We start from the raw sequence: 100,725 nt of genomic DNA on the forward strand, positions 1-100,725 counted from the left end.
AGAGAGCAGATGGCGGGCGGGATAGTAGGCGGCCCAGTCTGCCGGGTCGTCGACCAGAATAATAACCTGACTCATGAAAAGCCCTAAATTGCGAGGCGCCGGAGATGGCACCGATACCCGCGAATGTAGGGCCAGACAGGGAGGGGTAGCAAGCGGTTTTATTCAGTTAACAGTGAATAGTGAACAGTTAACAGTTAACAGCGGCGCGGTCCAGCGCCGGTTCAACTACAAGCAAAGAGGCCGCACCCATGCCATGGACGCGGCCTCTCATCTTGCAAAGCAGGACCAGGCCCAATCGCGAACTGTTCACTGTTAACTATTCACTGTTCACTGCCTTTCTTCGCTCCCGGATGACCGGCCTTTTCCAAGGCATCCTGGACTTCCGGCGGCATGTAGGTTTCGTCGTGCTTGGCCAGCACTTCCTCGGCCTCAAAGCGGTTGCGGCTTATCAGGGTGCCGTTGGCGACGATGCCTTGCCCCTCGCGAAACAGGTCCGGCAGGATACCCTGATAGTGCACGGTAAAGCGGCCCTTGCCATCGGTGAGCACAAACTGCACGTCCAGGGTCTCCTGGTCGCGCACCACACTGCCCTCTTCCACCAGGCCACCCACTCGCATCTGGGTTTCCAGTGGCGCCTCACCGGCCATCACCTGCTGGGGAGTGAAAAACAGATTGATGTTCTGGCGCAGGGCATAAAACATCAATCCGCAGGCGATAGCCAGGCCCACCAGAATGGAGACCACCAGGATCAGTCGCTGCTTGCGTGCCGCATTCATTGTTCAGATTCTCCCAGAGAGTCACGGCGCTGTTGCCGTGCCAGACGTTGACGCACTTGTCCCTGCCCGCGTATCGCCAACACCATGTTGGCGATGATCAAAAGCGCACTGAATCCGTAGGCGCTCCAGACATAAAATCCATGTTTTCCCATGGCCAGAAAATCGGCAAAGCTGTCGAAAGCCATCAGTGCTCGCCCTCCTTCACCCGTTTGCTCACCCACTTGCTGCGCCGTTCCCGCCACAGCACCTCAGTACGAGCGCGTAGCAGCACATTGACGGCATAGAGCAGCCACAGGCCCAGCATGCTCAACAGCAGCGGATACTTCATGGCCGGATCAATGGTGGATTCACCGAACATCTTCAGGGTGGAACCCTGATGGAGGGTCTGCACCCATTCCACGGAATACTTCACGATCACCACATTGATCACCCCTACCATGGCCAGCAGGCCCGCGGCCCGGGCTGCCTGGCGGGGATCGCGGATGACCGCCTGCAGGGCAATCACCCCCACATACATGAACAGCAGAATCAGCATGGAGGTCATGCGCGCATCCCACTGCCAGTAGGTACCCCAGGTAGGTTTGCCCCACAGGGCACCGGTCACCAGGGAAATGGCCGCCAGCGCCGCCCCAAAGGGTGCGATGGACTTGAGCATCACCTCCGCCATCTTCATGCGCCAGACCACCGCCACCAGACCGGACACGCCCAGAGCCATGTAGCCCATCAGGGCACCGCTGGATGCGGGCACGTGAATGAAGATGATCCGGTAGCTGTTGCCCTGCTGATAATCCGCCGGAGCAAATGCCAATCCCCAGACCAGGCCCGCCGCCAGAGTCAGCAAGGCAATGGGCGTCAGCCAGGGCAGTACCCGGGAGCTGAAGGTGTAGAAATAGCGCGGTGAGCCCAGCATGTGGTACCACCGCTTCAACGTTTGCCAGACCATTTCGTTATCTGAACCTCAATTCCCTGAACTGATTTTGAGACCGGCGCTCACCGCCAAGGGTCCCAGACTGATCGTTAATGCCAGCAAGGCACCCAGAATCGCCAGAATGCCACCCACATTGGCGCCACCGGCCGCCGCACTCACCGCCCCGGCGCCAAAAATCAGCACCGGGATATAAAGGGGAAGCACCAGCACGGCAAGCAGGATACCACCTCGATTGAGCCCCACCGTGAGGGCCGCGCCAATGGCGCCGACAATCGTCAGCGCCGGGGTGCCCAGCAGCAGGCTCAGCATCACCGTCCCCAGGGCCCCATCCGGCAGTTGCAGCATGTGGCCCAGCAGCGGCGAAATCAGTACCAGCGGCAGGCCGGTGAGCAGCCAGTGAGCCAGCAATTTAGCCAGTACCGGCACCACTGGTATCACGGGGGCCGTGAGCAACATGTCCAGCACACCGCTTTCCTGGTCCCGGCGGAACAGCCCATCCAGGGACAACATCACCGCCAGCAGGGCCGCCACCCAGAGCACCCCCGGCGCCACGGTAGCCAGCAATTCCGGTTTCGGGGAGATTGCCAGCGGAAACAGGCTGATCACCATCACGAAAAAAAACAGCGGATTGATAATCTCCGCCGGGCTACGCCACAGCACCAGCAATTCCCGACCCAGGGCGGCACGGAAGGTATTCATGACACCACCTCGGCACGGCCATTCTCCAGATGCAGTCGCTGCACGCCGTCGCCAACCCGGTGGTGGGAGGTATAGATCACCAGGGAGCCGGCCTCAGCGGCCTGCTGCATCTGCGCATCCAGTTGTGCCACGCCGTCCTGGTCGATGGCCGTGTAGGGCTCGTCCAGTACCCACACCGCTTTGCGCTGCAACCACAGCCGCGCCAGAGCAACCCGCCGTTTCTGCCCCGCAGACAGGTGTGCCGCCGGGACATCCTCGAAACCCCGCAAGCCCACCGCCGCCAGGGCCGCCATGGGGTCACCGGCCTGATGGTTCAGGGCGCAGGCATAGCGCAGGTTTTCCAGCGGATTGAGCTCTTCGCGGACACCGGGCTGGTGCCCCAGATACAACAGGTCCTGCTGCCATTGGGGCTGCCACCAGCGGCGCTCGCCCTCAAAGAAGCCATGCAGCCCCACCAGAATCCGCAACAGGGTGGTCTTGCCGGCGCCGTTGGCACCGGTAATCTGCCAGATTTCCCCGGCGCGGGCGGTCAGGCTCAGGCCACTGAACAGCATGCGATCGTCGCGCTCGCAGCCCAGTTGCACAAGCTCAAGTCTGGTGGATGAATCGGACAAAATTGCCTCCATGGAACAGCGCGGCAGTATAGCATGCCCATTCATGTCAGGCTTGATTCAGGCTAGCCTGTCACTCTACCCACAAAGAGGATATCTCCATGCGACTGATACCGGGATTGTTCACCCTGCTCCTCGCCAGCCTGCTGGGCGCCTGCGGCGGGGACAAGCCCCTGGCCACCGTCGACCAAGTAGACCTGGAACGCTACAGCGGCACCTGGTATGAAATCGCCCGACTGCCCCAGTGGTTCCAGCGCGGTTGCTATAACTCCACCGCCACTTACTCTCTCAATGAGGATGGCACCGTGCGCGTGGTCAACCGCTGCCAACGTGACGGCGAGGAACCCAGCGTAGCGGAAGGCACCGCCCGGGTGGTCCCCGGTTCTGACAATGCCAAACTCAAGGTGCGTTTCGACAGCTGGATCTCCAGGCTGTTACCCACCATCACCGAGGGCAATTACTGGATCATTGCCCTGGACAAGAATTACCAGACGGTGGTGATCGGCGAACCGAGCCGGGAATACCTGTGGATTCTGGCACGTAGCCCGGAGCTGCCAGATGATCAATATCAAGCATTGCTGCAGCTGGCCGAAAGCAAGGGCTTTCCGGTGAACGAGCTGCAACGCAACCGCGACCTGCAACCGGAACAGTGAGCCATGGAACACCACGTCTATTTTGCGGTGTTCGGCTTTGACCATGATCCCCGCCAACTGGATCTGCTGCTGGGACAAAGCGCTGACGACTACTGGCATGAAGGGGAAAGCTTCAGCGAGGCCTTCCCCGAGGCACGCCGCCGGGAAAATCGCTGGATCCTCTCCAGCCAGCTGGACCACACCGCCAGCCACCGGGATCATTTCGAGAAACTGCTCTACAAACTCAAGCGCCTGACGCCGCAACTGCAGGCCCTGGATCCGGGCTACCGTTTCGGCATCGGCGTGTCACATTACTTCGTGATGGACGACCCGGCGTTCTACTTGCCCGCCGAGATTCTCGAGGGCTATGAAAGCCTGGGCTTTGCCATCACCTTCGATCAACTGGGACTCGACCATGGCACAGGAAATTGAGCGTAAGTTTCTTATCAACGATCCGCGCATCGTGGATTCACTGGCCGGCGAACGGCTGACGCAGGGTTACCTGAGCCACGACAAGAACGCCACCGTGCGCGTTCGCATTGCCGGCACCCGCGGCTGGCTGACCATCAAGGGTAAAACCGTGGGCGCCACCCGCAGTGAATTCGAATACCCGGTGCCTGAGGAAGACGCCCGGCAAATGCTGGATGAGCTGTGCAACGCCGGCGTCATCGACAAGACCCGCTACCGCCTGCCCCAGGGCGAGCTGTGCTGGGAAATTGATGTCTTCCATGGTGACAACGATGGCCTCATCGTTGCTGAAATCGAACTGCCCAGTGAAGACACCCCCTTCGACAAACCCGACTGGCTGGGCGAAGAAGTCACCGGCGATCCCCGCTATTACAACAGCGCACTGAGCAGCACGCCCTTCAACCAGTGGGCCGATGACTGAGCACCGCTATACCCTCTGGCGCCAGGACGATAACGGCATCCGGGCCAGAGTGGCTGACTACCCGAGTCGCCAGGCAGCGGAACAGGCCCGTCAGCACTATGAGGCCCAAGGCCACAAGCAGATCTACTGGGTGGAAGACAATGATGAAGCTGGCGCTCAGTGAATCACTGGATGGATAATGTTCATCACGACGCAGTCATAATATCCCGACAGACTCATGAGGAGGACGGAGGGAAGCATGGACGAGAACACCCTGGTTGAACGGCTATGCCAGCAGGCCATCCGCATTAATGCGCAGGCACTGGCAGATCTGCAGCATCAACCCCTGCCCGCCAATGCCGTACACGACTGCCGGGTGGCCGTGAAACGGCTGCGCGCCCAATGGCAACTGCTGCGCCCCTGGCTCAGCCGCGACGATCACCGCGCCTTTGATCACGGCATCCGCAGTGCCGCCCGGCTGCTGGCCGGCGCCCGCGACAACCACGTCATGGCCGCCACGCTACAGAAACTGGCCAGTAAGGCCGACAAGCCCCACCGGCATTCCCTGAGCCGGGTGGCGAGCACACTGTTCAGCGACACCGACCTTCAGCCGGAAACCCACCACCATCAGGAAGCCATCACCGCCTTCGCCCAGGACCAGCAATATTGGCAGTCGCTGGCCCTGAGCATCAGCGACCATGAGTTGCTGGTCAGTGGTCTGGCGCGCACCTACAAGCAGTGCCGCAATCGCACCATCAAGGCCCAGGGCGGCAGCGACCCGCAACCCTGGCATGACCTGCGCAAATGGGTGAAGTACCTGCTCTATCAGCAGCAGGCCCTGGCGGATCAAAACATCCACACACCCTGCCACGATGCGGACCTGGAGCGCCTGGGCAAGAAACTGGGCAAACTCCACGACCTGCACATGCTCCGCGAGCATGTGCTGGCACACAGCCACGCCATCGAGAAGCAGAAAGACCTGGCCCATACCCTGGATGCCATCCACGGGCGGGAAAAACGTCTGCTGAAGAAATGCCAGACGGAAAGCCAACGCCTGTTTCAGATGCCCACCAAAAAATGGATCACCGGGGTGACCGCCAGCTGACCGCTCGGGGGAACTTTTCCTTCCTTGCCCACTTCCAAGGGCTTGATACAATCACCAATCCAGTGCCCGAGGACGACCTCGATCACGGCACTCACGGGCAGGCTGTTCAAAAGCCTGCCAGGGGACGACCCCATGCAGGAGTTTTATCATGGCATGGGTTCTGGTCATTCTCGCCGGCATCCTCGAATCCGGCTGGGCGTTAGGATTGAAAGCAAGCCACGGCTTTACCCGCCCGCTTCCTTCCCTGTTAACCGTCATCGGCATGGCCGCCAGCTTCTGGCTATTGGCCAAAGCCATGCAGACCCTGCCCGTGGGCACCACCTATGCAGTGTGGACCGGCATGGGCACCATCGGCACCGTGCTGCTGGGCATTCTGCTGTTCCAGGATGCCGTCAATGCGCCGCGTTTGCTGTGCCTGGGGCTGATTCTGGCGGGCATTGTCGGGCTGAAGATTTTCACCCCGTAAGCCCGAACAATAGGGGCGTGTCCCGGTTACCGGTTCCCTGTAACATGGGCCCACGCCCTCTCCTGCCGCTCACTACAGGTTTTCCATGCTTAATAATGACGTTCTGCGCCGCGCTCGCTATATCTTCGACTTTGACGATAGCCGCATGATCGGCGTCTTCGCCGAAGCCGGCGAAACCGTGACCCGGGAACAGATCAGCGACTGGCTGAAAAAAGATGACGATCCGGCCTTCCAGAAGTGCAACGACCGCACCCTGGCAATCTTTCTCAATGGCCTGATCAATGCCCTGCGTGGCAAAAAGCCCGGCCCGCAACCGGAACCGGAATCCCGCCTGACCAACAACATGATTTTCATGAAACTGAAGATCGCACTGAACCTGCAGGCCGAGGACGTGCTGGCCATTCTGGAACTGGCCAACTTCCGTTTGAGCAAACACGAGCTCAGCGCATTCTTCCGCAAACCCGGCCACAAGCATTATCGGGAGTGCAAGGACCAGATCCTGCGTAATTTCCTGACAGGACTACAGATACAGTTTCGCGACGGGGAATAAACCGTTACCTCAGAGGTAATGGCGCCAGCCCGGCAAACCGGGTTTCATGACAGGAACAGCGGAGAGATGCCATGAAACCCGATCTGCCCCAAACCCTTTTTCTGTTAAACACCACCGTCCTGCTCACCCACCAGATTGATGCCGCCTACTGGCACGAATGGAATCTTTTCCACCTGCCCGGCGGCAATCAGTTCAACCTGATACTGAACCTGCCCATCATCGCTCTGGCACTGATGGCCTTCCTGCAGGTGGCCACCCACAGCCCACACCAACGCCTGTCTCACCAATTCCTGGCTGGGCTGGGACTACTGACCGTCGCCATCCACAGCGGCTTCTTCCTGGCCGGACATCCAGAATTTAGGCAGCCCATGTCGCTGTTCCTGCTGGCAGCCACGTTCATTTTGTCTCTCGCACAACTGAAAACGTTGCCCCTTGCAAATCGCAACAGCCAAACCTGAGGAAAATCGCACCGCAGGCGAGCTGATTCAACAGCAACCCTGCCAGCATCTACTGGCGTTATTTTTCTCTATTACCCAAGCCGACGTTTCCATGGATTGTAGGAGCTATGCTTGCATGGCGAACTTCTCTTACGTCGTGTTCGCCATGCAAGCATAGCTCCTACAGGAAAGGATTAACTGCCTTTAACCGCCCGCACCCCGCTCAGGGTCTTGAAACACAACTCCTTGGCGGTTTCCCAGAATTCCTGCATGTAAGGGGTGTGATGGTCCTCCACCCGCACGGCCGCGTACAGCGTGCGCCAGACGCCCTTCTCGCCCAGCCGCACGGTTTTCAAAAGGTCATGCTCGGTGTACTCGGTAAGCGCCCAGTTGGGTAACGCCGCCACGCCCCGGCCCGCCGCCACCAGTTGTGCTGTCATGGGAGTCAGTTCGGCGGTACGAATGGCGGCGGGTTCAGCATTGGCCGGGTTGAGGAACGCCGTGAACACATCCAGACGCTCCCGCTCCACCGGGTAGGTAATCAGGGTCTGGTCGGCAATATCGTCCGGCTCAATCCACTTGCTTGCCGCCAGGGGCGACTGCCGGGATACCGCCAGCACCAGCTCATAGCGGAACAGGGGCAGATATTTCACCGCCTCGTTTTCCTGCGGATCGGAAGTGATCACCATATCCAGGTCACCGCGCACCAGCGCCGGCAAGGGCGCGAAACTGAAGGCCGCAGACAGGTCCAGTTCCACTTCCGGCCAGTGTTCGCGAAACGCATCCAGTGCCGGCATCAGCCACTGGAAGCAGGAGTGACATTCAATGGCGATATGCAGGCGCCCGGTCTGGCCCGCCGCCAGGCGTTTCAGATCCCTTTCCGTTTGCTGCACCCGGGGCAACACCTCCCGGGCCAGCGTCAATACCCGCAAGCCAGCCGTGGTAAATCGCACCGGACGCGTGCGCCGGACCAGCAAGGCAGCGCCCAGCCTACCTTCCAGATCCTTGAGCTGATGGGACAGCGCAGACTGGGTCACATGAAGCCGTTCCGCCGCTTCCATCAGGGAACCGGCCTCTTCGATCGCCAGCAGGGTGGTCAGATGTCGGACTTCCAGCATGAGACAAACTCATATTCAAAATTAGATATTTGATTTTGCCTCAACTTCACCTGTCCCCACAATAGTCCCCAATCCCACTGGCACCTGATGGCAGGCCAGCCAGTGTCCCCATTTCTGCATGAAAGGAAGACAGCATGACCACCCTCCACAACCTCGGCTTTCCCCGTATTGGTGCCCGCCGTGAGTTGAAGCAAGCCGTGGAAGCCTACTGGGCCGGCGATCTGCAACAGACCGAACTGGAACATGTGGGCAAGAGCCTGCGCGAACGACACTGGGCGCTGCAGGCAGAAGCCGGCCTGGACCTGGTACCCGTGGGCGATTTCGCCTGGTACGACCAGATTCTGGAATTTTCCTGCCTGCTGGGCGTGGTACCCCACCGCTTCCAGCAGGACAACGAGCAACCGGTAAACCTGGATACCCTGTTCCGCATGGCCCGGGGCCGGGCCCCCACCGGCACGCCGGCGGCAGCCTGTGAAATGACCAAATGGTTCGACACCAACTACCACTACATCGTGCCGGAACTGGCGGCAGACCAGACCTTCCGCATTGCCCGGGAAAGCCTGTTCGAGCAGGTAGAAGAAGCCAAAGCCCAGGGCCACGCCCCCAAGCCGGTGATCCCCGGCCCGCTCACCTATCTCTACCTGAGCAAGGGCGATAGCTTCGATGGCGCCGACGACAACAGCAAGCTGGCTCTGCTGGACAGCCTGATCCCCGTATACCGCCAGATCCTGCAGCGGTTCGCCGATCAGGGCGTGGAATGGGTACAGATCGATGAACCGATTCTGGTGCTGGACCTGCCCGACAGCTGGCAACGCAGCTACCTGCGTGTCTATGATCAGCTCGCCGCCGCCAGTGATTGCAAGCTGCTGCTGGCCACCTACTTCGGCGGCCTGGAAAACAATCTGTTCACGGCTCTGGAACTGCCCGTGGATGGCCTGCACCTGGACCGGGTACGCGGCAACGATGATCTTGGTCAGGTGGTGCCGCGGCTGGGCGACAAGGTGCTGTCGCTGGGCTACATCAATGGCCGCAATATCTGGCGCACCGATCTGGATGCCGCCCTGGATGCGCTGATCCCCCTGCGCAACGAACTGGGCGATCGCCTGTGGCTGGCGCCCTCCTGTTCCCTGCTGCACAGCCCGGTGGATCTGGATCAGGAAGACAAGCTGGATAGCGAGCTGAAAAGCTGGCTCAGCTTTGCCAAACAAAAACTCCAGGAACTGGCGCTACTGGGCGGCGCCCTGGACGGCGACAGCAGCGTCAATGCGGGTCTGCAATCCCAACGCGACGCCCTGCAAGCCCGCGGTCTGTCCAATCGTATCCATAACCCGGTAGTGGGCAAGCGGTTGGCTGACGCCGGCAACGTCTCCCGCGACCGCAACAGCCCCTTTGCCGAGCGCATTGCCAAACAACAGCAAGCGCTGCAATTGCCGGCCTTCCCCACCACCACCATCGGCTCCTTCCCGCAGACCCGGGAAATCCGTACCGCCCGCCGCGACTGGAAAACCGGTCGCCTGGACGACGCCTCCTACACCGAGCAGATGAAGCAGGAAATTGCCCGCTGCATCCGCTATCAGGAAGAGGTGGAACTGGATGTGCTGGTGCACGGCGAAGCCGAGCGTAACGACATGGTGGAATACTTCGGTGAACTACTGGACGGCTTTGTCTTCACTCGCTTCGGCTGGGTGCAGAGCTATGGCTCCCGCTGCGTGAAACCGCCGATCATCTTCGGTGACGTGCAGCGCCCCGAGGCGATGACCGTGGCGTGGGCGCAATACGCCCAGTCGCTCACCGACAAACCCGTCAAAGGCATGCTCACCGGGCCGGTGACCATCCTGCAGTGGTCCTTCGTGCGCGATGACCAACCCCGCGCCGATACCTGTCGCCAGATCGCCCTGGCCCTGCGCGATGAAGTGCAGGACCTGGAAGCCGCCGGCATCAAGGTGATCCAGATCGACGAACCCGCCCTGCGCGAAGGCCTGCCACTGCGCAAGGCAGACTGGGGCCAGTACCTTGACTGGGCCGTGGACTGCTTCCGCCTGGCCACCGTGGGCGTGGCCGACGATACCCAGATCCACACCCACATGTGCTACTCGGAGTTCAACGACATCATCGAGGCCATCGCCGCTCTGGATGCGGACGTGATCACCATCGAAACGTCCCGCTCCAACATGGAATTGCTGGATGCCTTCCGAGATTTCCAGTACCCCAACGACATTGGTCCGGGCGTGTACGACATCCACTCCCCCAATGAACCGGACGTGGGCTGGATGGTACAACTGATGGAAAAAGCCGCGGAGCGACTGCCCAGAGAACGGCTGTGGGTAAACCCGGACTGCGGCCTGAAAACCCGCAAATGGGAAGAAACCCAAGGCGCGTTGGCCAACATGGTGGATGCCGCAAAGCAGCTGCGCGAGGCGGGTTAAACGTCCCGTAGGAGCGTCGCTCGCGGCGCGATAAGCCAAAACCTGAAAAGACGGATTTACCACAGAGGACACAGAGATCACTGAGGGAAAAACAATTTTTTCTCTGTGTACTCCGTGCCCTCTGTGGTGAAAATGCTTTTGATCCTGGTTTGGGTTATCGCGCCGCGAGCGACGCTCCTGCAGACGCCTGCCAAGGGGCGAGGATCAACTCTGACCCTCCTCTTCCGCTTCAATCACCTTCAACAACCGATCCGGACCCAGCTCCACCGGCTTGGGTTCGCCGGGTAATTGCCAGTGGCCTGCGTGGCGCTCGTCCGGTTTGCTGTCCATTAGCGGCAGGCTGGTGAGATCTGCCAGGGCATCGCGAAACAGGTCGGTGCGGTAGCACTGGGCAGCAAAGGTCTGGGTTTCTTCCAGGCTGCATTGGCGCCAGCGCTGCATTTCCTCCAACAGGAAACGGGCGTCAGATCGCCAGGGAAAATTCGCATGGAAACCGGCGAACACATGAAAGTGATGGGCCGGAAACGGCTGCCCGGTCAAGCCGCCGGGCAGGCGCTGGCTGAACGGTGCGCGAATGATTTCCGCCGGTACATCCAGCCAGGCCGGATGCGCCAGTAGCGACAGGCTCTCCAGGAGATGCTCGTCGGCGTGGCGAGCTGCCTTATAGAGTGCCCGCAACATAGCGCGATGAGGCCCGGGATTACGGGCCACCCAGTCACGGGACACCGCCAGCACTTTTTCCGGTGCGTTTTCCCAGATCTGGTAACCGGAAAGAATGCAGTGCCCGGCACCGGTGAGCGCCGCCAGGCTGTTCCAGGGTTCGCCCACACAGAAGCCATCGATATGCCCCATGCGCAGATGATCCACCATCTGCGACGGCGGCAGCACCACCAGCTTCACGTCGTGATCCGGGTCCAGCCCGGCCACGCTCAGCCAGTGACGCAATTGATAGGCATGGCAGGAAAACGGGAACACTACCGCCAGCACCAGTGGCGCCTCACCACTACTGGCGCGAGCTGCCACCAGCTTGTTCATGGCGCTGGCCATGTCGTTGGGCGTGGGTCCTTCAGACAAGGCACACAGCCCCTGGAACAACATGGGCGACACGGTAATACCGTTGCCGTTCAGCCCCATGGAGAAGGCCGTGGCCAACGGCTTCTTGATGCACCCCAGCCCCAGCGACGTGGCCATCATCATGGGCGCCAGCATGGGGGCCGCATCCAGCTGGCCCACCAGCAAACGATCACGCAGGCTGGCCCAGCTCCACTCCGGCTGCAGCTCCACATCCAGCCCTTCGGCGGCGAAGTAACCCGCTTCCTGGGCTACCACCAGCGGCAGGCTGTCGGTCAGCGGCATATAGCCGATACGGATTTTCATGGGGTTGGCTCCTAGCAGGCTGCTGAAAAACCCATTGCGTACTCAGCGTGGCCTGAAGCGTGCAGCTGTTGTGTCTTGTCTCGACGGGCAGGGTGGTTCCCTTTCCTAGAGGCAATGCGCAGCAGATGTGCGCTTCAGGCCGCGCCCTTCGGGTCTTCCAGGCTGGCCCGTACTCGTTGTTGCAATTTCTCGATGGGTGGACACACACCGTCAAAATTGCGCCTAGATTACGAGCCAGCCTGAAAGACTGAGCTCGCAATGGGTTTTTCAGCAGCCTGCCAGCGGCTGACGGCGAACGCTGGATACCTGACGCTTGACCACCTGAACACCTTCAGCCGGTGTAGCACGCCATACCTTTTTGGTGGGTGCCTCGATCAGGCTGCGCGATTTTCTCAATGGGCTCACTCTTCTCATGCTCGCTCCAGTTTTGTGGGGCCGGTCGTTTACTATGCTCTGCGGGTGCGACCGCGACTCTCCCCCAGCTCAAGGGCAAAAAAATTCGCGATGGAACCATCGCTCCCACAGGGAAAGCTGGGCAATTCCATCACCCCTGCGCTTTCAGCATCTCGGCATAATCCAGCACCGACCTGGCCACCTGGATCAGTGGCTGGCCGGTATTCATGGCCTGGCGCCGCAGGGTGCTGTAGGCATCCTGCTCGTTGAGGCGGCGGCGTTGCATCAGCAGGCCCTTGGCCCGCTCGATGATCTTGCGTTCTGCCAGCGCTTCGCGGGTCTGTTCCAGCTCCTCGCGCAGGGCCTGGTATTCCCGGAAACGGGCGGTGGCCACGCGCATCACACCACGCACCCGGGCCAGATCGGTTTCCCCGGCCACATAGGCACTGACGCCGGCACGCAGGGCCGCCACGATCAGATCCTCGTCGTCCTGGTTGCAGAACATGACCATGGGGCGCGGCATATCCCGCTGCACCAGGGCCATGCTTTCCAGGGTGTCCCGGTCCGGCGCGTCCATGTCCACGATCACCACATCCGGGTTACTGGAATGCACCTTCTCCGCCAGCCCGGCAGCACTGGTCAGACGACACAGGATCTCGTGCCCTTCGTCGATCAGGGCACGCTCCAGAATGGCGGCGCGCGGTGGCTGGTCATCCACCAGCATGATTTTCAGGGCCATAGTGTCGGTAGCATCCGGGGATTGAGTGTTACTGGATTGGTTTGCAACGGTTGTGCCAGTCATTCGTTTATTAACCCACTGTTTTTGTTTGCTATTCCTTTTTCACCATAAAGCCCCCCGCAAAGCGCACCATAGCGGTGCACTCTGCGGCGCCAAAACGGCGCCTCGCGGCTCAGTAGTTCGCGGCCTCAATCATGGTGCTGGCCAGCAAGGTATAGGCCTCTGTCCAGGCCGATTCTGTGTCGGCATCGAAGGCGTCGCCCAGGCCCTGCGCCAATGTCCAGAGCAAGGCCTGCGCCACGGCGTCGTAATCTTCCGGTTTAACGCCGTAATCCTTATGGCGTTCACCCAGCTTCTGGACGGCGGGCACAATGGTATCGAGCCTGTCGAGCCCCTTTACCGCCACACCAATCATGCTCATCAGTTTCTTGCCCTGCTCTTCCATGTTGCCCTTGAAGAGTGGTTCCAGTTCCGGGGCCTGGGTAAACAGGCGCTGATAAAACAGGGCGGCCGCCTGATCGGCAATGCCTTCCACTTGCTGCCAGCTGGCCTGCACCCGCGCAATATGTTCCGGTGTCATGGTCTTTCTCCCGCTATTGGGTAAGTGCTTGCACGCACAGCGTGCAAGCAGGGTGTTGACGGTTACATGGGTACGCGAATCACCACGCCACCCATCACATCGCCCAGCTCGAAATCCGTTTTGGGAGAGTCCTTGTGGTTGTTGTGACAAGCCGCGCACGGGGCGGCCACCGCCACATCCGGGTATACCGCCGTGTAGTAGGTCGTGTCGCCAAGCGCCTCGGTGCCGTAAAAGTTCTTGCCCGGGTTATCGACGATGTACTGCAAGCCTTCTTTTTCCAGTTCTGTTTTGGGCGCATTTTGTGAATTGATGGGCCACAGTGACTGCAAGGAATAGGAGAAATCACTGGATACCTCGGCCACCGCTTCCGCCCCGTAACGGAACATCTGCGCCGGCAGCGGTGCGCCGTTTTCCAGGTCTTCCCAGTACTCATGGGGTTTGATGCTGTCAGCACCCGCCGGGCCCAATCGCCCGATGATCATCTTGGTGTAATTGGTGCGGTCCGCGTTCATCACTGCGAACAGGGAATCGGTGTAGACCTGTGGATCGATACCGACGGCAGGTTTGCTTTCCTGGCCGCCTCCGCAGGCACTTAACAGTAGTGTGGCCAAGGCTGTAGCGAACAACGTTCTTGAATATTGCATGGGTGTTACCTCCTCAGGTTCAGGAACCTCTGAATGAAACATCAGTATCAGTACGGTCCTCGCTTTCCTTCCCGGGCCTTGTCCCGCTCCACAGCCATATCCACCGATGGCACATGGTGTTCGGGTTTGCCCTGAAAGTTCTTTTCCACCAGATGCGGATCAGCCAGCGCATCAATGGCGAATTCCAGCCCGTGGCATTGCATGCACACTGGGCGAATCATTTTTTCTACCGGACGCAGGGTCAGGCTCTGGTTGTGTTGCACCAGCACATCATCGCCATGGGTTTCCCGGGGCATATGGCAGGTGGCGCAGGTCACGCCACTACCAGGGGGCAGCTCGCCGCGTTTTTCCGCTTGCCATAATCGGTGGTGGCTGGAGCGAAGGTATTCGTTGCTGTGTTCATCGTTGTGGCAGCCCAGGCAGCTATCCACGGCAGCTTTTTGGGTGTCGAAATCATGGGCACCATGGCAACTGATACACGTTAGCTCCCGGTGGCTGGCTTCCACATGCATGTTCAGCACCGATTGCGATGGCGTCATGGGTGATAACTCCATGGCCAGTCGCATGCCGTGCCGGCCCTGGAGGAACCCCTCGTTTTCCTGCTCATGACACTGGGCGCACTGCAGCGGCGCTGGCTTGTCGACCCATTGATCGGCATCACCATGGCAGGCGGTACAAGCCACCCCGGCTTCCGCATGGGCGTTGCCATCCCAGTGCTCCGGCACGGTTTTGTCTGCGGGCGGCGTCCCGGAACCTTGTATCAGGGCAACCAGATCTGCGTCGCTCATCCGGCTGGCCAGGTTGCGGGGAGTCAGGCGGGGGCGCTCACTGAGCCAGGGCTCATCGGCATGGGCGAGCAGGAAATCTTCATAGAGCGCCAGGTTGTCATGGAAGTTATGGCAGCCGGCGCTGGCACAGGTATCGAATGCCATGCCTTGGTGGCTGGGGCGCTCTTCGCCAATGTCCTGATGACAATGCACACACATATCCATGGGCAACGTCACTCCCATGCCCACATCCAGCTCCGGCCGGTGCTCCACATGACAGGACACGCAGTAGCGGGCGTCCACATTGGCCAACCGGTTAGCGTTGCGCGGGTCAGTGAATTTGGATTTCGGGTGTGAGTCCCTGGCATCAGCAAGCTGCTCACCATGACAATTCACACACGCGTTTTGCAGCACCTCCTGGCTATTGAAACCTTCGTCATGGCAAGCACTGCATTGCAGCTCAATCTGGTGATGGCCATGGGTCATGGCACCGGGAAGAAAGGCACTCTTGGAAGCATCGTTATCCAGTAATGACATGCCCAGCCAGGCCGCCAGTGCCAGCGACCCCAACAGCCATAGCCCCCACCACAGTGTCTTGATCCCCGGCTTCCCCACAGGCATTCCCCTAGAAGTAGTACGCAGACAGGATGTGAAACACCAGCAGCGCAGGTAGCGGCCAGCACACCAGAATATGCAACCAGGTACTGCCCTGACGCAGCCGCCCCATGGCCGGAACCGAGCCCTGCAACCGGGTCAACAGGGCTGCCGTCATCCCCACTATTCCCACGCCCAGAAAGCTCAGCATCAGCCAGCGATTCAGGTTGTCCCCCAGGGAAAAACCGGTGTGCCCGTAAAGCAGCGCCAGCGCCATCGCCCCGAGCGCGGCATGGGCAATACGCCACCCGCTGAATCCCCCCATCGGCAAACCAGGAAAGCGCTTTTTCAATGACATCAGCAGTAAAAGCAGTGAAGCGATCAGCACCGCATAGCCACTCCACTGTCGCCATAGAGGGTTGCGGGAAACCAGCTCGAAGAACCCCATTTCCAATACCGAGGTGGCCGGCATCGGTGGCGGAAGCCATAACGCGACCCCCAGGAAAACAGCAGACAGGGCGGCAATAATGGCCAGGCTTCGACCGCCGGGCACACTCCGTTTGGCAGCGCCCTGCCCGCCACAAAGGCTGTCCAGAAGCGGCTCGCAACCGCCACAGACAGTGGCAGCTCCACTCGCCTGCTTCAGATCCGTCACCGCGGTGACGCCGCGATCCAGATATTCCTGTAACTGCCCCCGGGTCAGGCCACGGCATTGGCACACCACCGTCGCAGTCGGCCACTGCCCCACGGATTGGTCGTTGCTGTCACCCGGATTTCCCGTCAGTACAAAGCGGCCGACCTGCCAGGGCCACAGGCGCTTGCCATCGCGGATGCGATTGAGCACCTGTTGACGTTCCGGCCAGGGCCCCACCGATACCGTGCCGACCACCCGCCCGGTACGCACCATCAGCGCGCGATAGATGCCCTTTTCACGGTCGCGATAAACCAGAGTGCGATGCACCAGGCCACGCTCTTCATCACTGAACAGGCCGGCACTGAAGACTTCCAGCGACAGCACCTTGAGCCAGGTGCTGTCCGCCACCGGCATGTAGCTGACCGCTTCCCCGGCCAGATTGGCCGCTGCCACCCGAGCCTGTTGCAGGGCTGGCATAACCAGCCCGCACACCCGGTCCTGAAACTGGGCGCACTCTCCTACCGCATAGATATAGGGGTTGGATGTCTGCATACCCGCATTGACGCGAATACCACTGGCCACGGTGATGCCCGCCCGTTGGGCCAGCGCCGTGCGCGGAGCAATGCCGGTGGCAAACACCACGGTGTCACAGGGCAGCAACTGATCGTCTGCCAGGCGCACCCCTTCCACCCGCTCCACACCTTCCACACGTTTCACCCGGGCAAGCAGGCGTACATCCACTCCCGCGCTGGCGAGGTTGTCGGCCACCATGTCGGCGGCTTCTGAATCCAGTTGCCGGTTCATCAAGCGGTCGGCGTGTTGTATCAGGGTAACTTTGGTACCAAAACGGCACAGACTATGGGCGGCCTCAATGCCCAACAGGCCACCTCCGATCACCACGGTATGAGTGCTACGCAGCCGGCGTGCCATCAGTGCCTGGGCATCATCCATATCGCGAAAACGCAGCACACCGGAAAGTTCGGCGCCGGGAATACCGGGAATATGGGCTTCACTCCCCAGCGCCAGTACCAAACGACCGTAGTGATGGCGTTGCCCAAGGCTGTCCTCAACCCAGCGTCGCGCCGGGTTGATTGCAATAATGGCCCGCCCCACCAGATGCTCCACGTTCGCATCCAGTTCGGCGGGCAGGTTGGTCAGATCATCAAAACCGGTGGAACCGGACAAAAAGGTGGACAGCTTGACGCGATCATAGGGCGCCCAGTCTTCCTGGCCGAACAGCTTGACCGGCGTGGTAACGCCACGACGGCGCAGCTCCACCAGACACTGCATGCCCGCCGGGCCATTGCCGACAATGATCAATGGCCGCTCGGTTTCGCTTTGCGGAATCTCGCTGTCAGGGAAAAACTGCCGTGCTTCCACCTTTCACCTCCGTAACGGTTTTGATGAAGGTTGCTGAAGTCAGGATCAGAGTTTCAGCTCTGCCCAGGCCCACAGCTTTTGTGTATCCGAGCCGAAATCATCGGCGCTGTAGTCGGCGTATTTCAGGCCCACCACGTAGTGCTTGCCGATGGGGCGAGCCACCAGCAGGTTGGTTTCCGTGCCGTAGTCACTGCTGCCCTCTTCGGCCTGGAAGTCGTGATACACCGCCGCCAGCTTGAATCCGGCCAGTTTGGTGCCGACGCTGACAAAGCTGTCTTTCAGGCCATCCGCCGGGGTTACCAGGAACTGGTCCGCCCAACCGTTGAAGGCATGCTTGGTGGCCAGCGGGGTCTGGAAGGCCACCAGTCCGTCATCAGAGCCCAGCACTTCCTGTGCCACTTTCACGGTGACCCCGGCCATTTCTACGCCCACTTCGGCGAAGACGTAGTCGGTATCGCCGGCTTCCACCTCTTGGCGGGCGCCTTCCAGGGTGAGAAGCAGCTTTACGGCATCCAGATCGAAGGCACCGGCATAGCGCAAACCGTAGGTGTCGTTATCGGAATCGGGCACGTTATCGGTTTCCAGCAGGTAACCGTAGGCGGTGAGGGATCCCCCCGGCGCACCAGCCCAGCTGGCGTTGAACAGGGTATTGGACACATTGGCATCGAACTTGGGCGTAATGCCGTTTACCTGGGTGAGATAGGCCGTTGAGAAAGAAAAATCACCGGTGCCGTAATCCAGCTTGGCGCCATCAAAGGTCTGCTCGTCCTGACGCCAGCCCACGTTACCGACGAAGCGGGCGTTGTCGTAGATAATGCGTTGACGGCCATAGGTGGCCACCAGACCGTCGAGCGCATCGCTGCCGGTATAACGCACTGCGGCGCGATTAAGCTCGGTGACTTCCGGATCGGCGATCACCGGGTAGCCAGCCATATGCGGCGCAAAGTTGTCGACCTTGCCGACAATGCGTGTGTCTTCAAACTCCCCCAACACATCAAAACCGTGCAACGTGCCGCTCTGGTAACCCAGACGGGTGCGCAGGGTGAGTGCCTGGGCATCCTCTGCGGCACCGTCGCTATCCACTTCCTCATGGCGCAAGCGCAGATTCAGCAGCGGTTTGCCAGCTTTCAACGCGGTGATAAACGCATCGTCTTCGGCGTGAGCCGCCCCCGAAAAGCCGAGCGTGGACAGGATGACGCCGGCGGCAATGGCAGAATGTTTCATGGTCTTCTTCCTCAGCAAGTTAACTTCCCAAATAAAAATGGATCTCTCGAATGTCATGCGCACCTCCCCCGTTCCCGCTTTCGGTGCGCCAAAAAAAGCGGGGTTTTGATCCGGTTTGTCGTAATCGTCAGCGGGCGATATGAACCTTGGCCGCCTCTTCGGGATGCAAGCATCCTCTCCCACAACCCCCCCCTGTCCTTCCAATGTCTGTGTGGGGGTCGGGCGCTTTTTGTGGGAAGTCATGCTTGCATGACGAAAAGCCCCCCAACCCTGAAATGCTTATAGAGCAGACGGTCAGGCCCGTTTGCGATCCGCTTCGGCCTTGACGCTTTCACGCTTGGGCAATGGCTCCACCTTGCGTTGTTTCTCGTACAGGAATTGCAGCACCTGCTGACGACAACGGACGAAGGTGGGATCGTCGGCCAGGGCCAGTCGGTCCCGTGGACGCGGCACGTTCACATCCAGAATCTCGCCGATGGTGGCTGAGGGCCCATTGGTCATCATCACAATGCGGTCGGACAGCAACACCGCCTCATCCACATCATGGGTAATCATGATCACCGTGGTACCCAGCTGAGCATGGATCTCCATCAGGGAATCCTGCAGGTGGGCACGGGTCAGCGCATCCAGCGCACCAAAGGGTTCATCCATGAGCAGCACCTGGGGCTGCATGGCCAGGGCCCGGGCGATGCCCACGCGCTGCTTCATGCCACCGGAAATTTCGTCCGGCTTCTTGTGCATGGCATGGGCCATATGCACCAGCTCCAGGTTATGTTCCACCCAGTCACGAATCTCGGCTTTCGACTTGGTTTTCTTGAACACCTGCTTGACCGCCAACTCCACATTTTCGAACGACGTCAGCCACGGCAGCAGCGAATGGTTCTGGAATACCACCGCCCGCTCCGGGCCGGGTTCGGTGACTTCCTGCTTGTCCAGAATCACACCGCCATCGGTGGCCTGTAACAGGCCGGCGACGATATTGAGCACTGTGGATTTCCCGCAGCCGGAGTGGCCGATCAGCGAGACGAATTCACCGGCATCAATTTTCAGATTCACATCTTTCAACGCTTCGAACGTGCCTTTCGGCGTGTCGAACTTCATGCCGACGTTGGAGAGCTCCAGTAAGGCTTTCATGTCGTTTCTCCTATCCTTTAGCGCTGCACGGAAGATTTGTCCCACACCAGCGCGCGCTGCAGCATCAGCATCAGGCGATCCAGCAGGAAACCGATCAGGCCGATGACGATCACCGCCACCATGATCCGGCCCAGGGATTGGGAACTGCCGTTCTGGAATTCATCCCAGACGAATTTTCCCAGGCCCGGGTTTTGCGCCAGCATTTCTGCGGCGATCAGCACCATCCAGGCGATCCCCAGACTCAAGCGCAAACCGGTGAACATCATCGGCAATGCAGAAGGCAGCACGATCTTGCGGACATGGCTCAGTGCATTGAGCCGAAGCACTTTGGACACGTTGACCAGATCCTGGCTAACCGATGTCACACCCACTGAGGTATTCATCAATGTCGGCCACAGACAGCACAATGACACCGTGAACATGGATGTCAGGAAGGACTTGGCCACCATCGGATCATCCGTCACATACACCGCGCTCACTACCATGGTCACCAGCGGCAGCCAGGCCAGCGGCGAGACCGGTTTGAACAGCTGAATCAGTGGATTCATGGCCGCGTAGGCAGTACTGCTCAAACCGATCACGATGCCCAGAGGAATGGCAATCAATGACGCCAGCAGGAAGCCACTCATCACCGTGATCAGGCTGGTTCCGATCTGATCAAAGAAGGTCGGCGCACCGGTGTAATCCCGGTAAACCGGCTCCCACTCCGGCTGCTGCTGCAACCGGGCGGCAATGTACTTTTCCTGGCGTTCGTGAAACGCCACTTCCTTGGCACGGGACGCCTGATGTTCATCCACCAGAGACCCTGCCTGCTCCCAGACATCAACCGGTCCAGGGAACTGGCCCAGCGAGGTGTCGATCCGCTGAGCGGCCAGTTGCCAGAGCAACAGGAAGATCGCGATCCCCATCACCGGCCATATCAACTGACGAAGCAGGGCCTGCCACTGGTCACCGGTCATCTTGCCGGTAGCCAATGCACGGTAGGGTTCCATCCAGGTTGGGAAAGTCAGGGTCACCATGATTGCTTCTCCTCAGGTGGCGAGCGCTTAAAGCGCGTCGCCCTCTTTCAGGCCGATCGGAAACTTCGCCAGATACTCGTTCGGCTTGCGACCGTCATAGCTGATGTTGTCGATAAAGCCTTTTTGCGGTGGTTTGAAACCATCTTCGGTGGCGAAATCCGGGAATTCGTCCGCAGGGATTTTGCCTTCGGCGATCAGTGACTTGGCCGCTTGGGCATAGATGTCCGGGCGATAGACTTTCTTGGCGATATCCATGTACCAGCTATCCGGCTTGGACTCGCTGATCTGGCCCCAACGGCGCATCTGTGTCAGGTACCAGATCGCATCGGAGTAGAACGGGTAGGTAGCGTTGTAGCGGAAGAACACATTGAAATCCGGCACCTCACGCTTGTCGCCTTTTTCGTATTCGAAGGTGCCGGTCATGGAGTTGGCGATCACGTCATAATCCGCCCCCACATAGTTCGGCTGGGATAGGATCTTCACCGCTTCCGGACGATTGGCGTTGTCGTTCTCGTCCAGCCACTTGGCGGCACGGATCATCGCCTTGACCACGCGGATATGGGTGTTGGGGTATTCCTCCGCCCAGGACTTGCTGACCCCGAAGACTTTTTCCGGATTGTTTTTCCAGATTTCGTAATCGGTAATCACCGGCACACCGATGCCCTTGAACACGGCCTGCTGGTTCCAGGGCTCACCCACGCAATAGCCATGAATGGTGCCGGCTTCCAGGGTAGCGGGCATTTGCGGTGGCGGCGTCACCGACAGCAACACATCCGCCTGCAACTGGCCGCTGGTATCGCCCTTGTGCGGCGCATAGTAGCCCGGGTTCAGGCCGCCAGCGGCGAGCCAGTAACGCAGCTCGTAGTTATGGGTGGACACCGGAAACACCATGCCCATTTTGAAAGACTTACCGTCGGCCTTGTATTGCTCTACCACCGGTTTAAGGGCATCGGCCTTGATCGGATGCACCGGTTTGCCATCCTTGCTGGGAATATGCTTTTTCATTTCTTCCCAGACGGAATTGGAAACGGTGATGCCGTTGCCGTTCAGGTCCATGCTGAAGGCAGTAATAATATGGGCTTCGGTCCCGTAGCCGATGGTCGCCCCCAGCGGCTGCCCGGCCAGCATGTGAGCCCCATCCAGCTGACCGTCGATCACCCGGTCCAGCAACACCTTCCAGTTAGCCTGGGCTTCCAGGGTCACGAACAGGCCTTCTTCCTCGAAGTAGCCTTTCTCGTAGGCGATGGCCAGCGGGGCCATATCCGTCAACTTGATAAAGCCGAACTTCAGGTCGGCCTTTTCCGGCCAGCCCACCGCATCGTCCGCCACGGACGTGGCTGACAGGCCCAGTGTCATCGCAGCCAGCACACCACGAAATGTTTTCTTGAAACCTTTCATCATCCTTCCCTCTTCTGCCCGTTTTTTGCAGGCATAAAAAAAGCGCTCAAAGCGTCCCGCCACCATTGGCAGGAATCTTTGAGCGCCTTTGCTCGCATCGGAGTGCGGTCGCCGTTGACCACACAGATGGTTATCTCGCGCACAACGCAGTGGTTGTGCTTACCCTGTCTTAAGGCAAATGCTGTGCCAGTTTTTAAAAGACTGATTTTTCATGGGGTTAGCGATATCAGGCACAAACCGACTCCACATCAACGCCCGGTTTTCGCTCAGCAGGCACTGTTGTGAGTCAGGGCTTTCTCACCAAAATGCATCACGGTTTCGGTGCCGCTCATTGTCTTCGCCAAAAACCCCGCGTTTTGCCCTGCCCTGGTGAAAAAAGCACGCACTGCCTTCGACCAAGGCCGCATTTATCACTGCGATGAATAATGAACATCATTCGAATGATGAAGCCGAACACGGCACAGCCTGTTAGGCTGCGCGCTCCATTGCGGTGGTGGCACAGATCCACAATCGCTAAAGACATAGTAGGAGCCTGCCTGCAGGCGAATGGCACCAGCCCTGGCAGCAGACAAAACGGAATCGTGTTGATGAACACAGACAGAGATCACCTGCTCACCGCCATCGCCGGCGCCTTCAGTCTGGTGATTGCCCTGGGCATTGGCCGCTTCCTGTTCACCCCGGCCCTGCCCGACATGATCGCCGAGACCTCCCTCACCGCCATCAGCGGCGGCTACCTGGCGGCCATCAACTACGGCGGCTACCTGGCCGGTGCCATGCTCGCCATGGCAGTACCCGCCCACCGGGCCCGCACCGCGTTCTGGCTGGCCCTGTGGGCAAGTGTCATCACCAGCCTGCTCATGGGCCTGAGCACCACCTTCACCCCCTGGGCCATCAACCGCTTTCTGGCCGGGGTGGCCAGCGCCATCATCATGGTCAACGGTTCCGCCCTGGTGCTGGGCGCCATGCCCAATCATCTGCGTGCCCGGCTGGGCAATATTCACTATGCGGGCATCGGCCTGGGCATCAGCATCGCCGCCCTCACCGTTGCCCTTATAGAAAGCCTGCGCGGCAGCTACGCCACCATGTGGCTGGCCTGCGGCGCCCTGGCCCTGGTCCTGCTGCCACTGCTACGCCGTATCCCCGCCCTGCCCCACGCCAAACACAGCCAGCACGAACGGGCGCCGGTGAACCGCTCCGCCCTGGGCTTTCTGATCGCCAGCTATACCCTGGCCGGGTTCGGCTACATCACCAGCACCACCTACCTGCCGGTAATCGCCAAAGCCCAACTACCGGGCCTGGACAGTGCCGCCTTCTATACCTGGCTGGCCGTGGGCCTGGCCGCCGTGCCCGCCAACCTGCTGTGGGGCAAACTGGCCAGCCACACCAGCGAACGCAACGCGCTTATGGCCGCACTGGTGGTTCAGGCCCTGGGCGTCAGCGCCCCCGCCTGGTTACCGGGGCTCACCGGGCTGGTCGTCAGCGGCCTGCTGGTGGGCGGCACCTTCACCGCCGTGGTCGCCCTGAGCATGTACTGCGGCCGCCAGCTGGCCCCCCACGCCGCCAGCGCCGCCCTGGGAGCGCTAACGGCCTGCTATGGGGTCGGGCAGATACTGGGGCCGGTGGTGACAGCGCGGTTGCTGGAAAGTAGCGGGAGTTTTTCGCCCGGGTTGCTGGGGGCGGCGGCGGCGTTGATCGGGGCGGCGGTGTTGTTGGTGCCGTTGGGGAAGGTGCGGTTTTAGAGCCGGTTCACTGCCTGCTGGCGTACCAGCAACGGCATGGCCGCAAACAGCAGCAAAGAAAAGAGATAGGCCATACCAGATACCGGGTCGCGTCCGGCCAGATACTCGCCCAGGCTCTGTCCTTGAAACCGCATCACCGCCAATTCGGCACTGAGCATCATCAACAGGGCCGGCAGGCCAGTGCCCATACACTGCATCACCGTCACCAACTTAAATCGCTGCACCAGCCAGCGGGCCACCAGAAAACTGGCCAGCATCATAAAAGGCAATTCAACCAGCTCAGCCCAGCGCTCCCCAAGTCGCGGCACCAGAAAGGGAATGCGGATCATGGCCAGGGCAAAGCCTGTGGCGAAGATCAGGATAAAGTAGACGAGAGCAGGTTTTATCAGTCGCATTTGGAATACGGATTATGCTTTGCCTTACCGCCAGCGTAACGGGCCGGTTTGGAGCGTCAGCGGAAATCCGATCCCGTTGACGCACTTGTTCAAAGAGGCTATCACCTTCCGAGGATCTTGAGGATTTCCTCAAATCGGGCGCGAGAGCGTTGCAGGACTTCCTCGAAAGACCAAAGGTACAGCCCCGCTTTACTTTGCTTTTCTCTGACTGACAAAACTGAAGGATCGTATTCCCTTCCGATCACATATGTTTCAAAACTGATATTTGGTCGGTGGCGCGTTATCAAACCTTCGTATTCGAGGGCCTGAGTTATATGTTCCATCTTTATTTTTTCTTTTGGACGCTTAAACTCTATAATAACTGCATTACTTCCAGAATCCCTAGACCTACATATAAGGTCGGGTCTTAGTTCTTTGCGTTCTTCATATATCTTATCAATCTTCCCATCGAGCAATGTCTTTAGCGGCTTATCTGATGACCAAAGCTCAAGACCCTCTTGAATTAACCATAAATTTGATTCAACGAGTTTGTGAAGGTCTATTTCATAAGCCTTATCTGAAGCGACCAATTCTTCTAAACGCTCGATTATTTTTATTTGTGTATCTACTATCCCTGCCACGCTGTTTAATTGGGTAAGGCCCCACTGGCTTACAAGGTCAGCCAACCTTTCAGCTTCATGCATATCTGCCGAAGCTATCGCATGCATTAGTTCCTTCAAAACATTAGACTCGTAGTATCTTAAAACCCACTCCACCAATTTTGTGGCATCGTCATCTGAGGCTGTTTTAAGTTTTCTGATAAGCTCTTTAACGACTGCAGAAGCTGTGCTCCTTATGTGGGCAGGTAAAGCATCTAGCCGATCCTTTATCTCAGGCTGCTCCATCAGGATATCTGTTCGTTTCTTGGTTTCCTTTTCGTCGACACCTTGAATTACTTTTTTTATGAACTCTTTCGCCCAATCATTAAATCTCTTTACCAATTCTGAGTCTTCAAGAAAACCATCCCTCGAAGTCTTTATAAGATCGTGTCTCTCACCTGATTGTCCTTCAGGATCCAAAAATTCGGCATTAATCTCTCCGACAACTTTCTCTGCAGTAAAGAAACCGTGAGTTCGTGTATCTAGCCCAAACAATGACGGCTCTTGAACAATTCTTCCGCGGACTCTTACCGCTAACCCAGGATTATTTTGCCGTTTATTTGCAATCACATAAAAACCGGTTACTTGACCCACCCCTTCTACATCTTGCGAAAAATCACTACGCTCACCATGCACGTCTTCCGCTGTGCATTCGACGCCATTGACGGTAATTGTGAAATCTTTCGCGGCAGGCATCACCCTGTGAATATGGCGCCTAACCACATCTTCAGCGGGAAGCTGTAGGCCACTATGCAGTTGCAATAATTCTATGACGGTTCCGTTATCTTTCTTTGTATCAACAGTTGTAATATCAAATTCGTGAGTAGAAAGTTCAGATATGTCTTCAAGGTCACTCTTATCTATAGTAATCGTAAACTGTTTGCCGTCTTTTCTTGTGCTGAGCTTTATCCGGGATGCAATACCGAAACCGGCTAGTTTTCCTATGCCTTTGCTGCCGATGATAAGCCGACCGCCAGCGCTCCGATCTCCACCCTCTCTTCGATCACGCCCAATATGCAAAAACTTTTCTTTTAATTGTGTTGCATCCATGCCCGAGCCATCATCTTCAATGACAATTAGTGCATTTTCATCAATGACATCTGGGATTTCGATGGACACTTTTTTAGCATCTGCATCGTATGAATTCGCAACAAGCTCAGCTAGGCACTTTTGAACACTGTTATATGCAGATATACCCAAGTGATCCAAAATCCTTGGTGAAAAGGAAAATTTTGCTTTCTGCTTATCTGAACCCATTCTAATTTCCTATTGAAAAGCGTATTCAGTCGAACGATTCGACCTATCTTTTTTCGACATAATTCTTTTATGACTTTCGGGAGAAACACAGAAATTCGCAAGACCATCAGGTCTCTTATAGTAAAAACAATAACCCACCTCGTTTGACAAAACTCGAAGAAGCGGCCTATTTCCTGACTTCCCCCGATCTCACCCCGTACTGAAAACCACTCTATATCAACCGTTTAGCATTTTCTGTAAGCCATATCCTACAAAGATATGGCTCGTTCTTTTGAGCACGGCATATAGGGGATCACCGTTTGGAGAGGTATGGCCCAAAGGGTCTGAATAAACCACTGGGCCTGGTTTGCGAAGGTGTAGGGACTCGTGAAGGCACGGCAGTGACTTCAGCCCCTTCGCCTTGCGAGCAAGGCTCCAACGAGGGCTGGTGGGGGTTGAGGCGTTGAAGGGAGTGGGAGTAAGGAGCGGCTGGGGAGCCGCTGGACTCAGGGTGTGATGGTGAAGCGCATGACGCCGATGATCTGGTTGTCGGCGGTGCGCACTTCCACTCGCCAGCGGCCTTGTGAGGGCACCGGGATATGGCGTTTGTGGGACCAGGTGCGAAAGCCGGAGTCGCGGCCGCCGTAGAGTTTGAGGGGAATCCGGTCGATCTGCTCACCGTTCTGAAACCAGTAATGGTAAATCTCCTGTCCCAGGCCCAACGGCGCCTTGATGGCGGTGTAGGCATAGAGGCCGGCGGTGACTTCGTCGCTGGTGAAGCTTTGCCCGGTCACCAATGGCTGGCGTTGCTCGCGGTTGAAGGACAGGGCCATGGCGCGCTCTTCCAGGGACAGGGTCAGCGGTGGCACCAGGGGTGCCAGCCAGCGTGGCGCCAGGGCGATCACACAGGACACGGCCAGCAAACCCGCCCAGCGAAACCATTTTCGCGGCCCACCGAAGCGCCAGAAGCTGGGCAGCGCAAACAGGGCCGTGAGCCAGCCGGCCCAGGTGAGTGCGGAATCCGTGCTCCAGTGGAAGATCAGCGGCAGCAGTACCAGCAGGGCCACAAACAGTGCCCAGGCGTGGAAGCCGAAGTACAGGGCCCGGTGTCGTGCCAGCCAGAAGTAAAGCGGGTCGATGATGCTGACCAGGGCGGCACTGATCACCAGGGTGGTGAAGAAGATGTATTCCGCTCCACCGGACCATTGCAGCAGCACGAACGGCAGGCTGAAGAAGAAGGCTTCCTGGTGGACGGCCTGCAGCAGCAGTTTGAGCATGCCCTGGGACATACCCTCCATAGCGGTGCCGGCCAGGCGCCGTTGCCAAAGCCCTTCGGTGAGCAGGAGCAGCCAGCTCAGTACCAGAAAGCCGGTGAGCACCGCGGCCAGCCAGGGCTGGCGTTCCACCAGAAAGTAACTGGAAAGGCCCAGTGCAAAGCTGATCACCGCCCACAGGTGGCGGATCTGGTAGAGCTTGTCGGTCAGGGTTTGCAGGGCGGGTGGCAAGGGTGTCGCTCCGTTGAGGTTTGGCTGTTCGACGTACTATAGGCGTTGGGGTTCCCGGTGACTGTAGATCAGCGGGCCGTTGGTCGCCTATTGAGGTAAGAATCACGTTTTTGTGTATGAAGAAGGTAGTGGAGGGATCGGGTGTGCCTGATCGCCCTGCGGGCGATTTCCGCGCGAGCGCGGTTCGCACCTCGAGAGGAGCTCCTACAGGGTGGGTATAGAAAGGTTGGAGCAGCGCGGCCTGGGGCCGCGCGGGTTAGCCGGCGAAGTTGAGGAGGACGCCGGCGGCGACGGCGGAGCCGATGACGCCGGCTACGTTGGGGCCCATGGCGTGCATGAGCAGGAAGTTGTGGGGGTTGGCTTCCAGGCCCACCTTGTTGGCCACGCGGGCGGCCATGGGCACGGCGGAGACGCCAGCGGCGCCGATGATGGGGTTCACCGGGTGGTGGCTGAGGCGGTTGAGCAACTTGGCCATGAGCACGCCGGTGGCGGTGCCGATCATGAAGGCCACCAGGCCCAGCACCAGGATGCCCAGGGTTTCCATGACCAGGAACTGTTCGGCGCTGAGTTTTGCGCCCACCGCCAGGCCCAGCATGATGGTGACGATATTGATCAGCGCATTGCTGGTGGTGTCCACCAGACGGCTGACCACGCCGGATTCCTTCATCAGGTTACCCAGGCAGAACATGCCCAGCAGCGGCGCCGCATCGGGTAATACCAACGCCACCAGCACCAGCAGCAGAATGGGGAAGAGAATCTTTTCCGTCTGGCTCACCGGGCGCAGCTGCTCCATCTTGATGGTGCGTTCCTTGGCGGTGGTCAGGGCGCGAATGATGGGGGGCTGAATGATCGGCACCAGCGCCATATAGGAATAAGCCGCCACGGCAATGGCGCCGAGTAGTTCCGGGGCCAGCTTGGTGGTCACGTAAATGGAGGTGGGGCCATCCGCGCCGCCGATGATGCCGATGGCCGCCGCATCAGCCAGGGAGAATTCCATACCCAGGAAGTTCAGCGCCAGCGCCCCCAACAGGGCCGCAAAGATACCGAACTGGGCCGCGGCCCCCAGCAACAGGGTGCGCGGGTTGGCCAGCAGCGGGCCGAAGTCGGTCATGGCGCCTACGCCCATGAAGATCAGCAGCGGGAAGATGCCGGTCATCAGGCCCACGGTGTAGATCAGGTAGAGGATGCCGTCGCCGTAGTTGGCTTTTTGCGCCAGGTGGTGGAGTTGGTCCTGTACGGCCGGCCCGGCGCCTTCAGCGGCTTTATAGAGCGCTTCTCGCCCGGCATCCGCATCCATGCCCAGCACCTGGGCCATGCTGGCGAGCAGATCCTGGCTGCCGAAGTGCATGGCCTGGCTGATGGCGGATTCCGCCAGCCCGGCCACGGGGATGTTGGCCAGCAGGCCACCAAAGCCGATAGGCAATAACAGCAGCGGCTCGAATTTCTTGCTGATGGCCAGCCATAGCAGGCCGAGGCAGACCAGCAGCATGATCAGCTGGCCCCCGGACAGATGAAACAGGCCGGTGCTGTGCCAGAGCGTCTCCAGTTTATCCATGGGCAGGCTCCAGGCTAATCAGGGTCTGGCCGACCGTAACCGCATCACCCTCTTTCACCGCCATCTCGGTGACGATGCCCGCTTCCGGGCTGGACACGTCGGTTTCCATTTTCATGGCTTCCAGCACCATGATCTTCTGCCCTTCGGTGACCCGGTCACCGGGCTTCACCAGCACTTTGAAGATATTGCCCGCCAGGGGCGCCGGGATCGGTGTGCTCTGGGACGGGTTGTGGACCACCGGCGAGTTGGGCTGGCCAGCCCCTGCGCTTCCGCCCAGGGCCTTGATGCCGGTCACGTCGCCACCGTCACTGACTTTGACGGTGTATTCCCGACCCTCCACTTCCACGGTATAAACACCGTCGCTGTTGCCGGCCACAGGCAACGCCTTGCCGTCGGGTACCGGCTCGAACGCCGAGGGGTCGCCACGATGCTCCAGAAACCGCAGGCCGATTTGCGTAAACAGCGCATAGGTAAGCACATCATCGATGCGGCGCTTGCCGTCCGCCAGTTGCAGCCCTTTCTCGCTGGCCAGGGTTTCCACTTCACGGATCAGGCTGTCCATTTCGTCATCGATCAGGTCGGCGGGGCGGCAGGTAACAGGCTCATCACCGTCCAGGGCACGGGCCTGCAATTCCGGATTGAAGGCTGCCGGCGCCGCGCCGTATTCGCCGCGCAGTACGCCACGGGTTTCCTTGCTCAGTGCCTTGTAGCGCTCACCCGATAGCACATTGAGCACTGCCTGGGTGCCAACGATCTGGGAGGTGGGCGTGACCAGGGGAATAAAGCCCAGGTCTTCGCGCACGGCGGGAATTTCCTGCAGCACTTCGTCGAAGCGGTCGGTGGCGCCCTGCTCTTTCAGCTGGCTTTCCATATTGGTGAGCATGCCACCGGGCACCTGGGCCACCAGGATGCGCGCATCCACACCGCGCAGGCTGCCCTCGAATTTCGCGTACTTCTTGCGCACTTCACGGAAGTAGCCAGCGATACGATTGAGTTTTTTCAAATCCAGGCCGGTGTCACGGTCTGTGCCTTCCAGCATGGCCACCACGGACTCGGTGGGGCTGTGGCCGTAGGTCATGGACATGGACGAGATGGCGGTGTCCACATTATCAATGCCGGCCTCGGCCGCTTTCAGTGCAGTCGCAGTGGACAGCCCGGTGGTGGCATGGCACTGCATGTGCACCGGAATGGACAGCGTCTGCTTGAGGCGGCTGACCAGCTCAAAGGCCACATTGGGGCGCAGCAGGCCGGCCATGTCCTTGATGGCCACGGAGTGGGCGCCCATCTGTTCGATCACCTTGCCCTGCTCTACCCACATATCCAGGGTATGCACCGGGCTGACGGTGTAGGCGATGGTGCCCTGTGCATGTTTTCCCTGCTTGATGACGGCGGCGATGGCGCGCTCGATGTTGCGCATGTCGTTCATGGCATCGAACACCCGGAACACGTCCACGCCGTTTTCGGCGGCGCGTTCCACAAAGGCGTCGACCACATCGTCGGCGTAGTGGCGGTAGCCCAGCAGGTTCTGTCCGCGCAGCAACATCTGTTGCGGCGTGTTGGGCATGGCCTTTTTCAGCTCGCGGATACGCTCCCAGGGGTCTTCGCCCAGATAACGGATGCAGGCATCAAAGGTGGCGCCGCCCCAGGATTCCAGGGACCAGAATCCAATGTCGTCCAGTTCTGCGGCAATGGGCAGCATGTCGTCCAGACGCATGCGTGTGGCGAAGAGGGACTGATGCGCGTCGCGCAGCACCACATCGGTGATGCCCAGAGGCTTGAGATCACTCATGGAAAAATTCCGGTTATTGCTGGGACTGCCGGTGCTGACGCACCGCCTTTTCAATGGCCTTGATCAACGCGGGGGACGGCATGTCTCCGGCGGGTGCTGCGGTGGTTGTCGCGGCGGGACTCACGGCTGGCGCTTGCCCGAAGCGTTTTACCAGTGCGGACATCAGGGATGTCACGGCCACGAGAATAATCAGAAAGGTAAAGACTACGCCCATGCCGACCAGCATGAGCTCCAGGCCCTGGGCCATCAGTGTGTTCATGGAACACTCCTTTACGGTTCCGGTGGCGGTTTGCATTACCGCGGGCGAGAGCGGGCCAGCCCGCCGTGTCAGCAGGCGCCCGGAAGGCTCCCGGGTGGTATTCGGGATATTTCCGATTATCTCTCGTCGATTTCTGGGAATGTAGAGGGATTGTCGACAATCTGCAATGAGGCTTGAGTACAACAAGGGTGATCAATTTGATCAATTCATGCGGGTCAGCGGGCCAGGCCGCCGGCTTCATACCTTGAGGCGTGTTTATTTTTTCTGGCTGAAACGAAAAAGGGCCCGCTGATTAGCGGGCCCTTTTAGGGATATGGCGCACCGGGGAGGATTCGAACCCCCGACCTACTGGTTCGTAGCCAGTTGCTCTATCCAACTGAGCTACCGGTGCATGTCTCGTTGCTGTATCGCCCCGAGAGGCTGCGCATTATTCCGAAAGCCCTGCTGGGAGTCAAGCGCCAGTCGCTTAAAACTTCAGCAATCAGTCTTCTGCGGTTTCCATTTGTTTTTGCAGGTAATTTTCGATGCCCACCAGGTTGATCAGGCTGAGCTGGGTTTCCAGCCAATCGATGTGCTCTTCCTCGGATTCCAGGATGTCCTTGAGCAGGTTACGGCTGATGTAATCCTGAATGGATTCGCAGTAGGCGATGCCTTCGCGGAGGTCCGGTACCGCCATCTTTTCCAGCTTGAGGTCGCACTCGAGCATCTCTTTGGTGTTTTCACCAATCATCAGCTTGCCCAGGTCCTGCAGGTTGGGGATGCCTTCCAGAAAGAGAATACGCTCTACCAGCCAGTCCGCGTGTTTCATTTCATCGATGGACTCGTGGTATTCCTTTTCATACAGCGCCTGGAGGCCCCAGTCCTTGTACATTTTGGCATGCAGGAAGTACTGGTTGATGGCCACGAGCTCGTTGCCGAGTGCCCGGTTCAGGTACTCAATCGCCTTGGCGTCGCCTTTCATGGGGTTGTCTCCGTCCGATGAACTTGTGTCTAAACTTGGGTTAACCCCCATTGTTCAGCAAGCAGATGACAGAGACAAGGCAGGAATGCAAAAAAGCGCTTGCAATACAAGCGCTTATGTAAATGAGAACGATTAGTTATGCGGTTTGGGGCCAGTAGACCACCACACCATCAGAGGAAGGGTGCGAGAAGGAGGGTGCCTCGTCTGCGCTACGGGCTTCACGCATCACTTGGCGGGCATGACGGGCACATTTACCACACTGACTTCCAACCCCAAGTTCCCGACGAAGATCACGCAGGCTGTCGCAGCCGTTGCCGACCGCTTCCCGTATATGGTTGTCAGTAATGCCCTTACAAATGCATACGTACATAAGAATGCCATCCCTCAATCTCTAGTGGGCATGCTAACCCTAACGCGAATCATTATCAACTGCTTTCAGATAAGGAATCATTGGCCTGCCAGCACTTCGTCGTGGTCAGGCCGGTCATTGGGCATTTTTTTGCTTAGCCTCTCCCCTCTTAAGGGGACACACCGTAGAGATCAACGGGAGTGGCCCGAGGAGACCTGATTGGGGCTGCCCGGGACAGGCATAAGGAAGGCTGGCGGTGACTCAGGACAAGGAGCCAGGGGGAGCCCCCTGACCGCCACCGATTGCGTAGGGTGCACTGAGCCTAAGGCGAACTGCACCCTACGGATTGGAAAGACCCTGGTATTTCGACAAAAAAAGCCCCGCGATGGCGGGGCTTTTTTCAGAAAGTCCGGATCAGGGGATCAGGACGATTTCTTGGCCGCTGGACGCTTGCTGGCCGCTTTCTTGCGGGCCGGTGTCTTGCGAGCGGCCGCTTTTTTGGCAGCGGGCTTGCGCTTGGCTGCGGTTTTCTTGGCAGGCGCCTTACGGGTGGCAGCTTTCTTGGCAGGAGCCTTGCGGGTAGCCGCCTTTTTACGCGTGGTGGTTTTTTTCTTTACCGCGCGCTTGGCTTTGGCTGCTGCTTTCTTGGCAGCGGCCTTCGCTTTCTGCTCGGCTTTTTTCTGCTCAGCTTTGGCTTTCTTCGCCAGTTTGCGCTCGTGTTCGCGCAACTTGGTCTTCAGATTGCGCTCAGCGGTACGGAGCTTTTTCACCTCACGGGTGACCACTTTCTTGGACGCCTGGATTTCAGCACGAATCAGCTTGGCTTCACCACGCAGATCCTGCAGTTTCAAACGAGCGGTATTCATGCGACCACGTGCTGTATCCACTGCACGCTTGGCGGCAGCGGTGGAAGACGCCTTCGCCTTATCGCGCTTGGCAGCAAGGTCAGCGCGCATTTTCGACAGCTTGCCATTTTCGGTATCGATCTTGGCGCGGTGCTTGTCCAGTTTGGTCTGTGTCTGTTCAGCTTTTTTCTGCGCCTGGTCCACGGCTTTCTGCTGCAGCTTCACCTTGGATTCGGCATTAGTGACGGACTTCGGCAGAGCCGGTGCCTTGGCAGCGGTTGCCTTCTTTGCTGCGGGCTTACGCGCCGCAGTTTTTTTAGCGGCGGCTTTCTTTGCTCGAGCCATGATTGATCTCCTAAGCTATGGCGTTGTCATCAGTACTGCGACAATTCGAAAAATAGCATAAAAAAAAATCAGTTGGTACATTATTTGACCAATTCGTTTTTGTTTTTTTCATTTACCGCTTTTCGTATTTGCTGACATCGCTTTTTTGATTCCTTTTCTGTTTCTTAAAAAACATTTTCCGGCCCTCCTCAGTCAGCCGGACAGGCACATCTGAAAAGCCGTCAGGAATATTTTCTGCACTTTTGGGCCGTTTTATTAAATAAAATCGCGATGGAGATCATTCAATGCACCATGGCAACATCATCGATCGGCACAGGGTGTTGGCACAAAGATGTACGGCAACGGTGACATTGCGAAACAGGGAAAAGAAAAAAACGCCCCTGCCCTGCTATCCCGTCAGGGTGTGGCTCGCAGGCCCGGGAGCAGCCGACTGGCCGAGTCCTTGTGTAGAAAGGTTACATTTTCGATTGCTGCTGAAAATTCGCCGAAAAGAGAATGCACGATCATGGGCAGCAACCCGTGGACAATGGCAGTGCACGGAACGCTATCAGGCTTGCCTTTTTACACAGGGGCCAGGAAACATCCCGGCTCAAGATTATGGCGCCCCCAGCAAGATGTCGTTTAGGCAGGCGACAGGGGCGTAATCGCAGTGCAGCGCACAACCGTCGATGACATGACAAAAGGAGATGAGAGAGGGAGAGGAATAACCCTCATGGCTGAGCCACCCTGAAGCCACTGCGCTCAAGCGCTGGCTTTTCTGACTCGCGCAATCGCGCCATGAGTATGCAATTTTTTCTGTTGTGACCACTCGGTAAGAAACCTGCCGACCGGCGTGGCATCTTTTCGGGACGCATTCGCGGACATGGCAAAGGTTTCCGGGAGGAGCCTCCCGGCGTACCGGCGAGAGCCCGTGGAGCCTCCGCCAACAAAAAAGGGAAGCCCGCAGGCTTCCCTTTTTCAGTCTGACACCTTCAAGCAAGGATCAGTCTTGCAGAGCGTCCAGCACTCGGCTGCGGATATCATCCACGGAGCCAACACCGGCCACACGCACGTAGCGGGGCGCCTTGGCATCGTCTTTCTTGGCCAGATCCTGGTAGAAGTCCACCAGCGGACGGGTTTGAGACTGATACACTTCCAGACGCTTGCGGACGGTTTCTTCCTTGTCGTCATCACGCTGAACCAGTTCTTCACCGGTTTCATCGTCCTTGTCGTCTTCCTTCGGCGGGTTGTATTTGATGTGGTAAACCCGTCCGGAGGAAGGATGAACGCGACGACCGCTCAGGCGTTCAATGATTTCCTCATCGTCCACATCGATTTCGACCACGAAGTCGATATCCACGCCCTGCTCCACCAGCGCTTGCGCCTGGGGAATAGTGCGCGGGAAACCATCAAACAGAAAACCGTTGGCACAGTCGTCTTCGCTGATGCGCTCTTTGACCAGGCCCAGAATGATGTCATCGGACACCAGACCACCGGCATCCATCACTTTCTTGGCTTCCAAACCCAGGGGAGTGCCTGCTTTAACAGCAGCGCGCAGCATGTCACCAGTGGAAATCTGAGGAATATTGAACTGTTCCTTGATGAACTGCGCCTGGGTGCCCTTGCCCGCACCGGGGGCACCAAGCAGGATGACACGCATAGGATTCTCCATCGTTCTGTGGTCGAAAAGGCTCCAATGCGCCAAAAGAAACGTTCTGTCACAAGGGAGCCAGGCAAGCGCTCCAATCAAGGCGATAAGGCACAGAACCGGATAACGGGTTCGGGCTTTTTAACGCCAGGCGGGCACTTTGACGACACGAATTTGTTGCAGAACCTTCCGTTTGGCCCATTCAGGGGCCTCCGAAGGGGTGCAACTTTACCCTGAGGCCCCGTTCTTCACAAGTGATTGGAGGGTGCTACCTTGGTAGCACCCCTTTGAAAGGACGGGCTCAGGGGCGCTCGAGAACCAGCGTGGCCGGACTCTTCTGGGGTAGTTCAAGGGGTTTGACCGGAGCCATGATGGCAGCCTGATCCACGCCGCCGCCCGGCGCCGGGGTGTAACGGGCGCCTATGACCAGCGCCGCCGAGTCATCCGGATATCGTTGCAGCCAGTCCCGGGCCGACAGCGACACGGTGGCCGGGAAATGGGGAACCACCTGGCGGCGGGCCGCCAGCGGCTGGCCACTGCTGCCGGCCTCACGAAGATAGACAAAGACGGTGCCGCCTGCGGGCAGATCGTCCGCCTCGACCACCGCCTGAATCCCGGCAAACTTTTCCTGACGTGACTTTTGCTGGCGGGCATTTTCCAGACCGCGTCGCAACAGATCACCGGTTTCACCCTCACTGTGGCGGGACAAAAGCGCTTGCCAGCCCTGCTCGGCCAGGTCATAGCGCCCGGCCCGATCCGCAGACATGGCCAGCATCATCCAGGCACCGTCATGGGCAGGTTCCCGGTCCAGCACCCAACGCAGCTCTGCCAGGGCCGGGTCCGTCAGTTTGCCACCGGCTTTCTGAATCAGCGCCCTGGCCAGCAGCAAGTGCATGGCGGGCTCCTGCGGACTCATGGCCAACGCCTTGCGGGCCGCTTCCTCACTCTGCTCCGGGGCGCCGAGTTGATCGTACAGCGAGCCCAGCGCATACCAGCCCATGGCAGACGGCTCTTTTACCAACTCTGCCTGCAGGACTCGCACCAGGGCGCCCACTGGCACCTCCGAGGCGGCACGCTCCGGAGACTCACCGGCGATAATGGCGCGGGCCACGTCGCGGTATTCCTGTTGGTCGGCAAGCCAGTCATTGGTGTGTTCGTTATAACCAATCAGGCCGTACCCGAGAGCCGCCAACAGCACCACGACCAGAGGGATACCAATGGCTCCACGCATTACCTTGCCCGCCTTGCGGGCTTCGCGTTGCCACAGCAGCCATATCAGGGCGCCGAGGGCGACCAGCAGGACCACCGAAATCACTATCCACACCATTAACGGTCTCCCCGCTGATTCATGTCGCTTTCCTCACCGCCCTCATCACTGTCATCCACCCGGGCACTGGCCCGGCGCAACAACAGCACGATGATCACTGCACCACTGCCCAGTAGCAGCAATGGCGCCAGCCAGAGAATGGAGGTGGTCGGCGTTACCGGGGGGCGGTAGCTGACAAAATTGCCGTAGCGGGCCACAAAATAGTCGACGATCTCGTCGTTGCTTTTGCCTTCCTTGATCATGATCTCGACCCGGGCGCGCATATCCTGGGCAATGCCGGCATCGGAATCAGCAAGGCTCTGGTTCTGGCATTTGGGGCAACGCAATTCATCCAGCAAAACCCGAAACCGCTGTTCCTGTTCCGGGGTTTCGAATTGATAGATATCGGTGGCGGCCATGGCCGACAGGGAAATGCCAAGCAGAAAAACAATTCGCAGCATCCGTGTCATGCTTCCCCCCCCGGTTGGTTCTGTTCCAGCAAGGGCACAAATTTTTCCTTCCAGACACGGGCATTCAGGTCACCGGCGTGGCGCAGCACAATCTCGCCGTCCGGATTGATCAGGAAAGTTTCCGGTGCGCCGTAAACGCCCAGATCCAGACCCAACTGCCCATCCGCATCCACAATCACATGGGTGAAGGGGTTACCGTGCTCCGCCAGATACTGACGGGCCGGATCACTCTCGTCCTTGTAGTTCAACCCGGCAATGGCAACGCCCCGGGCGGCCAGTTCCAGCAAGAAAGGATGTTCTATATAGCAGGTGGGGCACCAGGTGGCCCACACGTTGAGCAACTGCCAACGCCCCTTGAGAGAGTCCTGCGTCAGGGTCTCGTCGGTCATCAGCGACGGCAGGCTGAAACTCGGTACCGGTTTGCCCACCAGTGCCGAGGGCAATTCCTGCGGGTCACGCCCCAGGCCGCTGGCCAACAACACCGCCAGCAACACGAAGCCGACCAGCGGCAGGAATACCCAGGGAGAATTAGCTTTCATTGGTCGCTTCCTTTTCCCCGTTGGCAAAACGCAAGCGCCGGTAGCGTTTATCCGACAGCGCCAGCACACCACCAAACGCCATGATCAGTGAACCCAGCCATATCCAGCGGATACCCGGTTTGAAATAAATCCGCACCGCCCAGGCATTGCCATCATCCAGGGGCTCGCCCATGGCCACATAAAGGTCACGCCAGAAACCCGCATCAATGGCAGCTTCGGTCATGATCTGGCCGCTGGCGTGATAGGTTCTTTTTTCCGGGTGCAGAATCACCACGGGCTCACCCTGGTAGGAAACCTGGAAATGGCCACGGGTGGAATCAAAGTTGGGCCCCTGATAGTTGTCCAGGCTATCAAAGACAAAATCGTATTCGCCGATACTGGCCCGGTCTCCGGGCCCCATGCGGATATCTCTCTCCACTTCATGGAAACTCACCAGGGTGATGCCAGCCACCATCACCGCCAGTCCGCAGTGCGCCGACACCATGCCCCAGTAAGCCCGTCCCAGTTTGCGCAGGCCGGTAAAGAATCCCTGACCATAGGCCCTGGCACGACGCACCACATCATCCACGTGGGCAAACACCAGATACAACGCCAGCATGATCGCCAGGACACCTTGCCAGGGAGATGGCTCCGGCAAGCGGGAGCCGAACCAGCCGGCAATCACCGCTGCCGGTGCCAGCATGGCCATCCGCTTGACCAGCACGCGGCCATCCTGACGCTTCCAGTTACTGAATACACCCGGGACCATGAGCACAATCAACGCCATGGTCAGCGGCACAAAGAATCCATTGAAATAGGGGCTTCGAATGGAAATTTTCAGATCCAGGGCCTCAAAGAACAACGGCGCAATGGTTCCCACCAGCACCACAAAGGTGGCGGTCAGCAGGATCAGGTTGTTGCCCAGCAAAAAGGCTTCCCGGGACACCGGCTTGAAGCCCTTGTTGTTTGTCAGGGTGGAAGAGCGGACCGCAAACAGCGTCAGTGCACCACCGGCGACCACGATCAGGAATCCCAGGATGAACGCGCCCCTCTCGGGGTCGTTAGCAAAGGCATGGACGGATGTGAGCACACCGGAACGCACCAGGAAGGTGCCCAGCAGGCTCAGGGAAAAGGCAATGATCGCCAACAGCACCGTCCAGGCCCGGAACAGGTTACGTTTTTCCGTCACGGCCAGGGAGTGGATCAGGGCGGTCCCGGCCAGCCAGGGCAGCAGGGAGGCATTCTCCACCGGGTCCCAGAACCACCAGCCACCCCAGCCCAGCTCGTAATAGGCCCACCAGGAACCCAACGCGATGCCGACAGTGAGAAAACTCCAGGCCACGGTGGTCCACGGCCGGGCCCAGCGCGCCCAGGCCGGATCCAGATTCCCGGCCAGCAAGCCGGCCACGGCGAAAGCGAAAGCCACGGAAAAACCCACATAGCCCATATAAAGCATGGGCGGATGAATAATCAGCCCCGGATCCTGCAGCAGTGGGTTCAGGTCTGCCCCGTCCAGCGGGAACCAGGGCAGCACGCGGTCAAACGGATTGGACGTGAGCAGCATGAACAACAGGAAGCCCACCGAGATCATGCCCATGACAGACAAGACACGGGCCACCATGGCCAGCGGCACGCTGCGACTGAGCACCCCCACCATGGCCGCCCAGCCGCCCAGCATCCAGCCCCACAGCAGCAGCGAGCCCTCATGCCCGCCCCAGATAGCGGACAGCCGGTAGGCCACGGGCAAGGCGGAATTGCTGTGATTGGCCACGTAGGCCACGGAAAAGTCGTTAATGAAGAAGCTATAGCCCAGGCAGACCATGGAAAGGGTCAGGGCCAGCCATTGCACCCAGGCAAGAGGCCGGGCGTACCATTGCAGGGCGAGGATATTGCGCTGCACTCCCACCAACGGGAATACCGATAAACACAGGGCTGCAGCCAGTGCCAACCACAGGGATAGATGCCCGATTTCTGCCGCCACGAGAGCTCCTCAATCCGCTTTTTTACTGTCCGATGCCTGTCAAACCGCCATTACGCGCGGTCCGGCGCGCATAGCATCGGTACATGGTCCGGCAATTGCAAGTCCGTGGCGTGGGGGGAGCCGTTGAACAGCGCGAGGCGATTTTCACTGGCTCCCGAGCCGCAATTGACTCATGGGTATCATAGACAGGCGTCTTTATTGTCCGTTCATCGGTCATTTTCGGTAAAGCCATCCTTTCGACATATTTTGAGACGCTTGCTATTCGTATGCTTTCACTTGGCTTTGCTAGTATGCGTTCGATCATGACACCGTGTCATATCGGTGAAGATAAAACGTCATAAATCATCCATATACTCGGAATGCGCCATCAGGCCTTCACGGAGTAAGACTTTGAGCACTACAACAGAACAGAAATCCTCCTACGATCGCGAGGATCTGCTTGCCTGCGCACACGGCGAGCTTTTCGGGCCCGGCAATGCCCGTCTGCCCTTGCCCAACATGCTGATGATGGATCGTATCACCCACATCAGTGATGAAGGCGGCAAGTACGGCAAAGGCGAAATTATTGCCGAGCTGGATATTCGCCCGGACCTGTGGTTTTTCGAATGCCACTTTGAGAGCGACCCGGTGATGCCCGGTTGCCTGGGCCTGGATGCCACCTGGCAGTTACTGGGCTTTCTGCTTGGCTGGCTGGGCCACCCGGGACGTGGCCGGGCCCTGGGCGTGGGCAATGTGAAATTTTCCGGGCAGATTCTGCCCACCGCCAAGAAAGTCACTTACAAGCTGGACGTGAAACGGGTGATTTCCCGCAAGCTGATTCTGGGCATCGCCGATGCCACCGTCAGCGTGGACGGCAAGGAGATCTATCTTGCCGAAGACCTGCGCGTGGGCCTGTTCACTTCCACCGACGGATTTTAGGAGTCAATCATGCGCCGCGTAGTCATCACAGGAATGGGCATTGTCTCCTGCCTGGGCAACGATACCGACAGCGTCACCCGGTCCTTGCGCGAGGGCCGTTCCGGCATTCGCTTCAAGGAAGACTACAAAGAGCTCGGTATGCGCAGCCATGTTGCCGGCACGCCGGAGATCGCGCTGGACGACTTCATTGACCGCAAACCCCGCCGTTTCATGGGGGATGCCGCTGCCTACGCCTACATCGCCATGCAACAGGCCATCGCCGATGCCGGTCTGGAAGAGCACCAGGTCAGCAACGAGCGAACCGGCCTGATCGCCGGCTCCGGTGGCCACTCGTCCTTTAACCAGGTTGAAGCGGCGGATATCGCCCGCAACCGTGGCGTCAAACGTGTGGGGCCTTACATGGTTCCCCGGGTGATGGCGTCCACCGTCTCGGCCTGCCTGGCCACCCCGTTCAAGATCAAGGGGATCAACTACTCCATTGCCTCCGCCTGCGCCACCAGCGCGCATTGTATTGGCAACGCAGTGGAACAGATCCAGCTGGGCAAACAGGATGTGGTGTTCGCCGGCGGCGGCGAAGAAGAACACTGGACGCTGAGCTGCCTGTTTGACGGCATGGGCGCCCTGTCCAGCAAGTACAACGACACCCCGGAAACGGCTTCCCGGGCCTACGATGCCAGCCGTGACGGCTTTGTCATCGCCGGCGGTGGCGGCATGGTGGTCGTGGAGGAGCTGGAGCACGCCAAAGCCCGCGGCGCAACCATCTACGCGGAAGTGATTGGCTACGGCGCCACCAGCGACGGCCATGACATGGTTGCCCCCAATGGCGAAGGCGCCGCCCGCTGCATGCGCCAGGCCCTGGCCACCGTGGAGGGGCAGGTGGATTACATTAATGCCCACGGCACCAGTACCCCGGTGGGGGATGTGGCCGAGCTGAAAGCCATCAGTGAGGTCTTTGCCGATAACTGTCCGTCCATCGGCTCAACCAAGAGCCTGTCCGGCCACAGCCTCGGCGCGGCGGGTGTCCACGAAGCCATCTACAGCCTGCTGATGATGCAGCACAACTTCACCGCCCTGAGCGCCAATATCGAGACGCTGGACGAGAAAGCGGAAGGCTTGCCGATTCTTGTGCAAGGCAAGGACACAGGCCCAACCACTGTACTCAGCAACAGCTTCGGTTTTGGTGGCACCAATGCCAGTCTGGTACTGCGCAAATGGGAAGGCTGAGGAAAAAGCAGTTAACAGTTAATAGTGAATAGTTAACAGCTCAAAAAAGCCCGGCATTGCCGGGCTTTTTTTGTTTGGGGTATTTGTTTTTGCAAGGTCGCCCTGCATCGCTTCGAGTCCACGAAAACCTTCCTTTATTCGTAGGGTGCACTGAGCCTAAGCGAACTGCACCATCAAACGCCGGATCGGTGCAGTTCGCTTAGGCTCAGTGCACCCTAGGTTTTGTAACGCTGCCGGTGTTTAACCCAAAAAAAAGCCTCCGCAGAGGAGGCTTGAAAATACCGTCATAGCTATTCCTGCCGAGGCAGGTCCCGAGCCTGATGACGATAGGCACACAAGATTGCGCTGTCAGAACCAGTGATCTTCCATCTTGATAAAGGTGTTGTCCGCACTGATAAGCCGTTGCGCGTCCAGCTCAACCCGGGGTAGCTCCCAGTGAAAGAAATACTGGGCCGCCTGCAATTTTCCTTGCGCAAAATTATGGTCTTCGGGCGCCTCCAGCGCAGCGGCCGCATTGGCTTGTCGCAGCCACATCCAGGCCGCCACGGTATGCCCCATCAGTTGCAGATAGGCATTGGCGTTGGACAGGGCCATGCGCGGCCCCTGCTCTGCCATCAGCTTGCCCGCCACTGTCGTGGCCGCTTCAATGCGCGGCAACATGGCCTTCAGGGCCTGGGCAAAAGGCTGGCAGCGTTCGTCTGTGGTGTTATCTATATCGGCCAGCATACGCTGGGCCAGCAGTTGCAGGCCCTTGCCATTGGCCATCCACACCTTGCGTCCCAGCAGGTCCATGCCCTGCACACCGGTGGTGCCTTCATGGATCGGGTTGAGTCGGTTGTCCCGCCAAACCTGTTCCACCGGGTACTCCCGGGTGTAACCGGCGCCACCGAATACCTGAATGGCCATGTCGTTGGCTTTGACACCAAATTCCGAGGGCCAGCTTTTCAGTACCGGCGTCAGCAGATCGAGTAACAGGTGCGCCTCTTTCGCCGCGGCCTCGTCACCGGTCTCGATATCATCCACCAGACGATAGCCATACAGACTCATGGCAATGGCCGCTTCAGAATAGGCTTTCTGGGTGAGCAGCAGACGCTTCACGTCCGCATGTTCAATGATCGGCACCTGTGGTTTGCTGAAATCCGCATCGTCCGGGTGACGACCCTGCAGGCGATCCCGGGCGTAATCCAGCGCGAAGCGGTAGCCCCGATAGCCCAGCACGGCAGCCCCAAACCCGACCCCGACCCGAGCTTCGTTCATCATCTGGAACATGTAACGCAACCCCTGGTGGGGTTCACCGACCAGATAGCCGTAACAATCATCATTATCACCGAAGGTCAGCGCCGTGCTGGTGGTACCGCGATAACCGAGTTTGTGAATCAGCCCGGCCAGTATCACGTCGTTACGTTCGCCGGGATTGCCATCCGCATCCAGGCGATACTTGGGAACCACAAACAGGGAAATGCCTTTCACGCCTTCCGGACCACCGGGTATCTTGGCGAGCACCAGATGCACAATATTCTCCGCCAACTCGTTGTCACCGCCGGAGATGTAGATCTTGTTGCCCTTGAGGCGATAGCTGCCGTCATCCTGTGGCACCGCACGGGTGCGGATGTCCGCCAGGGAGGAGCCGGCATGGGGTTCGGTCAATGCCATGGTGCCGGTAAAACGCCCCGCCATCATCGGCGTCAGAAACTGTGATTTCAGCGCATCGCTGGCAAAACTGCGAATCACATTGGCCGCTGCTGCTGTCAGAAACGCATAGCCGGTGGAGCTGGGATTCACACAGGTGAACATGCCTTTACAGGCCGCCGCAGCGATCTCCGGCAACTGCATGCCCCCTTCTTCAAAGCTGGCCCGCGAAGACAGGAAACCCGCATGGATATAAGCGTCGAAGGCCTCTTTGACTTCCGGACGCATTACCACCTTGCCGTCCACAAAGGAGGGTTCTTCCTTGTCCGCCAGGCTGTTGTGATTGGCGAATTTTTCCCGGGCCAGTTTCTCGGCGGTATCCAGTGCGGCCTCAACCGTCTCGCGACTGTGTTCCGCAAAACGCGGACGTTGAAACAGGGTGTCGGTATCCAGCACCTCGAACAACTGAAAACTGAGATCACGACGGTCGAGAATCACATCACTCACGGCTTGGCTCCGGTTAATTCAGGTGGAACAGCTTGCCATTCCCCCTGCTCGTCTGGCATTGTCGCCTATGACTTATTCATGGTGGAATACGACACGATGTATCGAGTAGCCGTATTAGCCTTCGATGGCGTTTTTGCCTCTGCTCTGACCGGGGTGGTGGATTTGTTCAACCTGACCGGGGTGACCTGGAACCGGATACATGATCAACCCTTGAATCGGCAATTCGAGGTCAAGGTTGTCTCCCGGGGCGGCAATCCGGTGCGCTGTACCAACGGCATCCGCATGGCAGTGGACTGCTCCCTGGAGCAACTGGATCAGGCTGACCTGGTGATCGTGCCAACCATCGGCGGCAAGCTGGAAACCGTACTGACCCAGGAACAGGAGGCGCTGCCCTGGTTGCGGTTTCTTTATCAGGGGGGCGCGGATCTGGCCAGCAACTGTACCGGTGCCTTCCTGTTGGCAGAGGCCGGCCTGCTGGACGGCAAGACCGCGACGACCCATTGGGGTTTCAGTCAGCAGTTCCGGCATCATTATCCGCAGGTCAAACTCAACGAGCGCGAGTTGATCACCCGTGATGGCAATATTTTCTGCGCCGGCGGCGGCACCGCCTGGCGGGATCTGACCATCCTGCTGGTGGAGCGTTATTGTGGGGCCGACCTTGCCCGGGAGTTGGCCCGCGCCTTTGTGATTGATGTACGTAATGACTTGCAAAGTATCTACGCCGGCCTGCCCGCCCACAGCTACCACCAGGACGATCAGGTGCAGACCATTCAGGCCTGGATTCATGAGCACTACAAGCAAAGCACCAGCCTGGGCCAGCTGGCTGAAATGGTCCACCTGAGCCCCCGCCAGCTGCAGCGCCGCTTTACCACCACCCTGGGCGAGCCTCCGCTGCAATATCTTCAGCGGGTACGCATCGAGGCAGCCCGCAAGATGCTGGAGCGCGGCACCAATAACCTGGCAAAACTGTCCGAACAGGTTGGCTACCAGGACGTGAGCAGCTTTTCCCGTCTGTTCAAGCGCCATACCGGCCTGTCTCCCAGCCATTACCGTCAGCGTTTTGCCCGCACCGGCGCCCTCACTGACTGATAAAAAAACCGACGAGCGTGAAGAACCTTGACGGCTCGTTGACGACTGGGGCCTGATGATGGGCATAACTGCAAAGGAGAGACCCTGTGGAAAACCTGTCCATCTTACTCGTGGAAGACCATCGCCAACTGGCCCAGACCGTGGTGGAATTTCTGGAACAGGAAGGTGCCACGGTGGACTATGCCGGCAACACCAGTCTGGCCCGCGAATTGGTTCAGGAGCATCACTATGATCTGATGCTGCTGGATGTGATGCTGCCCGGGGAAGACGGCTACAGCTTCTGCCAGTACCTGCGCAAGGATCTGGCCCTGGACCTGCCGGTGATTTTCATGACCGCCCGTGACCAGCTGGAAGACAAGCTGGAAGGCTTCGACCGAGGTGGCGATGATTACATCGTCAAACCCTTTGCCCTGCCGGAGCTGGCAGCACGGGTCTCTGCACTGATTCGTCGACAGCGCCGCGAAGTGACCGCCAACACCTTGCAGGTGGCAGACCTGGAACTGGACCCGGCCCGCCAGGAAGTTCGCCGGGACGGTCAGTTACTGAAACTGTCCCCCACCGCCTTCCGTATTCTGCGTATCCTGATGCGCGAATCCCCCCGCGTGGTTAGCCGTGAACAGCTGGAACACGAGCTCTGGGGGGATCTGGTACCGGATTCAGACGCACTGCGCAGCCATCTCTACAACCTGCGCAAGGCCGTGGACAAGCCCTTCGATAACGCTCTTCTGAACACTCTACCCGGTGTAGGTTTCAGCATTCAGGAAGACCGGCCCAGCGCAGGTTGATTGGCAGAAAAAACCCGCCGTCCGTCTTGCAGGGCTTGTAGTTTTCATCCAGGGGACCAGAGAATACGCAAAATTTGCAATATTCCCGGTCCCTATGCCCGCTAATATTCTTCATCTCCCACACTTCTCGTCCTGCAATGCCCTGCTCGATGCGCATCTTGAAGAGCTGCAGAAACGCTTCGGGATGACCACATGGATGATTACCCGCCTGGTCGGTGACGAGCTGGTTATCTTGCGACTCAAAGATCGGCATTACCGGCTGCATCGGGGTTATCGACTGAACTGGCGCCAGAATTACTGTGGTGAGGTGGTGGAGAAAGGCCGTCCGGCTATTTTTCCCGATGCCTGTGCGCACCCCGACCATGCGTCGTTGTCACGGAACAATCCGTTGAATATCCAGGCATATGTGGGGCTGCCACTGGTCGATAGCGACAACCGCAAATTCGGCACTCTCTGTGCCATCGATCCACAACCCCAGTCTGACAGCCTGCAGGACGCCGCCACTTCCCTGATTCACGAGGCCGCCCTGATCAGCTTCCTGCTCAGCAACGCGGTGCGCGAAGCCAGGGAAAAACGTCTCACCACCTTTGTGGAGCATCCGGACCGATGTGACGATACCGGCCTGCCGGGCCATGAAGGCTGGCAAGACATTTGCCGACAGGAAGCCAGCAATTGCCGGGATTTCGGTCTGGAGTCATCGGTCCTTTATCTGCAGGCCCCACAGGGCAGCAACAGCCTGACCATTGCCGATTCCCTGGCCGCCTTGTTGCGGGATCAGGACAGCATTGCCCACCTGGGCGATAATCGTTTCGGGATCATGCTGGCAGACACCGATGAAACCAAGTCCCACCGTGTGGCAGACCGGATTCGTGATGCCTTGAACGCCAAACAATTGCTGGTGCGCATTGACCGGGAACGGCTGGTCAGCGGCTAGCTAGAGCCTCTGTATAACGCCTTCAGGCTCACTCTTTCCTCTTTCTGCTGACTCGCCCCAACGGATTGCAGGCCTGCCTGGCAGGCCCGGCAGCACTCGCAGCGCCCGAATACTCCAGAGCACAGGGGCGCGAACTGAAAGGCAAAATTGCCGGGTTTTGTGGCTAGGAAAAACGGATCGCCACTTCCGTGCCGCGCCCCGGGGCACTGGTGACCATCAGGTGCCAGTGATAGCGCTCACAGAGGCGTTGTACAATCGCCAGCCCCAAACCGTGGCCGGCTTCCTGGCTTTGCCCCCGCTCGAACGGTTTGAGGATTCGCGCCAACTCATCCGCATCCATACCGGCGCCATAATCCACCACGTGCACGGTTTTTTCCGCCACCAGAATGGTGACATCACCGGAGCCACTGTAGTTGATGGCGTTGCGCACCAGGTTGGTTAATACAATCGTCAATGCCACTTCCGGGCTGTGCACCGTGAGCAAGGCAGTCTGACGCACCTGCAGGCGAATCTGCTTGCGATCGGCCAGCGGGCTGAGGCGCTCCATCAGATTCACTGCCAGGTCGTTGACGATCACATCCTCATTGTCTGGCTGACGCTGTTCCGTCCGCGCCAACATCAGCAAGGTTTCCAGCGTCGCCTCCATGTCTTCGACGGTATCTTCCATGCGACGAATCAGCGGACGATCCCCGATCTGACTGACCAGTAATTCCAGGTTGGCACGAAACACCGCCAGCGGGGTTCTCAGCTCGTGGCTGGCATCGCGGGTGAACTGCCGCTCGCGCTCCACGAAACTCACCAACCTGTCCGCGTAGGCATCAAGGGCCGCCACCAACACGGCCACTTCGCTGTCAGTGTCCGCATCAATACCGCTCAGATCCGGGCGCGCAACGCTGGGATCTTCCACCGGAGTCTGCCGCAAACGATCCGCCAGCTGAACCAGTGGCGACAACAGGTCGCGGGATTTTTTCCAGCCCAGGAACGAGGTGATATAGATCACCAGAAGGACACCGGTGAGCGGCAAGATACCAAACAGGAATGCCAGCACGGATACCCGTTGCTCATCGAAAATCAGATACAGCCGGGCATTCCCCTGACGCTCGATATAGACAATCGGACGTTCGCCAGCGAGGTCCGCCCGCTGGTAACCGTCCGGCAGAGACTGCAGCACCTGCGGGATGTCATCGTTCACCGCTTCACTGTTCAGCAGCCCAAGCAGATGCCGGGTATTCGGGCGCGGCTGAGAGGGATTGTCATCCAGCAGGGACCAGTAGTGCTCGGCTTCCTTGATCAGCGCCTGCTTGACCAGTACCTGCTCAATGATGTTGGCGGTCGCCCAGACGCCCAGCACGGTCGTCAGACTGATCAGCAACAGCTGCAACAGATAGACACGGGTAATACGATGCTGGACGCCGGTTTTCTTCATGCACAATGCTCAACAATGTCAGCCGGCGGCATTTGCCGGACGGGAAAACAGATAGTGGGCCACGAACCACTCTTCCCCGTCACGATAGTCAAACAACTCCGCACAAGCCATGAAAAACATGCGCCAGCGTTGCAACCAGACCTTTCCTTCGCCCTTGCCATAAACCTCATCCAGCAACGGGATCAGTTGGGACTGTTTCTGGTCCGCCAGATCCAGCCAGGCTTCCAGGGTCCGCGCATAATGGGTACCGTTCACGGCCCAGCGCTGGTCTTCTTCCAGCTTGCCCGCACAGTGCGGCAACCAGTCGTAGGCCGGCATCATGCCACCGGTGAAAAAGTAACGGGCCATCCAGTCGCTGCTGCCTTCGTCTTCAAACAGATAGGTCAGGTTGCGATGGCAAAAGACATGGATAAACAGTTTGCCGCCGGGCTTGAGCCAATCGTGGATCCGCGCCATCAGCGCTGTGTGGTTGCGCATGTGCTCGAACATTTCCACCGACACCACGCGGTCAAACGGTTGATCCGGATGGTACAGGGACGCGTCGGCGGTGATCACACGCACATTGGTCAGACCCTTTTCCGCCGCCCGGCCCATAATGAAGGCTTTCTGTGACGCCGAGTTGGAAATGGCGGTTATGCGACTACCGGGGTAATGCTCGGCCATCCACAGGGTCAGCGATCCCCAGCCACACCCCATTTCCAGAATATCCTGACCGTTGTCCAGCTCTGCCCGCTCGCAGGTCATTGCCAGCATGGTGCGCTCTGCCTCAGCCAGGTCGTTAACCCCCTTGGGCCAGTAGGCACTGGAGTATTTCAGATAGGGGCCAAGCACCTGCTCATAAAACCGGGAATCCACCTCGTAATGTTGCTCGTTGGCTTCATCCTGACCCACCGCCACCGGGCCCTGTTTCAGCGCGCTTTCCAGGTCCTCGCGACGCTGCTTCTGTCGCTCCTGCTCAAGCCGCTTTCCCAACAAACGCCGGATACCGAAACGTACCAGGGCATCCGGCAACAGGCCGGACTCCGCCATTTGAATCATCATGCTTTGGGTCTCCAGGGAAAGAACGCACTGGTGGTGCGTTGATAGTCGCGATAATCGTCGCCACGGGATTTAAGTGCCTGCTTTTCGGTGTAGGGGATACCCGTGACGAACCACAGGAACACGAACATGGCCACTGGCAGGCACCACAACCAGGCACCCTGACTGGCGCCAATGGCAATCAGTGGGTAGCTGCACCAGTGCAACCACTCGAAAAAGTAATTGGGGTGACGGGAATAGCGCCACAACCCGTCTCGGCAGGTACGACCGGCGCTGTCGGGTTTGCGCTTGAAGCGTGCCAGTTGTCTGTCGGCAAGGCTCTCACCGGCAATCGCCAATGCCCCCAGACAAGCCCCGGCAAGCACCGCTATGCTGACGCTGTCCTGCTGGTTGCCAATAACCCAGAATGTGAGGGCAAACCCCCATGCCAACAGTGCCTGGCCCCAGTAAAACAACAGAAAAACCGGTTGGGTCTTTTCCTGCAAGGCCTCGCGCATGGCCGCATAGCGACCGTCTTCCCGGGACTCACTGGCGACACGTCGAAAGATATGGCTGCCCAGACGCACAGACCAGAGCAACAGCAAGGCGCCGGCAACCCAGCGAGGCAATACCTCTCCGCTGCCGGTCACCAGAAAGATCAGGCCGACCACTCCCACAGACCAGGACCAGAAAACATCCACCCAGCCCGCATTGCGGGTCTGCAGTTGTTGTAACCACAACACGGTGGCAACAATCAGCAAGGCCACAAGCAACAAATAATGTATCTCAGGCATGATGATGTTCCTTTTCGCCGGTAAGTTCTGCGGCGTAGGCCAGCAACGGCACGGCCACCGCCCATACCACACCATAGGTGATCGCAATGGGCAGCCACTCAAGGGGCGCGCTGGCAGCGCCAAGCCTCATCCCCATGGTGACCGAAAAGACCCCGCCAATGGCACCAAAAGCGGCTCCCAGCCAGGGTCTGCCGCATAGCCAGTTGAGGCTGTAATGAAAACTGACGGCAAACCCCAGCCACAGTGCCCAGATCCATGCCGGCGCCAACCAGGGGTGCTGCCAGCCGGTATAGGCCAGTAGCCCACTGCTCAGCCAGATCGGTTCAAGCAAGAGGCAAAGTACCAGCCCCCACAAGAGCATGGCGACATTTTTCGACCAGCGCGGGTCGAACCACCATTGTCCGGCCAGCATCACCGCCAAAACCGTCCAGGAAGGCCAGGACATTTCCCTGGCACCGCCAAACACCGCGGCAGCCCACAGCAGCTGAAAGCCGACAAAGTTGATAATCAAGGGAGCAGGCAATCGTTTCATCAGCGAACAGTGCACCGCGACTCGTCAATGGCCTGTGAAATTCCTTCACAGCCGGATCACCTGACTGCGATCAGACTCGCCTCATGAAATCATTACTTTTGACAATGGTGTTGCTGGTACCGGTTCTACTAACGGGGTGTAGTAGTACTCCGCTTGGCCCCTATGGCTACACCGACCAATTTCTGGAACGCCTGGAAGCAGACGGCCAGGTTGCTGTGCAACCTGATGACGACACCCTGTCCCGCTTTATTGATTTCTACAATCCTCTGGATCATCAGCGCATCGCCGAAGGGATCGACCAGATTTATGCCAGCGATGTGTATTTCAACGACACCCTGGTGATCGTGCGGAACAGGGAGACTCTGCAGAAACACCTCCTGGCCACCGCCGAACGGTTGAGCTACATGTCACTGGAGCCGTTGAATGTGGTCCGCGACGGACAACAGGTCTACCTGGTCTGGGTCATGGAAGCGCATTTTTCCCTGCTGGGTCGGGAGCGCTTGTCCCGCACCATTGGCATCAGCCAGCTGCGTTTCAACCGCGACGGCCAGGTTTTCTTCCACCAGGATTTCTGGGACAGCAGCCAGGGCCTGGATCAACATTTGCCAGTATTAGGACCGATGACACGATGGCTACGCGATCACTGACCCGTTCCTTTCTCCTTTCAATGGCCTGCCTGTTGGTAATGGGCAGCCCTGCCCAGGCGGATGACTGGCAGCAGTGCCACCGCAGTGATGTGAAGGCATTACGCTTTATTACCGTGGGTGAAGCTCGCCTGCTTCGGCAGGACTGCAATGTGGATGACCTGCTGGCCGCCCCCATGAGACTGGAGTTCAGCTACCAACGGGAGGTGCCCGGTGATGCCTTTGCCAAGGCCGCCATGAACTTTCTGGAGAAAAACCTCAGTGACAGCGAGTTCGAACAGCTGAAACCCCGTTTTGAACGATTCAACAGCCATTATCAGGATATTGGCGATGGCGACACCTACGCCATGGTTTACCAGAACGAGCAGCTGCAATTGCTGCTCAACAACGATCCCCTCACCAGTGAACAAGGTGCGCAATTCGCAGAGGCCTACCTGACAATCTGGTTCGGGGAGAAACCCTACTCCAGCAATCTCAAGCAGGCCCTGCTGGGCAATCCCTGACTGCGTCTCCACTATTGCGCCTGGGCGGGGCAATCGGGATACTGATTGGATAAAAATCAATATCTTGTTCGGGGATATCACAGCATGTCCAAGCTGTTCCATGTGGTGGCCTCATCGGCCCGGCAGACAAGCCGGCACGACCGTGCCACCGCACTCAAGGGCACCTTGCTGATTACACTCAGCGCCGTATTGCTCTCTCTGATCCTTACCAGCATCGCCATTCTCGTGGTGGGTGAGAGGGACTGGCTTTCCGCCCTGATTCTGGCCACCGTGCTGCCGCTGATGCTGCTGCCGCCCCCACTTTATCTGGTGGCCAGCCGTTTGATGTCACTGGATCGGCAGAATCACCAGCTGCAACAGCTGGCCCGCGAGGACCACCTGACTGGTCTGTTCAACCGCCCTCACCTGCTCAGCATGCTGGAAAGAGAACTGGCATTGAGTCAACGTCATAACTACACGGTTTCCATTCTGTTACTGGAGATTAACGACTTCACCCAGTTGCTGGATGAATACGGTCGCCATACCGGTGAAAAAGCATTGCGCCTGTTTGCCGATTGTATCCGTGAAAAAATCCGCGAAAGCGATCTGTTCGGACGCTTCGATGGCGCCCAGTTCCTGCTGGTACTCCCCCACACTAACTACGATGATGCCGCCCGAATGGGTGAAGGTCTGCGCGCGCTCACTGCCGGCATAAGACTGTCGAGCCCGCAACCCGGAGAAGCACAACCGGAAAATGTCAGAATCAGCGCCAAAATCGGTGTTGCCAGCACCGAAAACAGTGGCCGCAATATCAATCCTCTGCTTAACGAAGCCGACTATGCGCTTTACCAGAACCGCAACGAAGGACGCGACCGTTCTGAAGTGCCGAAAAGCAATCTTTAAATCGTACCTCAAAAATAAAAAGTAATGCTTTTACACTAGATAATTACAAAACCCCACTCCGCCGATACCAAACTATTTCCATATTTGTAAATTTTTTTATTAATCTGTCATGTGAGGATTTACATGGGAGACCGGCTGCACAACACTGACCCGGTGTTTGTACTGCCTATTGGACAAAACAAGGAAGGAGCTTATGAACGCTAAACATTTTTTGGCGGCTAGTATTGCTTGCGCATCTGTCACTGCGACCACTGCGGTCACTGCTGATGAAATTCCCGAGCGTTATTTCTACTTTGGTGGTCACATCAGTGAGAACTGGATCGACATCGGCGATCACTACGACCAGAACACCAGCGAGAACAGTGTAACCCTTCCCGGTGCCCAACTGGGCTACCGCTTCAACCGTGACTGGTCTGTCCAGGGTTGGTGGGAGCGTAACAACTCCAACACTGACCTGATTGGTGATGCAGACATCAACATCGCTCACGGTAGCCTGCGTAAACACTTCGCCGGCAACTCCGCGTTCGAACCCTACGTGGGTATCGGTGCCGGTGAGTTCCGCACCGAGCCGACCAGCGACAGCTCCAACGATTTCAAGGAAACCATCGGTACCCTGGAAACCGGTTTCCAGACCCTGCTGCACCCGCACTTCCTGCTGGACGTGGGCGCTCGTCCCTACTACAGCTTCCGCACCGAGCGCTGGGATGCTGAAGTCTATGCAGGCCTGAACTTCCTGATCGGTGCATCCGAGAAGGAAGAAGAGCCGGCGCCGGTAGTTGAAAACGTGGTAACCGACAGCGACGGTGACGGCGTACCTGATGATCGCGATCAGTGTGCCAACACCCCGGCTGGCGCCCAGGTTGACGCAACCGGCTGCGAACTGGACGACGATGGTGACGGCGTAGTCAACAGTGCCGACGAATGCCCGGATACTCCGGCCGGCGCACTGGTAGACGAGAAAGGCTGTCAGCAGTACCTGGAGAAAGACGTTAAGGAAACCCTGTACGTTGAGTTCGGTCTGGACAAGGCGGAAGTGCGTCAGACTTCCTACCCTGACCTGGAGCGTCTGGCTGAAGAGATGCGCAAGTATCCCTCTGCTGACCTGGTACTGGAAGGTCACACCGACAGCACTGGCGCAGCGAGCTACAACAAGTCGCTCTCCAAGAAGCGTGCTGATGCAGTGAAGAAAGTACTGGTGGAAGAGTTCAACATCAGCACTGACCGCATCACCACCGAAGGCTACGGCGAAGAGAAGCCGATTGCCGACAACGGCACCAGTGAAGGCCGCGCGGAGAACCGTCGCGTAGAAGCCATCATGAAGGCCACTACCCAGGAAGCTCAGTACCAATAAGAGCTTTTCCTGAACGAAAAAGGGCCGGCATTGCCGGCCCTTTTTTTATGCTCTTCGTCGTAGGGTGCACTGAGCCTAAGGCGAACTGCACCGATTCAACGCCGGGGTGGTGCAGTTCGCCTTAGGCTCAGTGCACCCTACCCACCATCTCAACCCTTGCGGCGAGCCGCGAAAAACGCCTTCAGCATGGCCGCACTCTCCGCCGCCAGCAGCCCGCCTTCCACCAGCAGCTTGTGGTTATAGAAGTCCACCTGCGGCAACTGCAATTGACTCTCACAGACCCCGGCTCGGGGCTCTTTGGCTGCATAGACCAGACGAGCTACACGGGCATGAACCATGGCACCAAAACACATGGTGCAGGGCTCAAGGGTCACGTACAGCGTGCTTCCCGGTAAGCGGTAATTCTGCTCGGCACGTGCAGCAGCACGTAGCGCCACCACTTCCGCATGGGCGGAGGGATCATGGGCGATGATGGGTTGATTGTAGCCCTCGCCCAGCACCTGCTGATCACGGACCAGCACGGCCCCCACCGGCACTTCGCCTGCCTCGGCAGCCTGCCGGGCCAGTTCCAGCGCCCGCTGCATCCAGATTTCGTCGTTCATGGTTCTATCCTGATCAATGCGGGGCCATGGTATGTCGCAGCCGGCCCTAGCACCAGCACCCCATTTCGTTACAATCATGCCATCAATCGCATTGAGAGCTGTTATGACATCCATCGGAACGCCTTTTACCGACACCGCCACCCGCGTCATGCTGCTGGGCAGCGGCGAACTGGGCCGGGAAGTGGCCATCGAACTGATTCGTTATGGCTGCGAAGTGATCGCCGTGGACCGCTACGATCATGCCCCGGCCATGCAGGTGGCCCAGCGTCGTCATGTCATCAACATGCTCGATGGTGCCGCCCTGCGCCAGTTGGTCGAACAGGAAAAGCCGGCACTGATCGTGCCGGAAATCGAAGCCATCGCCACCGACGAACTGGTTCAACTGGAAAGCGAAGGCTTTACCGTGGTGCCCACTGCCCGGGCTGCAAGACTGACCATGAACCGCGAAGGCATTCGCCGCCTGGCAGCAGAAGAATTGTCACTGCCCACCTCCCCTTACCGCTTTGCGGAAAGCCTGGAGGAATACCAGCAGGCTGTTGCCGAGATAGGTCTGCCCTGCGTGGTCAAACCGGTGATGAGTTCCTCCGGCAAGGGCCAGAGCACCGTGAAAACCGAAACTGACATCCAGTCCGCCTGGGACTATGCCCAGTCCGGAGGACGCGCCGGTCAGGGGCGGGTGATCGTTGAGGGCTTTGTGGACTTCGATTACGAAATCACCCTGCTTACCGTGCGCCACCGGGATGGCACCACCTACTGCTCCCCCATCGGTCACCGTCAGGAAAATGGCGATTATCAGGAATCCTGGCAACCCCAGCCCATGAGCGACAAGGCGCTGCAAGCCTCCCAGGAAGTGGCGGGTGCCATCACCGAGGCACTGGGCGGCCTGGGCATTTTCGGCGTGGAGCTGTTTATCAAGGGCGACCAGGTGTATTTCAGCGAAGTGTCACCGCGCCCCCATGACACCGGCCTGGTAACCCTGCTTTCACAGAACCTGTCCGAGTTCGCCCTGCATGCCCGCGCCATTCTCGGACTGCCAGTCCCTGACATCGAACAACGGGGGCCCAGCGCCTCTTCGGTACTGCTGGTGCAAGGCGACTCCAACCAGATGCGTTACCGTGGGCTGGACCAGGCCCTGGCCCAACCGGAAACCGAAGTGCGCCTGTTCGGCAAACCGGAGGTGAAGGGCAGCCGCCGCCTGGGTGTTGCCCTGGCCCGTGGTGAATCCATCCAGGAAGCGCGTGACAAGGCGAATGCCGCCAGTGCCGCACTGAAAGTCGATCTATAAAACGAGGTTAATCGCCATGCAGAATCAGGATACGCACAGCAAGGTCATCGGCTATCTGCTGTGGATTTTCGGCTTTATGGGCGCCCACCGGTTTTACTACGGTCGCCAGATCACCGGCACCATCTGGTTTTTTACGCTGGGGCTGTTTTTCATCGGCTGGATTATCGATCTGTTCCTGATCCCGGGAATGGATGATGCCGCCGACGAACGCTACGAACCCGGTAGTATCGACTACAACATCGGCTGGGTTCTGCTTACCTTCCTGGGCATCTTCGGCATTCACCGCTTCTACATGGGCAAGGTAATCACCGGCATCATTTACCTGCTCACCGCCGGCCTGTTCGGGCTGGGCATTCTCTACGATTTCTGGACCCTGAACGGCCAGATCACCGAGAAAAACCGCCTGGCCTGAACCCGGCATACGCCACGCCCATCGCGGGCGTGGCCTCAACGCATCACAAACCCGGCAAACAACACCGCGAAACCACCCACCTCGGCCACGATCAACGACACCATGAATGTGGACATGGCCAACTCCGGCACACTGCCGCCGCCCAGCCGGTGGGGCCGTTGCAACTGGTTACGGGTGTCCTGCAGAAAACCGTGGAGAATATAACTGCCAATGGCCAGGCCGAAGAACAGCAGGCTCGCCAGGACGGCCAACGTATTGATCCAGTCGTCCCAGACGCTAAGCAACGCAAACCGCTCCAGCACCAGACAGGCAAAGGCGTACATCAGGCTGGCCCGGTGCGCCACATCCACGTAGTAATGGGCACGCCCCTTTTCACTGGTAGCCACCTGCCAGTACTTCCACACCCCGGTCAGCAGGCCGGTCAGAAAGTAAATGCCGCAGCCCCACAAGGCCCACTGGTCTGCTGTCATTGCGCTCTCTCCTTATAATTCAAAAAAACGGGCCAGGGTCGCCTGCATGTGCGGCCGGGTATGGCAATAGCGCCGCCGCCCTTCCCTTTCCACCCGGATAAGCCCGGCTTCCGCCAGTTCACGCACATGGTGGGATACCGTAGGGGCACCGATATTGAGACGCTGCATGAAGTCCCCGAAGGCACAACCCGCCGGCACTTTCGCCAGATCCGCATGACCATGGGCGCGGCAATGCTCCAGAATCACCTGGTAGATTCGCAAGCGGTTAGGATTGGACAGGGCCCGAAAGGCCGCTGCCAACTGCTCCGCCGAGCTCTCCGATATGTCTTTCCGTGCCAAAACCGGCACCTCCCCACAAAACAGTTTGACGGGTATAAAACTAACTTATAGTTTGACCATCATCAAACTATACAGCTGCTGACCGTAACAGGTCGTTGGAGGACAATCGTGAGCCACGCGGACACTCTCGGGCAATCACTGGCCCTGCCCTGCGGAATAACGCTGAAGAATCGCTTCGCCAAATCCGCCATGAGCGAAGCGCTGGGAACCATCGATAATCATGTGACCCCGGCGCTGGAGCGACTCTACGGTCGCTGGGCCCAGGGCGGCACCGGGTTGCTGATTACCGGCAATATCATGGTCGACCGCAACCACACCGGTGAGCCCCGAAACGTGGTGCTGGAAGACAAGCGCGACATGACCCTGCTGAAACGCTGGGCGGATGCGGGCCAGAGCCAGGGCAATGATATCTGGGTGCAACTGAACCACCCGGGCAAACAGATCCCGCGCATGCTCGCCAGCGGCGATACCCTGGCGCCTTCCGCGGTGCCCTTCGGCAAGGAACTCAAGAGCGCTTTCAAAACGCCACGGGCGCTCAACGAAGACGAGATTTTCGATATCATCCGGCGCTTTGCCACCAGCGCGGCACTGGCAAAAGAGGCCGGCTTTACCGGTGTCCAAATCCATGGCGCCCACGGATATCTGGTCAGCCAGTTCCTGTCCGGCCACCATAACCGTCGTAACGACAAATGGGGCGGCTCCCTGGAAAACCGTATGCGTTTCCCGCTGGAAATCTATCGCGCTATCCGCGACGCCGTTGGCCCGGATTACCCGGTGAGCATCAAACTCAACTCTGCAGATTTTCAGCGTGGTGGTTTCACCGAAGAAGAATCCATGACCGTGGCCGAAACCCTGGCCGCCGAAGGGCTGGATCTGCTGGAAATCTCCGGGGGTAACTATGAAAACCCGGCCATGGCCGGCGCCAGAGGTGTGCGCGAAAGCACGGTGAAGCGGGAAGCCTACTTCCTTGACTACGCCCAGGCCATTCGCCAGCGGGTTTCCATACCGCTGATGGTCACCGGCGGCTTCCGCTCAGCCCAGGCCATGGCGCAAGCGGTGGAAAGCGGCGCCACCGACCTGGTCGGTATTGCCCGCCCCTTGGCCGTGGAACCGGATCTGGCCAACCGCATTCTCGCCGGCCAGGAAGGAGTCATCAGCCGCGTCACGCCGCGCAAGACCGGTATCAAGATGATCGACGAAATGGCCATGATGGAAGTGTCCTGGTTCTCCCGTCAGCTGCATCGCATGGGCAAGGGAAAGGACCCGAAACCGGATGAGAGCGTCCTGCTGTCGCTGTTCAAGGTAGTCACCGAGATGGGGATTGGCAGCTTCAAGACCCGTCGGTTGCGGGCAAATAATTAGTTGAAAGTTCAAAGTTGAAAGTTACAACGCGCGATAGGTGTGTTGTAACTTAAACGCAAGAGGCCGCGCTTAACGATAAGCGCGGCCTCTTGCTTTTCAGGGACAGGCGGAACCTTCCCGCGTTTCAACTTTGAACTTTACACTTTCAACTGTCTTTACAACGCAGCAGCCACTTCTGCGCCCTGACGAATAGCACGCTTGGCGTCGAGCTCTGCAGCCAGGTCAGCGCCGCCGATCAGGTGGAAGTTTTTCGCGTCTTCCTGATACAGCTCGCGCAGGGATTCCTGACCGGCACAGATCACCACGTGATCCACGTCCAGCACCCGGCTTTCCTCGCCAATCTTGATATGCAGGCCAGCATCATCGATTTTCTCGTAGCTACAGCCCTTGAGCATTTCCACATTGCGGGATTTCAGGGTGGCACGGTGTACCCATCCGGATGTCTTGCCCAGGTCCTTGCCCAGTGAGGTTGGCTTGCGTTGCAGCAGAGTGATCTGTCGTGCCGGTTTTTCCACCTCCGGCTCCACCAGCCCACCCGGAGCATCGCTGTTCATGTCCACGCCCCATTCCTTCATCCACTCCGGCAAAGGCTGCTCACCCTCGCGGGGATGTTCGGCCAGGAACTCGGACACGTCAAAGCCGATACCACCGGCACCAATCACCGCCACTTTTTCGCCCACCTGGGCCTTGCCACGCAGGACATCCACGTAGGAAAGCACCTTGGGATGATCAATACCGGGAATGCCCGGGGTGCGCGGCAGCACCCCGGTAGCAATAACGATTTCGTCAAAGCCCTGGGCCTGCAGATCGGCCACGTCCACTCGCGTATTAAGCTTCAGGGTGACGCCGGTGTTTTCGATCCGCTTGCCGAAGTAACGGATGGTGTTGTGGAATTCTTCCTTGCCGGGGATCACCTTGGCCATGTTGAACTGGCCACCGATTTCGCCGGCCTGATCAAACAGGGTCACATCATGGCCCCGCTCTGCCGCCACCGTGGCACAGGACAATCCCGCCGGGCCGGCACCCACCACCGCCACCTTCTTCGGCTTGGCAGTGCGCAGGTAGAGCAGCTCGGTTTCGTGACAGGCTCGGGGGTTAACCAGACAGGACGCCCGCTTGAGCTGGAAAGTGTGGTCCAGACAGGCCTGGTTACAGGCGATACAGGTATTGATCTCGTCCGCTTTGCCCTGCTCGGTCTTCTTCACGAACTCCGGGTCCGCCAGCAACTGGCGGGCCATGGACACGGCATCCGCCTGGCCGCTCTTGAGAATCTCTTCCGCCACATCCGGATCGTTGATGCGGTTGGACGCGACCACCGGAATGGAAACCACGTCCTTCACCTGGCGGGTGGCCTCCACGAAGGCCGCCCGTGGCACGGAGGTAACGATGGTGGGCACACGGGCTTCGTGCCAGCCGATACCGGAATTCAGCAGACTGGCGCCGGCCGCTTCCAGCTCCCTGGCCAGATCCAGCACTTCCTCACGGGTGGACCCTTCCGGGACCAGATCAATCACCGACATGCGGAACATGATGATGAAATCATCACCACAGCGTTTGCGGGTTTCGCGCACGATTTCCACCGGGAAACGGCGGCGGTTTTCCGCATTGCCGCCGTACTTGTCCTTGCGCTTGTTGGTACGCGGCGCAGTGAACTGGTTAATCAGGTAGCCTTCGGAGCCCATGATTTCCACGCCATCGTAACCGGCCTTCTTGGCCAGGTAGGCCGTGTGGGCAAAATCCTTCACCGTCTGCTCCACCTCTTTGGTGGACATGGCCTTGGGCTTGAACGGATTGATCGGGCTCTTGATGGCAGAAGCAGAGCGGGAGAACGGGTGGTAACTGTAACGGCCGGCATGAAGCACCTGCAGGGCAATCTTGCCCCCTTCCCGATGTACCGCATCGGTGACCTTACGGTGGTTCATCACATCAAAGCGGCTGTTGAACAGCCCGGAGAACGGATAAAACCAGCCCTTCTTGTTCGGGTTGAAACCACCAGTGACAATAAGGCCAACGCCACCGCGGGCACGCTCGGCAAAATAGGCTGCCAGCTTGGGAAACTGCCAGAAACGGTCTTCCAGTCCGGTATGCATGGACCCCATAATCACCCGGTTCTTGAGCTGGGTGTGGCCCAGATCCAGGGGGGAAAGCAGGTTGGAATAGCGGTCGGCTGTCATGGTGTATGCTCCGTATCGTCACCAAGGATGGCTACGCGTTAATTATCTGGACGGCGTCAAGTTAATGGCTTATTTTGACACTGTCAAGATTATTCCTGAAACTACCCTGGCAAGTGACACGTTGAACGTTTCAACGCGGCATCTGTGTGGCCATAATCTGCACCACCCTGGCCGCGCTGAAACCCGCTAGTTCGCGTAACCGGCGGATCGTCTGCCGCCTGCTTTACCGGGCGTGGTAACTTGCCACTTTCAACTTGCAACCGGATTACCCATGTCACGACCCGCCCGCTACCACCACGGCGACCTGCATTCCACACTGCTCCGGGAAGCCAACCGCTTGCTGGACGAGGACGGCATTGATGGTCTCTCCCTGCGCAAACTGGCAGAACGGGCCGGCGTCTCCCGCACCGCACCCTACCATCACTTTCGTGACAAGAATGCCCTGCTCTGCGCCCTGGCCACCCAGGCCTTCAGCCAGCTGGATGAGATGATCGCCCGGCAATTGCAGGGTGACGGCTCCCGGGAACGGATTCAGCACTTTGTCAGCGAGTACCTGCGTTTTGCAACCGAACACCCGGAACAGTATGAACTGATGTTTGGTCGCACAATCTGGAAGAGCGGAGACCCCACCGACGAACTGAAAGCGGTGGCCTACCGCAGTTTCCGCCACTATGCCGAGCGGCTGGGCAGCCAGCTTCAGGGCCGACTTCCCGCTGACACGGATCCGCTACGGGTTGCCCAGGCCAGCTGGGCCACCATTCACGGGCTCTGCCGCCTGGTCATCGATGGCATCTATGTGAACCGGGACGACATGGAAGCGGTGAGCCAACAGGCCGTGGCGTTGATCATGGCCGCCCTCAAACCGGTGAAAAACGACTGATACACCGCCAATAACGACTCACTGGGTATTCGGGTCATAGGACTGCTCCACCACTTCGGGCTAGCCTGAGAGAAAGGGAGAGACAAAAGACCCGAGCCATGAAAACAATAGCCACGTTCTGTCGCGTCTGCGAACCCTCCTGTGGCCTGGTGGCCCAGGTGGAAGACAACATTGTCCAGCGCCTGCAACCCGACAGGAACCATCCTGTCAGTCAGGGGTTCGCCTGTCACAAGGGCGTCAATTACCTGGCCATTCACCAGGATCCGGATCGCCTGGACTACCCCCTGCAACGTGAGGGCTCCCGGCAGCCCGGTGAAGGGCAATGGCATCAGCAAGACTGGGATAGCGCTATCGCCGCTGTCGGAGATCAGCTTGCACAGATCCGCGACCAGTATGGTGCGGATGCCATCGGCGGATATATCGGCAACCCCACCGCCTTCAATGCCCTTGGCAGCCAGGGTATCGGTGAGTTTTTCATGGGTATCGGCAGCCGCCGTATCTTCAACTCCGGCACCCAGGACTGCTCCAACAAGTTTGCTGCCGGCGAAGCCGTTTTCGGCACCAGCACCCTGCACCCGTTACCGGATATCGACAATACGGACTGCCTGCTGATCTTCGGCGAAAACCCCAAAGTCTCACACATGAGCTTTATTTCCATTGCCGATCCCATGGCCAAAATTCGCGCGGCCTGCCAACGGGGCGCCCGTGTCTTTTACATCAACCCACGCAGGATCGAATCCGCCAGCCCGAAGACCGGCGAGGTGATACAGATTCTGCCGGACACCGACTTCTATCTCATGGCCGCCCTGCTCCACGAGATTGATGCGCTGGGTCGTTTCAACCAAGCCGTGCTGCGCGACCATGGCAATCACGTGGATGAACTGCGTGAGGTGATCGCGCCCTATTCCGCCGACAGCGTGGCCGATGTGGTGGGGCTCAGCGCTGGAGATATCCGTGCCCTGGCGGATACCTTCAGCGCGGCCAAGCGTGCCTCGGTGCACATGTCCACCGGCGTCAACATGGGTCGACAGGGCACCCTCTGCTACTGGCTCCTGCAGATGCTGAGCTTCGTCACCGGCAACCTGGACAGGGAAGGGGGGAATTTCTACAGCGAGGGCTTCTACCCGGCCGCCAAAGCGGGCCGTGCCCGGCCTGACGACAGCCTGTTCTTCTCCACCCGATACGGCGAGCTACGGCATATCCGGGGCGCCCTGCCCAGCAACCTGCTGCCGGACATGATCCTGGATGACGACAACCCTGTGCGGGCCCTGGTGGTGATTGCCGGCAACCCCCTGCTCAGCGTGGGCGGCGAGGATCGCTGGCGCCAGGCCCTGGAAAAACTGGACCTGCTTGTTGTCATCGACCTGTTTCGCAACGCCACCGGGGAGTACGCCCACTTTCTGCTACCCTCCGCAGATATGCTGGAGCGACCGGACATCAATATCTGCGGCTTGGGCATGCAGTACCGCCCCCATGTGCAATACACCGATGCCGTGGTGCCGCCAGCCCATCAACGCAAGGAAGAATGGTGGATCCTGTCCCGGCTACTGCAACGCATGGGCTTAAGCGCTCCTCTGCTGGAGCAGACCCCGGCCAACCCCTTCGGGCGACTGGAACATATGATGTCCCGACACCAGCTGGACGTGGCGACCCTGAAGCAGGCCCCCTCCGGTACCGTGGTTCTCGACACCCAGCCCATTGGCCGCCTCTACAGGGACTTCGTGCAGACCGACGACAAACGGGTGGACTGCTGTCCGCCCCTGTTTGCCGAAGCCATTACCCTGGCGCGGCAACAGTTCGATGCCCTCAAACACACTGCCCCGCCATTCCGGTTGATCACTCTGCGGACCAACTACATGCACAACAGCTGGTACCAGAATGTGGCCAACCTGAAACGGGGTCAGCATGACCATAATCCCTTGCACATGAACCCCCAGGACATGGCCTCACTGGGACTGGCTGATGGCGACCATTTGATCCTCAAAAACGAGTACGGGGAAGTGATGGCGCAGGCCCGCGGGGATGACTCCCTGCGGCCCGGCGTGGTAGCCATGACCCATGGCTGGGGGAATCAGAAAACCCCGGGGCTGACCGTGGCCAATCGCTACCCGGGGGTGAATATCAATGCCCTGCTGCCCCACGGTCCGGGCAGCTTCGAAAAGCTGAGCAACCAGGCATTCATGAGTGGCATACCGGTAACCATCAAAGCCGCAGGCAAGTTCGCCTGAAACCCGTGCAAGGCAACCGCTGTCAGTGCCTGTTCAGAAAGGCCTTGAGCGCGGCGATATAATCATCAAACGCCTCGTACTGAGGCACATGGCCAATGCCGTCCATCTCCACCAGGGCCGCATGAGGAATGCGACTGGCTGCCTCCTTGCCCAGGCGATCATAACGGCCCAGCTGATCCCTTTGCGCTTCCGGAGCCCGGTTACGTCCCAGTGCGGTTCGATCACGGGTACCGATAATCAGTAATGTGGGCAGGGTCAGCCGATCGAAATCATGCACCACCGGCTGGCTGTAGATCATGTCGTAGTGCAATGCGGAATTCCATGCAATGCGCCGGTAATCCGGACCACGCATCCACCCCTGCTGCAGGGTGAGCAGGGGGTCATAGGTCTTTTTCCACTGACCATCAAAATAGCTGCGGGTCATGTAGGCTTTGACCTTCTCCGGGTTCTTGTTCATTTCTCCCTGATACCAGGCGTCCACGGACTGCCATGGCACCTGCTTGCGCTGCCAGTCTTCCAGGCCAATGGGATTAACCAGCACCAGTGCATCGCTGCGATCCGGAAACATCAACGCAAAGCGGGTGGCCAGCATGCCCCCCATGGAGTGCCCCACCACTGTGACACGGTCCACCTTCAGGGTATCCAGCAGACGGCGGGTCTGGTCGGCGAGGGTCTGGAAGCTGTATTGAAAATGCGCCGGTTTCGATGACTTGCCAAACCCGATCTGGTCCGGCGCTACCACCCGATACCCTTCGGCCAACAAGGCCGTCATGGTGTCTTGCCAGTACGCACCGGAAAAATTCTTGCCGTGCAAAAGCAGGACTGTTTTTCCATTGCCCTGTTTCGGCGCCACATCCATGTAGGCCATCTCCAGATCCTGTTGCTGATCCTCCAGACTCAACATCTGCACCGGGAAGGGATAGGCGAAATCCGTCAGACGGGCATCAAGAGAAACCGGTGCCGCGACCAGTCGTCCGGCCAGTAACAGTCCCAGCAGCACCAGCCACAACCGCTGTTCTTTCATGGGGCTCTCCTTACTCAGGCGTTGTCAGGGGTTTATGGTCCGAGTGCGCTCACCCTGGCCAGGTTCCCTGCCGGTGATCACGATGGCTGGCGTCCACCAAGCAGAAGCGGTAGCCGCACCACCACCTGCAAGCCCCCCAGCGGGCTTTCCCCCAGGGACAGATCGCCGCCATAAGCCGCCACGGTATCGCTGACAATGGCCAGCCCAAGGCCATCCCCCGGTGTGCGTTCGTCCAGCCTCTGACCCCGCTGCAGGACCTGCTGGCGACGCTCAGAGGCAATCCCCGGACCATCATCCTCCACACACAGGCACAGCTGTCCGTCACCTTGATCCAGTGTCAGGCGAATGTGGCTTTTTGCCCATTTGAACGCGTTATCCAGCAGATTGCCCAGCACTTCCAGCATATCGTCCCGCTCCAGTGGCAGAGCGGTCAGCTGGTCCCCTTCTACCGTCACTTGCAGGGAACGGTGATGAGCCCGCTCCAGCGTCGTGACGAGCAGGGGCACATGATCAGCCGGACAAAACCGGTTGCCGGCCGTTACCCCCGCCGCCACGCGGGCCCGTCCCAGCGCCCGGCGGATCGTCGCTTCCATCTGATCCAGCTGCTCTTGCAGCAATGCATGGAGGGCAGGATCCGCGGTTTTCAGTTGTTCATTGCAGCGATTTTTCAACACCGCCAGCGGGGTTTTCAGCGCATGCCCCAGATCCCCCAGCCCATGGCGGGAGCGCTGCAGCTGTTGTTCGGTATGCCGTTGCAGACGGTTGATTTCCACCACCAGCGGGTGCAACTCCAGCGCCACGTTTTCATTGAGCGTATTGCGCTGGCCACCGCGAAGCTGTTCGATCTCCTTGCGGGCTTGCCGCAACGGTGACAGCCCCCGGCGCAACAACCACTGTTGCACCCCTGCCAACACCAGCAGCACCACCAGCCAGGCAATCAGCACAGCGGTGCGGGTGCGGGCGTACGCGGTCATCACCGGGGTGTAATCCTGGGCCACAACGATGGTCACCGGCTGATCGTTCATCCGGTATTCACCGCGGTAACGCAGTAACTGCTGACCGCCCGGCCCGGGCTGCAGCATCGGGTCCATGCCGGGGGACTCCGGCATGGACAGCGTGGCATCCCACAGTGACCGGGAGCGCCAGCGGCTGTCATCCACCAGCACCACGAAATAACGTCCGGAGAGAGGCCGCCGGTAAGCCGGATGCAGTCGCGTCGGGTCCAGCGTCAGCACATCATTCCGGTCCCGGCCAATGGCGGTGAGCACCCCGGCCGCATCGTCACGCAGCGAGGCGCTGAGCGAGTCACGTTGTTCTCGCTCCAGCCACCACAGCGCCCCCTGGCTAATCAACAGCCCCGCCAGCAGCAAGCTGACGAACAGGCTGATACCCAGGCGACGGCCGATGGAGGTCATCCCTGCCCCCCGATAAAGACATAGCCCTGCCCCCGGCGGGTTTCGATCACATCCTTGCCGAGTTTGCGGCGCAGGCGATTCACGTGCACTTCCAGTACATTGGAATCCCGGTCACTTTCGTTGTCATACAGGTGGGAGGCCAGCTGCCCCTTGGATAACAACCGACCCGGGTTGTGCATGAAATATCGCAACATGCGGAACTCGGCCCCGGTAAGCGTCATTTCCTGCTCACCCTGCCAGACACTCTGGCGCTGCTCATCCAGTGTCAGGCTCCCCACACGCAAACCGGCATCATTGACGTTGCCGTGGCTACGCCGCAACAGGGCCTGCACCCGCAGCAGTAATTCATCCGGATGGAACGGTTTGGTCAGGTAATCGTCGGCGCCCAGCTGCAGCCCCTCGATTTTTTCCGACCAACTGTCCCGGGCGGTGAGAATCAACACCGGCACACCGAGCCCCTCTGCTCGCCACTGCCGCAGAACCTGCAGGCCATCCATACCGGGTAGCCCCAGATCCAGAATCACCAGATCGAAGGGATCATCATGGGCCCTGATAACGGCATCTCGACCATCAGCCAGCCAATCCACCGCATAGCCGTGTTCGCGCAACATGGGGATCAACTGATCGGCCAGGGATACGCTGTCTTCCACCAACATCAGCCGCATCAATCGTCTCGCTCATCATCCAGCCAGGCCCCGTCACGGGCATCGATTTCCAGTTCGCGCACCACCCTGTCACGGGTCAACAACTCGATTTCATAAATCAGGATACCGTCATCCCGTTCCAGCTCCACTTCCAGCAAGCGAGCCTCCGGATAACGGCCAAGGATAGCATCCAGTACAGTTTCAAACGGCAGCACCACGCCCTGCTCCCGAAGACGCAGAGCTTCTTCGTGGCTGACATCGTCCGCAATCGACGAACTGGAAAACAGGCCAAGCAGGGCGAGTAACCCCGCCCTGCTGACCCGTTTCGACATTGTCACAATTTCAGTCCCGTTCATCCTTCAGCACATCGCCGGTACTGGCATCAATGTCCACATCCCATTCCTGGCCCTGGCCATCACGGAGCTCCACCTGATAGATGTAGCGACCGTATTCGTTTTCCAGATCGGTGTCGGTGATCTGTGCGTCGGGATGCGTATCCATGGCCACCTTGTCCAGCGTCTCCAGGGACTGGATTGTGCCGTCTTTCACTAACTGTGGCACTTGCTGGTGGGGTACATCATCCGCATGAACGGTACCGGCGGCGGCCACGCCGAGCAGGGCGGCAATCAGAGGGGTTCGGGAAAATCTCATGGTGTTGCTCCTTTCCTGTTGGGTTTGGGTCCCTGTGGGGATAGGAAACACTCTAAGAGCACAACCTGAATTTACCCTGAACGCTACCTGAAACCAGCATGAATCCGTGGGCAGCGGATATTTCAGGCATAAAAAAACCGGCCCGAAGGCCGGTTTTTTGCGTCATGCCAGCGATTATTTCTCGAGAATCGCTACCACGCCCTGACCGCCAGCAGCACACACGGAGATCAGTGCGCGGCCGGAGCCTTTTTCGTTCAGCAGCTTGGCCGCGTTGGCGATGATACGGCCACCGGTGGCAGCGAACGGGTGGCCGGCTGCCAGGGAGGAGCCTTTCACGTTCAGTTTGCTGCGGTCGATGCTGCCCAGCGCCTTCTTGCGACCCAGACGCTCTTTGCAGAAGGTCTCGTCTTCCCAGGCTTTCAGGGTAGACAGTACCTGGGACGCGAAGGCTTCGTGGATTTCGTAGAAATCGAAGTCCTGCAGGGTCAGGTCCAGCTTGTCCAGCATGCTCGGCACAGCGTAGGCCGGTGCCATCAGCAGGCCTTCTTTCTTGCCGATGAAGTCGACGGCAGCGGCTTCACCGATGGTCAGGTAGGCCAGTACCGGCAGGCCACGCTCTTTGGCCCACTCTTCGGTGGCCAGCAGTACTGTGGACGCACCGTCGGTCAGCGGGGTGGAGTTGGCCGGGGTCATGGTGCCGTCCGGGCCACCGAAGCAAGGCTTCAGGGTAGCCAGTTTTTCCAGGGTGGAGTCACCGCGCATGTTGTTGTCGCGCTCCAGGCCCTTGAACGGGCTGATCAGGTCATCCTGCCAGCCATCTTCATAGGACTTGGCCAGGTTCTGGTGGGATTTCCACGCCAGCTCGTCCTGGTCTTCCCGGGCAATGCCCCACTCTTTGGCGGTGATCGCCTGGTGCTCACCCATGGACAGGCCGGTACGGGGCTCGCCGTTCTTGGGGATGTCGGGCATCAGGGATTTCGGATTGAGCAGCTTCAGGCCCAGCTTGGCGCGTTCGCCGTTGGTCTTGGCACGGTTCAGCGCCATGAACACCTTGCGGGCTTCCTCGTTCACACCCAGCGGCGCGTCAGAGGTGGTGTCCACACCACCGGCGATGGCGCAATCGATCTGACCCAGCGCAATCTTGTTGGCCACCAGGATGGCGGCTTCCAGACCGGTGCCGCAGGCTTGCTGCAGGTCATAGGCCGGGGTTTCCGGGGCCAGCTTGGAGCCCAGTACGGATTCGCGCACCAGGTTGAAATCCCGGGCGTGCTTCATTACTGCACCGGCAGCCACTTCGTCGATCTTCTCGCCGTGCAACTTGAAACGATCCACCAGACCGTCGATAGCAGCAGTCAGCATTTCCTGGTTGCTGGTATCAATATACGCAGAGTTGGAACGGGCAAACGGGATACGGTTACCGCCGATAATGGCAACCTTACGTACGGCTTTACCTGCCAGCATAGTCATGTCCTCTAAAGATGGCGGTGAGCAACGACAGCGTGAAAACGCTACAGTATTCACTCGAATGGGCGCAGTCTACCCGCAACCGGCACGGCCTCATTGGCTCAAACGCCTGTTTGACTCCCGGCGCCGGTCAATACACCTGCCACATTGCAGTGATTCAATACGCGCCAGTGTGCGACAGGGCTGATTCCCATGCCCTACGAAAGAAGTCTGATTTTGGCCGTTCTTTCCCTGGCACATCTTTAAACTCGCTCTGGTTGCACTAATGTAGCCAGACACATTCATCTTCTGATGGCAAAGGACAGGATCATGAGCGATACCTATCAGGCGATTGCCAATTCCTCTATGGGCAAGGCGCTGTTTGGCGCAATCAATCTCCCCATCCCGGTGATTCTCGATCGCTGGCAGCCGGGCCAGGCTTCTTTCATCAAGGGCCGCGTACTGGTGGGCGCCGCCAACGGTTCCACCGGTATCGATACCGTCCTCGCGACATTGAAAGGGGCACCGGAAGCACAGGTCGCCGTGCTGGCCAACACCGGCAACGCCACCGAGCTGCAGAAGAAAGCCGGCAAGCTGGGCGTGAGCGCGGACAACTACACCGCCAACCGCGAAGACGATGCCAAGTTCAAGGGCCTGGTATTCGATGCCACCGGTATCCAGAACCCGGATGAGCTGAAAGCCCTGTGGGAATTCTTCCACCCGGTAATTCGCAAGCTGGAAAAATGTGCCCGCGTTGTGGTCATTGGCCGCACTCCGGAAAAACAGACCGGCGCCACCCGTGTGGCCCAGCGCGCCCTGGAAGGTTTCACCCGCTCTGTGGGCAAGGAAATCAAGAAAGGCGCCACCGCCCAGCTGGTGTACGTAGACGAAGGTGCTGAAGCACAATTGGCGTCTCCCCTGCACTTCTTCCTGTCGCCGAAATCCGCCTACGTGTCCGGCCAGGTGGTTCGTGTTTCCGAAGCCGGCTTCAAGGCGACCAAGTTTGACTGGGACAAGCCGCTGGCGGGCAAAAAAGCGCTGGTCACCGGCGGTTCCCGCGGTATCGGTGCGGCCATTGCCGAAGTCCTGGCCCGCGACGGCGCCACCGTGACCGTGCTGGATATCCCGCCCATGGCTGATGACCTGAACCAGGTGGCCGAGCAGATCGGTGGAGATACCCTGGAACTGGACATCACCGCTGACGACGCACCGGCCACCATCGCTGCCAAGGCGAAGGCCATCGGCGGCTACGACGTGGTTGTGCACAATGCCGGCGTCACCCGTGACAAGATGCTGGGCAACATGCCGGAGAAATTCTGGGACATGGTGCTGAACATCAACATCGCCAGCCAGCTGCGCATCAACGAAAAACTGCTGGCTGACGGCGGCATGGGTGAAGGTGGACGCATCATCTCCATCAGCTCCATCGCCGGTATCGCCGGTAACCTGGGCCAGACCAACTACGGCGCTTCCAAGGCAGCCGTGATCGGCATGATCGATGCCTACAAGGACGAGTACGCCGAGAAAGGCATCACCATCAATGCCGTGGCCCCGGGCTTCATCGAAACCCAGATGACCGCCGCTATACCCTTCACCATCCGTGAAGCGGGCCGTCGCATGAACGCCATGAACCAGGGCGGCCAGCCGGTAGACGTGGCTGAAACCATCGCCTTCTTTGCCAGCCCGGCCTCTCAGGGTCTGACCGGCAACGTGGTGCGTGTGTGTGGCCAGATGCTGCTGGGTGCGTAACAGCTGCAAGCCTCAAGCTGCAACACGGTTTGAGGCTTTCGCCACATGATCGACAAAAGAGCCGCGCCGCAAGGTGCGGCTCTTTTGTTTGTGGGTTGTACTCCCAATCTATCAACGATAGCCGCTGTAGGAGCTCCTCTTGAGGGGCGAACCGAGCGAAGCGAGGCGGCAGACACATCCGTCCCCGCACTCTTTTCTAAAAGCTGCCGAGCCTTGAAGCGCCTGATCATCCTTCGGATGATTTCCGCGTTCACACTCAGTTCGCCCCTCAAGAGGACTATTCGCTACGCTCACCTTTCGGGCCGCACTGTACTGCATGCGTTACTTCGCTGCGCTCTGTTCCTACAGCGGTTTCATAGATAGGCTGTAGTAAATGCCGCCACGGAAACCCTGGCGCATCCGGTCCCCGGTTTTATCTTTTCGCAACTCGCTCCTCGTCACTCGCTACTGCTTTATAAAAAGCCCTGCCAGGTCTACCCCGGCAGGGCCTGAAAGATCCCGTGCTCTCCCGCAACGAAACACGGTGTGATCAGCGCGGCGGCACTCAGGCCGCTTTCGCCAGTTTGTCTTCGCGTTTCTTTTTCGCTTTCGCCGCTCCGCCCGGCATGTACTGACGCACATCCCAGAAGAAATAACGCTTCAACACACTGCTGGCTTCGTCATCATTCTGCCGCCAGCCATACATCGCGGGTTTCTCCTTCTCGATGGCCAGGGTGCCGAAAATCAGCCAGTCGTAAATGGCCAGCGTGGAGGTCACGTTCCTGGCGGAATTGGGGCCACGGGAATGATGATGGTGATGCTGGGTCGGGAAGGTCAGCACATGGGCCAGTGCCCACATGGTCTTGCGCACCCAGGCCCACCGGTGGTTATGGAAATACAGATCCCAGTTCCAGTTCACATGGGTCTGGGCCGCCCAGATGCCCTTGATGGCGGTTCCGATCAGAAACACCTCTACCAGCCCCAGATACAGGCACACCAGCTGGAAGGTGTAGTTGGGCATGATCAGCCACCAGGCCCAGCCGTTCACAAAGGTCTGGGTCACAGACAATTGCCCCTTGTTGTCCTGGCCGCCTGCCAGGTGGTGGGGGCGATGGCTCATCTTGTAGAACGCCTGCACCCATTGCAGCAGCCGGTTCTTCGGTCGGCGGCTGTGGGCAAACAGGTGGAAGGAGCCATGGATAAATTCTTCGATGCAGAAGAAGACGATCAGGGTCGGCCAGAAATACTGCTCTTCAAGCCAGGCCAGGGAGCCCGCACTGCCAGGAAACAGGCCGGACAGCCCCAAGGTCAGCAGCAGTAGTACCAGGGGCCGTTGCACGACCACCATCATCAGGGTGGCCAGGAAGGCGACCTTCCAGTCCTGACGGGTCTTTTTTCCGTCGCGGGTCCGTCCGGCGAGGACTTCCCAGATCGCGGCGAGAACAATAAAAACTGTCACAAAGGTAGTGAGTTGCTGGTCCATTGTTATTCTCCGGTTCAAGCATGTTGTTGCGCACACCGTTGAAAATAGACACCGGGTATTCCTTTTCCTAATTGATATTTGATATAAGTAATATCCATGAAACTGAATTTACGCAGTGTCGACCTGAACCTGCTGCCAGTATTCCACGCCATCATGGAGGCAGGGCAGCTGTCCCGGGCGGCAGAACAGCTTGGCATGAGCCAGCCAGCGATCAGCGCGGCGCTGCAACGGTTGCGTCATACCTTGGGCGACGAGCTGTTTGTGCGGACTCGCCAGGGCATGTTGCCCACTCCCCGTGCCCGGGAACTGCATCAGCATCTGGCGCCCCAACTGGCCTCCCTGCGCGACGTTCTGGATCCGCGCAATCGCTTTGACCCTGCCACCAGCCAACGGCATTTCCGCCTGCTCAGCACTGATTATTTCGAGATGGTACTGCTTCCGCCCTTACTGCAACGGATCCGCCAGCACGCACCGGACGTAATGCTGGAAGTGGCGCCGGTCGGTGACAACATGGCGGACACCCTGCACAAGGCCCATGCGGACCTGGCCGTGGATGCATTTGTGCCGGAAGACAGCCGGCTACGTCGGCACGTCCTGCTGGAAGAAAATCTGGTGGTGGTTGCCCGGCAGGGTCACCCGCAATTTCGCGGTCGCTGCAGTAAAAGGCGCTTCCTGGAGGCGGAACACGTGGTGTTGCCGGAGCGTCACCGTCGACTGCCGCTGGATCTGGTACTTAACGCGCCGGGCTGGCAGCGCCGCACCGGCGCCCGGGTGACCCAATTTGCCAGCATGCTCGCCGTCACCGCCCGCTCGGACATGATCGCCACGGTGCCCGAGCGTCTGGCTCGCCATTATGCCCATGGGCTGCAATTGCAGATATTGCCGTTCCCGGTAGCGATTCCCCCGGTACCGATTTATGCGCTATGGCCCGACGCCCAGGACGGGGACCCCGCCCACCGGTGGCTTCGTCAGCAACTGGCCGATTCCCTGGACACTGAACCTGTCCCTTGAATCCCTGTCCAATTACCACCATGTTTGAACACACAGACTTCTGACACAGGACACCCCATGGGTTTCGGTCGCATTTTCTTCTTCATCTTCGCTTTTGCCCTGCTGGAAGTACTGGTACTGGCGAAAGTCGCCGGCCTGATCGGCTGGCCGATCACCATCATCGCCACGGTGGTTACTGCCCTGCTGGGCAGCTATCTGTTTCGTCGTCAGGGGCTGGAAACCTGGGTACGACTGAACCAGCGCATGCAGCAAGGCGACATGCCCGGCCAGGAAATGGTGGAAGGGATCATGCTGCTGCTCGGCGGCGCCCTGCTGATCACCCCCGGCTTCATTACTGACGCGGTGGGCTTTGCCCTGCTGCTGCCAGGCTCCCGCCGTGCCATGGCCCGCAAGGTGATCGAGAAAGGTACCCTGCAGGGCTTTACCACCATGCAGGGAGGAGGCTTCACCTACAGCAGTTATACCCGACAGGGTCCCAACCCGTTTCAGCAGCCCCCCGGCCGGGACGATGGCAATGTAACCATCGAGGGGGAAGCCCATCGCACCGACGAACGCTAATCACAGCGTCAACGTCGGGAAAATCCCCTGGCGCCTATTGAGGAGGCATATCTAACCCCGTGCGTCGGCGGTTCAGCCGGTTCGCGCGCGCTCCCCTCCCCCTGCTAAACTCCGCGCCTTTACCAGACCCAGCCCGTTCGGCGGAGGCGCCATGAGCCTGTTTCTCAACCCCATTGTCTGGTCCGTGATTCTGCTCATGGGCCTGAGCATTGCGCGCATGAACGTGGTACTCGCCCTGCTCTGCGCGGCGCTGGTGGCCGGCATGGGTAGTGGCCTGGATCTGCAAAGCACCCTGTCTGCCTTTGGCGGCGGCCTGGGTGGCGGCGCCAATATCGCCCTGAGTTATGCCCTGCTGGGGGCCTTTGCGGTGGCCATTGCCCGCTCCGGGATTACCGAATGGCTGGCCGCACGGATCATTGCCCGGCTCGGTCGCACCCCGGCGCCGGACCAGCTGCGTCTGATTCGCACGCTGCTACTCATGGTGCTGCTGGCCGCCGCCATCATGAGCCAGAACCTGGTGCCCATTCATATCGCCTTTATCCCGATCCTGGTGCCACCGCTACTGGAAGTGATGCACCAGCTGCGCCTGGACCGGCGACTGGCGGCCTGTGTGCTCACCTTCGGGCTGATTACCCCGTATATGGTGTTGCCGGTGGGTTTCGGCAGCATTTTCCTGCATACCCAACTTGGCCCCAGCCTGGCAAAAGCGGGGCTGGCAATTCCCAAGGGGGAACTGCCCCTGGCCATGCTGCTGCCCGCTGCCGGCATGGTGGTGGGCTTGATTCTCGCCTTCATCCGTTATCGCAAGCCCCGCGACTACCGGCCGGTAGCGCTGCCGGGCGAAGAGAAACACGCGCCGCTCTCGCTGCGAAATGTGATCGTCGCCGCCATTGCCCTGGCCGCCGCTCTGGCACTTCAGCTCTACAGCGATTCCATCATTCTCGGCGCCCTGGTGGGGTTTATGGTGTTTACAGCGGGGGGCGTGGTGCCCTGGCGGGAATCCCAGGACGCCTTTACCCAGGGCGTGAAAATGATGTCCCTGATCGGCTTTATCATGATTGCTGCCAACGGCTACGCTGCCGTGGTGGGTGCCAGCGGACAGGTGCCATTGCTGGTGGAGAGTGTGACCAGTGGTTTGCAAAGTCCACCAGTGGCAGCGGCACTGCTATTACTGCTCGGCTTGTTTGTGACGCTGGGGATTGGCTCGTCGTTTTCCACCATCCCCATCATCACCACCCTGTATGTGCCGCTCTGCCTGGCACTGGGTTTCTCACCACTGGCCACCGCCGCCCTGGTGGGCAGTGCGGCTGCCCTGGGTGACGCCGGTTCCCCGGCCTCGGACTCCACGCTGGGTCCCACCGCCGGTCTAAACGCTGATGGCCAGCACGACCATATCCGCGACACGGTGATTCCCACTTTTTTTCATTACAACCTGCCGCTGATCGCCGCTGGCTGGCTCGCCGCCATGGTTCTTTGAACAGAGGGCACGCTACCTGGACCGTTGGAGCCTTACTCGCAAGGCGACTCTTTCGGGTATCCCTTTTTCACTGGCCCTTCGCCTTGTGAACAAGGCTCCAACGGGGTGATTACTTGCTCTTCCACATGCGGGCCACGGCCTTGTCGCTCCCCAACAGACCGACCACTTCACACACCAGCCCCACTGCCAGGAAAACCGCCACCGGGATCAGCCCGCCGTACAACTCAGCCACCACCGTTGCCGCTGCCGCCCCGGTGGACAGCACCAGAAACAAGGCCCCCACCACGATCAGGATTTTCCGGTGCGACGGACGATAAGCATAGTTGTCATCGCCGGACTCAAACGGATTGAGGATGGGAGAAAACACTTTGCGAAGAAATTCTTTCACTGGTTAACACCGATTCAATGTATTGATGAATGCCCCACTACCCGGTGAAGCAAGGATGGTGCCATGAGATGAAGCCATGAAATCTTTCACGGACAAACCGTAAAAAGGCGCCCTCGGCGCCTTTCTTTTGCTTTTCTGTTGCCCACGATCGACGCCTAACTTCTCTCCGCGGCATCTTCTTCCGCCTTCAACTTTCGGTACTCAATGGGTGTCATACCGACCCAGCGCTTGAACGCCCGATAGAAGGTGGACGGTTCCGAAAAACCGGTGAGATAGACGATTTCGTCGATGGATTCCTCGGTGCCGGCGAGCAGGCGTTTGGCCAGACGGCAGCGATAATCGGCAACCAGCTGGTTGAAGTTGGTACCGGCATCGGCCAGCCGGGTACGCAACTGGCGAGCCTTGATGCCCAGTCGCTCGGCCACTTCTTCCAGATTGGCATGGCCGGATTCCAGCAGTTCGCCGATCAGGCGATTGACCTGGGCGACCAGATCCTGCTTTTCCAGACGGGCCACCTGTTCGCTGGCCAGCTGCTCGTGCAGGTGCAACAGTTCCGGCTCGTGGTGGGCCGACGGCAGATTCATGACCCGGGCATCGAAGTACATGCCGATACTCGGCATATCGAACTTCACCGGACAATCGAAGAGCCGCTCGTATTCCTGCTGGTCCGCATGACGGCTATGACCGAAGTGGACTTCAAGCGGCTCGAAGGCACCGTCAGTGACGAAACGAAAGAACTTGATCACGCCCATCATCATGCATTCATTGAGATGGCTGAGACGTTTACTCCAGATCATCTGTTTGAGAAAGACCCGATCCCCTTCCTCGAACAATTCCCCCTGGGCAGCGTCTGACAGCAGGCGCTGGTAATCCAGGGCACGTTTCAGGCCTTCGCCAAAAGTGGGGCTGGACAGGAACAGGTATTCCAGAACCTGGCCCTTGTAAACAGGAATATGCTCACCCAGGTGCAGGCCGACGTGTTCATCACCGGAGACTTTCTCCAGTGCCTGCCAGAACCATTCCTGGGCATCGTGGGGCGTACGCAGGTCAGGAACCTGAAGAATGGATTTGTCGAGACCGACTTCTGCCAACACGGCATCGGCATCAATACCGGCGTTAATCATGGCCTTGTAGGCCATTCGTAACAGCACACCGGAATCTGTCATTTCTGCCATGCGTTCTGCCTTGTCCCCAAATAAAAAAAGCTACTCTCAGATTGACTGAGAGTAGCATAAGGATGGCAGGGCCGGAACCAGCGCAGGACCGGCCCCAACCAGGAGATCGAGCTGCCCGGGAGTGATCAGGCAGCCTTGCGGGTTTCTGACTGCGGTTCACGGGTCAGGGATACCACTTTGGCTCGCAGGCCATTGAGTGGACCCTTGTCGCTGCCGCCCTGGGTCTTGCTGGGCAAAGACAGCTTGAAGATCCGTTTCCACACACTCAGAGACTGCTTCACAAACGAGCCGGTGTTATAAGGCAGGCCGTGCTTTTCACAGATGGCACGCACTTCCGGCGCAATTTTCGCGTAGCGATGGGCCGGCATGTCCGGGAACAGGTGGTGCTCGATCTGGAAGCTCAGGTTGCCGCTCATCACGTGCATCAGACGGCCGCCTTCAAAGTTGGCCGAGCCCAGCAGCTGACGGACATACCACTGACCACGGGTCTCGTTCTCAATCACGGACTCCGGGAACTGCTCCACCTCTTCCGGGAAGTGACCATTGAAGATCACCTGGGAAGACCACAGGTTGCGCGCCAGGTTGGCGGTCACATTACCGGCAAACACGAAGGGCGCAAACGGGCCAGCCAGTGCCGGGAACAGCAGGTAGTCCTTGAACAGCTGCTTGCGCATCTTTTTCCAGGTCGGCTTGAACTCCGCTTTCAGCTCTTCCTTGGTCTTGGTCTTGTAGACCAGGTAGTCCTCCAGCTTGAGGCTCTGGATCGCCACAAAGTGCTGGAAGAAGGTGGCCAGGATGCCTGCCAGGATCGGGTTGAACAGGAAGCGCGGCTCCCAGTCCTGATCATCGGACATGCGCAGAATGCCATAGCCAATGTCATGGTCCTTGTCGAGCACGTTGGTGAACGTGTGGTGCTCGAAATTGTGAGTCTGCTTCCAGGCCGTGTTGGTGCAGGTGTTATCCCAGTCAAAGACCTTGGAGTTAATGGCCGGATCGCCCATCCAGTCATACTGGCCGTGCATCACGTTATGGCCGATCTCCATGTTGTCGAGGATCTTGGAGGCAGACAGACAGGCCACACCGGCCAGCCATGCCGGCGGCAGGAAACCTGCCATCAGCAGACCGCGGCCGGCCACTTCCAGACGACGCTGACGCTTGATCAGAGTACGGATGTAGTTGGCATCTTTTTCGCCCAGGTCCGCCATTTCCCGATTACGGATGGCATCCAGTTCCTGGCCAATGGTCTCGAATTGTTCGGCGGTCAAATTGCTGAAAATACTCATATGCTTTCTCCTTAAACCCGGTTTGAAGATTCGTCCTGTGACGCTTCGGTTTGGGTAAATCCGTTTAGATGTCCAGGGTCACCGTGCCCACCGGCACGCTGACGCAAATTTGAATGTCTTCTTCGCCACTGCTGATCTCACCGGTGCGAATATCGCGCACGTCACCGGCGGTCTTGCGGCAGGTACAGGCGTGGCAGATGCCCATGCGGCAACCGGATTCCGGGGTCAGCCCGGCAGATTCCGCTTGCTCAAGCAGGGTGGCACCATTGTTAATGGCCATTTTCTCGCTCTGTACGAAACGCACTTCGCCTTCCGCGCTGTCGCTTTCGATCTGCGGCGCCGCCAGGGTGAACTGCTCCTTGTGCAGGCGCTCTGCCAGGCCGTCCTCTTCCCAGACTTTTTCCACCGCAGCCATCATCGGCGGCGGACCACACAGAAAAGTGGTTGCCTGTGCAAATTCCGGCGCAGCAATGTACAGATGTTCACGGGAAAAAAGGCCGGACAGTTCGCCCTGTTCACCCTCATCATTGAAGCAACGCACCAGGGTCACGTTGTCGTGGGTCCGTGCGATCTCGTCCAGCTCGCTGGCATAGATCATGTCGGCGGCGCTGTTGGCGTAATGCAGGAAAGTGATCGGGCCGCTGAAGCCCTCATCACAAAGGGTGCGCAGCATGGACATCACCGGGGTGATACCGCTGCCACCACTGATCAGCAGCACCTGCTCCGGGCGTTGTTCCGGCAGGGCGAATTCGCCGTCCGCCTGGGACAGCAACACCACATCACCCACACTCAGTTGTTCACGCAGATGACGGGAAACAAAGCCGTTGGCGTGCACTTTGGCGGTGAGCTCGATGCAGCCATCGGCGCGGTGCAGGGAGTTGGCCGGCGAATAACAGCGGGTCTGGCGCTTGCCGTTGATGGTGACGGAAAGCTGCACGAACTGGCCCGGGATAAAGCCTTCCCAGTTGTGATTGGGGCGCAGGGTCAGGGTCACGCTGTCATTGGTCAGGTAGCGCACGGCTTCCACCTTGGCGCGCACCTCATTGACGGACCACAGCGGATTGAACACTTCCAGATAACGGTCAACGCCATGGGGATAGGAAAGAATATCCGCCACGCGGGACTGCAGCAGGCGGGTCAGGCCTTGCTGAAAACGGCTGGAGGTCTGTGTCATTGCGTTCATTGGGTTCATCCCTGTAAGTGAACAGTTGTACGCATTATTCACAGGCTCGCCGTTTTCGTCAACACCTGTACACACAATTTTGTAAAAACCTTCACTATCATGCAGTTACACATGTTTTCTGCGCACCAGTTGCATCACGGGCTCACAACGGGGAGAATTTACAGCGTATTTTCAGGGTCTGTGGGTGCGTGATGCCCGCCAGTACCCCGGCATTGTCCTGCCCGAGCAGCCGGAAACGGGAATGAAACTGCCGATCGGGCCTGCCCAACGACCTGAACCCCCATGCAGAGGCGACCGGAATGAGCAAGGAAAGCACCAGCAGAACCCGCAAGCCGAAACGGGGGCAAACCCGTGAAGCTCTGATGGCAGCGGCGCTGGATCTGGTCGTCAAGAAAGCCCCGTTTTCCGCATTGAGTCTGCGTGAAGTCACCAAGAAAGCCGGAGTGGTCCCCACTGCCTTCTACCGGCATTTTCCGGACATGAGCGCCCTGGGGCTGACGCTGCTGGACGAATCCTTCCGTACCCTGCGTCATATGATGCGCCAGGTCCGCCAGGAAGAGCTCCCCAATGAACGGATGCTGCGCGGCTCCCTGGAGGTGTACTTCAACTATGTCCGCAACAACCGGGCGCACTTCCTGTTCGTGTCCAAGGAACTGGCCGGGGGCACGCCCACCATGCGCAACGCCATCCGCCGGGAAATCCGTATGTTCACCAACGAGCTGGCCATGGATATGGCCCGCTTTCCCTTCCTCAACCACGTGAACGCAGAAGACCTGCAAATGATGGCCGGGCTGGTAGTCAACAACGTCACCGCCCTCACCCAGGAAATGCTGGAACTGGAAGAAGACGACGAATTCGGCCAGAACCAGGTTCTCGGCACCGCCGAAAAACAGCTGCGGCTGATCTATTTCGGGGTCGGCATGTGGAAATCCAAACCGGACCAGTGAACCGGTCCCTGCCACCTTCCTTCTTGCAGACAAACCTCTGTCACAGTTTTATTCACGTGTGCTTTAGTCCCTATACAGCTTGTCTGCGCGGCCAATAGCGCATCGCCGACCCTGCTCTATACTCCCAGCAACATCGTCGTTCCATGATCTTTACGCCTCTGCCGGTCGCCGCGCAGGGACATAAAGATCATGGGTCTGAGACCACCACACGACCAACGGGAAAGGATCGAGTAATGAGTGAGGTAAAATTCCGCGAACTGCGCAACGCGCCCCCCATGGTGATCAACTTCGCCAAAGCGGTCATGCGCGCCACCGTAAAGCCGGGCAGTAACCCCACCCTGCCGGAAATCGGCCTGCGCCTGAACGATGTGGCCCTGGACGAGAAGCACCTGGCCGCCTACCGCAAGGTGTGTGGCTTTGCCGCCGACGGCAAGCTGCCGGTGACCTACCCGCACATGCACGCCTTCCCGCTGCATATGGCCCTGATTCTCAGCGACGGCTTCCCGTTCCCGGCCATGGGCCTGGTGCACGTGCGCAACAGCATCACCCAGTATCGCCCTATCAGCGAGCGTGAGCAGCTGAACGTGAAATGCTACCTGGGCAATCTGACCAAGGTGGACAAGGGCTACGAGTTCTCCATCTTTACCAGCATCAGTACCGGCGGTGAACGAGTCTGGGAAAGCGAATCGGTGAATTTCTTCCGCAGTGGCGGCGGTGGCAGCAGCAAGAAGAAAGATGCGCCCAAGCCCCAGCCGGCCACCGACACCGTGGAATGGAAAGTCCCCGGCGACACCGGCCGTCGCTACGGCGCAGTATCCGGTGACCGTAACCCGATTCACCTGTACCCGCTGTCCGCCAAACTGTTCGGCTTCAAGCGCCAGATTGCCCACGGCATGTGGTCCAAGGCCCGCTGCCTGGCCGAGCTGCAGAACCAGCTGCCGGAAGAAGCCTTCACCGTGGATGTGCAGTTCAAACTGCCCATGTTCATCCCCGCCACCGTGAAGTTCGAGAACAAGCCCGTCGATGGCGGCAGCGACTTCCGCCTGCTGGCCAAGGACGGCATCAAGCCGCACCTGGCCGGCCAGATCCGTCCGGCGGAGTAAAAACAGCTACAAGCGTCAAGCTGCAACGCGGGCAGGGCCGTGCTAATCACATAGCGCCCTGCCCGCGTTTTTTTGTGGGGGGCCAAGAACGCTAGGCGCGTCGCTCGCGGGGCGATTTGAACCTTGCCTAAGGTTGTTGATGTAGGAGCACCGCTTGAGGTGCGAACCGAGCGTAGCGAGGCGAGGCGACAAAGATCAAAGTCCGTCCGCCATTCTTTCTGGAACCTGTGGAGCGCTGGTATCCCTGATCGCCCTGCGGCCGATTTCCGCGCAAGCGCGGTTCGCCATGCAAGCATAGCTCCTACAGCGGCTTCGTAGAAATGACGAGGTCCGGGGAATTTTCCAGCCTTTCCCTTTCCTACAAGCGTGGCTTGTAGCTTGTAGCTGTTCTAAACTCGCCCCCCATGCGCGACGATACCCGTGATTACCTGTCCCTGTTTCTCAACGACACGCCCCTGCTGGATGTGCGTGCTCCTGTGGAATTCGCCAAGGGCGCCTTCCCTGGCACCACCAATATCGCCCTGATCAACGACGACGAACGCCACCGGATTGGCATCTGCTACAAGCAGCATGGCCAGCAGGCGGCCATTGATCTGGGTAACCAGCTGGTCAGCGGCGAGGAGCGGGAACGGCGTATGCAGGCCTGGCAACACTGGTGGCAGGCCAACCCGAACGGTTACCTGTATTGCTTTCGTGGCGGGCTGCGCAGCCAGACCACCCAGGCCTGGCTGCGTGAAGCAGGGATCGATGCACCACTGGTCACCGGCGGCTACAAGGCCATGCGCCGCTTCCTGCTGGACGAGCTGGAGGCCTGCATCACCGCGCTGCCCTTTGACATTCTCTGTGGCCGTACCGGCTGCGCCAAGACCCGGGTCATCGAAAGCCAGGCCAACGCCGTGGATCTGGAAGGCCTGGCTCATCATCGTGGCTCCGCCTTCGGGCGACGCCCCGGGGGGCAGCCCACCCAGATCGATTTCGATAATGCCCTGGCCATCGCCATGATCAGGCAACGGGCGCAGACCCCGGCCCGGGTTTTGCTTGAAGACGAAAGCAAGCTGATCGGCCGCTGCCATCTGCCCTTCTCCCTGCAGGACAAGATCCGGACCTGCCCGCGCATCATCATCAATGAGACGCTGGAATCCCGGGTGCAGGTGACTCTGGAAGACTATGTGGTGGGCCCTCTGGAAGAATACCGTCAACATTTCGGCGAGCAGCAAGGCCTGCACTTTCTCGGTGAGGAACTGCTTGCCGCCATGGATCGCATTCGCCGCCGCCTGGGCGGACTGCGTCACCAGCAGTTACGCCAGCTGCTGAGCGAAGCCCTGGCCGTGCAAGCCATCAGCGGCGATACCGATTTGCACCAGGACTGGATCCGTATTCTTCTGCGTGACTACTACGACCCCATGTATGACTACATGCTCTCCCACCGGGAAGGAGACATCGTCTTTGAGGGTAGCCGCGATGAAGTGAAGGCATTTCTGGAAGAACGCCAGACGCCAGAAGCCTGAAACCCCAAGCAACTGTTGGAGCTTTGCTCGCAAAGCGAAGAGCTACCCGCTGCCATGGCGCCGGGACAACCCCCTTCGCCTTGCAAGCAAGGCTCCAACGAAAGGCAGAGGGGAATTATCTCCCCGGTTTGGCTACGAAATTCCGTTGGAGCTTTGCTCGCAAAGCGAAGGTTACCCGCTGGCATGGCGCCGGAATAACGCCCTTCGCCTTGCGAGCAAGGCTCCAACGGGTATTTCTCTTTCGGCAGGGTTGCTGACTGGTATCCAGCCCCCGGCGCTCTATAATCACCTTGTCGTGTCTGGCCGGACCCGCGACAGGATTTCCACATTGTCCGGTAAGCCTCCCTATTGAACGGAGTCAACAATGCGCCTCAAGTTTCTTGCTGCCCTGTGTGCAGCACTGCTGCTTTCTGCCTGTAACGAACCGCAAACAGAGACCTTCACTTTCACCGCCATCCCCGACCAGGATGAATCGCAACTGGAAAAACGCTTCGGCGGGGTTGCCCTTTATCTGGAAGAGCAACTGGGTGTCCCGGTGAAATATATCCCGGTGAAATCCTATGCGGCGGCGGTCACCGCCTTTCGCAACAACGAAGTACAAATGGCCTGGTTTGGCGGTCTGTCCGGTGTGCAGGCCCGCCGCCTGGTACCCGGCTCCCAGGCCATCGCCCAGGGCCTGGAAGATCCGGACTTCAAGTCCTATTTCATCGCCAACGCCAGCACTGGCCTGAGCCCGTCCGAGACGCTCACCGAGGCGTTTGTCGAGCAGCCCTCTTTCACTTTCGGGTCCAAGGGCAGCACGTCCGGACGACTGATGCCGGAGTTCTACCTGCGTGAGACCTTCAACCAGTCTCCGGAACAGCTGTTCGAGAAAGTCGGTTTCTCCGGGGATCACAGCGCCACCATTGCCCTGGTACAAAGCGGCGCCTATGCCACCGGCGCAGTGAACTACAAGGTCTGGGAACGTGAGCGGGAAGAAGGGAAGATCGACACCGACAAGGTCCAGGTTATCTGGGAAACTCCCGGCTATCCGGACTATCACTGGACCGTGCGTGGCGACCTGAACGACAGCTTCGGTGACGGCTTCACCCAGCGTGTCACCGACGCCCTGCTGGCCATTGATGATCCGGTTCTGCTCAATGCCTTCCCCCGGGAAAAGTTCATCCCCGCCAGCAATGACGACTTTGCGCCCATCGAGGAAACCGCCAAAGCCATCGGCCTGCTGGACGCCGAGTAAGTCGCAGGGCATCCCGTTGACCTTTCGTCTTGAAAACGCACGGCTTGGCCATCCCGGCCAGGTCGTGTTTACGTCCCTGTCGCTGACCATTGCCGACGGCGAGAAGGTGGCACTGCTGGGCCCTTCCGGTGCCGGCAAATCCACCCTGCTGGCCGCCCTGCGTCAACAGCAGGAAGTCCGCTGTGCCTGGTGCCCCCAGACCGGCGACCTGGTGCCCATGCTGAGCGTCTTCCACAACCTCTACATGGGCGCCCTGCCCCGCAACCGGACGTTGACCAACCTACGTAACCTGATCTGGCCCAGTGCCGGGGAAAAGGCCAGCGTGGGCGAACTGGCCCGGGAACTGGGACTGCAGGACAAGCTCTTTACCAGCGTGGACCAGCTATCCGGCGGGCAGGCGCAACGGGTAGCGCTGGGGCGGGCACTCTATACGCAGCGCCCGGTGTTGCTGGCCGACGAACCGGTCTCCAGCCTGGACGAACATCAGGGGCTGGATCTGCTGCAGCGGGCCCTGGCCCGGCACCCGACCGCCGTGGTCGCCCTGCATGACCGCGAGCTGGCTCTGCAATGCTGCGACCGCATCATCGGTCTGGGCGAAGGCAAGATTCTGCTCGACGCCCCGGCCAGCACGCTGAGCCTGAGTGATCTGGACACGCTCTACCAATGAGCCCCAGCTCCCGGCAGCCCGTCAACACCACCGCCGCCCGCTGGCGCCGCGCCAGCTTGTGGCTCGCAGTGGCCGGGTTGATCGCCCTGACGATTGCCGATCTGGAGATCACCCGCTCCTCCCCGGGCAGTGAACTGCTGCGCATGGGCCAGGGCTTTCTGGCGCCGGATTTTTTTTCCACCGATAACCTCTGGCGCGCACTGGCCAACACTCTGGCCTTCGCCTGGCAAGGTACTGCCCTGGCGGCCCTGTTCGGCTTTCTTATGGCCATGGCCTGGCACCACCGTTGGGTGCGGGGCCTGGCGGCCAGCATCCGCGCGGTCCACGAACTGTTCTGGGGATTACTGCTGTTGCAGGTAGCCGGTCTGAGTACGGTCACCGGGGTGCTGGCCATCGCCATTCCCTACGCGGGCATCTTCGCCAAGGTCTTCGGCGAATTTCTGGAAGAAGCAGACCCAAGCCCTGCCAATGCCCTGCCCCTCAGCGGACAGCGCCTGAGCGTATTCTTCTATGCCCGCCTGCCGCTGGTCTGGCAGGCCTGCAAGGCTTACGGCGGCTACCGGCTGGAGTGCGCCATCCGCGCATCCGCCATTCTCGGTTTTATCGGTTTGCCCACCCTGGGCTTCCACCTGGAAACCGCCTTCCGTGAGGGCAACTACGACCAGGGCGCCGCCCTGTTGTACCTGTTCTTTGCCATCATCTTTACCCTGCGCTGGTGGCTGCGCCCGGCCCTGATCCCGGTTTACCTGCTCGCCGCCATCGCCTGGGCACCACCGCTGTTCACCGGCCGGCTCGACACCCTGGTGCGCTTCGTCACGGTGGACCTGGTGCCAGTGCCGCTGCGCCAGGGGGGTGGACTCACGGAACTGTGGCACTGGTTTGCCATGCTCTGGCAACAACAGCTGTGGCCGGGGCTGTGGCAGACTCTGGTGCTGGGTCTCGGCGCCCTGTTGCTCACGGGTCTGCTTTCGCTGCTGTTGTTCCCGCTGATTTCGCCGTTATTCGGCAACCGGGCCAGTCGCACCGCCGGCCATGGTCTGCTGGTGGTCATGCGCACCACCCCGGAATTCTTTCTCGCGTTCTTTTTCCTGATTCTGCTTGGCCCGTCCATGCTGCCCGGCATCCTGGCCCTGGCCCTGCACACCGGCGCCATCGTCGCCCACCTCACTGGCCGCTTCAGCGAGAGCCTGACGCTCCGTGCGGACGCCCCCACCGGCATCAACCGCTACGCCTGGGAGGTACTGCCCCGGGTCACCCCCAACCTGCTGGCCTTCCTGCTCTACCGCTGGGAAGTGATCATGCGGGAAACGGCGGTGCTGGGCATTCTTGGCATCCATACCCTGGGTTTCTATATTGATTCCAGCGTGGCGGAATTCCGCTTCGACCGGACCCTGCTGTTGATCCTGGCCACGGTCATGCTCAATCTGGCGGTCGATGCATTGTCGCGGGGGTTGCGAAAGCGGCTACGATTGAAGCCTGGGTTGGGTCTTTGAAACCGACCAAACGCACCCGTTATTTTCAAGGCAGCTTATGAAACTCTACCAAGTTGATGCCTTCACCTCGTCCCTGTTTGCCGGCAACCCGGCGGCGGTGGTGCCGCTGGAACGCTGGCCGGACGATGCCCTGCTGCAGAACATCGCCATGGAGAACAACCTGTCGGAGACCGCCTTTCTGGTCCCCGACGAGACCGGCTATTCACTGCGCTGGTTTACGCCCCGTGTGGAAGTGGACCTGTGCGGCCATGCCACCCTGGCCGCCGCCTGGGTGGTATTCAATGCGCTGGGGTTTCCCGGTGAACGGATTCGTTTCAATACCGCATCCGGGGCGCTTTATGTGCATCGTAGCGGTCAGACCCTGAGTCTGGATTTTCCTGCCCGGCCCGGGCTCCCGGTCAGCCATCGTGCCCCCTTCGAGCAGGCACTGGGCATGCCGCTCAAGGACGTGCTGCAAGCCCGTGACACCCTGGTGGTGCTGGACAGCGCCGATCAGGTTCGCCACTTTCAGCCGGATTTCACCGCCATCGGCAAGCTGGATACCTTTGCGATCATGATCACCGCCCCCGGCGATGACTGCGATTTTGTCAGCCGTTTTTTTGCGCCGGCCAAGGGCGTGCCGGAAGATCCCGTCACCGGTTCCGCCCACTGCACTCTGGTGCCTTACTGGGCCGAGCGACTGGACAAATCCACCCTGCATGCCCGCCAGCTTTCCGCCCGCGGTGGTGAGTTGTTCTGCTCCCTGAAAGGAGATCGGGTTACCCTTAGTGGCCAGGCACGCTGCTTTCTAAAAGGCGACATTCTGCTGTGATGACTCCCTCGGCTAACCACGACCTGGTATTGATTGGCGGCGGCCACAGCCATGCCCTGGCCCTGCGCATGCTGGCCATGAAACCGCTCCCCGGTGTGCGAATCACCCTGGTCTCGCCGGACGCCCTCAGTGCCTACTCTGGCATGTTGCCCGGTCTGATCGCCGGCCACTACCGCCTCACGGATACCCATTTGGACCTGTACCGGCTGTGTATCGCCACCGGCACCCGCTTTATCCGCGCCGCGGTGACAAGGATCTGCAGCGCCGAACGTCGCCTCACGCTGGAGGATGGCAGCACCCTGGAATACGACTGGCTGAGCCTGGATGTGGGCGCCACTCCGGACCTGCAGCCGGTAGGCGGTGGCCACCCGGATATCGTGCCGGTGAAACCGGTGGCCAGCTTCCATCAGCGATGGCAACAGTGGCGCGACAAGGACAGTCCACTGGCGGTGGTGGGCGCCGGGGCCGGGGGAACCGAAATGGTCCTGGCCATTGCCGAGCATCAACGCCGAGAAGGCCTCAGCGCGCCCCTCTCACTGATCAGCGGCGGCATCCTGCTACCCGGCTACCCGGAGCCGGTGCGGCGACGCATGCGCAGCTATCTGGATGACTACGGCATCCGGGTGCGCGAACACACCCGGGTAGAAAAACACCATGACCGCCTCTACGCCAACGATGCCCCGCTGGACGCCTCCCGGGTGCTCTGGTGCACCGGCGTACGTGGCACCCCGGTTATCGCCAACAGCGATCTGGAGTGTGACGATCAGGGCTTTGTGCGCGTAGACGCCACGCTGCAAAGCCGGAGCGATTCGCGCGTATTTGCCGCCGGGGATTGCGCGGCTTTTCCCGACAGCCTGCCCAAGGCCGGCGTCTATGCGGTCCGCCAGGCCAAGGTATTGGCCCATAACCTGAGCGCGGCCATCGCCGGGCAACCCTTGCAACATTACCGGCCGCAAAAACACTTTCTTTCGCTGCTCTCCGCCGGCGGCAAACAGGCGGTGGCCAGCCGTGGTGGTGCCCTGTTTGCATCCGGGGGCTGGGTATGGCGCTGGAAAGACCGGATCGACCGGGCCTTCATTGACAAGTTCGACCGTCAGCTGCCCGCCATGGCACCCGCCTCCGCAGACCCGGATACACGGCACTGTGCCGGCTGTGGCGCCAAGGTCGGCAGCGACGCCTTGCAGGATGCCTTGCGGGATTTGCAGCCACATGTCCGTGACGACATCGAGGCCGGTGTGGATACCGCCGATGATGCGGCGATCATTCAATGGGCTGATAACAAACGTCTGGTACAGAGTCTGGATTTCTTTCCGGCCTTTATCGACGAGCCGTTCCTGTTTGGCCGGGTGGCGGCGTTACACAGCCTGAGCGATCTGTATGCCATGAACGCCACACCCCACTCTGCGCTGGCCAACGTGACCCTGCCCTGGCACCACCCGAAACTACAGGGACGGGATTTGCAACGCCTGATGGCCGGTGCGGTGCAAGAACTGAACGCCGCCGGCTGCACCCTGGTGGGCGGCCACACCATCGAAGGGCCGCAAATGGCTGCGGGCTTTACGGTGAATGGTCTGGGGGACCCGCAACAACTCTGGCACAAGGGCGGCGCTCGGCCCGGAGATCGCCTGTTGCTGACCAAGCCCCTGGGTAGCGGGGTGCACCTGGCCGCCATGATGCAGACAGGCAAACTGCACGGCCCCTGGCTGGATGCCACCCTGACGCATCTTCTGGTCAGCAACCGCCTCGCCCAACAAGCCATGCAGGACCTGCCCGTGCATGCCTGCACCGATATCACCGGCTTCGGCCTGCTCGGGCATCTCCATGAAATTTGTCAGCAAAGCGATGTGGCCATGGTGATTGATACCGATAAGGTGTCTCTGCTGCCCGGCACCCTGTCGCTGATCGAAAACGGCGTGACAAGCACCCTCAACGACGCCAACCGGCAAGTGCTGATGCATTGCCATGCGCAGCATATTGCAGACGCAATGCTCACCGCTCTGTGCGACCCGCAAACCGCCGGCGGCCTGCTTTTCAGCATTCCCGAAACCGACCTGGAGCACGCTCCGGCGCGTTTTCGTGAAGCCCGCGTCAAGGTGATGGAAATTGGTAAAGTCCTTGTAAAAAATGATGCGTTTTCGGCAGCTATCCTGCTTCGTTAGCGTCAGACTGTTACGGTAAATAAGTGATGGCAGTTCATTGCAGGCGCCCTCGACCCAGTATTCCTGCACTGAGCTTGCCCCTCAAACTGGCTGAATGGAGAGTGATCATGACCAAGCGTATTACCGGTATTCTGAGTGCAGCACTATTACTGTTCATGCAGGTGCTGATCGTCCCCGCCGCCCAGGCCGCCATGATCGGTAACGACACGGTCATTCAACAACAGGACCGCGCGGCCATGAAAGCCCAGGTAATGGAGCTGATGGATCATCAGGTTGCCGCCAAGGCACTGGGTGACTACGGTGTCAGCAAGGATCAGGTCAGCCAGCGTCTCGACCGTCTCACCGATCAGGAACTGCAGCAGCTGGCCCAGAAAGCGGAAGAGTTGCCCGCGGGTCAGGGCGTGGTGGGAGTGATCCTCGCCATCATCCTGATTCTGATTCTGCTCGATCTGCTGGGCGCCACTAACGTGTTTCCGGCCATTAATCCCATCAACTGATCCATGACTGTCCGCTTCGGCGAGGAGCCTGTGGCTCCTCGCCCTCCTCGCCCCGCCCTTGCTAACCCTGCCAGCCTGACTGGCCTCTTCAGTCTGCTGGTTCTGTTTTTACTGAGTGGATGCCAAAGTTTTCCACCTCCCGAGAGTGCCCAGGTAGACACGGAGCAGGAGCTGGTGGTGCCCTTCGTTCCCCAGGAAAAATACCAATGCGGTCCCGCGGCTCTGGCCATGATGCTGCAATGGGCCGGCAAGCCGGTAACGGCAGACAGTCTGGTGGACGAAGTGTGGCTCCCGGAGCGGGAAGGCAGCCTGGGGATCGAATTGCGTGCCGCCGCGCGCAGTCGCGGCCTGATGGCGTACCCGGTAGAAAACAGCCAGGCGCTGTTTACGGAACTGCAGGCAGGCCGCCCGGTACTGGTGCTACAGAACCTGGCGCTGCGCCGCTGGCCCCAGTGGCATTTCGCCGTGGTCACCGGCTATCGGGACCAGGGCAACACCATGGTGTTGCACAGTGGCACCGATGCCGGCAAGACCACCCACTGGAACCGCTTTATCCGGACCTGGGCCCGCGCGGATCAGTGGGGCTTTACCCTGGTTGAGCCCGGTCAGCTGCCTGCCAGTGCGGAACCGGACACCCTGTTCCGGGCCATTTCCGCCCTGCCCGATGGCGATGCCTTCTGGCCCGCCGCCGTCGCGGCATTCCCGGACAGCGGCAAACTCTGGTTCGGACACGGCAACAGCCTGTGGAAACAGGGACAGCAGCACAAGGCGTTGGATGCCTTTCACAACGCCACCGAGAAAGCGCCGGACTTTGCCGCCGCCTGGAACAATCGCGCCTACGCGGAACAGGCCCTGGGCAATAAAAAAAGCGCCAACGACAGCATCTGCCGCGCCCATGCATTGGCGCCCGGGGATCAGACCATCCGCGACAGTGTGGCTGAGCTAACCGGTCAGTCCTGTTCTTCTTCTGCGGACGCCCCGTCGGCGGAAGGCTGTTGCGCCGCTAACTGATTACGCTGCTCGCGCAGTTTTGCCAGCTTGGCCTCCCCTTCTGCCAGTTGCGCCTCGCTGATGCCTTCGGCGCGGCCTTTGGCAATCATCGCTTCCAGTTTCGGGATACGCTGATCAACGGCTCTGGCGAACGAGGCATACACGTTCTGTTTCTGGCGCTGCTCGTACTGTTGATACAGCGCCGGATCGGCCAGCTCGGCCGCACTGGGCGGCTCACGCAAATCCGTAGGCGGGGCCAGCGGCGGTGTACGCGGATCGCCATGGCGCATGCTTTCACGCAAGGCCTTCACCGCTTGTGGCGAAGGCATCGGCCCGGCAGCGGCGTGGTCAAGCCGGGAGGCCCGGGATGGCCGCTGCCGTTCCGCCACGGTGTCAATCATGGGCAACGCCGTGGCCGCTTTTTCCTGCCCTTTCTGCACCGGGACCTCCACCGCCGTGCTGTCATTGGTCACCTCCGGTAGCGGCGCCGGTGCTGTGTTCGGTAACCACCTGGCCATCACCAGGGCCACCGCGCCCAGCAACAGGGCGATGAGCAGCGCTTTCATCACAGCACCGCCGGATTGATTCGCAGTGATGCCTGCTCGGTGACTTCCGCCAGCAGGCTCTGGAAGCGTTGTTGCAACAGTTCCTGAGCCACCGCCCGACCCGCACGGTAGCGCACTGATTCGCTATCCAGGCTCTGGTAGCCAGTGACTTTTTCTTCCACCAGAAACAGTTCCCAGTAGGGGGCCCCATCGGCACCAGGGCTGCGAAACGGGGGGGACACTGCGCCCTCAGGCTGCACAAACGCCAGTGCCCGGGTCCAGTGATCCTGCCGGGATTGCCGATCAATCCAGCCCAGATCGCCGCCCTGTTCCCGGTCCGGTGTCACGGAGTAATCCGCGACTGCCTGGTCAAACGACAAGCCACCCTGGATCAACGCATACACCCGATCTGCCTGCTGCTGACTACTCACTCGCAGATGGCGTGCACGCACCCGCTCCACACGGATGAATTGTTCCCTGTTCGCCGCGTAGTAATCAGCGATCTGCCCATCGCTCACCTGGGCAGCCAGCTCCCGCAGTTGCGGGTTGTCGTCATGGATGTCCTGCATCAGTCCCATGTCATGCATCAGACTCTCCCGCTGCAGGGCATCATCGATGCTGCGATCCACTGCGGCGATGGCCGCAGAGGACAGGCCGGCCTGTTGCTCAAACCAGTAAAACACGTAGGCCATGGTCAGCTGCTGTTTCACCGCTTCACGCATAAAATCCAGGTTGAGGTTATGCATCTGCACCTTTAACTGGATGTTCTGCCGGCGGTACAGATCCCACAGGGTCAGGATCTGTTCCGGCTGGTCGTCAGCAAAGCGATAGCGGGCCAGCACATAGTTGCTGGCCGCTTGCTGCTGATCGTCAGTCATGGTGCTGTAAAGCGCCTGCTCCAGGGTCAGCATGGGCGCCAGCGCCTCACGGGAGAGAGCCAGCGGCGCGGTCAGGCTATCCAGGCTGTTGCCCATCCCATCCTCGTTAACCGCTTTGCGCAGGGCATCGGCATAGGCGGTACGAATCAGTTTGAAGCGCTGTTGTTCATGTCGGGTGACAGGGTCATAACCCACCCGCTCGGGATGGGCATGATGGTCATCCCGGGCGTTGGCCACCGCCGCCAGAAGACGGTTTTCCACCAGTCCCTTGAGCACTCGTTCCCGGCTGATCTCCGGCTCGCTGCGCCGGGCCGCTGCAACGAACACATCCAGCGTGGCGGAGGGAATCACATCACCATCCACCCGGGCAGCCACGGTATCGGGCAAGGGTCCCCACTGCTGCCAGCCTGCATAGCCGCCCACGGCGACAACTGCCAACACAATGGCCAACATCCATCGGTGCATTGCCATGGAAGTTTTCCTCTAATTTTTCTTATTGCGCGTTCATTAGCCGTAGGGTGCACTGAGCCTAAGCGAACTGCACCGATCTGGCGTTTGGATGGTGCAGTTCGCATAGGCTCAGTGCACCCTACGGAAAAACACCGGCCCGGTTACGAGCCGGTTCGCGGCATCACGGGTTTACCTGATGGGCCGCGTGGTTCAGCAGATGCACCACCATGGCGATGGCATTGGGAATCACCGTCTGCGCCACCTGCACGCGATCGGAATGGTCGGTGCTGGACAGCACGATACCGCCGTTGCCATAAGCCAAGGCGCCCCCCTCGGTGAGCAGTGGGCGGATATCCGTACCCGTGGGAGACAGCGGCGTAAAATTCTGCAGGGCCTGATCCACCAGGATGGTGTCATTCAGGTTTTCGCTGTCGTAATAATCCGCCACCCAGGATTCCCAGCCGCTATGGTTCAGGGCCGAGGTGGTCCACACATGGTGGGGCTGCAGCAGATCGGTGGTGTGCAATACAAAGCCCAGGGTCTGGGCTGTGGGCTGGCTGAGGAACTGGCTGTACCAGTACTGACCCAGGTTATCGATGGGCTGGAACGGCATTTCCTCGAAGTCATCGTACATGGACTTGCTGGAATAGCTGCCCTGGCGATAGTTGGCTTCGGTAATCCCGTAGGTGTTGTACTGCGAATCGTCCGACCACCACCAGCCACTCATTCCACCGGAACCATCATCCAGGTAATCACCATACAGCCAGGACGCGGCCAGGTTATCGATATCGCCCCAGACCGTGAGCAGGTCATAGTTATAGCCGCCCAGATCATTACCGTGCACGTCGGAACTGCGGGTGTGATTCTGGAAGTGCCAGTAGGAGGTATAGTTCACCAGTGAAGCACCGGCGTTGAATACCGGGGCGTAAACGCAATCACCGGTGACCGCGCCACACAGATAGGTGTCCTGGAAGTCATCCACATCGTAGGCACCCTGGCCAATCACCTCGGCAAACTGCTCCATGGTATAGCCTGCAGCATTGACCCAGGCCTTGAGGCGGTTGTACTCGGTATTGCCCGGGTGGTTTTTCATGTATTCCACCGCATCAATGGCAATGCGCTTGTGGGTAATCTGCTGAAACGCCTGGGCAGGCGCAGAGATAACAACGGCAGCCAGCAGGCCGCAGAGTGCGAGCTTTTTCATGGGTCCCCTCCCAATGCTTATGAAGTTTGTTGTGTTTATTGATCAAACAATAAACACACTGGCCCTGACACCCTAGGACGTAGCCGGACAAAAAATGGACATTTTCTGCCACGAGGATTCACGGGTTGCCAGCGCGGCCTTCAGCCTGCGGTGAAGAGATGACGGGAGGGTGTCATCATGAATCTGGGGTGCGTAGGGCCCGATTCAGGATACACTCGCTACCCCATGGGAGCGGTGAGACAACGGCTGCGTGGTCTGCAACGCCTTGCTAAGCTTGTTCTGAGCCCGAGAAAATCCCTCTTGGATCACATGTATTGCCCTCCCGGACCCATTACACTCGGCAACACATGGTCAACACTCTTTGATTGCCCGTCACAGCCCTTGGAGCCTTCAGGTTATGGATCGACGTCTGGCCCTTATTCTGCTCATTTTCCTGCCTGCCCTTGTCCAGGCTCAGATCGGGGGTTTTTCCCTGCCCGGCGTCGGCGATCTGGAAAAGCAGATCACCGAAAGCGCCGAAAACAGTGCTGACGGTACCAACACCGACAAGAAACTTCTCGAACGCACCCTGGAATTGCGCCGGGAAGTGGACAGCAATCAACAAACCATCAAGGATCTGGAAACCTTCGCTCGCCAGGCTGCCACACAGCGGGCCCGACTGAACGCCGAACTGGCCGAGGCTCGCCAGCAACAGGACAAGGACTGGTCCGCACAATACCAGGACCTGTCTCTGCAGGCCCTGGTGGAAAAACTGACCAGCCGGCTGGATGCACTGGAAAAAAACCAGAGTCGGCTGGCGGAAGTGAACAGTGAACTGACCCGGACCCAGACCCTGCCCGAGCAGGCCCAGAATGTGATCAGCAAAGCCATGGAGCGTATGGATACCATCCGCTCCCGGCTGAATGAGGGCACCGACGAGAACGGCGAGCCTCTCAGTGAAAAACAGGAGCAGGGGCTCAATATCGAGCTGCGTGCCCTGGAAACCCGCATTGAGCGCTTCAATCAGGAACTGTCCGTGGTCGACAAGAAACAGGATGTCGCCCGTCTGGAACAGCAGCTGTTGCGTACCGAGCAAGCCACCCTGGAAGCCCAACTGGATGCCGTACAGCCCCTGATCCAGCAACGCCGCATCAATCAGCTGCAGGACATGGCCAATGCGCCGGAATCGTCCCTGCCGGAAAGCGTACTGGACAACAAGCGCATCAAGGCTGCCATCGCCGAAAACCAGGCCCTGCGCGAACAGCTTGCCACCACCAGCCAGGCGGTGAACGGCCTGCTACGTGGCGCCATCGACACCAAAACCCAGCTCGACAAGGCCCGCGCCCTGTCCAGCACCGTCAACGACCAGATCCGCCTGCTGGACGGTAGCCTGCTGTTGTCACGGGTGTTGTACCAGCAACAGAAGCGTCTGCCACAAAGTCAGCCGGACATGGACCTGCAGAAAAATATTTCGGATGCCCGTCTGGAGCAATTCGAACTGGAGCAGAAGATCCAGTCCCTGGATAACTCCCCCTTGCCGGAACAGGAAAAACTCAAGGGCGAACTTACCGCGGATATGGAGCGCGCCTTTTCCATCCTCCATCGGGAACGTCGGGAACTGTACGACCAGCTCAACCAGGAACTGGGCCGCCAACTGGCCATCCTCACTCGGACCCAGTTGAATCAGGAGCAGCTGAACAAGGTGTCCCGCAGCCTGCACAAGATCATCTCCGAGCAAACCTTCTGGATGCCCAGCACCCAGCCGGTCAGCCTGGAGTGGCTGGGCAAATTGCCCGGCCACATTACCCAGCAACTGCAGGACATGCCCTGGAAAGATCTCTGGCAAGGCAGCCGGGAGCTGGTGACCGGGAAGTGGGGCTGGCTGATTCTGGCCCTGATCCCCGCGGTGACCCTGATACTGCTGCGACCGCGACTGAAAAAGCGTATCGACACCATGAACCAGGATGTGGGTTTCCTGCGCCGGGACAGCCAGCTGCATACGCCGTTAAGCCTGCTCTATACCGTGCTGATATCTTCGCCGGCGCCTATCGCTTTGGGGATTATCGCCGCTGGCCTGTGGCGCCAGCCCAGCACCATCACCAGTGTACTGGGCGCCGCCTTTGCCCAGCTTGCCTTGCTCTGGCTGGTATTCGAAATGCTCTACCGGCTGCTGAAAAGTGGCGGTATCGCCCAGCGTCATTTCCGCTGGGACAACGAGCATAATCAGCATATGCGCCGCCGCCTGGCCCTGACCGGCCTGGCCATTATTCCCATGACTTTCATCATCGCCTTTGGCGACCAATGGCCCGCCCAGCTCAGCAACGATCGCCTGGGACTGGTCATCATGGTAGCCAGCCTGATCGTGGTGATGATCAGCTTGCCCTCAGTGGCACAGAGTTACCCGGGCCGGCATTACAGCCGTACCATGAAGGGCCTGTCCACCGGACTCTGCGCCGCCGCGCCCCTGATCCTCACGGTGCTGATCGGCATCGGCTATTACTACACCTCGGTTCGCCTGGCCGGGCACATGATCTACAGCCTCTACCTGGTGGTTCTGTGGATTCTGCTGGATGCCGTCGCCGTGCGGGGGCTCGCCGTTGCCGCCCAGCGACTGGCCTACCGCCGTGCGGTGACCCAGCGGGAAGCCGACCAGAAGGGCTCGGACACCTCCTCAGCTGCCTCGGAAGCAGTGGAAGTCGAAGAACCGCAGCTGGACCTGAAACAGGTGAACCAGCAGTCCCTGCGCCTGATCCGCCTAGCACTGATTGCCGGTATCGCAGTGCTGGTTTACTGGGTATGGGCCGATGTCTTCCATGCCTTCTCCTACACCGAAAACATCGTGCTCTGGGAAACCGCCGATGCCGCCGGCCAGGCCGGCAGCACCTCGCCCATCAGTCTGGGCGATGTGATGACCGCCTTGATCATTGGTGCGGTCACCTTCCTGCTGGCCAGCAACCTGCCCGGCCTGCTGGAAGTACTGGTGCTGTCACGGATGGACCTGCGCCAGGGCACCAGCTACGCCACCACGACCCTGCTCTCCTACGTAATCGTGGGCGGCGGCATCATCATCACGTTCGGCGCCCTGGGCCTGAGCTGGGACAAGATGCAGTGGCTTGTGGCAGCCCTGGGCGTGGGCCTCGGCTTTGGTCTGCAGGAAATCTTTGCCAACTTTATCTCCGGCATCATCCTGCTGTTCGAACGCCCTATTCGTATTGGCGATGTGATCACCATCAACAACCTGGACGGCACCGTCAGTCGCATCCGCATCCGCGCCACCACCCTGATTGACTTCGACCGCAAGGAAATCCTGGTGCCCAACAAGGTGTTCGTCACCGAGCGACTGATCAACTGGTCCCTGTCCGACACCGTCACCCGCATCATCATCAAGGTGGGCTTCGCCTATGGCTCCGACCTGCAGAAATGCCGCGACGTTCTCATGCAGGCCGCCCGGGAAAACAAACGGGTGCTACGGGATCCGGAACCGGTGGTGTTCTTCCTCAGCTTCGGCGCCAGCACCCTGGACCACGAACTGCGCGTCCACGTGAATGACATCGGCGACCGCCTGGCCGCCACCGACGAACTCAACCGCCATATCGATGCCTTGTGCAAGGAACACGACATTGAAATCGCCTTCAGCCAGCTGGATATCCATATCCGCAATGGTGATGGCGACAAGCTGTGTATTGAGGGGGAAAAGAAGGAAAAGTCTGTACAGCAAGACGATAAGGGCCAGGCACCCAAAGCCAACGACGGCGAGCATAACGAAAGTAACGACCCTCGCTAAACCCATAGGGCGGAAATACCCAACCGGATATTTCCGCCCTATGGCGCCCCTCCAGCAGTTACGAGAACGAAATAATTACTTCCAGCCCTGCCGCCAGCTCGACGCCTCCCTGAGCTGTTTCCAATCAATAGCCTCTGAACGGTTTGAAATCACCGCCTCTATCAGGCAATGAATAACCTCACCCGCTTCATCGAATTCGACCTCAGTCACCAGAAAATGCTTTTCTTTCTTTACTGGCTTGACCGCAGTCCACTTGCTGTGAAGCAACTTTTTGGGGTTGATTTTATTCATTGGCACTCTTCAATTGACATCAACGCTCAAAGCAGCGGCGCATTTATGCGTCCGCCTGTCTTTTCTTGTTAAACGGGTCGGCACCGTATCGGTTAAGGCCAGAAGTCCCAGGAAGAAAACCGCACTCAACTAAAACCCAGAGATTTCCAAATGGGATAAGGTTGATCAAGCACCACCAACCTGACTTATCTCGATCGTGCCAGCGCTTAATTTGGACCATAATCGCTGGATAGGCAGCGACAAGATATGCAATCCAGAAATAACTAAAGCGAGACTCTAGTTCTAGGCCGGCCAGGTCCGCAGCTATAAATGGCGCGGCGATGCATAACTGCCATATCCAAAAGGTCATTCGCCCAACTCGCCCTTTAGGGCTGGTTAAGATGCTCTTTATATCCATACGTCCAGCTTTACTCCGTTTAACGCCAAAATAAGCCGCCGGTTGGAGCGCAAGCGCAAACCGGTCGGCTTGATTTACTGGCTAAATGATCGCTCGATCACTTCCCCATTACCCTCATCGAACTCCCAGATTTCAACGTCCCCTGGTATCAAGTGACGATAAGTTCGAATGTAGTATTCAGCCAATGTTTCTTGCCGCCTTTCGCTCATGTCTCTGAGGACGAAAAGAATTTTTCGGAACCCTGGTGGAGCGACGAGAAAATAGTACATCGCTTCATTCCAGACAGTAAGCTTGGCACTTGGAACGTTATCATTCGGGGCCGTCCATTTATGCGATTTACACTCGACGAGGATCTTTTTTTCTTCGGAACCTAAATCGAAAGCATGCAGTTTAGAGGTGCCATTTAGGCCGACAGGAACCTTAAAGTTCCTTTCTAGATCCAGTCCAAATCTCGCAAACACCTTGAGCGCGCCATTTTCAAAATCTCTGCCCACGTGAGCATTTGAGACTGAGCCAACTCTCTGGTGCGGCTTACTCATGGATTCCTTTTTCATTTAACGCCTAGATCACGCGCTTGTCGCCGTGCATCTTCTTGTTATGTGCCCTCACCTTTCGGGATATAGACACCACGAGCCAAAGCGTAGCCGTCACATTTAAGGCAAAGCCTAATGCCACAACAATGGCTGTTACCAAATATCGGATGGGTTCACCTAAGGCAGCCTCCATCTCTGGCTGAAACGAATAAGCCAGAGTCGACCAAGGTTGAGCCATGAGCATCATAAGAAAGCCAGGAATGTTGGCATCATTGGGCCAGCGCCAACCTAATTCCCTGAAAGTATGCCACGCTGAAATATAAAGCGAGCACACAATGGCACAGGCGAAGAATACGAGCCTAAGGTTTACCATTCTCTCCACACATAACAGCGTATTCAATTGCAGATGCGATATATCACTTTGCAATATATCCCCAGCCCCTTCTTTCCCTGAATCTACCCGAACCCGCCTGCCAATCAATGCCTTGACCGCGATCCAGGAACCATTCTCAACTGACTTTTCTTGCACTTGCGTGTTGAACGGGAAATTGAGTGCCGACTTTTCTTGCATCCCAAAATCTGAAAATTCACTTTATCTCAGCAACTTACCAATATCTGTAAGCCATATCCTACATATTCAACTTGCGTGCGGGTGAAAAACGGGGCGCAAGTTCGTCTGGTGCTTCGGGTACAGGCGGCACGGCAAATCACTGATCGCCTTCCCCGGCCACCTATGGCGTGTGATAGGCCCTCGCTTTGCGAGCAAAGCGCCAACGAGGGGGTTACAATCGTCGGCTGCGTCATCTTAACCAGGAGTCCTATGCGTACTTTCGTCCTCCGTGCCCGCGCCGCGTCCACCAATAGCCAAACCCTGATGGATAATGTGGGTGGCGATGCCCATAGCGAGATCCTCGCCCATAGCCTGATGAATGCGATCTTCGTGGCACAGTCGCACCGGCCGGATGTGGTGGTGCACCTGGTGCTGGAAAGCACCCAGGATTACTCCCGCACCATTACCTTTGTGGCGGCAGAAATGCGCGATATTGGTGGCTTTCATGAGCAGGCGCTGCTGGCCAAGGTGACACGGGCACTGGATGCTTCTGCCGGCATGGGCAAGGAGCAGATGAAGGCGGTGGAAAGCGGCATTACCGTGCGCACACTGAGCTTTGAGAAGCTGGTGAAGGCCCTGGCCGAGGACGGGCATCAGCTGTACATGATGGACCCCAAGGGCGAGAGTATTCGGGAGCTGGCCTTTGCGGAAAAGCCCTGCTTCCTGCTTACCGATCACATCCCCATGCCGAAGAAGAGTTTTAACAGCTTGAAGCGGCTGGGAGCGGAGAAGATCAGCCTGGGGCCAACCATGCTGTTTGCGTCCCAGTGTGTTGTGTTGATTAATAATGAGCTGGATTTGGCGGGGGTGTAGGAGGAACGGAGGCCCACGATGTATGTAGTGGTCTAATGAATCCGGACACCAACGTAGGGTGGTAAAATCACCACCTTAAGCGAGGTGTCATATGACCAGAAAACGACGATCCTTTACACCTGAATTCAAGCAGGAAGCCGCCAGCTTGGTGCTGGACCAAGGCTACACCGTTCCCCAAGCCAGCACATCGCTTGGTGTAGTCGAGAGCGCGCTGCGGCGCTGGGTTAAGCAGCTTGAGGCTGAACGCCAAGGTGTTACCCCCAAAGGCAAGGCTCTTACCCCGGAACAGCGCCGAATACAGGAGCTTGAGGCTCGGTGTGAGCGCCTGGAACGGGAGAAGAACATTCTAAAAAAGGCTACTG

At 59.1% G+C, this 100,725-nt stretch carries 100 protein-coding genes and 1 tRNA gene (1 of these 101 only partly in view); 41 read left to right on the forward strand and 60 right to left on the reverse strand.

What is annotated here, in order from left to right:
* The 6 genes from C4S63_RS14220 to ccmA all read right to left on the reverse strand — a co-directional run.
* Positions 1–75, reverse strand: partial view of a RimK family protein gene (locus C4S63_RS14220; protein ID WP_062817817.1) — the start only. 1,413 nt of this gene lie to the left of the window's left edge; 75 of the gene's 1,488 nt are visible here — the first part of the coding sequence; it begins with the start codon at positions 73–75; its stop codon lies beyond the left edge, outside the window.
* A gap of 245 nt (positions 76–320) precedes the next feature.
* Positions 321–776: a cytochrome c maturation protein CcmE gene (ccmE, locus tag C4S63_RS14225; RefSeq protein ID WP_063508294.1), complete on the reverse strand. Its 456-nt coding sequence runs from the start codon at positions 774–776 to the stop codon at positions 321–323.
* On the reverse strand, positions 773–961 hold the full coding sequence (gene ccmD, locus C4S63_RS14230) for a heme exporter protein CcmD (RefSeq protein WP_103917977.1): 189 nt from the start codon (positions 959–961) through the stop codon (positions 773–775). The genes ccmE and ccmD overlap by 4 nt, the downstream gene beginning before the upstream one ends.
* Entirely contained in the window at positions 961–1,719 is a 759-nt protein-coding gene (ccmC, locus tag C4S63_RS14235; RefSeq protein ID WP_062817820.1) for a heme ABC transporter permease CcmC, read from the reverse strand. The genes ccmD and ccmC overlap by 1 nt, the downstream gene beginning before the upstream one ends.
* Before the next feature lie 15 nt (positions 1,720–1,734).
* Positions 1,735–2,403 (reverse strand): heme exporter protein CcmB, encoded by a 669-nt coding sequence (gene ccmB / locus C4S63_RS14240; protein WP_103917978.1) that lies wholly within the window; start codon positions 2,401–2,403, stop codon positions 1,735–1,737.
* Entirely contained in the window at positions 2,400–3,029 is a 630-nt protein-coding gene (gene ccmA, locus C4S63_RS14245) for a cytochrome c biogenesis heme-transporting ATPase CcmA (RefSeq protein ID WP_103917979.1), read from the reverse strand. Before ccmA ends, ccmB begins: the two co-directional genes overlap by 4 nt.
* A gap of 86 nt (positions 3,030–3,115) precedes the next feature.
* Between ccmA and C4S63_RS14250 the strand changes: the two genes are divergently transcribed.
* The 8 genes from C4S63_RS14250 (at position 3,116) to C4S63_RS14280 (ending at position 7,093) form a co-directional block, all read left to right on the forward strand.
* Positions 3,116–3,667 carry a lipocalin family protein gene (locus tag C4S63_RS14250; protein ID WP_103917980.1) on the forward strand — a complete coding sequence of 184 codons (552 nt, stop codon included), beginning with the start codon at positions 3,116–3,118 and terminating at the stop codon, positions 3,665–3,667.
* Between the two features lie 3 nt (positions 3,668–3,670).
* The gene (locus tag C4S63_RS14255) at positions 3,671–4,078 is read left to right on the forward strand and encodes a DUF4279 domain-containing protein (protein WP_103917981.1); all 408 of its coding nucleotides are present in this window, start codon (positions 3,671–3,673) and stop codon (positions 4,076–4,078) included.
* On the forward strand, positions 4,062–4,535 hold the full coding sequence (locus C4S63_RS14260; RefSeq protein ID WP_103917982.1) for a CYTH domain-containing protein: 474 nt from the start codon (positions 4,062–4,064) through the stop codon (positions 4,533–4,535). Before C4S63_RS14255 ends, C4S63_RS14260 begins: the two co-directional genes overlap by 17 nt.
* Positions 4,528–4,698 (forward strand): SPOR domain-containing protein, encoded by a 171-nt coding sequence (locus C4S63_RS17320; protein ID WP_146063392.1) that lies wholly within the window; start codon positions 4,528–4,530, stop codon positions 4,696–4,698. Before C4S63_RS14260 ends, C4S63_RS17320 begins: the two co-directional genes overlap by 8 nt.
* Before the next feature lie 75 nt (positions 4,699–4,773).
* Positions 4,774–5,619 (forward strand): CHAD domain-containing protein, encoded by an 846-nt coding sequence (locus C4S63_RS14265; protein WP_160052776.1) that lies wholly within the window; start codon positions 4,774–4,776, stop codon positions 5,617–5,619.
* Between the two features lie 148 nt (positions 5,620–5,767).
* Positions 5,768–6,085, forward strand: coding sequence for a multidrug efflux SMR transporter (locus C4S63_RS14270; protein ID WP_103917984.1), 318 nt, complete (start codon positions 5,768–5,770; stop codon positions 6,083–6,085).
* An 85-nt stretch (positions 6,086–6,170) separates the two neighbouring features.
* Complete coding sequence (locus tag C4S63_RS14275; protein ID WP_063508286.1) at positions 6,171–6,635, forward strand: DUF1456 family protein; 465 nt, start codon at positions 6,171–6,173, stop codon at positions 6,633–6,635.
* 71 nt (positions 6,636–6,706) lie between these two features.
* Entirely contained in the window at positions 6,707–7,093 is a 387-nt protein-coding gene (locus C4S63_RS14280; protein ID WP_103917985.1) for a DUF6713 family protein, read from the forward strand.
* Between the two features lie 173 nt (positions 7,094–7,266).
* Here C4S63_RS14280 and C4S63_RS14285 read toward each other — a convergent pair whose 3' ends face one another.
* A complete protein-coding gene (locus tag C4S63_RS14285; protein WP_103917986.1) occupies positions 7,267–8,190 on the reverse strand; it encodes a LysR family transcriptional regulator in 924 nt (307 codons plus the stop codon).
* A gap of 134 nt (positions 8,191–8,324) precedes the next feature.
* On the opposite strand from C4S63_RS14285, the gene metE reads away from it, so the two are divergent.
* Positions 8,325–10,616: a 5-methyltetrahydropteroyltriglutamate--homocysteine S-methyltransferase gene (gene metE / locus C4S63_RS14290; RefSeq protein WP_103917987.1), complete on the forward strand. Its 2,292-nt coding sequence runs from the start codon at positions 8,325–8,327 to the stop codon at positions 10,614–10,616.
* 204 nt (positions 10,617–10,820) lie between these two features.
* Here metE and C4S63_RS14295 read toward each other — a convergent pair whose 3' ends face one another.
* From C4S63_RS14295 to C4S63_RS14340, 11 genes are all read right to left on the reverse strand, one after another.
* Positions 10,821–11,993, reverse strand: coding sequence for a CmpA/NrtA family ABC transporter substrate-binding protein (locus C4S63_RS14295; RefSeq protein ID WP_103917988.1), 1,173 nt, complete (start codon positions 11,991–11,993; stop codon positions 10,821–10,823).
* 267 nt (positions 11,994–12,260) lie between these two features.
* A complete protein-coding gene (locus tag C4S63_RS17400; RefSeq protein ID WP_160052778.1) occupies positions 12,261–12,407 on the reverse strand; it encodes a hypothetical protein in 147 nt (48 codons plus the stop codon).
* A 130-nt stretch (positions 12,408–12,537) separates the two neighbouring features.
* The gene (locus tag C4S63_RS14300) at positions 12,538–13,125 is read right to left on the reverse strand and encodes an ANTAR domain-containing response regulator (RefSeq protein WP_035246751.1); all 588 of its coding nucleotides are present in this window, start codon (positions 13,123–13,125) and stop codon (positions 12,538–12,540) included.
* A 172-nt stretch (positions 13,126–13,297) separates the two neighbouring features.
* Positions 13,298–13,705, reverse strand: a complete 408-nt coding sequence (locus C4S63_RS14305; protein ID WP_103917989.1) for a globin family protein — start codon at positions 13,703–13,705, stop codon at positions 13,298–13,300.
* Between the two features lie 62 nt (positions 13,706–13,767).
* A complete protein-coding gene (locus tag C4S63_RS14310) occupies positions 13,768–14,349 on the reverse strand; it encodes a DUF3365 domain-containing protein (RefSeq protein ID WP_103917990.1) in 582 nt (193 codons plus the stop codon).
* A gap of 47 nt (positions 14,350–14,396) precedes the next feature.
* Entirely contained in the window at positions 14,397–15,731 is a 1,335-nt protein-coding gene (locus tag C4S63_RS14315; protein ID WP_235000031.1) for a cytochrome c3 family protein, read from the reverse strand.
* A gap of 10 nt (positions 15,732–15,741) precedes the next feature.
* The gene (locus C4S63_RS14320) at positions 15,742–17,724 is read right to left on the reverse strand and encodes an FAD-dependent oxidoreductase (RefSeq protein ID WP_103917992.1); all 1,983 of its coding nucleotides are present in this window, start codon (positions 17,722–17,724) and stop codon (positions 15,742–15,744) included.
* 45 nt (positions 17,725–17,769) lie between these two features.
* The gene (locus C4S63_RS14325; RefSeq protein WP_103917993.1) at positions 17,770–18,948 is read right to left on the reverse strand and encodes an alginate export family protein; all 1,179 of its coding nucleotides are present in this window, start codon (positions 18,946–18,948) and stop codon (positions 17,770–17,772) included.
* 294 nt (positions 18,949–19,242) lie between these two features.
* On the reverse strand, positions 19,243–20,082 hold the full coding sequence (locus C4S63_RS14330; protein ID WP_103917994.1) for an ABC transporter ATP-binding protein: 840 nt from the start codon (positions 20,080–20,082) through the stop codon (positions 19,243–19,245).
* A gap of 17 nt (positions 20,083–20,099) precedes the next feature.
* A complete protein-coding gene (locus tag C4S63_RS14335; protein WP_063508973.1) occupies positions 20,100–21,101 on the reverse strand; it encodes an ABC transporter permease in 1,002 nt (333 codons plus the stop codon).
* A 27-nt stretch (positions 21,102–21,128) separates the two neighbouring features.
* Positions 21,129–22,502 carry a CmpA/NrtA family ABC transporter substrate-binding protein gene (locus C4S63_RS14340; protein WP_103918039.1) on the reverse strand — a complete coding sequence of 458 codons (1,374 nt, stop codon included), beginning with the start codon at positions 22,500–22,502 and terminating at the stop codon, positions 21,129–21,131.
* Between the two features lie 584 nt (positions 22,503–23,086).
* Between C4S63_RS14340 and C4S63_RS14345 the strand changes: the two genes are divergently transcribed.
* Positions 23,087–24,238: a YbfB/YjiJ family MFS transporter gene (locus tag C4S63_RS14345; RefSeq protein WP_235000032.1), complete on the forward strand. Its 1,152-nt coding sequence runs from the start codon at positions 23,087–23,089 to the stop codon at positions 24,236–24,238.
* On the opposite strand, the gene C4S63_RS14350 is transcribed toward C4S63_RS14345, so the two are convergent.
* The 15 genes from C4S63_RS14350 to C4S63_RS14420 form a co-directional block, all read right to left on the reverse strand.
* A complete protein-coding gene (locus C4S63_RS14350; protein ID WP_103917996.1) occupies positions 24,235–24,633 on the reverse strand; it encodes a hypothetical protein in 399 nt (132 codons plus the stop codon). The two genes, C4S63_RS14345 and C4S63_RS14350, sit on opposite strands and share 4 nt — an antisense overlap.
* 101 nt (positions 24,634–24,734) lie before the next feature.
* Entirely contained in the window at positions 24,735–26,528 is a 1,794-nt protein-coding gene (locus C4S63_RS14355; RefSeq protein ID WP_103917997.1) for an ATP-binding protein, read from the reverse strand.
* A 485-nt stretch (positions 26,529–27,013) separates the two neighbouring features.
* A complete protein-coding gene (locus tag C4S63_RS14360) occupies positions 27,014–28,012 on the reverse strand; it encodes a DUF5924 family protein (protein ID WP_103917998.1) in 999 nt (332 codons plus the stop codon).
* 256 nt (positions 28,013–28,268) lie between these two features.
* Entirely contained in the window at positions 28,269–29,567 is a 1,299-nt protein-coding gene (locus tag C4S63_RS14365) for a sodium ion-translocating decarboxylase subunit beta (protein WP_103917999.1), read from the reverse strand.
* On the reverse strand, positions 29,560–31,356 hold the full coding sequence (oadA, locus tag C4S63_RS14370; RefSeq protein ID WP_103918000.1) for a sodium-extruding oxaloacetate decarboxylase subunit alpha: 1,797 nt from the start codon (positions 31,354–31,356) through the stop codon (positions 29,560–29,562). The genes C4S63_RS14365 and oadA overlap by 8 nt, the downstream gene beginning before the upstream one ends.
* Before the next feature lie 13 nt (positions 31,357–31,369).
* Positions 31,370–31,615: an OadG family protein gene (locus C4S63_RS14375; RefSeq protein ID WP_103918001.1), complete on the reverse strand. Its 246-nt coding sequence runs from the start codon at positions 31,613–31,615 to the stop codon at positions 31,370–31,372.
* Between the two features lie 314 nt (positions 31,616–31,929).
* Positions 31,930–32,006 (reverse strand) — tRNA-Arg (locus C4S63_RS14380).
* Positions 32,007–32,096: 90 nt separating this feature from the next.
* Complete coding sequence (gene bfr, locus C4S63_RS14385; RefSeq protein ID WP_062817846.1) at positions 32,097–32,576, reverse strand: bacterioferritin; 480 nt, start codon at positions 32,574–32,576, stop codon at positions 32,097–32,099.
* A gap of 136 nt (positions 32,577–32,712) precedes the next feature.
* Positions 32,713–32,946, reverse strand: coding sequence for a bacterioferritin-associated ferredoxin (locus tag C4S63_RS14390; RefSeq protein ID WP_082844720.1), 234 nt, complete (start codon positions 32,944–32,946; stop codon positions 32,713–32,715).
* A gap of 401 nt (positions 32,947–33,347) precedes the next feature.
* The gene (locus C4S63_RS14395) at positions 33,348–34,115 is read right to left on the reverse strand and encodes a hypothetical protein (RefSeq protein WP_062817847.1); all 768 of its coding nucleotides are present in this window, start codon (positions 34,113–34,115) and stop codon (positions 33,348–33,350) included.
* A 982-nt stretch (positions 34,116–35,097) separates the two neighbouring features.
* Positions 35,098–35,754: an adenylate kinase gene (gene adk / locus C4S63_RS14400; RefSeq protein ID WP_062817848.1), complete on the reverse strand. Its 657-nt coding sequence runs from the start codon at positions 35,752–35,754 to the stop codon at positions 35,098–35,100.
* Positions 35,755–36,043: 289 nt separating this feature from the next.
* The gene (locus tag C4S63_RS14405) at positions 36,044–37,069 is read right to left on the reverse strand and encodes a tetratricopeptide repeat protein (RefSeq protein ID WP_063508853.1); all 1,026 of its coding nucleotides are present in this window, start codon (positions 37,067–37,069) and stop codon (positions 36,044–36,046) included.
* The gene (locus tag C4S63_RS14410) at positions 37,069–37,518 is read right to left on the reverse strand and encodes a cytochrome c-type biogenesis protein (protein ID WP_235000033.1); all 450 of its coding nucleotides are present in this window, start codon (positions 37,516–37,518) and stop codon (positions 37,069–37,071) included. The genes C4S63_RS14405 and C4S63_RS14410 overlap by 1 nt, the downstream gene beginning before the upstream one ends.
* A complete protein-coding gene (locus C4S63_RS14415; protein WP_062817851.1) occupies positions 37,515–38,057 on the reverse strand; it encodes a DsbE family thiol:disulfide interchange protein in 543 nt (180 codons plus the stop codon). Before C4S63_RS14415 ends, C4S63_RS14410 begins: the two co-directional genes overlap by 4 nt.
* Positions 38,047–40,017: a heme lyase CcmF/NrfE family subunit gene (locus tag C4S63_RS14420; protein WP_103918003.1), complete on the reverse strand. Its 1,971-nt coding sequence runs from the start codon at positions 40,015–40,017 to the stop codon at positions 38,047–38,049. Before C4S63_RS14420 ends, C4S63_RS14415 begins: the two co-directional genes overlap by 11 nt.
* Before the next feature lie 390 nt (positions 40,018–40,407).
* Between C4S63_RS14420 and fabA the strand changes: the two genes are divergently transcribed.
* On the forward strand, positions 40,408–40,935 hold the full coding sequence (gene fabA / locus C4S63_RS14425) for a 3-hydroxyacyl-[acyl-carrier-protein] dehydratase FabA (RefSeq protein WP_062817853.1): 528 nt from the start codon (positions 40,408–40,410) through the stop codon (positions 40,933–40,935).
* Between the two features lie 9 nt (positions 40,936–40,944).
* Positions 40,945–42,159 (forward strand): beta-ketoacyl-ACP synthase I, encoded by a 1,215-nt coding sequence (fabB, locus tag C4S63_RS14430; protein ID WP_062817854.1) that lies wholly within the window; start codon positions 40,945–40,947, stop codon positions 42,157–42,159.
* Between the two features lie 348 nt (positions 42,160–42,507).
* Here the strand turns inward: fabB and C4S63_RS14435 are convergent, their stop codons facing one another.
* Entirely contained in the window at positions 42,508–44,295 is a 1,788-nt protein-coding gene (locus C4S63_RS14435) for an acyl-CoA dehydrogenase (protein ID WP_103918004.1), read from the reverse strand.
* Between the two features lie 96 nt (positions 44,296–44,391).
* Between C4S63_RS14435 and C4S63_RS14440 the strand changes: the two genes are divergently transcribed.
* From C4S63_RS14440 to C4S63_RS14450, 3 genes are all read left to right on the forward strand, one after another.
* Entirely contained in the window at positions 44,392–45,384 is a 993-nt protein-coding gene (locus C4S63_RS14440) for a GlxA family transcriptional regulator (protein WP_103918005.1), read from the forward strand.
* Between the two features lie 95 nt (positions 45,385–45,479).
* Positions 45,480–46,169 (forward strand): response regulator transcription factor, encoded by a 690-nt coding sequence (locus C4S63_RS14445; RefSeq protein ID WP_197461968.1) that lies wholly within the window; start codon positions 45,480–45,482, stop codon positions 46,167–46,169.
* 94 nt (positions 46,170–46,263) lie between these two features.
* Entirely contained in the window at positions 46,264–47,103 is an 840-nt protein-coding gene (locus tag C4S63_RS14450; protein ID WP_103918006.1) for a GAF domain-containing protein, read from the forward strand.
* A gap of 163 nt (positions 47,104–47,266) precedes the next feature.
* Here the strand turns inward: C4S63_RS14450 and C4S63_RS14455 are convergent, their stop codons facing one another.
* The 4 genes from C4S63_RS14455 to C4S63_RS14470 are packed head-to-tail and all read right to left on the reverse strand — an operon-like array spanning position 47,267 to position 50,872.
* Positions 47,267–48,529 (reverse strand): HAMP domain-containing sensor histidine kinase, encoded by a 1,263-nt coding sequence (locus tag C4S63_RS14455; protein WP_103918007.1) that lies wholly within the window; start codon positions 48,527–48,529, stop codon positions 47,267–47,269.
* An 18-nt stretch (positions 48,530–48,547) separates the two neighbouring features.
* The gene (locus tag C4S63_RS14460) at positions 48,548–49,570 is read right to left on the reverse strand and encodes a cyclopropane-fatty-acyl-phospholipid synthase family protein (RefSeq protein ID WP_082810940.1); all 1,023 of its coding nucleotides are present in this window, start codon (positions 49,568–49,570) and stop codon (positions 48,548–48,550) included.
* Positions 49,567–50,340: a DUF1295 domain-containing protein gene (locus C4S63_RS14465; RefSeq protein WP_062817859.1), complete on the reverse strand. Its 774-nt coding sequence runs from the start codon at positions 50,338–50,340 to the stop codon at positions 49,567–49,569. The genes C4S63_RS14460 and C4S63_RS14465 overlap by 4 nt, the downstream gene beginning before the upstream one ends.
* Complete coding sequence (locus C4S63_RS14470; RefSeq protein WP_103918040.1) at positions 50,333–50,872, reverse strand: DUF2878 domain-containing protein; 540 nt, start codon at positions 50,870–50,872, stop codon at positions 50,333–50,335. The genes C4S63_RS14465 and C4S63_RS14470 overlap by 8 nt, the downstream gene beginning before the upstream one ends.
* An 83-nt stretch (positions 50,873–50,955) precedes the next feature.
* Between C4S63_RS14470 and C4S63_RS14475 the strand changes: the two genes are divergently transcribed.
* The 4 genes from C4S63_RS14475 to C4S63_RS14490 all read left to right on the forward strand — a co-directional run bounded on the left by C4S63_RS14475 (position 50,956) and on the right by C4S63_RS14490 (position 54,252).
* Entirely contained in the window at positions 50,956–51,519 is a 564-nt protein-coding gene (locus C4S63_RS14475; RefSeq protein ID WP_103918008.1) for a nuclear transport factor 2 family protein, read from the forward strand.
* Positions 51,501–52,019, forward strand: a complete 519-nt coding sequence (locus C4S63_RS14480; RefSeq protein WP_103918009.1) for a chalcone isomerase family protein — start codon at positions 51,501–51,503, stop codon at positions 52,017–52,019. Before C4S63_RS14475 ends, C4S63_RS14480 begins: the two co-directional genes overlap by 19 nt.
* An 84-nt stretch (positions 52,020–52,103) precedes the next feature.
* The gene (locus C4S63_RS14485; RefSeq protein ID WP_103918010.1) at positions 52,104–52,901 is read left to right on the forward strand and encodes a GGDEF domain-containing protein; all 798 of its coding nucleotides are present in this window, start codon (positions 52,104–52,106) and stop codon (positions 52,899–52,901) included.
* Between the two features lie 193 nt (positions 52,902–53,094).
* Positions 53,095–54,252 (forward strand): OmpA family protein, encoded by a 1,158-nt coding sequence (locus tag C4S63_RS14490; RefSeq protein WP_062817863.1) that lies wholly within the window; start codon positions 53,095–53,097, stop codon positions 54,250–54,252.
* Between the two features lie 149 nt (positions 54,253–54,401).
* Here the strand turns inward: C4S63_RS14490 and tadA are convergent, their stop codons facing one another.
* Positions 54,402–54,854: a tRNA adenosine(34) deaminase TadA gene (tadA, locus tag C4S63_RS14495; protein WP_063509160.1), complete on the reverse strand. Its 453-nt coding sequence runs from the start codon at positions 54,852–54,854 to the stop codon at positions 54,402–54,404.
* Positions 54,855–54,957: 103 nt separating this feature from the next.
* Between tadA and purT the strand changes: the two genes are divergently transcribed.
* Entirely contained in the window at positions 54,958–56,139 is a 1,182-nt protein-coding gene (gene purT / locus C4S63_RS14500) for a formate-dependent phosphoribosylglycinamide formyltransferase (RefSeq protein ID WP_103918011.1), read from the forward strand.
* A gap of 16 nt (positions 56,140–56,155) precedes the next feature.
* Complete coding sequence (locus C4S63_RS14505) at positions 56,156–56,551, forward strand: TM2 domain-containing protein (RefSeq protein WP_035246668.1); 396 nt, start codon at positions 56,156–56,158, stop codon at positions 56,549–56,551.
* A gap of 35 nt (positions 56,552–56,586) precedes the next feature.
* Here the strand turns inward: C4S63_RS14505 and C4S63_RS14510 are convergent, their stop codons facing one another.
* On the reverse strand, positions 56,587–57,021 hold the full coding sequence (locus C4S63_RS14510; RefSeq protein ID WP_062817866.1) for a hypothetical protein: 435 nt from the start codon (positions 57,019–57,021) through the stop codon (positions 56,587–56,589).
* A 12-nt stretch (positions 57,022–57,033) separates the two neighbouring features.
* On the reverse strand, positions 57,034–57,369 hold the full coding sequence (locus tag C4S63_RS14515) for a helix-turn-helix transcriptional regulator (protein WP_063531308.1): 336 nt from the start codon (positions 57,367–57,369) through the stop codon (positions 57,034–57,036).
* 99 nt (positions 57,370–57,468) lie between these two features.
* On the opposite strand from C4S63_RS14515, the gene C4S63_RS14520 reads away from it, so the two are divergent.
* Positions 57,469–58,722, forward strand: a complete 1,254-nt coding sequence (locus tag C4S63_RS14520) for an NADH:flavin oxidoreductase/NADH oxidase family protein (protein WP_103918012.1) — start codon at positions 57,469–57,471, stop codon at positions 58,720–58,722.
* A 155-nt stretch (positions 58,723–58,877) separates the two neighbouring features.
* Here the strand turns inward: C4S63_RS14520 and C4S63_RS14525 are convergent, their stop codons facing one another.
* Positions 58,878–60,896, reverse strand: a complete 2,019-nt coding sequence (locus tag C4S63_RS14525; protein ID WP_103918013.1) for an NADPH-dependent 2,4-dienoyl-CoA reductase — start codon at positions 60,894–60,896, stop codon at positions 58,878–58,880.
* A gap of 271 nt (positions 60,897–61,167) precedes the next feature.
* Between C4S63_RS14525 and C4S63_RS14530 the strand changes: the two genes are divergently transcribed.
* Together C4S63_RS14530 and C4S63_RS14535 are read left to right on the forward strand one after the other, a co-directional pair.
* Positions 61,168–61,776 (forward strand): TetR/AcrR family transcriptional regulator, encoded by a 609-nt coding sequence (locus C4S63_RS14530; RefSeq protein ID WP_063509164.1) that lies wholly within the window; start codon positions 61,168–61,170, stop codon positions 61,774–61,776.
* A 98-nt stretch (positions 61,777–61,874) separates the two neighbouring features.
* On the forward strand, positions 61,875–64,004 hold the full coding sequence (locus C4S63_RS14535; RefSeq protein WP_103918014.1) for a molybdopterin-dependent oxidoreductase: 2,130 nt from the start codon (positions 61,875–61,877) through the stop codon (positions 64,002–64,004).
* A 22-nt stretch (positions 64,005–64,026) separates the two neighbouring features.
* Here C4S63_RS14535 and C4S63_RS14540 read toward each other — a convergent pair whose 3' ends face one another.
* From C4S63_RS14540 to C4S63_RS14565, 6 genes are all read right to left on the reverse strand, one after another.
* Positions 64,027–65,028 (reverse strand): alpha/beta fold hydrolase, encoded by a 1,002-nt coding sequence (locus C4S63_RS14540; protein ID WP_103918015.1) that lies wholly within the window; start codon positions 65,026–65,028, stop codon positions 64,027–64,029.
* 77 nt (positions 65,029–65,105) lie between these two features.
* Positions 65,106–66,443, reverse strand: a complete 1,338-nt coding sequence (locus tag C4S63_RS14545) for an ATP-binding protein (RefSeq protein WP_103918016.1) — start codon at positions 66,441–66,443, stop codon at positions 65,106–65,108.
* The gene (locus C4S63_RS14550) at positions 66,440–67,108 is read right to left on the reverse strand and encodes a response regulator transcription factor (protein ID WP_062817874.1); all 669 of its coding nucleotides are present in this window, start codon (positions 67,106–67,108) and stop codon (positions 66,440–66,442) included. Before C4S63_RS14550 ends, C4S63_RS14545 begins: the two co-directional genes overlap by 4 nt.
* Entirely contained in the window at positions 67,108–67,419 is a 312-nt protein-coding gene (locus C4S63_RS14555) for a PepSY domain-containing protein (protein WP_062817875.1), read from the reverse strand. Before C4S63_RS14555 ends, C4S63_RS14550 begins: the two co-directional genes overlap by 1 nt.
* Positions 67,420–67,429: 10 nt before the next feature.
* Positions 67,430–67,738, reverse strand: a complete 309-nt coding sequence (locus tag C4S63_RS14560; RefSeq protein ID WP_062817876.1) for a PepSY domain-containing protein — start codon at positions 67,736–67,738, stop codon at positions 67,430–67,432.
* A 174-nt stretch (positions 67,739–67,912) separates the two neighbouring features.
* A complete protein-coding gene (locus C4S63_RS14565; RefSeq protein WP_062817877.1) occupies positions 67,913–69,199 on the reverse strand; it encodes an acetyl-CoA C-acetyltransferase in 1,287 nt (428 codons plus the stop codon).
* A 312-nt stretch (positions 69,200–69,511) separates the two neighbouring features.
* Between C4S63_RS14565 and C4S63_RS14570 the strand changes: the two genes are divergently transcribed.
* Positions 69,512–70,930: a 3-oxoacyl-ACP reductase gene (locus C4S63_RS14570; protein WP_103918017.1), complete on the forward strand. Its 1,419-nt coding sequence runs from the start codon at positions 69,512–69,514 to the stop codon at positions 70,928–70,930.
* A 544-nt stretch (positions 70,931–71,474) separates the two neighbouring features.
* Here the strand turns inward: C4S63_RS14570 and C4S63_RS14575 are convergent.
* Entirely contained in the window at positions 71,475–72,392 is a 918-nt protein-coding gene (locus C4S63_RS14575; protein ID WP_103918018.1) for a sterol desaturase family protein, read from the reverse strand.
* Positions 72,393–72,488: 96 nt separating this feature from the next.
* Here C4S63_RS14575 and C4S63_RS14580 point away from each other — a divergent pair, with 96 nt between their 5' ends.
* The 3 genes from C4S63_RS14580 (at position 72,489) to C4S63_RS14590 (ending at position 75,438) form a co-directional block, all read left to right on the forward strand.
* Complete coding sequence (locus tag C4S63_RS14580; RefSeq protein WP_103918019.1) at positions 72,489–73,403, forward strand: LysR family transcriptional regulator; 915 nt, start codon at positions 72,489–72,491, stop codon at positions 73,401–73,403.
* A 57-nt stretch (positions 73,404–73,460) separates the two neighbouring features.
* Positions 73,461–73,961, forward strand: a complete 501-nt coding sequence (locus C4S63_RS14585) for an FxsA family protein (RefSeq protein WP_063509436.1) — start codon at positions 73,461–73,463, stop codon at positions 73,959–73,961.
* A 151-nt stretch (positions 73,962–74,112) separates the two neighbouring features.
* Positions 74,113–75,438 carry a Na+/H+ antiporter family protein gene (locus C4S63_RS14590; RefSeq protein WP_103918020.1) on the forward strand — a complete coding sequence of 442 codons (1,326 nt, stop codon included), beginning with the start codon at positions 74,113–74,115 and terminating at the stop codon, positions 75,436–75,438.
* A gap of 109 nt (positions 75,439–75,547) precedes the next feature.
* Here the strand turns inward: C4S63_RS14590 and C4S63_RS14595 are convergent, their stop codons facing one another.
* The 4 genes from C4S63_RS14595 to C4S63_RS14610 all read right to left on the reverse strand — a co-directional run bounded on the left by C4S63_RS14595 (position 75,548) and on the right by C4S63_RS14610 (position 79,467).
* On the reverse strand, positions 75,548–75,826 hold the full coding sequence (locus tag C4S63_RS14595; protein WP_062817883.1) for a hypothetical protein: 279 nt from the start codon (positions 75,824–75,826) through the stop codon (positions 75,548–75,550).
* Positions 75,827–75,981: 155 nt separating this feature from the next.
* On the reverse strand, positions 75,982–77,001 hold the full coding sequence (locus tag C4S63_RS14600; protein ID WP_062817884.1) for an AraC family transcriptional regulator: 1,020 nt from the start codon (positions 76,999–77,001) through the stop codon (positions 75,982–75,984).
* A 125-nt stretch (positions 77,002–77,126) separates the two neighbouring features.
* On the reverse strand, positions 77,127–78,284 hold the full coding sequence (locus tag C4S63_RS14605; protein WP_062817885.1) for an acyl-CoA desaturase: 1,158 nt from the start codon (positions 78,282–78,284) through the stop codon (positions 77,127–77,129).
* Between the two features lie 64 nt (positions 78,285–78,348).
* Positions 78,349–79,467 (reverse strand): ferredoxin reductase, encoded by a 1,119-nt coding sequence (locus C4S63_RS14610; protein ID WP_235000035.1) that lies wholly within the window; start codon positions 79,465–79,467, stop codon positions 78,349–78,351.
* 299 nt (positions 79,468–79,766) lie between these two features.
* Here C4S63_RS14610 and C4S63_RS14615 point away from each other — a divergent pair, with 299 nt between their 5' ends.
* The 10 genes from C4S63_RS14615 (at position 79,767) to C4S63_RS14660 (ending at position 90,900) form a co-directional block, all read left to right on the forward strand.
* Positions 79,767–80,414: a TetR family transcriptional regulator gene (locus C4S63_RS14615; protein WP_062817886.1), complete on the forward strand. Its 648-nt coding sequence runs from the start codon at positions 79,767–79,769 to the stop codon at positions 80,412–80,414.
* A 233-nt stretch (positions 80,415–80,647) separates the two neighbouring features.
* On the forward strand, positions 80,648–81,517 hold the full coding sequence (locus tag C4S63_RS14620; RefSeq protein WP_062817887.1) for a MaoC family dehydratase: 870 nt from the start codon (positions 80,648–80,650) through the stop codon (positions 81,515–81,517).
* Positions 81,518–81,921: 404 nt separating this feature from the next.
* The gene (mnmH, locus tag C4S63_RS14625) at positions 81,922–83,025 is read left to right on the forward strand and encodes a tRNA 2-selenouridine(34) synthase MnmH (RefSeq protein WP_103918021.1); all 1,104 of its coding nucleotides are present in this window, start codon (positions 81,922–81,924) and stop codon (positions 83,023–83,025) included.
* 364 nt (positions 83,026–83,389) lie between these two features.
* Positions 83,390–84,262: a putative selenate ABC transporter substrate-binding protein gene (locus C4S63_RS14630; protein ID WP_103918022.1), complete on the forward strand. Its 873-nt coding sequence runs from the start codon at positions 83,390–83,392 to the stop codon at positions 84,260–84,262.
* A 16-nt stretch (positions 84,263–84,278) separates the two neighbouring features.
* Positions 84,279–84,929, forward strand: coding sequence for an ATP-binding cassette domain-containing protein (locus C4S63_RS14635; protein WP_235000036.1), 651 nt, complete (start codon positions 84,279–84,281; stop codon positions 84,927–84,929).
* Positions 84,926–86,422 carry an ABC transporter permease gene (locus C4S63_RS14640; RefSeq protein ID WP_103918024.1) on the forward strand — a complete coding sequence of 499 codons (1,497 nt, stop codon included), beginning with the start codon at positions 84,926–84,928 and terminating at the stop codon, positions 86,420–86,422. Before C4S63_RS14635 ends, C4S63_RS14640 begins: the two co-directional genes overlap by 4 nt.
* A 37-nt stretch (positions 86,423–86,459) precedes the next feature.
* A complete protein-coding gene (locus C4S63_RS14645) occupies positions 86,460–87,233 on the forward strand; it encodes a PhzF family phenazine biosynthesis protein (RefSeq protein WP_103918025.1) in 774 nt (257 codons plus the stop codon).
* Positions 87,233–89,392, forward strand: a complete 2,160-nt coding sequence (gene selD / locus C4S63_RS14650; protein ID WP_235000040.1) for a selenide, water dikinase SelD — start codon at positions 87,233–87,235, stop codon at positions 89,390–89,392. Before C4S63_RS14645 ends, selD begins: the two co-directional genes overlap by 1 nt.
* Before the next feature lie 107 nt (positions 89,393–89,499).
* Positions 89,500–89,889 carry a PA2779 family protein gene (locus C4S63_RS14655; RefSeq protein WP_062817718.1) on the forward strand — a complete coding sequence of 130 codons (390 nt, stop codon included), beginning with the start codon at positions 89,500–89,502 and terminating at the stop codon, positions 89,887–89,889.
* A gap of 177 nt (positions 89,890–90,066) precedes the next feature.
* On the forward strand, positions 90,067–90,900 hold the full coding sequence (locus C4S63_RS14660) for a PA2778 family cysteine peptidase (protein WP_235000037.1): 834 nt from the start codon (positions 90,067–90,069) through the stop codon (positions 90,898–90,900).
* Here the strand turns inward: C4S63_RS14660 and C4S63_RS14665 are convergent.
* The 3 genes from C4S63_RS14665 to C4S63_RS14675 form a co-directional block, all read right to left on the reverse strand.
* The gene (locus tag C4S63_RS14665) at positions 90,840–91,445 is read right to left on the reverse strand and encodes a hypothetical protein (RefSeq protein ID WP_103918029.1); all 606 of its coding nucleotides are present in this window, start codon (positions 91,443–91,445) and stop codon (positions 90,840–90,842) included. The genes C4S63_RS14660 and C4S63_RS14665 overlap by 61 nt on opposite strands.
* Positions 91,445–92,773: a peptidyl-prolyl cis-trans isomerase gene (locus tag C4S63_RS14670; protein ID WP_235000038.1), complete on the reverse strand. Its 1,329-nt coding sequence runs from the start codon at positions 92,771–92,773 to the stop codon at positions 91,445–91,447. Before C4S63_RS14670 ends, C4S63_RS14665 begins: the two co-directional genes overlap by 1 nt.
* A gap of 160 nt (positions 92,774–92,933) precedes the next feature.
* Positions 92,934–93,956 (reverse strand): phospholipase, encoded by a 1,023-nt coding sequence (locus tag C4S63_RS14675; RefSeq protein WP_103918031.1) that lies wholly within the window; start codon positions 93,954–93,956, stop codon positions 92,934–92,936.
* A 397-nt stretch (positions 93,957–94,353) separates the two neighbouring features.
* On the opposite strand from C4S63_RS14675, the gene mscK reads away from it, so the two are divergent.
* Positions 94,354–97,719, forward strand: a complete 3,366-nt coding sequence (gene mscK / locus C4S63_RS14680; protein ID WP_103918032.1) for a mechanosensitive channel MscK — start codon at positions 94,354–94,356, stop codon at positions 97,717–97,719.
* A gap of 75 nt (positions 97,720–97,794) precedes the next feature.
* Here mscK and C4S63_RS14685 read toward each other — a convergent pair whose 3' ends face one another.
* The 4 genes from C4S63_RS14685 to C4S63_RS14700 all read right to left on the reverse strand — a co-directional run bounded on the left by C4S63_RS14685 (position 97,795) and on the right by C4S63_RS14700 (position 99,511).
* The gene (locus C4S63_RS14685) at positions 97,795–98,010 is read right to left on the reverse strand and encodes a TIGR02450 family Trp-rich protein (RefSeq protein WP_103918033.1); all 216 of its coding nucleotides are present in this window, start codon (positions 98,008–98,010) and stop codon (positions 97,795–97,797) included.
* Positions 98,011–98,053: 43 nt separating this feature from the next.
* Positions 98,054–98,407: a DUF805 domain-containing protein gene (locus C4S63_RS17665; RefSeq protein WP_103918034.1), complete on the reverse strand. Its 354-nt coding sequence runs from the start codon at positions 98,405–98,407 to the stop codon at positions 98,054–98,056.
* A 74-nt stretch (positions 98,408–98,481) separates the two neighbouring features.
* Positions 98,482–98,961, reverse strand: a complete 480-nt coding sequence (locus C4S63_RS14695) for a hypothetical protein (protein ID WP_200819549.1) — start codon at positions 98,959–98,961, stop codon at positions 98,482–98,484.
* A 7-nt stretch (positions 98,962–98,968) separates the two neighbouring features.
* Positions 98,969–99,511, reverse strand: a complete 543-nt coding sequence (locus C4S63_RS14700) for a hypothetical protein (RefSeq protein ID WP_103918035.1) — start codon at positions 99,509–99,511, stop codon at positions 98,969–98,971.
* A 249-nt stretch (positions 99,512–99,760) separates the two neighbouring features.
* Here C4S63_RS14700 and trmY point away from each other — a divergent pair, with 249 nt between their 5' ends.
* Positions 99,761–100,363 carry a tRNA (pseudouridine(54)-N(1))-methyltransferase TrmY gene (gene trmY, locus C4S63_RS14705; RefSeq protein WP_103918036.1) on the forward strand — a complete coding sequence of 201 codons (603 nt, stop codon included), beginning with the start codon at positions 99,761–99,763 and terminating at the stop codon, positions 100,361–100,363.
* 91 nt (positions 100,364–100,454) lie between these two features.
* On the forward strand, positions 100,455–100,725 hold a 271-nt coding region (locus C4S63_RS14710), incomplete at its 3' end, for a transposase (RefSeq protein WP_146063393.1).

The organism is Alcanivorax sp. DSM 26293, assembly GCF_900107995.1.
Taxonomy (GTDB): domain Bacteria; phylum Pseudomonadota; class Gammaproteobacteria; order Pseudomonadales; family Alcanivoracaceae; genus Alcanivorax.

What these genes read in the sequence shown, in the direction of transcription:
- C4S63_RS14440 (WP_103918005.1), top strand. Translation starts at nt 44,392, where the DNA reads ATGTATCGAGTAGCCGTATTAGCCTTCGATGGCGTTTTTGCCTCTGCT.
- C4S63_RS14545 (WP_103918016.1), bottom strand. Translation starts at nt 66,443, where the DNA reads ATGACCTCCATCGGCCGTCGCCTGGGTATCAGCCTGTTCGTCAGCTTG.
- C4S63_RS14600 (WP_062817884.1), bottom strand. Translation starts at nt 77,001, where the DNA reads ATGGCAGAAATGACAGATTCCGGTGTGCTGTTACGAATGGCCTACAAG.
- C4S63_RS14510 (WP_062817866.1), bottom strand. Translation starts at nt 57,021, where the DNA reads ATGACAGCAGACCAGTGGGCCTTGTGGGGCTGCGGCATTTACTTTCTG.
- C4S63_RS14450 (WP_103918006.1), top strand. Translation starts at nt 46,264, where the DNA reads ATGCCCGCTAATATTCTTCATCTCCCACACTTCTCGTCCTGCAATGCC.
- C4S63_RS14700 (WP_103918035.1), bottom strand. Translation starts at nt 99,511, where the DNA reads ATGCAAGAAAAGTCGGCACTCAATTTCCCGTTCAACACGCAAGTGCAA.
- C4S63_RS14585 (WP_063509436.1), top strand. Translation starts at nt 73,461, where the DNA reads ATGGGTTTCGGTCGCATTTTCTTCTTCATCTTCGCTTTTGCCCTGCTG.
- C4S63_RS14535 (WP_103918014.1), top strand. Translation starts at nt 61,875, where the DNA reads ATGAAAACAATAGCCACGTTCTGTCGCGTCTGCGAACCCTCCTGTGGC.
- C4S63_RS14250 (WP_103917980.1), top strand. Translation starts at nt 3,116, where the DNA reads ATGCGACTGATACCGGGATTGTTCACCCTGCTCCTCGCCAGCCTGCTG.
- C4S63_RS14330 (WP_103917994.1), bottom strand. Translation starts at nt 20,082, where the DNA reads ATGAAAGCCTTACTGGAGCTCTCCAACGTCGGCATGAAGTTCGACACG.
- trmY (WP_103918036.1), top strand. Translation starts at nt 99,761, where the DNA reads ATGCGTACTTTCGTCCTCCGTGCCCGCGCCGCGTCCACCAATAGCCAA.
- C4S63_RS14265 (WP_160052776.1), top strand. Translation starts at nt 4,774, where the DNA reads ATGGACGAGAACACCCTGGTTGAACGGCTATGCCAGCAGGCCATCCGC.
- C4S63_RS14410 (WP_235000033.1), bottom strand. Translation starts at nt 37,518, where the DNA reads ATGACACGGATGCTGCGAATTGTTTTTCTGCTTGGCATTTCCCTGTCG.
- mnmH (WP_103918021.1), top strand. Translation starts at nt 81,922, where the DNA reads ATGCGCGACGATACCCGTGATTACCTGTCCCTGTTTCTCAACGACACG.
- C4S63_RS14505 (WP_035246668.1), top strand. Translation starts at nt 56,156, where the DNA reads ATGCAGAATCAGGATACGCACAGCAAGGTCATCGGCTATCTGCTGTGG.
- fabB (WP_062817854.1), top strand. Translation starts at nt 40,945, where the DNA reads ATGCGCCGCGTAGTCATCACAGGAATGGGCATTGTCTCCTGCCTGGGC.
- C4S63_RS14340 (WP_103918039.1), bottom strand. Translation starts at nt 22,502, where the DNA reads ATGATGAAAGGTTTCAAGAAAACATTTCGTGGTGTGCTGGCTGCGATG.
- C4S63_RS14620 (WP_062817887.1), top strand. Translation starts at nt 80,648, where the DNA reads ATGAGTGAGGTAAAATTCCGCGAACTGCGCAACGCGCCCCCCATGGTG.
- C4S63_RS14630 (WP_103918022.1), top strand. Translation starts at nt 83,390, where the DNA reads ATGCGCCTCAAGTTTCTTGCTGCCCTGTGTGCAGCACTGCTGCTTTCT.
- C4S63_RS14395 (WP_062817847.1), bottom strand. Translation starts at nt 34,115, where the DNA reads ATGGCTCGAGCAAAGAAAGCCGCCGCTAAAAAAACTGCGGCGCGTAAG.
- C4S63_RS14605 (WP_062817885.1), bottom strand. Translation starts at nt 78,284, where the DNA reads ATGAGTATTTTCAGCAATTTGACCGCCGAACAATTCGAGACCATTGGC.
- C4S63_RS14580 (WP_103918019.1), top strand. Translation starts at nt 72,489, where the DNA reads ATGAAACTGAATTTACGCAGTGTCGACCTGAACCTGCTGCCAGTATTC.
- ccmA (WP_103917979.1), bottom strand. Translation starts at nt 3,029, where the DNA reads ATGGAGGCAATTTTGTCCGATTCATCCACCAGACTTGAGCTTGTGCAA.
- C4S63_RS14550 (WP_062817874.1), bottom strand. Translation starts at nt 67,108, where the DNA reads ATGCGGCTGATGTTGGTGGAAGACAGCGTATCCCTGGCCGATCAGTTG.
- C4S63_RS14645 (WP_103918025.1), top strand. Translation starts at nt 86,460, where the DNA reads ATGAAACTCTACCAAGTTGATGCCTTCACCTCGTCCCTGTTTGCCGGC.
- C4S63_RS14285 (WP_103917986.1), bottom strand. Translation starts at nt 8,190, where the DNA reads ATGCTGGAAGTCCGACATCTGACCACCCTGCTGGCGATCGAAGAGGCC.
- C4S63_RS17400 (WP_160052778.1), bottom strand. Translation starts at nt 12,407, where the DNA reads ATGAGAAGAGTGAGCCCATTGAGAAAATCGCGCAGCCTGATCGAGGCA.
- selD (WP_235000040.1), top strand. Translation starts at nt 87,233, where the DNA reads ATGACTCCCTCGGCTAACCACGACCTGGTATTGATTGGCGGCGGCCAC.
- ccmD (WP_103917977.1), bottom strand. Translation starts at nt 961, where the DNA reads ATGGCTTTCGACAGCTTTGCCGATTTTCTGGCCATGGGAAAACATGGA.
- bfr (WP_062817846.1), bottom strand. Translation starts at nt 32,576, where the DNA reads ATGAAAGGCGACGCCAAGGCGATTGAGTACCTGAACCGGGCACTCGGC.
- C4S63_RS14295 (WP_103917988.1), bottom strand. Translation starts at nt 11,993, where the DNA reads ATGAAAATCCGTATCGGCTATATGCCGCTGACCGACAGCCTGCCGCTG.
- tadA (WP_063509160.1), bottom strand. Translation starts at nt 54,854, where the DNA reads ATGAACGACGAAATCTGGATGCAGCGGGCGCTGGAACTGGCCCGGCAG.
- C4S63_RS14415 (WP_062817851.1), bottom strand. Translation starts at nt 38,057, where the DNA reads ATGAAAGCTAATTCTCCCTGGGTATTCCTGCCGCTGGTCGGCTTCGTG.
- C4S63_RS14355 (WP_103917997.1), bottom strand. Translation starts at nt 26,528, where the DNA reads ATGGGTTCAGATAAGCAGAAAGCAAAATTTTCCTTTTCACCAAGGATT.
- metE (WP_103917987.1), top strand. Translation starts at nt 8,325, where the DNA reads ATGACCACCCTCCACAACCTCGGCTTTCCCCGTATTGGTGCCCGCCGT.
- C4S63_RS14365 (WP_103917999.1), bottom strand. Translation starts at nt 29,567, where the DNA reads ATGGATAAACTGGAGACGCTCTGGCACAGCACCGGCCTGTTTCATCTG.
- C4S63_RS14695 (WP_200819549.1), bottom strand. Translation starts at nt 98,961, where the DNA reads ATGAAAAAGGAATCCATGAGTAAGCCGCACCAGAGAGTTGGCTCAGTC.
- C4S63_RS14555 (WP_062817875.1), bottom strand. Translation starts at nt 67,419, where the DNA reads ATGTCGAAACGGGTCAGCAGGGCGGGGTTACTCGCCCTGCTTGGCCTG.
- C4S63_RS14475 (WP_103918008.1), top strand. Translation starts at nt 50,956, where the DNA reads ATGAAATCATTACTTTTGACAATGGTGTTGCTGGTACCGGTTCTACTA.
- C4S63_RS14480 (WP_103918009.1), top strand. Translation starts at nt 51,501, where the DNA reads ATGGCTACGCGATCACTGACCCGTTCCTTTCTCCTTTCAATGGCCTGC.
- C4S63_RS14560 (WP_062817876.1), bottom strand. Translation starts at nt 67,738, where the DNA reads ATGAGATTTTCCCGAACCCCTCTGATTGCCGCCCTGCTCGGCGTGGCC.
- purT (WP_103918011.1), top strand. Translation starts at nt 54,958, where the DNA reads ATGACATCCATCGGAACGCCTTTTACCGACACCGCCACCCGCGTCATG.
- C4S63_RS14565 (WP_062817877.1), bottom strand. Translation starts at nt 69,199, where the DNA reads ATGCTGGCAGGTAAAGCCGTACGTAAGGTTGCCATTATCGGCGGTAAC.
- C4S63_RS14255 (WP_103917981.1), top strand. Translation starts at nt 3,671, where the DNA reads ATGGAACACCACGTCTATTTTGCGGTGTTCGGCTTTGACCATGATCCC.
- adk (WP_062817848.1), bottom strand. Translation starts at nt 35,754, where the DNA reads ATGCGTGTCATCCTGCTTGGTGCCCCCGGTGCGGGCAAGGGCACCCAG.
- C4S63_RS14345 (WP_235000032.1), top strand. Translation starts at nt 23,087, where the DNA reads ATGAACACAGACAGAGATCACCTGCTCACCGCCATCGCCGGCGCCTTC.
- ccmB (WP_103917978.1), bottom strand. Translation starts at nt 2,403, where the DNA reads ATGAATACCTTCCGTGCCGCCCTGGGTCGGGAATTGCTGGTGCTGTGG.
- ccmC (WP_062817820.1), bottom strand. Translation starts at nt 1,719, where the DNA reads ATGGTCTGGCAAACGTTGAAGCGGTGGTACCACATGCTGGGCTCACCG.
- C4S63_RS14665 (WP_103918029.1), bottom strand. Translation starts at nt 91,445, where the DNA reads ATGAAAGCGCTGCTCATCGCCCTGTTGCTGGGCGCGGTGGCCCTGGTG.
- C4S63_RS14375 (WP_103918001.1), bottom strand. Translation starts at nt 31,615, where the DNA reads ATGAACACACTGATGGCCCAGGGCCTGGAGCTCATGCTGGTCGGCATG.
- C4S63_RS14490 (WP_062817863.1), top strand. Translation starts at nt 53,095, where the DNA reads ATGAACGCTAAACATTTTTTGGCGGCTAGTATTGCTTGCGCATCTGTC.
- C4S63_RS14575 (WP_103918018.1), bottom strand. Translation starts at nt 72,392, where the DNA reads ATGGACCAGCAACTCACTACCTTTGTGACAGTTTTTATTGTTCTCGCC.
- C4S63_RS14305 (WP_103917989.1), bottom strand. Translation starts at nt 13,705, where the DNA reads ATGACACCGGAACATATTGCGCGGGTGCAGGCCAGCTGGCAGCAAGTG.
- C4S63_RS14525 (WP_103918013.1), bottom strand. Translation starts at nt 60,896, where the DNA reads ATGACAGCCGACCGCTATTCCAACCTGCTTTCCCCCCTGGATCTGGGC.
- C4S63_RS14640 (WP_103918024.1), top strand. Translation starts at nt 84,926, where the DNA reads ATGAGCCCCAGCTCCCGGCAGCCCGTCAACACCACCGCCGCCCGCTGG.
- C4S63_RS14350 (WP_103917996.1), bottom strand. Translation starts at nt 24,633, where the DNA reads ATGCGACTGATAAAACCTGCTCTCGTCTACTTTATCCTGATCTTCGCC.
- C4S63_RS14655 (WP_062817718.1), top strand. Translation starts at nt 89,500, where the DNA reads ATGACCAAGCGTATTACCGGTATTCTGAGTGCAGCACTATTACTGTTC.
- C4S63_RS14270 (WP_103917984.1), top strand. Translation starts at nt 5,768, where the DNA reads ATGGCATGGGTTCTGGTCATTCTCGCCGGCATCCTCGAATCCGGCTGG.
- C4S63_RS14465 (WP_062817859.1), bottom strand. Translation starts at nt 50,340, where the DNA reads ATGCCTGAGATACATTATTTGTTGCTTGTGGCCTTGCTGATTGTTGCC.
- C4S63_RS14460 (WP_082810940.1), bottom strand. Translation starts at nt 49,570, where the DNA reads ATGATGATTCAAATGGCGGAGTCCGGCCTGTTGCCGGATGCCCTGGTA.
- C4S63_RS14675 (WP_103918031.1), bottom strand. Translation starts at nt 93,956, where the DNA reads ATGAAAAAGCTCGCACTCTGCGGCCTGCTGGCTGCCGTTGTTATCTCT.
- C4S63_RS14610 (WP_235000035.1), bottom strand. Translation starts at nt 79,467, where the DNA reads ATGAACGCAATGACACAGACCTCCAGCCGTTTTCAGCAAGGCCTGACC.
- mscK (WP_103918032.1), top strand. Translation starts at nt 94,354, where the DNA reads ATGGATCGACGTCTGGCCCTTATTCTGCTCATTTTCCTGCCTGCCCTT.
- C4S63_RS14570 (WP_103918017.1), top strand. Translation starts at nt 69,512, where the DNA reads ATGAGCGATACCTATCAGGCGATTGCCAATTCCTCTATGGGCAAGGCG.
- C4S63_RS17665 (WP_103918034.1), bottom strand. Translation starts at nt 98,407, where the DNA reads ATGGATATAAAGAGCATCTTAACCAGCCCTAAAGGGCGAGTTGGGCGA.
- C4S63_RS14325 (WP_103917993.1), bottom strand. Translation starts at nt 18,948, where the DNA reads ATGAAACATTCTGCCATTGCCGCCGGCGTCATCCTGTCCACGCTCGGC.
- C4S63_RS17320 (WP_146063392.1), top strand. Translation starts at nt 4,528, where the DNA reads ATGACTGAGCACCGCTATACCCTCTGGCGCCAGGACGATAACGGCATC.
- C4S63_RS14685 (WP_103918033.1), bottom strand. Translation starts at nt 98,010, where the DNA reads ATGAATAAAATCAACCCCAAAAAGTTGCTTCACAGCAAGTGGACTGCG.
- C4S63_RS14470 (WP_103918040.1), bottom strand. Translation starts at nt 50,872, where the DNA reads ATGAAACGATTGCCTGCTCCCTTGATTATCAACTTTGTCGGCTTTCAG.
- C4S63_RS14310 (WP_103917990.1), bottom strand. Translation starts at nt 14,349, where the DNA reads ATGCAATATTCAAGAACGTTGTTCGCTACAGCCTTGGCCACACTACTG.
- C4S63_RS14335 (WP_063508973.1), bottom strand. Translation starts at nt 21,101, where the DNA reads ATGGTGACCCTGACTTTCCCAACCTGGATGGAACCCTACCGTGCATTG.
- ccmE (WP_063508294.1), bottom strand. Translation starts at nt 776, where the DNA reads ATGAATGCGGCACGCAAGCAGCGACTGATCCTGGTGGTCTCCATTCTG.
- C4S63_RS14485 (WP_103918010.1), top strand. Translation starts at nt 52,104, where the DNA reads ATGTCCAAGCTGTTCCATGTGGTGGCCTCATCGGCCCGGCAGACAAGC.
- C4S63_RS14615 (WP_062817886.1), top strand. Translation starts at nt 79,767, where the DNA reads ATGAGCAAGGAAAGCACCAGCAGAACCCGCAAGCCGAAACGGGGGCAA.
- C4S63_RS14540 (WP_103918015.1), bottom strand. Translation starts at nt 65,028, where the DNA reads ATGAAAGAACAGCGGTTGTGGCTGGTGCTGCTGGGACTGTTACTGGCC.
- C4S63_RS14530 (WP_063509164.1), top strand. Translation starts at nt 61,168, where the DNA reads ATGTCACGACCCGCCCGCTACCACCACGGCGACCTGCATTCCACACTG.
- C4S63_RS14670 (WP_235000038.1), bottom strand. Translation starts at nt 92,773, where the DNA reads ATGGCAATGCACCGATGGATGTTGGCCATTGTGTTGGCAGTTGTCGCC.
- C4S63_RS14390 (WP_082844720.1), bottom strand. Translation starts at nt 32,946, where the DNA reads ATGTACGTATGCATTTGTAAGGGCATTACTGACAACCATATACGGGAA.
- C4S63_RS14280 (WP_103917985.1), top strand. Translation starts at nt 6,707, where the DNA reads ATGAAACCCGATCTGCCCCAAACCCTTTTTCTGTTAAACACCACCGTC.
- oadA (WP_103918000.1), bottom strand. Translation starts at nt 31,356, where the DNA reads ATGAGTGATCTCAAGCCTCTGGGCATCACCGATGTGGTGCTGCGCGAC.
- C4S63_RS14300 (WP_035246751.1), bottom strand. Translation starts at nt 13,125, where the DNA reads ATGGCCCTGAAAATCATGCTGGTGGATGACCAGCCACCGCGCGCCGCC.
- C4S63_RS14590 (WP_103918020.1), top strand. Translation starts at nt 74,113, where the DNA reads ATGAGCCTGTTTCTCAACCCCATTGTCTGGTCCGTGATTCTGCTCATG.
- C4S63_RS14275 (WP_063508286.1), top strand. Translation starts at nt 6,171, where the DNA reads ATGCTTAATAATGACGTTCTGCGCCGCGCTCGCTATATCTTCGACTTT.
- C4S63_RS14260 (WP_103917982.1), top strand. Translation starts at nt 4,062, where the DNA reads ATGGCACAGGAAATTGAGCGTAAGTTTCTTATCAACGATCCGCGCATC.
- C4S63_RS14405 (WP_063508853.1), bottom strand. Translation starts at nt 37,069, where the DNA reads ATGGTGTGGATAGTGATTTCGGTGGTCCTGCTGGTCGCCCTCGGCGCC.
- C4S63_RS14455 (WP_103918007.1), bottom strand. Translation starts at nt 48,529, where the DNA reads ATGAAGAAAACCGGCGTCCAGCATCGTATTACCCGTGTCTATCTGTTG.